Source organism: Aeromonas sp. ASNIH4 (genome assembly GCF_002934425.1).
Classification (GTDB): domain Bacteria; phylum Pseudomonadota; class Gammaproteobacteria; order Enterobacterales; family Aeromonadaceae; genus Aeromonas; species Aeromonas hydrophila.
Window position 1 is genome coordinate 4,054,292 of the sequence record NZ_CP026217.1, and the last position, 112,929, is coordinate 4,167,220.

Consider the following 112,929-nt stretch of genomic DNA (forward strand, 5'->3'; position numbering starts at 1 on the left):
CGTCGATGCCGATCTCGCGCTCGCGCACCACGTCGGCAGTCAGGTCGGCCGGGAAGCCGTAAGTGTCATACAGCTTGAACACCACTTCACCCGGAATGACCTTGGCGTCGCCGAGATTGGCCAGCACGTCTTCCAGCAGCAGCAGGCCTCTGTCCAGAGTGCGGACAAACTGCTCTTCCTCGATGCGCAGCACCCGCTCGACCAGCGGCAGCTGGGCAATCAGCTCGGCAGCGACATCCTTCATCTGTGCCGCCAGCTCGGCAGCCAGTTTGTAGAAGAACACTTCGGTGGCACCCAGCTTGCGACCGTGACGCACGGCGCGGCGGATGATGCGACGCAGCACATAGCCACGACCTTCGTTGGAGGGCATCACGCCATCTGCCACCAGGAAGGCGCAGGAGCGGATGTGGTCGGCAATGACGCGCAGGGACTGGTTGCTCAGATCGTTGGTGCCGACGATCTCGGCCGCTTTCTTGATCAGCGCCTGGAAGATGTCGATTTCATAGTTGGAGTGCACACCCTGCATGATGGCGGAGATACGCTCCAGACCCATGCCGGTATCCACGGACGGACGCGGCAGCGGCTCCATGGTGCCGTCAGCCTGACGGTTGAACTGCATGAACACCACGTTCCAGATCTCGATGAAACGGTCGCCATCCTCTTCCGGTGAGCCGGGACGGCCACCCCAGATGTGATCGCCGTGGTCGTAGAAGATCTCGGTGCAGGGACCGCACGGACCGGTATCGCCCATCGCCCAGAAGTTGTCGGAAGCGTACGGTGCACCCTTGTTGTCACCGATGCGCACGATGCGATCGGCCGGTACACCGACTTCTTTTTCCCAGATGTCGAAGGCTTCATCGTCAGTCGCGTAGACGGTCACCAGCAGGCGCTCTTTCGGCAGTTGCAGCACCTCGGTCAGGAAGCCCCATGCAAACTTGATGGCATCCTGCTTGAAGTAGTCGCCGAAGCTGAAGTTGCCCAGCATTTCGAAGAAGGTGTGGTGACGAGCGGTATAGCCGACGTTTTCCAGATCGTTGTGCTTACCACCGGCACGCACGCAACGCTGGGAAGTCGTCGCGCGATTGTAGGCACGCTTGTCTGCGCCAAGGAACACATCCTTGAACTGGTTCATACCCGCGTTGGTAAACAACAGGGTCGGGTCGTTATGCGGTACCAGCGAGCTGGAGGAGACAACCTGGTGCCCCTGGGAACGGAAATACTCGAGAAACGCGGCGCGAATCTCTGACGTGGACATATACATGGAAAATCCTGCTTGATTCGAATACGGACTTTTAACCGCATTAATGTAAGTTTTCTGCGGGGTAAAGTAAAACGGACAGGGCCGCCACGGGTGAAAAAGCGCGCATAAATGGGGGCTGGGAGAAAAGGGAGACAAAGCGGGGCGTTTTCAGCCATGGTTTGGGCCGATGGCAGCGGAAAATCGGCCTGCCGCCGAGGAGCCTTCCACCGCGTCTGCCACCAAGATGCAAGTTGCTGAATCCACAGACACCCGCGGCAAAGGACATGCAATCATGTCCATGGTGGCGACGGGAAAGACGATACGGACAACCCGAGCAAAAGACATTCTGTGAAATGCAGAACTGCGCCATGACAATCTTGGCTGCTGGGGCTAGCAAGTACGCCACCATCCCCCTGCAGGTCATCAGCAGGCTGAAACAGCTTGCAGGAGAGCAGAAACGGAGTGATTACAGCTCGCGCTCCTGCAAGGCGCTCAACGCATAGCGTCCCTGCTCCTGGGTAAAGCCGCGTCCCAGCAGGTATTTGAGCCATTTCATCCGCAGCTTGAAATCGGCAAGGTCGGCCACGTTGGCTCGCCGCGCCAACAGCGCCAGGGCGAGTTCAAACCAGTCCAGCTCTGGCTGCTCGAAGGCGGCGTCAATCTGGTTGTCATCCAGCCCCTTGCGGCGCAGCTCGAAACGGATCTTGATGGGACCGTGCCCCTTGGCCGCCCCGGCTCTTACCGCCATGGCGCCATAGCGCTCGTCGTTGACCCAGTTGTAACCCCGGCAATAATCGACGACCGCCTCGATCACCTCTTCCTGATAGCCCTGCTGGCGCAGCCGTCTGGCCAGCTCGGACTCGGCGCTTTCGCGGCGAGCAAGACTGCGCATGGCAAAGGCGCGGGCCGCCGCCAGTTGCTCTTCAAAGGTAAGTTCGACCGGTTTGTCAGCAGATTCATCAACCATAAATAACAAGGCCGGGTATCAACCCGGCCTTCCTTTGTTCCTTATTCGAACTCTTGTTCGCTTTCGGCATCGAACTCTTCTGCCTCAACCGGCGCAGCCTTGTCATCGACAGGTACGGCACCGGAGAGCAGCAGCTCGCGCAAACGGGCTTCTACTTCACCAGCCATCGCCTTGTTCTCGGCGAACAGCTTCATGACGTTGGCCTTGCCCTGACCGATCTTCTCGCCGTTGTAGCTGTACCAGGCACCGGCCTTGTCGATCAGCTTGTGCTTGACGCCCAGATCCACCAGCTCACCCTCTTTGGAGATGCCGGCGCCATAGAAAATCTGGAACTCGGCCTGCTTGAAGGGCGGGGCCACCTTGTTCTTGACCACTTTGACACGGGTCTCGTTACCGACCACTTCGTCACCTTCCTTGATGGCGCCGATGCGACGGATATCCAGACGCACGGAGGCGTAGAACTTGAGCGCGTTACCACCCGTGGTGGTCTCCGGGCTGCCGAACATGACGCCGATCTTCATCCGGATCTGGTTGATGAAGATGCACAGGCAGTTGGCGTTCTTGATGTTGGCGGTCAGTTTGCGCAGCGCCTGGGACATCAGACGAGCCTGCAGGCCGACGTGGGAATCCCCCATCTCGCCTTCGATTTCCGCTTTCGGGGTCAGGGCTGCCACGGAGTCGACGATGATGACGTCAACGGCGTTGGAGCGCACCAGCATGTCGCAGATTTCCAGCGCCTGTTCACCGGTATCCGGCTGGGAGATCAGCAGGTCGTCGACGTTGACGCCCAGCTTGGCGGCATAGATGGGATCCAGCGCGTGCTCCGCATCGACGAAGGCACAGGTCTTGCCCTTTTTCTGCGCTTCGGCGATCACCTGCAGGGTCAGCGTGGTTTTACCGGAAGATTCCGGACCGTAGATCTCGACGATACGACCGCACGGCAGACCACCGATCCCCAGCGCCACGTCCAGAGAGAGGGAGCCGGTGGAGATGGCTTCGATATCCATGGTCTTGCTGTCGCCCAGACGCATGATGGAGCCTTTGCCAAACTGCTTTTCGATTTGACCCAGCGCAGCCGCCAGTGCCTTCTGTTTGTTCTGATCCATGCCAATCTCCGCTGGAAATCGTGAGTAAAAATGAAGTTGGGCTAAGTATACTGTCTATTCATACAGTATCAAGCCCAATTTATCTGAGCAGGGCCAACAGACCCGACAAGGCCTGTCTCACCGCCTGCTGGCGTACCTGCCGGCGATCCCCGTCGAAACGGGCCAGCAGGGAGTGGTGACGACCGTTGCGGTCGGCCCAGGCGAACCAGACGGTGCCGACCGGTTTGCCCGGTGTCGCGCCGCCAGGGCCGGCGATGCCGCTGATGGCGACACTGATGGCGGCAGAGGAGTGGGCCAGCGCACCGCGGGCCATCTCCAGCACCACGGCTTCGCTCACCGCGCCGTGCTGCTCAAGGCTCTCGCCGCTCACCCCCAGCATCTGCTGCTTGGCTTCGTTGGTGTAGGTGACAAAACCGCGATCAAACCAGCCGGAGCTGCCCGCGATGTCGGTAATAGCCGTCGCCACCCCGCCGCCAGTACAGGATTCGGCAGTCGCCGCCAGCCAACCGCGCTGACCGAGGGCCTTACCCAGCTCGATGGCGAGGTGCTCTATCTCTGCGTCCAGTTTCATTACGGCTCCTGCTGATTCGTTCAAGAGGCACATTATGCGATCCCGTCACTGCCGCCCGCAACCGCCGGGCAAACCCCCACCGACATCGAGGTGCAGCACCCAGACCCGCTCAGCCAGAGACAACCCCGGAACCCGACCTCCCCCGCCGCGCTGCTTATGTGTAGAATGGCGCCATCAAGTTCAAGGCTCATCACCGCAGACACTGGCCCGCAGAGGCCCCTTCTGGAATCGCACATGACCGCACAACACCAAGCTACCGGCACCGCGCCAGGCGCCAATCTCAGCGCCCACACGCCCATGATGCATAGGTGACTTAATATTGATTTTTATACAAATTAATCAATTAAAACCACACAAACCACGCTTTAACCTACGCTTATTTGCCCCATAGTAACGACGCGCTCTTTTTGAGGCACTGCATATTCATCTGTTCAGTCTCCTTCGCATAGTACTCATCAAGTCATGACTGACTAAACGTTACAGACTCAACAACGCTAAAAATTTTCAAACCTATATCACCCCTGTGGATCGCCGGAGGAACTGTTCTTCCGGCGCGTGATTTTCATGTTCACAGGAGGCTCTATGGCTCATCTCGTCGAATCGATGGCGTATGTTGGTGATACGCCTTGGCATGGTCTGGGCAATCGCCTGAGTGCCCATCAACCGTTGCAAACCTGGCTGGTTGAGGCCGGGATGGATTGGCATATCGCGCAAAGCGATGTGCTGTTTAATGTCGCTCCGGATGGCCTGCATATTCGGCCTCATACAGATGCCAAGGTACTGTACCGCTCCGATACGCTGGCACCGCTGTCGGTGGTGTCGAACCGTTACAAGGTAGTTCAGCCGGATGAGGTGCTGGGCTTCTACAAGGATTTGGTCAAGGCCGGAGGGTTTGAGCTGGAGACGGCGGGCGTGCTGAAGGGCGGGCGCAAGTTGTGGGCATTGGCGCGTACCGGTCAAGAGTCGGCATTGCGCGGCGGGGACACCGTTAAGGCTTATCTGCTGCTGGCTACCAGCTGCGATGGTTCGCTGTGTACCACGGCACAGTTCACTTCCGTCAGGGTGGTATGCAACAACACGCTGCAGATGGCGACCGGTGATAGCAAGGGTGCCGTCAAGGTGCCGCACTCCACACAGTTTGATGCGGCAGCGGTGAAGAATGCGCTCGGTCTGGGGCTGTCCAGTTGGGACAGCTTTATGCGCTCACTCAAAGACCTGAGTCAGCGACCAGTATCACGCAGTGAAGCCGATGCCTATTTCCGCACCGTACTGGGTGAGCCGCTGGCCGATGAGGGTAATCCGTCAGCGCCGGAGCCCTCCCGCACCCTTCAGCAGGTTCTGAGTCTGTATCAGGGCACTGGGCTGGGTTCAACGCTCTCGTCCAGTCGCAATACCGCCTGGGGACTGGTCAATGCCATGACCGAGTTTGTGGACCATCGGCGCCGGGCGCGTAATCAGGATTACCGGTTGGATTCCGCCTGGTTCGGGCAAGGCGCTCAGCTTAAGCAACAGGCGATGACCCAGGCACTGGCGTTGCTGCAGTAATCGTCTCTGGGTTTGGTTTTCTACCTGCGTTTATACCCGCGCATCTACCCGCATCTGAACTTCCTTTTGTCATTTATCGCCCCGGCAGGCTTCGGCTTGTCGGGGCGTTTTGTTTTGGAGTCCGTTATGAAACAACAACGCTATGGCCAGGCTATCCGTCTGGCCTCAACTGTCGGCTTGTCCCGTGAGGAGTGGCTTGATATCCGCCAGCAAGGCATTGGTTCGTCCGATGCCGCCGTGGCCGTGGGGCTATCACCGTACAAGAGTGCTCTGAGCTTGTGGCTGGAGAAAACCGGGCGCAAGCAGCCCGAGGACTTGTCCAGCAAAGAGGCCGTGCTGTGGGGCACGGTCCTGGAGCCGGTATTGGCGTCGGTCTACGCCGAGCGCACCGGCCGCAAAGTGAGGCGCGTGAATGCTGTACTGCAGCATCCGGAGTATCCCTATCTGCTGGCCAATCTCGACCGCGAGGTGGTGGGCCTGCCGGAAGGCACCGGCATTCTCGAAATCAAGACTGCCAGTTACCACTCGGCCCCTCAGTGGGAAGAGGGCGTGCCGGTGGCCTATCAGTGTCAGGTATTGCACCAGCTAGCGGTAACAGGCCTCGCCTGGGCCGATGTCGCCGTGCTGATTGGTGGGCAGGATTTTCGCATTTATCGCATCGAGCGCGATGAGAACAAGATGGCCGACTTGCTGGCTCGTGAGGCTGTGTTCTGGCGCTGTGTTACCGACGATGTGCAACCCGAGCCCGATGGCTCGAGTGATGCCGGTTCAGCACTGCAATGGCTCTACCCGCAGGACAATGGCCTGTCGGTGGATTTCACCGACTCGGCCGAGTTCTGTCAGTTGTTTACCGACTTGCTCAAACTTCGCGACATCAAGGAGCAGACCGAAGCTCAGGAGTCCCAGCTCAAGCAGCGGGTACAGAACGCCCTGGGGGATGCCACCACGGCACTGTTCGCCGGTGGCAAAGTGACTTGGAAGAAAACCAAAGACCGGATTGCTCCGGACATCGAGCGACTGAGTACCGAGCATCCGGAAATCGTGCAGCAGTACAGCAAGCCGGTTGCGGGGAGTCGCCGCTTTGTCATTCAGACCGACAGGAGGAGCGCATCATGATTAAAGGACTGGCGATTACTCCCCCCGTGATTGGGCGCATCAGCATTGGCCATCTGGTGCAAAAGGGTGAGAAGTGGGTACCGGAGAAGGATGACAGCTTTACCCTGACCACCCAGGTACAGGGACGCAATGGCTGGGTCTTACATCCCCTGCATCAGCAGTACAGCGAGCAGGCCGCCAACGGCAAACTCAGAGCCATCCCGGTGCGGTTGCTGTTCAATGACTCTGAGCTGAATCTGAGAGCCGAGTACAGCGCCTTTGACCGCAGCAGCGGCCGACCGGTGTGTGTTGGTAATGGTGAGACGGCGCGACGGGTCACCGCTGAAGGATTGGAAGAGATGGCCTGCCCCGGCCCGGACCGCTGTCCGTTTGCCAAGCAAGCCGGTTGCAAGCTCTATGGCCGATTAAACGTGCAAGTCGATGGTCAGCAAGATGAGCTGGGTAGCTTTATCTTTCGCACCACCGGTTACAACTCGGTTCGCACCCTGGCAGCACGACTGCGTTACTTCGAGGCGGTGAGCGGTCAGGCTACCCGTTATTTACCATTGCTGCTGCGTCTGCGCGCCAAGAGCACCACCCTCTCGTACCGCACGCCGGTCTACTACGTGGACCTGACGTTGCGCGATGACAGCACCTTGGCGCAAAGCGTGTCGGCTGCCCGACAGGAAGCCGAGCGCCAGCAAGAGGCCGGAGTGGATACCGAAGCGCTGGAGTCCATGGCCCGAGCGCTGCTGGGCAATGGTCAGTTCGAGGAAACCGAGGAAGATATCCCGCAGATGCTGGAGGAGTTTTATCCCGAGGCCGAAACGGAAAACCCACCGGCGCAGACCAGCGACATGGCATCGCCTGCACCTACGGCTGTTAAAACTAAACCTACGACACCCATCCGTCAGTCCCGACTGACCAGCAAGCTGGGCTCCGCTTCACCGACCAGCAATCAGACACCCAGCACCACAACAACCGCCTCGCTCGGCTAATACCACACCCAAATACTCAACGGCATACACGGCTCAAGGTCTCCCCTGATTCGGGAGACCTTGGGCCGTTTTCTATTTATTGAATTGAAGGAGAACCATCATGCAAGCAGGTGACCACCTGATTTCCCCGCGTCCGGGGTTTACCCATCACGGGCTCTATGTCGGGAATAACGAAGTCATCCACTACGCCGGTTACTCGTCCGGAGAGGAGTCCGGGCAAGTGGTGCTGACCTCGCTGGACGTATTCCGCAACGGCCATCCTTGCCGCGTCGTCAATCACAGCCTACGCCGCTACGCCCCTGAGCAAAGCGTCGAGCGGGCCTGGTCGCGATTGGGTGAGGCTCATTACAGCGCCCTACTCAACAACTGCGAGCACTTCGTGACCTGGTGTATCCAGGGCTTTCACTACAGTGCGCAGGTGCAAAGGCTGGTAGAAACCGGACTTGCCGTCGGCAGCCAGGTGCTCCCACGGCTGCCGGTTGTCCCGATAGAAACCATGGCCGTGGCCCATCCACTGCGCGAGACCGCGATAGCGACTGCGGTGACAACGGCTTTACCTTCCGCCTCACAGACCGCAGCGATTGTTGCGGGCGGATTAACTCTAGCCAGCGCAGCCCCAGTGGCCGTCCCCATTGCCATAGCCGGAACCGCGCTTTACGGCGCCAAGAAGCTCTTCGACTGGCTGACCGACTAACCCCATTCCAAATACTCAGGAGATGACCATGACCATTCCCTTTCAGGCGGAAGGCCAACTGCTGCCCGTCAGCCCCTGGCTGAAATCCCAACTGGCCGAGATGGTGAGCGAGCAATCCATCAATCTGGAGCCGCTGACGGCACTTACCTTTCGCTTCAACGACCCCAACTACTCAGCCACCCAAGGCGGCTATCACCCCGTGGAAATCCTGCTGGTGCGCGGTCTCAACGGCTGGCTGTTCGATACCATCACCGACTTTAGCTACCAAGGCTATGGCGATTGGGCCGAGCTCAACAAGGAGCTGGATTTTGATTTTCTAAGCCCCGAGTTCACCCACATCTATCTGGGCGTACTGCAGCACGATGACGCCATCGAGCTGTACCAGCTCTGGGAGAACAACTTCTGGCTCTACTGTCAGATGAACACATTCAGCACAGCCCTGAGCTGTACCTAACCGCATTCACGACAACGCCACCTTCAGTACTGACGCCGGAGGTGGCGTTTTCTATGGAGAACTCACCATGAGCCACAACAAATTCAAAGCCGGAGAAACCCAAGGCACCTATATCCTGACTGAGCCCGCCACTGCCGAGGAAATCCTGGCTATGGCCAACCGGCTGGCCCGCGCTAGAGTCACTAAGGGTAAGGCGCTCACCTCGCCAAGCCTTACCTACAGTTGCCTGCAGACCCTGCTACAAGGTTATGAGCGGGAGGTATTTGCCATCCTGTTTTTGGATAGTCAGCACCGCGTCATCAAGTTTGAAGAGTTATTTCAAGGCACGCTGGATGCCGCGTCAGTCTACCCGCGCGAAGTAGTCAAGGCGGCGCTGGCCTGCAACGCGGCGGCGGTGATCTTGGTACACAACCACCCATCCGGCTTGCCCGAGCCTAGTCGCGCCGACCGCACCCTTACTGAAACACTCCGAGCTGCACTGGCCACCGTCGAGATCCGCGTGCTGGATCATCTGGTGATCGGCACTGAAGGCAGGGTGTCAATGGCAGAGCGAGGGTGGTTGTAAAGATTGAGGTATAAGGCCAGCGCATGATGTTCATGAAACGCCCTGTGTTGGTTCGCCCTTCAGCCATTAGACAAATCAATGCGACATAGATTGTCGCAGTCAGCCCCTAAGATTACCCCAGTGCGATTCGTACGAATCGCCTTCCGACGTAGAGTCAAAATTATCAAGGAAGTATAACGATGAAAAAGAGAGCCACGTTGCTTTACCCATTGCTTACCACACTGTTACTCACAGCCTGTGGCGGCGGTGGCGGTTCTGGCGGTAGCGAGAAACCAACTGAACCTACCCGCGCAGCAGGTCTGTATATGACCGCAATCAACAACCCGGTGAGCCTCACTGTGAAGAGTGTGGCCAGTAGCAACCGAATGGCACTGAAAGCTGCTAAGGCCGAGATCGTGACCCCCGAAGACGGTGAGCAGATCGACCCGAGCGTTGGTCTGTATGCCACGGACGAGGGCGGCAAGGAGTTTCGTATCCACTTCGAGCTGACTGCCGAGGACGGTACTACCACTGGCTACGACGAAAAGATTAACCCGACCTCGGTGATTCAAATCACCCCGGACGCGGTGTATCTGGAGTTGGCAGTCAAGGTCAATACCAATAGCTCTGTGGAAATCCGCCAGTACCTGGTGCAGTTCTCCACCGGGAAGATGATCGAAGTGCAACGACTGGCACTGCGTGATGCTTTCTTGAACCAGGCGTACAAGTACGTGATCCCGGCCAACAGCCTGCACAATGGGAGTAATGACCCGATCGTGCTACTGAGTGACGGTAAGTGGTATAGTCTGTCTGCCGATTGGACTAACGGTGCCGTCAGTAAAGAGTATCGGAGTGACTACGTCTCCACTTACGGTTCCCAAGGTCCTGCTGGCAATATTCTGTTTACAGCTGATAAGCAGGAATATCGCATTGAGCACGGTGCTGTAGGTGGTGATAACGACTACATCACTCACAACAACCAAGTTCTGTATCGCGGTAATTCAGGATTCTGGCTGGCTGACGATGGCCGGGTGGTAGTAGCCAATAACGGTGGATTGTTCCACGTAGTTACCATAGACGGTGTGGAGTCACTGGAGCAGTTCTCTGACTATACCCACGATGCGGCTCTTGGTGATGTATTGCCAATTACCTATATCTGGGCTAAGTCAGGTGAATATTTGCTGAGTACACAGTGCCAAGTAAACCGTGACAATGCCGGTATTATGGAAATGCCGTTCTTCAATAGCTGGGATACGGACTCCTATTACACCGCTGGTGCACAGTCTATGGTCTGTGTTGACAAGCCGGACAACGATCAAATCGATATGTTGGACCCGGAAGTTTATTGCAATGCCGGTCTGGAATGGCGTATGTGGACTCTGTCTGTAGACGGTGCTGCTAAGCGGGAAATTACTCCGCTGGCGGCAGAACCATTCCAGATTATCCAACTGTCTGAAGACACTGCTTACGCTGGTCTGAGTGAGTGTGTAAAAGATGCTGAGGGTAAGTGGACTGTCAACTTCACCAACAACATCATCAACTTCGCTGATAACAGCATCACTCCGGTGAGCGACATTGTCAGTCTGTCTGCCTTTATCCATTAAGGGTAAAAAATGGCGATTTATATAAGGAGCGGCATCCGCTCCTTATATTTCTCCATCAACACACACACCAATGACATTAAACACTAGAGCTGAGCTATGTATCTCTTAATGCAGTCGACAATTATACCCATTTCTTTCCTTAGCTCTGAATGAGTAAATGCAAAATCAACGCCATTTATTATCATGGCGTTAGAGTCAGTGCTCAATTTAATTGATTTAACATCCTTAAGTGCAACCTTAACCCGCTCACCCATAATTGGCTTCGCATATATTTCATCGTCTGTAATGTAAACCCCATCAGAAGCACTGCCTAAAATTGTTGTATCAATCAACACGCAAAGGCTCCCCGATGGGCGCTCAGCATACCCATATTGTTTCTGAAAGTGTGCATATGAATTAACTGCATTATCTTCTTTTTTTCTAGCTTTGGGTGACAATAGCTTATCAAACGAATATATCTTACTATTTTTATTTAGCACATCGGCATACTCAGCAAGCATGCTATCAAAGGATACAATTCTAGATTTTTTAGCGACAGGCTCCGGAATGACAGCCGCAGTCTCTTCGACTCGCTGACGCACTACATTTTGCGTCCAGTTATCTATTGGAGCAAACGACTTACTGAATAGTTCTTTGGCGGAAACATCAAACCGCATCAAGCCAAAACAGTACTCTAACTTCTTCATATTTTCATTATTATGATCTCTCATGAATTGCTGCAAGTATTCTAAATGCTTATCAGAGAGCAACCATGATTTGCTCTTTGTTGAAAAAGCAATACAACCATCTTTTGTTTTTTTTGCTTTATATGCATCGACAATTGCCCCCAAAAAATCTGCAGACTGGTGAGTACCATAGCAACGACTGCGGAAATCCTCATCATCAATTAAAAAACCATCTCGCTCCAGACAAAGGTTGCCATAATCACAGATGCCACTAATTATAGCCAAGTTAGCCTTATGCTTCTTGCTTTCACTCCAAACAGTTTTCAAAGCAAAAAACATAAACACGATTGACAAAAAATTCAATGGCTGAATCCATGCCGAATCAGCGATATTAGAATAAACCTGGATACCTACACTAACAAAACAAAAACAAACAAAACAATACACAGCGGAATAGACGCTACCAACATAATCAGACTGCGGCTTTCCGTCCAAAAAGCCGATTAACTGCATCGCGTCATTCACTTTACTCCATCGAGATTTTAATACCAGCATTAATATCAAGGCAGTGAGAAGATATGTGTCGATGTATCCGTAATCAATAGATGCACTAATATAATGACTTATGATGTAATCACTTTGGTATATAACAGCCAGCATGCCACATCCAATCAGCAACATGGAAAAGCCACGCATATGAAAAACAGAAAGTACGTATGAAAGGCACCTGCCACCAAGAAAAACAAGAAGAGACACAACCAGAATAACGACCCCATACCCCATCAAAGAAATGAACTTATTCGTTGACAAGATTAACTGCATTGGATATGAAAAGATCACATCAAATAAGACATCCATGTACGCTCCTTAGTTAAAAACTAAAAATATAAAATAGCATTATTAAACCATTCTGAATCACCACCAGTGACCGCAACACCCACAGTAAAACTGTCCTCCGGCAAAATATCCATATCTTGCATCGGGAGTAGATTACTCCCGATGCAAGATAAACACGGCTTCACCTATACACACAACTAACTGTATCTAACGCTACAACGTTCATGACGAAGCCTGAATCGCTTTCCACGGCATAAAAAATCACTTCTGAAGGTGCTGGCATATTTCGACGTTGATATGCACGAACTCATCCCAAGATATCAATTCTGACATATTGGCAAGGTAGTATTCCTCTACCCGGCAGACGAGAGGACGTTCGCTGTAGATCCTGCAAAGATTGCTCTGTTCATCGAAATGCTTGCAAACACCATCTCCCCGATCCAAAAATGCAGTTTTTGAACTCTCGTTCACCCTGCGGCAACACTGTCCGCAGGCTGAACAAGGAAATGTTCGCAATACAGGTGTCATAAAAGTTCAGGCACTTTGCAGACTAGCGAGGAGTTCCTGGACCGCCATCATCGTCGAACGAATAGCTTGATCCTGTTCGTTGGCGACACTAAGCGCATTTTCTAATCTTGAACGCATCTGGACAAATAAAGGCTCAAGCTCACTTCGCACAATGTCATTCATCGCATGTTCAAACTGGGCCCCGAGATCCCGTGCAATATCTTCGACCTCTCGCTCAAATCGTTCCCGCTCACGCTGCATTTTCTCGGATTCTTCCTGCATCCGCTTGTTTTCCGGATCTCCCTGCAGCATCTCCCACACAGACATCACCACGGTAACAGCCGTGCCAACATAGGGGATGTACTTGCCAATAACTTTAGCGCCAATTTTTTCCATCGTCTTCGGGCCAATGCCCTTCATGATGGAAGGAAACCACTCCTTGGTTAGCTTGAGAGCCGAAATAATATGCTCGGGTTTAGCGGCCGAGCTTAAGGATTTCACACCTTGACCGATCAGGTCGCCATCAAGCCGCGACAAAATACTATCGCCACTGTCTGTTGATTCATTGGGGTTGAACTTTAATGTCGGGATATCGACACCTTGGTGACGGAGTCGATCGCTATCAAGCGCCATTTCCAACTGTTCGATCTCATCCTTGAAGGTGGATGCTAAATGATTCAGCTCATCCTCCAATGTAGCCGCCACTCTGGATGACGCTTCTTGATAGACTTGCTCTATGCTCGATTGACAATGCTCAGGGTCTTGCCGAATAGCATTCTTACTGCGTTCATAAACATATTTACCGCTACGGATAATCTGACTGCTGATTTCCTGACGACAATGTGACTGGTGAGCGATCAGGCTTTTGAGTAACTCATCGTACTTACGCACCATGTCGCTGCTGCTGGAGTCAGATAACTTAGCCACAAACTGCTCTAGAAAGCAGCGTAAGGCTCCGGCCAGCCGCTTATTAACGTCACCTTGGTCAATATTGTTAATAAAATCGTTAAGAGCAGCTTCCAACTCAGGACAGCCACTGTGATCGACCAATCCCTGTTGACCGGAAAGCTTGCCTTTCAAAGCCCGAGCGGCATTCACGCGCATAACCGGAATATCCTGCAAGACGTCACTCATACCTCTGCTAGCCGCCAACTCTTGCAGACGGATGCGCGTCTGATTTTTCAGGCGAATAAAGTCTTCCTGACTAAGTGGGTTTTTCTCGTTAAACACCAAGAACAGTTTTTTCCGTGCTTCAAGAAGATCCACCAACTTCTGCAGTGTTTTATCTTCCTCTGCAGCCCCAGAAGGGTTGACCACAAAGATAATGGCATCAGCCGTCATCATCTGCGCCTTGGTCACCTCCTCATGAGCAAGTGGCGCATCGACGCCAGGGGTATCGAGGATGGTGTGATTATTCCAGCGATAAGAGCTCACCTTGTCGGTAAGAGGGATGTCACCCGTAGGGGCGACCTCTTGACCGACTAGAGCATTAATCAAGGTACTTTTACCGGCGTTATAAATGCCGTAAACCATCACGCTAATCCCTGGGGTTTTGACCTTGTCTTCAAACTGTACTGAAACTTGCGCAAATGACTCTTGCATGGCCGGATAATCTTGAACCAGTTCCTTGACCGATTCGTAGGTGTCATAAAGTTGGCTAGACGTGATTGACATTATTGAATTCCTTATCGAATTTTTTGTTCAGCGGCCAGTTTGAGAGTATCAAGTCCTTGCTGGGCATCATTTATTTCTTGCGATAATTTCCGGATCGTTTGCTGAAGATCGGCCAGTAACTGGGTCAATGATGTATCAGCCTGAGCACGGATAGTCTTCTCGATAGCTTCGCTGTAGACAGTTCGCGTTTGTTCACGGATCTGTTCGAAATTATCACCCGTGATCACCTCGATACTGCGCGTACTGACCTCAGCGCTATGCCCTGCAGCGCCTCCTGCAGCACCACCAAGAACACTACCCACCGTAGCCCCAACCGGACCACCGATCAAAAAGCCCAAACCAGCGCCAACCAAAGTACCAGCACCACCAAATAAGCCTCGATTACCCTTTCTCACACCACTGGGAATCATCTCTGTCACTTTATCAACGGAGAAGTCCGGCAAGGAGAGGGCCGAGGTGTGCCATGTCTGACTCACGGCAGACTTAAACCTTTCAGAAGCTTTAGAAAAAATCTCATGCAAGGCGTGACCAATCACCTGCTGCAGAAGCTCATTCCAGTTGCGATGAGCATTGCGAATGGCTTCATTCATGCGGTGTTCATCATTCCTGAGCCCAACAAACTCTTCGAAAGAAATTTCGATCTTGCTGCGCATCTTGGCCTGTGCTGCTCGGATCTCATTTGTCATCGACTTGGTCACGTCCGTCTGCACACGAACCATCGTTGCCTCAAGATCGGTAATAAATTGATGATACGGAGCAAGCTCGTCCCCACATATCTTTATAAACTGGTAAAAGTTGCGCATCGGAACATTGCGTTTCAACCGGACACCGTCCTGCTGAGAGATGCGGTGCAAAGTAGAAAACAGCTGCCCCATGCCGCTATCGACTACCTTATCCAGATCATTGGCATGTTCTTGGGCATAACGCGCTGAGATAGAAACCAATTGATCGCTGTTGATAAAACCAAGCTGTTCGGCGATATAGTCACGCTGCTTGCGCCGAGTCTCTTGAGGCTTCATCTGCACCGTAACCTTGATCTCATCGAGTACCTCATCCCAGTCCTCTTGGTTGATATCACTACCAGTGACAAGGATAAGCATCTCTTTTCCATTGGTTTTGAGTTCTTGAATTTCATTCAAATCGCTCGCTCGCCCCGGTGCATCCGATCGCATGGTGTAGAGAATAAGATCGGCGTGCTCGACATAATCTTTGGCAAGACGACCATTCTGCTCATTCACCGAATGCAGCCCCGGTGAATCAACCCAAGTCAATCCTGGCAGACGAAAACCCTGGATCGAACTAGTAGCCTCTGTGGCACCAACGCGAAATTCCTGGCGATTTAAAGCCTCGTTCTGACTGTCACCATTCTCGGAATGTGTATTTTCATGAGAAAAAAAACTCGGCTGACGGTCTGCTGGAGTTGCCGTTTTGACATGGATATCTGGATCCGTCTGTCCCCAGGCCATGTAATTTCCCAGAGAGCTTTTACCAGATTTCACCTTGCCGTAGACAAACACCAGCAATGAGTCATTAAATCCCTTACGGAACTGAAGCCCCTTGTCGCGACAATTGATGTTCTTCTGCCAAGCGGCATCAGTCCTCTTAACTGCTGCAAGAAACCCTTCGAGCTGGACCCGTATTGGACTCTCTTTGGGAATTTTCTCTTGTGCATTCAAAAGATGCCCCGATATACCCTGGTGAAACTTCTTTTGCAGCGCCATGAACCGATCGTCTAGCTCTTTCGCCTCAGCCAACGAAGTATCAAATTGCCCCTTAAGTTCACCAAACGACTCCAGCAAAGTCTGACGCGACATACCCTTCGACATTTATACCTCCTTTAGTCGCTGCTGAGTTTGTTGCGCTTATGTTCCAGTTTTTGGCGAAGGTGGCTCAATCCAGCCAATGCTTTTTCTGCATCGTTAAGCTGCTCATGGGCTTCGGAGATCGCGGGTTCTGGGCGTAACTCGACCTGATACAATGTTTCGAAATGGGTCAGACTATCTCTCGTCCGCCGATCCAGAATATCCAGTTTGTGGGTGACAACAAATGGATTACTGACTCGCCGAACACGCATGTAAGCCCCAGACTCCATGGTATTAACAGCATCTGATGCATCGGAAAATTTGGCACAAAACGCAGGGTTTTGAATATATTCAACTGCGATCAAACCATTTAGAAGTTGTTTAAAATCTTCCGCCTGCTCTTCCCCATGAGCCACAAACTCTCTTATTTTTGCATGCTTCTGCTCCTCAAGAGCCTTGGCTCGACGAGCCTGTTCAGCACGTTCCTGGGCTTCCTGCTCACGTCTTCTTTCCCGACGCTCTTCCCGTTCACGTTCCTCTTCTTCCTCTCTTAACTTCTTCGCAATATATGAGCCAGCACCAATAACTGCAGCTCCGATCAACCAAGGTAATGCCATTGTTTTATCCCAAAATTAAAGTGTGTTGTATTCGTAAGCAGTCTTGTTCAAGGATACGCTGAGACTGGCAAGCGCCTTGTTGAACGGAGCAAAGCTTCCAGCTAACATCTCTTCGATGCTCATTTTTCTTTCCTGAAACGCTTTCTCAGCCAACGAGATTTCAGCAATCAACGTATCAAGCGCCTGATGCTGACGAGCAACTTTGACAGCTCGGGAGTCGATATTTAGGGCATCAATATGTGTTTTCAGCTCCTGAATATGACTAGCGCGTACTAAGCCGTCTTGATTCTGCTTCATCCCGTTATGGAACCGGGTACCTGAAATTTGGAAGCAACGCGGCTGAAAATTGAGTATCTCCTGGCACTGCTCAAGCATTCGTTTTTCGATGACATTGATTTTTGCAGAATCTTCCGAGTCTATTTTGCTAAGAATGAGGATGATGTTCTTCTCTGCATATTCGCCAAAAGATGCCTTGAGCTGGCGCAAAAAATCGATCTCGCTTTTCTCCAGTTCCCCTTGTGGCTGATGAACAAACAGGACAATGTCAGCCTGAGCAGCCCCTTGATGAGCCACGGAGTCGTCATCTTCATTAGCATCAAGCCCCGGCGTGTCGAGGAAGATGTAATTGCTGGTTTCAAACCGTTTCAACTCGGCTGTTTCACGCAGATCACAGGTGCGAAAACACTCTTCTTGGATGTGATCAGTTAGCATATTGAGCAAATAACTTTTCCCAGCATTCATTAAGCCCCAAGCGGCAACGACAGGCTTGGCATCCCCAACGTCCTGTTGCAAAAGATCCTCCGCTCTTTGAAATAAGTCATTCAATTGCGATTCTTCCATCTGGATATCCCTATTAAGTAAAACTATTAATTGGCGAAATTAAATTGTTAGTCTGCACGTACAACATACTCTCCTCGCCCTGAACACATCAAACCAGCGCTCGCACAGGCGCACTAATGAGCCTTGCCAGGAAGGGAGCGGGGTACGTTCGAGGTCGTCGTGACCGCAGCGCGGGCACTGGGTGACCCATTCGCGCGGGCGGATGGCGTCAGATCGCGGTGCGACAATGGTGTGCCAGTGGCAGTGCGGGCAACGCACACGCATGGGTTGCGGGCGAATGGGCATGGTGCTCTCTCCTGCTTAGGGCTCGGGTGTCACAACTGCTGGCGTGGATAACGCTGTTTCGACAGTCGCTGCATATCTGGCCCCCATCCTAGCGACCATCTGCGACAATTCGTGTCGCAGCGACGCCGGAGCCAACACTTCGGCACAATCACCAAAGCCCAGGATCCACCAGCGCAGCTGGGGAGTGTCCGGTACTGTAGCGCGCACCGTCAAAATCCCCGCCGCCTCGTCGTCCACCTGTAGCTGCTGATTGCCAGCCAGCGGCGTCTCGTAGAGATGCTCCCCTTTACGCTCATAGAAGCGGATCGCCAACTCGCACTGTTGCTCGCCACCAAAACCCCATACCCCGCGGTTAACGCACTCGTCCAAATCAAAATCGTTTGGATAAACCGCAGGCTCATCGAGTGGCTCAACCTGTTCAATGCGATGCATCGCCAAACTGCGAGCATTCGGATAATCAAACAAGCGAGCATAGAGATAGAGCACATTGCCGCGCTGGATCAGCGCTAACGGATGGATCTGATACACAACAGGTTCGGATTCATTTTTCTTGCAATAGCGGATCTCTAGTCGCTGTTCATTAAACAACGCTTCTGAAACCGTCTTTTGTACGTGCGGATCAATCTGTGGCGAAATAAGCGGCTGATTAGATGGCAGGATGCGGATCTTGTCGATCCAGGAGCGAGATCGTTTTGGAGATGACTCACTCTTGAGTCGTTGATGCGCTGACGAAAAATAAGGCTTCAGGTGATCCACTGTGGTACTGGGCAACATCTGATGCAGGTGCTGCTCCAACATGACCCAAGCCAGAGCCTCATTGAGTGTCATCCCTGGTAGATCGAAGCTCCGAGCATCTCTTTGCCAGCTCCAGCCAAACGGCTTGTCCCGGTCATCAACAACCAACGAAAAAAATGACGAAAGCTCCTGCAGGTCTCTCTGAATCGTGCGTTCCGTTACCCCAAGTCCTTCATTGTTCAATACATTAGCAATCGACTTGACCGTAATTTTCTGCGGCTGACGTGGAATCAAACGCAATAGGTGCCAGTGACGGAACAGCGTCTCCTGGTTTTTAGCCATGAGTAATACCCGAAAATCATCCGATGCCCGATGATATCCCAAGGGGTCTCATTCAGGTTGCGAGTTAGAACAAAAATTCAGTGTTAATTCAAATCGCTGTGCCAACAGGCCGGATAACGCAGCATCCAAGAAACTCAATACACCCACTCTTCAAACGCCAGCGGCTGGTTGTTAAGTAAGTTGCGGCGCTCGCGCCAATCGGGTAACCATGTATCCATCAGCGATTTGAAGCGCTCGTTATGGTGCCGCTCCAGTAGATGCACCAGCTCATGGACCAGAATGTACTCCAGACAGGCGTGGGGCTTTTTGGCCAGCTCCAGATTGATCCAGATGCGTGATGACTGGATGTTGCAGCAGCCCCACATGGTCTTCATCTTCTTCACGCCCAATATCGGCATATCGACGCCGAGGCGCTCACACCAGGGGCCGACCAGATTATCCAGTTCCTGCTTGAGCTCATCGCGGTAGAAACGGCGCAATAGCTCCTGCCGGTTCTCAAGTCTGGTTCCAGGCTGCACCAGCAACTGCAGCCGGTTGTTGCTCTGCAGACGAACCTGATGCCGCCCCATCTGCTCCACCACATCGAGACGGTATTTACGCCCCCAGAGAAAATGTGACTCGCCAGAGACCATCTCACGTTCTGGCTGTCTGGGCTGGGCGGCAAAGGCCTGTTGCTGACGGCGGATCCACGGCAGGCGAGAGATCACCGCTGTACGGATAGCAGTTTCGGTCATCGCTTGCGGCGCCGAGACCCGGACAAAGCCATCGGGCGGCAGCACGTTGATGTGCAGGTTTTTGATCGCCTTGCGATGCAACTGAAATACCAGCTCACCCACCTGCATCTGCTCGCTCACAGGTACTCCTTCTGGGCCTTGACCAGCTCCATCACCTCGCGCACTTCCACCTCATAATCCTTGATTTCTTCAGCTATCGCGAAAGCGATCTCCCGCTCCTTGAAGCGATCCCCATGCCAGTCGGCTTTCTTGGTATAGCGCACAGCGGTATCAATCTTGGCCACCAGCAGCTCATCCTTGCCCAGATTGTCATACAGCGCCCGCTTAGCCGCCGTGTCTATGCTCTCCGGGTAGGCGCTCTGGCTATGGCTCTGCGGATGTTTCACCTGCTTGGCCAGCTCACGGACCTTTTCCAGATACTCCTGGTAGGAGATGGCCTGCTGGCGGCGCAACTCGATCAGCTCATCGAGCAGCACCGACATCTTCTCGTAGTATTTGGGGTTGACCGGGTTCTCATCGACTATGGTTCGGCGCACGTTGTTTTCAATCGCCTCGGCCATCGCCTCCTGATTTTTTCGCATCTCCTTGGGGAGCCCTTCCAGCGCCTCCGGGCCGCGCTGGATGATAAGCTCCAACAGTCCCAGCTCCTCGAAGTCCATCAACGTCTCGCTGGGATCAGCATCCACCCACAGATCCAGCATTTGGCGCATACCCGGCTCGAACTGCTTCATATCCACCAAATCGCCACTGGCCAGTTTGATCCCGTCACGCATAGAGGCGAAATGTTCGACCTCCTGCTTAATCGACTCCGCCTGCGAGGCGCTGTAACCGGCCTCCTCCAACTCTCCCGCCAGATTGGTAAAGGCACGGATCAGCTTGGCCACAAACTGATACAGGGTCAGACGCAATGCCTCTTTCTCGCTCAGCGTCTCTTCATCAGCACCCTGCTCACAGCAGAAATAATGCAGATAATCGGGCAGATACTTGGGCGCCTTCACCGGCTCACACAGGGCGCGGACGGCTTCCAAGGCGTTATCCAGATCCTCTTTGGCCTGGGCCAGTCGATCCTTGAGCAGCCCGGCCACATCCTCCTTGTCATAGCCTGCGAAGGCCTCGGCCGTATAGTCGTTGACCGTCTTCTCCAGCGACTTGAACAGGTCTTTGTAATCGATGATGTAGCCGTACTCCTTGTCGTCACCATCCAGACGATTAACCCGGCAGATGGCCTGGAACAGGTTGTGATCGGCCATCTTCTTGTCGATATAGAGGTAGGTGGCCGAAGGGGCATCAAAACCGGTCAGTAGCTTGTCCACGACGATGAGCAGCCGCATCTGGCCCGGCTCTTTGATAAAACGCTGCTTGACCAGTTTTTCAAACTCTTCGACCCGCTTGGCCGCCTCATCCTCCGGCTGCTCGAAATAGTCGGCCAGCATCTTGCGATAGATGTTGTACTTGGCCAGCTTCTCCGTCAGCCCCTCGCCCGTCTCCTCGCCCTTGATCTCGCTGGCATTGGGTTGGTAACTGGTGACGATAGCGCACTTGCCAGCAAAACCGGCCTGGCTGAACATCTCGTAACTTTTGCAGGCTTGATAGACGCTGGCGCAGACCAGCATGGCATTGCCACGACCATCGGCCAGCCGGGGCTTGCGCTCGAAGTCGAGCAGGATATCGGCCACTATCTGCTCCAGCCGCGAACGACTGGAGAGCAGCTTCTGCATTGAGGCCCACTTCTGTTTAAGCTGCTGCTTGCCCAGTCGCGAGAGATCCTTGGTCTTGGTGTCGAACCACTCATCCACTTTCTTCTGGGACTTAACCCGCTGATCGATATCCCGCGCCTCGTAGCGCAGATCCAGCACTACGCCATCACTCACCGCCTCGTTGAACTTGTAGGTGTGAATGTAGGGGCCAAAGACCTCGATGGACTTTTTCTTGTCCTGCTTCATCAGCGGCGTGCCGGTAAAACCGATAAACAACGCCTCTGGCAACAGGCTCTTCATGGCCCCATGCAGCTTGCCGGACTGAGTACGGTGGCACTCATCGACAAACACAAACAGCTTGCCCTTGGGGCTGAAGTCCGAGGGCAAGCTGCGGCGCATATCAGCAATAAAATCATCCGAGCTGCCGTCATCTTCGTCATCCGACTCGCCTTCTGGCGTGCGACCGAACTTATGCACTAGGGAGCAGATCAGCCAGGGATTATGGGCATGCAAACGGGTCACCAGATCGGCACCGCTTTTGGTGCGCAGGATCTCCTCCTCCACCCCGCTGAATACCTTCTCAATCTGCTCATCGAGTTCAGTGCGGTCGGTGATGATGAGCACCCGGCTGTCGGTCACATTTTCGCGGATCCACTTGGCCAGCCAGACCATGGTCAGGCTCTTGCCGCTACCTTGGGTGTGCCAGATGATGCCGCCATCCCGGCGGCGGATATATGCCTTGGCGGCACGAATGCCGAAATACTGGTTATGGCGGCAGGTCTTTTTGGTGCCCGCATCAAACACGATAAAGTCGTGGATCAGCTCCAGTAAGCGCGCCTTACTGCACAACTGCGCCAGATGCTGGTCCAGCAGATTGGCACTCGGCTGCTCGACATGGTCGGGATGAATTGGATCGGCTGGCTCTTTCCACTCCAGATAGTATTTCTCGGGGGTCAGGATGGTGCCGTAGCGCACCCCTTGGGTGTCGTTGCCCGCCATCACCAACTGCATGGTGGTGAAGAAGTTACGGATAAAATCCTTCTTCTGGTTATCCAGGTTCTGGTGGATACCTTCAGAGACAGAGACGGTAGAGCGCTTGAGCTCAATGACGCCAAGGGCAATGCCGTTGACATAGAGCACCAGATCCGGCCGTTTCTTATTCTCGCCTTTGACCGTGACCTCTTCGGCGATGGCAAAGTCGTTGGCCTGCGGATTAGTCCAGTCAACAAGCCAGACGGTCTGGTTTTGCTCGCCTGCCCCTACTTTTTCCTTCACGCCATAACGCAGCAGGCGGTAGACCTCCTTGTTGGCGTCATAGAGGATGCGCCCTTCGCCCAGGCTCGCCGCCCGATCCAGTTGCCTTAGAACCTTAGGGATAAGCGCCGCGTCCACGCCCCGCCCCACCAGCCAAGCGGTCAGCAGCTCCGGCTCGACATTCCGGTTATTCTCCCGTGTATGCCAATCCCCCAGATAGCGATAGCCCAGCTTCTGTTCGAAAAGATGGATCACGCGGTTCTGGGTTGCCCGCTCCCTTTGGCCGACTGAAATCATGCTCTCTATCCCTGTTATTCTCTCAAGCCGCCGCGACAACCCCGCAGCCGCTCTGATTCGTTATACCCACTTCGTTACACCAATCCCTGCTGCAAACGGGTCAAGGCGATCTGCAGGCTGCGATCATCAAACAGCCGCGCCTTACGCTCACCCCACGGGGTTCCCGCTGGCCAGCGGTGCAACCCCTCGCGCAGCGCGCTCAGCGTCGGCGCACAGCCCTCTTCGGCGATCAACCAATCAACCGTGGCCAATAACTCCATGCCATAGGGCGACTCAAAACCATCGATTAACGCGGTCGTCTGCTCCAGTATCGGTAAAAATGCTTTGGCCTCGGTCTGGAGATAAACGGCAAGCTCTTGTTTTTTAGCCTCATTAAACCAGATGACATCAAACGGCTTGCTATCCGGGATGCGCTTGTCGGACTGCAGATAACTGCCGTCCATCGCATTGAGCAGATGGGGCAGATTGTTGGCATAAGGGCCATAACGATGGGCCTTAAACTGCAACTGCAACGGATCCCCCAGCGGGTTGCGGCCAATGACCCGCGCCAGAAACCAGGCTAGTTTCTGGATCTCCAGCAAGCTGCACTCCATCCCTAAAAACCAGTAGCGACGTACCAGTTCAGCAATCAGGGCCCGAGCCGGAGTCAGCTCCGCCACCCCGCCGCGCTTGGCCACATTTTGGTATTGGCGACTGGGCTCATAGAGCAGGATATCGATATCCAGATCGCCCAGTGCCGTTTCGATCGCCTGTTTGACCTCTGGCCAAGGCAGACCACCGTTGCCAGCCCCCAGCGGCGGAATGGCAATCGAAGAGACCTGCTGCGCCTGTAACCAGGCCCGCAGATCCTGCAAACCGTCCTGGATCCACGCCATCTGTGCCGGATTGCGCCAGTGCTGTTTGGTCGGAAAGTTGACGATCCAGCGCGGCCCTAGCAGCTCACCCGTCTGGGTAATAAACATCTTGCCGGTGACGACGTCACCCTGCTTGCACGCCTCGGCATAGGCACGCATATTGGCCGGGAACCGCTCTTTGAACATCAAGGCGATCCCCTTGCCCATGACACCGACGGTGTTGACGGTATTCACCAGTGCTTCCACCGGAGCATCCAGCAGGTTGCCTGTTGTATATCGAATCATCTGAAATACCACCCATCACGGACATAGACGGGGCGCGCGACCCCGACCCGATTCATGCATTGTTCCACGCGGTTCTTTATCTCTTCGTTGTAACACACCACACCCAGCAACGCCTCGATGGGGCAATGTTGATGGATCAAGGCCTCGGCCTGATAGCGTTCCAGCTTGCTCAAATCGTCCGCATCACGCTTGAAGTCACGGCGCTGCAACAGTGGCCAGTCAATCCGCTCCAGATCGCCAAGATCGGCATAGAAATTGGCCCACTGGTAATAGGCATGGCTATCGGTAAACACAAACGGTAGCCCCAGTTCAGCCATGCGATGCAGGCTGGAAACCAGGATCAGGATTTCATCATTTTCACGCTGGGTACACCGCGGCCCGAGTGAATATTGCTGAGCATGGGCGAAAACGGCGTGAAATAGAAGGGCACATAGTCATTCAACACGCCGTAAGGCGCCAGCGGCACCGGATGGCGTGCGCGCTTGGCAATCAGCTCCGGCAACCCGATATGCACCCAGTGCGGGTTTTGCTGCTGACCATTCCCCGCCCACAGGCCATGGGTCAGGATCCATTCCAGGTTATCCCGATGCACGATCCGGAATATCAGCGCCTTCTGCGGATTCAGGCTCTGGCTATAGTCATAGGCCATGGGTGGCTAGCTCCTGCGATACCCAGCGCTTGATAAACACGCCAACGATGACCCCATACAAAAAGCGGGGGGCTCTGCGCACGCCATCAAGCAACTCTCAATAAAAGTATCTCTTTCTTTTCAGATAGATAAACATCTATCGCGCCAATTAACAACCGCCCCAGTCACGCAACGGTCAAGCAAATCCGGCCTGGGTGGCTCAGTGGCCAGGCTCGCGGCAGAGGCGGTCATCTGGCTGGGCTGCACCCATGCCCCCGTCTATGCCCCCGCCGCCAGCGGCAGGCGAATTTTGCCGGTCAGCAGTTGCTGCATCATGCCTTGCTTCAGGGCGCGGGCCTTCTCCAGCTTTTGGGTTAACGCCTGCAGCTCGTTATCCATATCGGATAAAATAGTGGCGATGGCGGTTTGCTCTTCTGAACTTAACAATAGAAACGATAAATTTCGCAAATCACCTAACGAAAGGCCTTTTACCGTGCTCCCACTTCCAAGATCATCAATTTTTACTGCGTTCAGCTCAAACCAATAAAACAAATAACTGACAACAACATCGGAGTTTGGGAAAATTGCCTTCAAATCCTGATTAATAGCTACATCAACATCATAAACAACAGCTTTACCCAAAGCCATTCGAGTGGATGTGATCAATGTTCCTCGGGGTATCAAATTACTTGAGCTATTTGCAAGCCCTGTTTTTGTAATATATTCCTGAGCCATTGACGGGTTAAAAGTAGCGAAATCCTTTACGGTTACCCATGGTATTTCATTACCCCAATATGTTGGATTAGCCCTACTAGGCGTACCACCTCCGGTTACTTTTTGTATAACATCTCCAAGTGACACAACCTCCCAATCGTCCGGAATATCTCCCAGTTCGCTGGGTTTATAGCCTTTTGGGGTGCCATCGGGGCGCAGGGCGAAGGCGGGCAGGCGGGTGCGGCCGGTCAGCAGTTGCTGCATGGTGGCGCTCTTGATGGCCTGTTTCTTGGCGATCAGCTGCTCCAGCGCATCGATCAGCGCATCGCTATCCGACAGCACATTGGCAATGGCGGTTTGTTCTTTAACATCGATGGGTAAAGCAATACTGAATCGCCTTAACGTCTCAATGGTTATTTCTTGGAGTGCCGAACCATTCATAGATGAGAGCAATCTATCTGCAGAACTACGATTAGATAGATATTGCTTTATGAATTCAGACGTATAGTCTTTTTGGGGAGCAATTAATGCAACCCCCCTTGTCAAATTCGCACCAACAAGATCACCATCGACCAAGCCGACTTCACCAACTTTACCTCTAAGAGGGATAATTAGATCGCCGTCTTGCAAAATAGTTCTTCGATATGAATTACTAATTTCTTTAGTGGTAGTAATCAGGTTGTCTCTTTTTATTTTTCCGTCAGATATATCAACAACTCTGATACATGGCACACCATTAACAATTAATGGTCCGGTTTGAACGATCCCATATGATATCGGCCGAGAATGTTCTGTTATTGCTGATAAATTGGCAACAACCCAATCCTCCGGAATAACTCCCACCTCGGTCTGTTTATAGCCTGCCGGGATCGCCTTGTCTGCGGTCTCTTGCATCATCTGCTCTGCCATTATGCCCACTCCAGCCCCATGCTCTTAAGATGCGCGGCCACCTTGGCCTCCAGAGCTGCGACCTGCTGGGTCAGTTGCGGCAGGGTGGCGCTATAGCGCTCCTCCAACTCCTTGACGCGGTTGGCCAGCTGCTGGGTGATGCGCTCAATCTCCGCCTCGATGGCGGCTTGCAAGCTGGCGCGCCACTTATCCTCCACCAGCAGTTGCTTGATCTCACTCTCCAGAAGCTTGGGGTAACGGGCAACCACCGCCCGATCCAGCGCCTCTTGCGCTTCTTTTACCGCCTTTTTAGCCTGACTTTCGGCTTCGAACAGCTTGATGGCGGTTTTTAGTGCCGCCTTTTCCTCGACATCGCTAGCCTGCTTGAGCCGCGCCTTCAGGCTGGCGGCGTTGATCTTGCCCGCGTCGTTGGCTGCGTCACTCAGCAGCCCCTCCTCGCCACCCTGCTCTTCCAGATAGCTTTCCAAGGCTTGGCTGGCCTCATCCGCGGCGGCCTGCAGGGCATCAATAGCGGCCTGCTCGTTGGCAAAAAAGCGAGCCACCAGCAGGGCCGGCGGCAACAGCTCGGCCTTGTATTTGCTCTTGCCCAGCACCAGATCCGGCGTCTCTTTAAGCTTTTCGCCCTTGTCGACCTTAAGCTCGCGCAGCACCTTGCCCGCCGCCCAGCCATCCTGGCAGAGCACATACACATCGTCCTGCATCACGGCGTGCCAGTAGTCCAGCAGCAGCTGGTAGATATCGTAGTTATCCAGCAGCGGCAGCGGCGCATAGGCGGCGAGCAGCGATTCGCTGATCTCCTCAATCAATGCCTTGGGCGACTCACCCGGCTTTATCTCCGCCAGATGGCACTCGGTAAACCAGCGTGAGAAGGGTTCAAGCGAAGCAGAGGCAAAACGGACAAATTCGGGGTGTGCCAGTATGGTGCCCTTGACCTTGGCGGCCTCCACCAGAGCATGGCTATAACCCGCATGGGCCGGAGCAAACAGATCGGCCCGCAGGGTCGGAAACACCTGCCAGTAAGCGCCCAGGGCATCGATATCGCGATTGGGAATGCCACCTTTAAGGTGCGCGGCCAGATCGTGCAGATCCTCGGCCTCGCTGGCATCGATATAGCGCGGAATATTCAGGTTGTAGTCGTTGGCGGCGATCTCGGAGAGCGGCACAGCGCGGCTGTAACGGGGAATCTCCTGCTCACGGGTAAAGGTATCGACTATCTTGTGGATGTCCTGTTCGCGCAGCCGGTTCTTGTTGCCATCTTTGATAAAGCCTTTGCTGGCATCGATCATAAACAGGCTCTGGCTGCTGTAGCCGCTGGCCTGGATGGCGCGCTGGTGCGCCGTCTCTTTGTCGATGACGATGATGCAGGCCGGAATGCCGGTGCCGTAGAAGAGGTTGGCAGGCAGACCGATGATGCCCTTGATAAAGCCTTGTTTCAGCAGATTCTCGCGGATGCGCGCCTCGGCATTGCCGCGAAACAGCACGCCGTGGGGCAGGATCACCGCCCCCTTGCCACGGCTGTTGAGGCTCTTGATGATGTGCAGCAAGAAGGCGTAATCGCCGTTTTTCTCCGGCGGTACGCCCCAGACAAAGCGGCCAAACTCATCGTGCTCGGCATCCAGGCCGCTGGTCCAGTTCTTGTTGGAGAAGGGCGGGTTGGCCACGGCAAAGTCGAAGCACTTGAGCTGGTTGTTGCCCTCCTTCCACTGGGGCGCGGCCAGGGTATTGCCCTTCCAGATCTTGGCGGTCGGGTTGTCGTGCAGGATCATGTTCATGCGCGCCAGGGCGCTGGTGGCGTTATCCATCTCCTGACCGTAGATGGTGAGCCCCTTGGGTCCCGCCTCGTCACTGGCCTTAAGCAGCAAGGAGCCGGAGCCGCAGGTGGGGTCGTAGACGGTGGCATCTTGCGGCGTCTGGCGACTGATGCCGATCACCTTGGCTAGAATGCGCGACACCTCGGCCGGGGTATAGAACTGCCCCTTGGACTTGCCCGATTCGGTGGCAAAGTGGCGCATCAGGTATTCGTAGGCATCACCTAGCAGATCATCACCCTCGGTGCGATTGGCGGAGAGATCCAGCCCCTCGAAGATGCCAATCAGCTTGGTCAGGCGGTCGATCATCTCCTTGCCCTTGCCGAGCTTGTCCTCATCGTTGAAGTCGGCGATGTCGATGACGCCCTTGAGATCATTGGCTTCGGCCAGCGCCGAGATGGTGAGGTTGATCGCCTCGCCGATATTCGCGGTCCCCTTGAGCGCCACCATGTCACTAAAACTCGCCCCGTGTGGCACCTCAATCATGGCGTAGGGGTTACCCTTGGCCTTGTCGGAAACGTACTTCACAAACAGCAGGGTCAGCACATAATCCTTGTACTGGGAGGCGTCCATGCCGCCGCGCAGTTCATCGCAACTGGCCCACAGGGAGGAGTAGAGTTCGTTTTTCTTGATCGCCATGGTGGTTCCTGATCGGTTAATTCATTACGGCACAACGCTGGGTGCCTGATGCAATTTCGAGAGTTATAGCAACTCGGTATTGAGCCCTGCCGCCTTGAGGCGCGCCGTGAGATTGCGCATCTTGCTAAATTCGGTACCAAAGCTCTCTCTGAGCCCTACTCCCTCGCAGAACTCCCGTGCCGTGATATTACCCAAGGCATCGGCGTATTTGATCATCTGCAGGTGCATCTCAGCCGTGTACTGGTTACGCGGTGCCGCTGCAAGTGCGGCCCGGATCTGGGCAAAAATCTGCTGCTCGCTCATTCCCTATCTCTCGCCTGATTAGCTAATTTTGCAAAATTATCTAACCCAAGCCGTGAGCGCAAGCGATTGGGTCACATCGGGGAAAATAACGTGATGAAATCATCGGCTATGACAGATGCTAAAACGAGCCATGGGGCGCGGTAGCCCCCCATGAAGATGCTAAGCAGCATATGAGATGCGTGCCGCTTAACGCCACACTGGCTCTTTGTACATGTCGTGTATTCGAGCAGATCCGGGTTGCAGAAAAAAACGCAGGACTCAATCAGGCGCGATGGCAAGTGGCGTTGCCGTTGATGTACTCACAACTGAAGAACCGAGATGCCAACTGCGTTAACGGGCGCCAACCAATCTGACGTTGCGAATGGTAGGTACCAAATCAAAAATAACTGAGTGTGGGGAAATAAATAGTACGTCAGTTGAACAATCAAACCCCAGCCAGAACGGCTGGGGTTTTGTTTGCCAGTTCCTGCATCTTAGAGCTTACTGCGAACACCAGAGGTCTTATCCAGTCCCCTGAACTGGCCAACCAGCCCGAAGTAACCACAGTTACTGCCCATACAGAGCGATGGGTTACGGCGGACTAACCAAACGGTTGAAGGGCAGCATTTCCCCTCGTCCAGCAGACTTACCGCACATTCTGTTCTATCTGCTTAAATAGTCTCTGTGCAGCAAGCTTGGCAATAGCGTCTTGCGCCGGAGCAAGCGGCGCAAGATCTACCCCGTCACGACCTGCAACATAGACTGTTCCGCCAACATCATCGTCGTAGTCTGAACCATCCTCGTTGATCGCGTAATGCGCGTCTTGACTCAGATCCGTTCCAACCAGTTGGGATAGGTACACCCACGTCCAGCATCGTTGCAAGTCCCCGTGATCATATTCCTCAATCAGCTGGAGCATGGCATCCGTGTCTCCATTCTCGGCAGCAATGGTCAGCCAATGTCTAACGTCAGCAGGACGTCCCATGCGCTCTGCAATATCGGCAACTGCGGCTGGATCCGCATCAACATCGTGACATGATTGTTCGAAGAAGGACGGATCATCAAATCGATTGGCTAGGTCGAGTAGTGCATCTTGATGGCCCAGTCGCGCAGCTTCCTTCAAATGGTGAGCGTACTTTTCGGCTTGAGCCAGACGATAGGCATACGCTTCAGCCCACTCCTCTTCCACACCCGTCAAGACACGGCCCTGCTGCCTCTGCGCGTACCAATAGGAACTCCCTGCGCCCAGGTCATCTTCATCATCAGGAGCATATATCAGTGCCAGTGCGTAATGAGCCAGGGCATTACCCTTGCTCGCAGCAGCATCCAATCCATCCAAAAGGATCGGTCCTAACGCCTCATTGGAGGAGTTAAACAACTCATCCTCGTCGTATTCCAGCTCATAGCCCTGGTCGGGAAATTCGCCCCGTAGGCGACTGATCAATGAGGAAATGCTAGCGATGCCGATCTCCCGCTCTGTCAGAAAAGACTCTAGTGCTGAAGTAACTAGTATCGCTATGTCCGGTTGATACCCAAGCTCGATACAACGCCGTCTGATGCTCAAGGTCTGCGGGACAGACCGGCTATCGTTACGGCAAAACTCGGTCAATACAGTATCAACACTAAACGCAGCTTGAGAGTTGAAGCCAAAGGATGCTGCCAACAGCTCGTAGATGTGGGACCTTTTGAACGAGCTAGCAGTTTTGGCTTGGAGAAGCTGTTGCACAGAATATGCAAGTTCTTTGATTGTCATGACAAACCTTTCCTAAAGGCCACGCCGATTGGGGGTCAGACACACACGTTTAAGTCCCCGACGACGAGGCTCAAAGAGAGGCTTTCAGTGAAATTCAAACAACACCTTTTTTTACTCGTGTGCAAGTAAGGTGGGCACCTTCGCTGAATCTATACCGGAGCATCCACCCAGTCAATACAGGCAGGCCAGCGATCCATCCCACAGTGCAGTCTATTTAACAGACAGACCGAATGTGTGGCATTTGTTGAGCGGGGCGTCACTAACTCCAGCTATAACCGATACAACGACGCCCTCCACCACGGATCTTTGTTCTCATTTTCGCCAGATAGAAAACCCGAAGCATGAAATCCCTAAATACCGGAGATCTCTTTATTGCATCATCTCTCCTTAATATATATTCGCAATTATCAGGAAAGTGAACCAGAACCCCATATTCTGGATAATCTAAACCCAAAGCGCTGCACCAGGCTTTTTGAATTTTCCCAGCGAGCGACTCAGATGAGCGCATATTATTCAATCGCCAATAGGCGGCTTTATTTAGCACGAACAGCAAGTGATAGTGCGGCAATTCAGCCTCGTTTTGCTCACATACCCATACATACCTTAGCTTAGTAGGGTGAACCCGAATGTCCTCCCTCATTCGCCGTTCATCATACGCTTTCAACTGACTTTTTAAGGAAGCGATAAAACGCTTCATGACCTGTCCTTCAGAATTTTGAAAGCAAACCGGTGAATCAGGACAACCGATTTCCGGATCAGTGAATCGCAAATCCACTCTAACCGCAAAGATAGACGAATAATCGCTCAGCGAATTTCTTATCACCTCTTCTAGTTTATAAATTATTTCATAATCCATATAACTATAACGCTGACGGGCTTCTTTCCCCAAAGCCAATAGCTCTACCCCTGACAGGGTAATGACGTCATTCATTTATTTAGTCCAATCATTATTGTTACAAAAGGTTTGAGTCGCCTATCTACGGGCGACATGAACTTGGATGTTTGTTTAGTGGAATGAGTTAAAGCAGATGTGTAGTTACATTTAAAGATGGATATAAACATAGATAGAGCATTCCTTATATTACCTCCCCCTACATTCATTAAAAACTAAATGGACAGAATCCAGATATAAACAGCACCTGTGTCGATAAGAAAACACCAATTGCCTCGGAAAATAAACTCTGAAATTAACCACTTTTTACAAAAATAGAGAAACCATGAAAATGCAGTCAAAAATCAGATGCAATCAATTTAAGCAACACGCTGACACCCTCACTTATCGAGCGTCAGCCATCTGTTTAATCCAATCCATGACTTCATTTCTCAACCACGCGGTCGCCCGTTCAGAAAGGTGAATCTGTTTTGGGAAATCACCTTTTGCGATTAACCGATAGATGGTTGCTCTGGATAATCTTGTTTCTCTAGTTACGTCCGTCAGTTTCATTAATTCCATGATGCACCTCGCGTTATTTGGTCACATCAAGGACATAAAAGTAAATTCCTCCACTCATGTTTCCTGAGAAACAGTAGATATGAAAAAATGTGCAATACAGGCAATCATCGATGATGATTAAGCACACTCAGCCAAGCCTAGCAACTGAGCAAAAATGCCAATCACAGGCCTAAATTGCTACAAATCAACTAGAGAAATGATGTTTAGTCACAAAATTAAACCCTCTAGATCACTACAATGGACTACCTCAAAAACCACCAACAACATACAATACAACGACCATTTATCTACTAGTGGAAATGCAATGAACTCAAAATATTATGATTTCCTATTAAAGCTTGGAATCGAAAATAATTTAGTTAAATATATAAACGACATTAGTTTCCTTGATTTTTGCCTTAATTGGAGAAATCCAAACTATAAAAACCCAGCAACTAACAAGGATGAACTGCAATCAAATCTTATTGACTGGATTCAATACTTAGATCTTAACATTCAAATATGCCATCAGATTTTCGGGATTAATGCTTGCCTGCCAGCAAAAAAAGCAGGGAATTTAGGACTAAAAAAGATTCTTGAAAACCTAGTTAACAATTACCTCGAGCACAGAATAACAGATGAAGATATTGCATGGATCTCGACAAACAACAGCCGCCTGATTAGATTCACGAAAACAAGAATCCTATTTACTTCAATTACGGAACAAGGATTTTTCCCACGCAGTCAACTATTCCCCCTCAGCATGAACATGAACCATGTGCATGGGGAAACAAGTCCTTTTACCAGTAATAAATCATCATTAGAGTATATAAAAAGCAACCTTACGTGCATTGATTCGCCAAGATTATACAAACTTGGATTTATTAATTCCGTGAAGCAAGAATGGGGGTGTATTGTCAATAAAGACAGCGCAGCTCGCTGGATAAAAAAAGAAGACAACGACAGCTTTCGTCACTGGCTAAAAAGCCAAGATTTCTTTATGCGCGGAGGTGATTGGAATTGGATAAGCCAATATCAGCACGAGGATTTTATAGAGTTCACATCTTTATATTTCGACATTATGACTGCGCTAGTTCCAGACAAATCAGAATTAATGATTATCAAGCTTAAAAAAGCATGGAGTCAGTTCAAAACCAGAGAAAAAAACAAAACAAAAAAGCAAGTATCTTTTTACTTACCAATAAAAACCAAGGAGCAACTAGAGGAAATATGTAAAGCAACGGAAGTACCAAGAGATAAGTTTTTGCAACTACTCATTGAAAATGAACACAAAAAATTCAAGAGCAAAATGCAAGAAGGCAGTTAACACTGCCTTTGCCATCATACTAAGTCATCAAGCTGTCTAAGTGATCTGACCATTTTTGCAGCCATACTTTACATTCATCATTGTAGCGGTGTAGGTTATATGTTCCCTGTATCCCTTTTTGACTATGCCCCAATATCGCTTCGGCAATATCGGTAGGACAACCTAATCGAGCCAAGCCGGTTCTTACGGTCCGACGCAGATCGTGTGGTGCCCAAGTGGGCAGATCTATCATCTGTCCACTTTGTCTTAGGATCCATCCGCTGGTCGTTAATGCTTTTTGTTGAATTGGCTCGTTCGTGGTTCTAGATGGAAATAAACAATGATCTGTTTCCAACCTCAATGATTTTAAAAATGAAATTGCTTGACTAGACAGTTGGACATATCGATCGACATCGGTCTTTGTTTCTTTTAAATGAATAGACCCTTTATCCAGATCAACTTGATTCCAATATAAACCACAAATTTCTCCGGTACGGCAACCGGTCCAAAGCGTGAGTCTGAGAACATGCTGTTGGCCTAATGGATATGCTGAGTCGGGTAGCCACTGCAAAAATCGTCGTAACTCTTCATCATCGAAAACTCGGGTTGCCTTCTGGCTGGTCAGGCGAAGCCTCGTCATTTTGAGCTTCTTCTTGGCATTGATCGTTGGGTTGACGAAATCATCAGGCAATCGACCTGAGCCAATCGCGTAGTCATATGCAGAACCCAGCTCACGTAGTACGTTTCCCGCCTGAACATTGGCCCCACGTCCAACGATTTTCAACACCAGATTGCTGACATCTTGTGCCGAAATATGAATCGCCTCTATATCCCCCAAATCTCGATATACATCGGTGCAAAGAGTACGTCGAGCTTCAGCCTGGCCTTTTGGTTTCCTCGCCCCAGGGATTAACTCCCCAGTCGAGGACCAGTGATCCTCGATGTACTCACCAAGATACAGCTCTATGACATCGCGTACTGTGAATGGTTTTGCTTCGGTGGTCTCAACGGCTTGAGTCTTCTGGATCTGCAGCTCGTTCGCCAACTCCGTTGCAGGACACAGACCTTGGTGGCGCATCAGCTTGAGCTCTTTGAGCCGGATCCTAGCCTGTTCAAGCGTAAGGATGGGGAAAACACCCAGAGTTATCTGCTTTTGCTTGCGAGGATTTGCTGGATCGTTATAGCGATAGTAGAAGCTTTTTTTGCCAGTTCGACCACAGCTGACACGCAAGCCTCGATACTCACCGATATCAGCTTTATCCTTGTCTCCCGGCTTCATGGCTTCAATTGCTTTGTAAGAAAGCGGTTTGCTATTCTGACGCCCCGACATGCCGTACTCCTCAGTAAACTGACTCACTCTTATATGAAGCGTAGGTTATCGTGTTTACGCACCAGAAACCATCCACAACCTACGCTTTGACCTACGCTTATTGTTAGGATGCAGCGAGATGGCTTGAGACAATCAGATACATAGTGAGTCGTCATCAAGAGCGCAATCAATTGATTTATAAAACATTTAAAAGGTTAAAGGCTTGATGAACAACAGAAATATCGAGCAACATACACCAATGATGCAGCAGTATCTGACCCTCAAGGCCGAGAACCCGGAGATCCTGCTGTTCTATCGGATGGGCGACTTCTACGAGCTGTTCTATGACGATGCCCGCAAGGCCTCCCAGCTGCTCGACATCTCCCTGACCAAGCGCGGCCAGTCGGCCGGCAGCCCCATCCCGATGGCGGGCGTTCCCTATCACGCCATCGAAGGCTATCTGGCCAAGCTGGTGCAGCTCGGCGAGTCGGCCGCCATCTGCGAGCAGGTAGGGGATCCTGCCACCAGCAAGGGGCCGGTGGAGCGCAAGGTCATTCGCATCATCACCCCGGGCACCGTCTCCGACGAGGCGCTGCTCAGCGAGCGGCAGGACAACCTGATCGCCGCCGTCTACCACGATGGCCGCCGCTTCGGCTACGGCACCATGGACATCGGCTCCGGCCGCTTCTTCATCAACCAGTTTGAGAAAGAAGAGACCCTGCTGGCGGAGCTGCAGCGCACCAATCCGGCGGAGCTGCTCTACCCCGAATCCTTCGCCTTCCTGCACCATGTCGAGGGTCGCCGCGGTCTGCGCCGCCGCCCGGAGTGGGAGTTCGAGCTCGGTACCGCCCGCAAGCTCTTGTGCCAGCAGTTCGGCACCCAGGATCTGGTGGGCTTCGGCGTCGAGCAGAGCGAGACCGCCCTGTGCGCCGCCGGCTGCCTGATGCAATACGTGAAAGACACCCAGCGCACCGCCCTGCCCCACATTCGCAGCGTGCGCCTCGAGCAGCCCGATCATGCGGTCATCATGGATGCCGCCACCCGCCGCAATCTGGAGCTGACCCAGAATCTGGCCGGCGGCCACGACAACACGCTCTCCGCCATACTGGACTGCACCGCTACCCCCATGGGCAGCCGCTTGCTCAAGCGCTGGATCCACCAGCCGATCCGCGATCGGGTGCTCCTGAAAGGTCGCCAGAGCACCATCAAGGAGCTCATCGAGCAGAACCTCTATGACGAGCTGGGCGGCTTGCTGCGCCAGGTCGGCGACGTGGAGCGGGTGCTGGCGCGCCTGGCCCTGCGCTCGGCCCGTCCGCGCGATCTCACCCGCCTGCGTCAGGCTTTCGCCCAGTTGCCCGAATTGCAGCGCCTGCTGGCGGAGAGCGAGCACGAGGCGGTGCAGCAGCTGCGCGAACGCGCCAGCACCTTCCCCGAGCTACTCGACCTGCTGGAGCGCGCCGTAATGGAGGTGCCGCCGGTGCTGATCCGCGATGGCGGCGTCATCCGTGACGGCTTCAACCAGGAGCTGGACGAACTGCGGGATCTGGCCAACGGCGCCACCGCCAGCCTCGCCCGCATCGAGGAGCGCGAGCGGCTGCTGACCGGCATCAACACCCTCAAGGTGGGCTACAACAAGGTGCACGGCTTCTACATCGAGGTGAGCCGCGCCAACAGCCACCTGGTGCCGGCCCACTACATCCGCCGCCAGACCCTCAAGAACAACGAACGCTACATCATCGACGAGCTTAAAAAGTACGAGGACAAGGTGCTCACCGCCCAGGCCCAGGCACTGGCGCTGGAAAAACGCCTCTACGAAGAGCTGCTCGATGCCCTGCTGCCGCACCTCGGCGATCTGCAGGAGTCCGCCGCCGCGCTGGCGGAGCTGGACGTGCTGGCCAACCTGGCCGAGCGGGCCGAGACCCTCGACTACCGCTGCCCGACGCTCATCGACGAGGATCAGATCCTGATCGAAGCGGGTCGTCATCCGGTGGTGGAGCAGGTGATGACCGACCCCTTCATCGCCAACCCGATCCGGCTGGAGCGGGATCGGCGGATGCTGATCATCACAGGCCCCAACATGGGCGGTAAATCCACCTACATGCGCCAGACCGCGCTGATCGTGCTACTGGCCCACATCGGTGCCTTCGTGCCGGCCGACTGCACCCGCATCGGCCCCATCGACCGCATCTTCACCCGCATCGGGGCGTCGGATGATCTCGCCTCCGGCCGATCCACCTTTATGGTGGAGATGACCGAGACCGCCAACATCCTCAACAACGCCACCGCCCGCAGCTTGGTGCTGATGGACGAGATAGGTCGCGGCACCAGCACCTACGACGGCCTCTCGCTGGCGTGGGCCTGCGCCGAACAGCTGGCAAGCAAGATTGGCGCCTACACCCTGTTCGCCACCCACTACTTCGAGCTCACCCGTCTGCCGGAGCTGATGGAAGGGCTGGCCAACGTCCACCTCGATGCGGTGGAGCACGGCGACACCATCGCCTTTATGCACGCGGTGCAGGAGGGGGCGGCCAGCCGCTCCTACGGGCTGCAGGTGGCGGCGCTGGCGGGGGTGCCCAAATCGGTGATCCAGCAGGCCCGTCACAAACTGCACGAGCTGGAGAGTGCCACCCCGGTGGCCGCTGGCGAATCTCGCCCGGCTCCGGTGGCCATGGCGCCCCAGAGCCATCCGGTAGTCGATGAGCTGGCAGCGGTGCGCCCGGACGAGCTCACCCCGCGGCAGGCGCTGGATCTGCTCTATCGCCTCAAACAGATGCTGTGACCAGCGGCAGCTGATCAGCCATGAAAAAGGGGAACCGCGAGGTTCCCCTTTTGTTTGGCTGCTTGATGGCGGCCTGAACAGGATGAAGCAACGTCAGGCTGGCCCGATCCGCTCCAGCAGGCTCATGTGGGTTGAACCGTCGTGGCGCTTGAGCTTTTGCCGGTATTCGAACTGGTGCTGGCTCTCCTGCTTGAGCCCCAGCATCAGCGAGTAGCACATGGCCAGCATGATCACCGAGAAGGGCAGCGCCGCTATGATGCTGGCGGCCTGCAAGGCGGCCAGCCCGCCGGAGACCAGCAGAATGGCGGCCACCAGCCCCTGACCCAGCCCCCAGATGGCGCGGTGCAGCACAGGGGGATCCTGATCGCCGATAGAGAGCAGGGTCGTGATCACCAGGGTGCCCGAGTCGCTGGAGGTGATGAAGTAGGTACAGATCAGCAGGGTCAGCACCCCCTTGGCGATCCAGCCGAAGGTCTCCCAGTGCAGCAGTTCCACCGTCTGGTAGAGCGCCAGGGTCACATCCCGATTGACCGCGGCCACCACGCCGCCACCGCCGAACAGCTCCAGATTCATGGCGGTACCGCCGAACACGGTGAGCCAGAACATGCCGAGCAGCGAGGGCACCAGCAGCACGCCGAGCACGAATTCGCGGATGGTACGCCCCTTGGAGATGCGGGCGATGAACATGCCGACAAACGGCGCCCACGCAATCCACCAGCCCCAGTAGAAGGCGGTCCAGCTCGACTGCCAGGCCGAGGTGCCGTTGGCCTCGGTGTTGGTCCAGAAGCTCAGCTTGACGATGTTTTGCAGGTAATCACCGATGTTCTGCACATAGGCGTTGAGGATGTAGGTGGTCGGCCCCAGCACCAGGAAGAGGCCCAGCACGAACACGCTCAGCCAGATATTGAGCTCGGAGAGCAGCTTGACCCCCCGCCCGACCCCGGAAACCGCCGACAAGGTGGCGATCAGGCTGATGCCGCCGATCAGCCAGAGCTGGTTTGCTTGCGATACTCCCATGCCGAACATCTGGTTGAGACCAGTGTTCATCTGGGAGACCCCCAGGCCAAGGGAGGTGGCCACCCCGAACACGGTGCCGAACACCGCCAGCACGTCGGCGGCATGGCCCCAGAAGCCGTAGATGCGATCGCCGAGCAGCGGATAGAGCACGGAGCGGATGGCCAGCGGCAGCTTGCGCCGATAGCTGAAGAAGGCGAGCGACAGGCCGACGATCACGTAGATGGCCCAGGGATGCAGGCCCCAATGGAAGAAGGTGAGGCGCATGGCGATCTGGGCCGCTTCCGGGGTCATCCCTTCGGTGATGAAGGGGTTGCCCTGCAGATGGTTCATCGGCTCGGCGATGCTCCAGAACACCAGGCCTATGCCCATGCCGGCGCTGAACAGCATGGCAAACCAGGCGAAGTAGCCGAACTCCGGTACCTGGTCGTCGTCACCCAGCCGGATGCTGCCAAAGCGGCTGAACATCAGGTAGACAGCGAAGAACAGGAACAGGGCGACCACCAGAATGTAGTACCACTTGAACCCGGCAATGATCTGATCCTTGGCGCCGACAAACCAGCTGGCGGCGGTTTCGGGGACGAACACCCCGAACAGCAGGAACAGGGTGATGACGGTGAGTGCCGTCATGGCCATGGTCGGGTTGAGACCTTTGAATAGCCCTTTGCTTGCTCTCATCTGGCCTCCTTAGTCGTTGTTGAAAAAGTCTTCACCCACGTGATCACCGGCACCACCGATGGCGCGGTAGACCAGCTTGCCGGCCGTCTGCACCCGGTGGTCCACCAGGCTGACCGAAGGCTGGCCATTCACCGCATGACGCTTGCCGAGGAAGATGGCCATGGGCACGCCCAGGTTGGAAATGCCGCTGGTGATCCAGAGCCGGTTGAAGTCGTAGGATCCGCCGATGAACTCCAGCTGGGCCAGCCCGGTATCAAGCCCGGTCAGATAGAAGTTCATCGCGCTCTCGTCCGGGAAGAGGTGCACCAGCACATAGGCGTAACGCAATTCATTCACCAACTCCTTTAGGTTGAAAGAACCAGTCTCACTGCAGGAGAGGGGCAGCTCACCATCGTAGTGGTGCACCTTGAGGTTGTTGGGGTCTTCGTCATAGGCAGGCTGGTAACGCACGAAAGCCGAGGTATCAGGCAGTTCATAACGCACTCTGACCACCCGAAGGTCGGCCGCCAGCGACTTGATGTCCAGTTCGTCACTCATCATCTTGCTCCTCAAAGGTCGGGTCAAAATTCGGAAAATGCCCGCTAACCTAACACAAAAATGATTAGAGCAGAAATCATTACAGTAAAAACCATATTGACCTTGTGACGAATTAGGCGGAGAATTTTGCGCCTCTCAACAGCCCCTCGACGATTCGTTCCCCATGGAAAAACATGATGAAGTGCTGGTCGCCCTGCGCCAGATAATTCGTGCCATCGACATGCACTCCAAGCGCTTGATCAAGGAGGCCGGCCTGACCTCGCCCCAGCTCTTGCTGCTCAAGGGGATCGACGAGCTGGGCCAGATCTCCATGCGCCAGCTGGCGGATCACACCAACATGAGCCAGGCCACCGCCACCACCATCATGGACCGCCTCGAGAGCCGCCAGCTGGTGCAGCGCATCCGCAGCGAAACCGACAAGCGCAAGGTGCATGCGACGCTGACTGACGCAGGCCGCGCCCTGCTGGCCCAGGCACCCACCCCGCTGCAGGAGCGCTTCATCCAGCGCTTTCAGGCACTTGAGGTCTGGGAGCAGACTCTGTTGCTCTCTTCCCTGCAGCGCATCTCGGCCATGATGAATGCCGATGAGATAGACGCGGCCCCAGTGCTGAGCGTCCGGCCCCTCACCGAGGAGCGGGCATAAAAAAAGCTCCCGAACGGGAGCTTTTTTTAGGTTCATCGCGGCTTTCCGGGGAAGGCCGCCTTGATTTTCAGAAAAAAGTATTCTGAGTCCCTAAATCCATATGCCATACGCTTTATCACTTTGATCTTGTTGTTCACCCCTTCCAGCACACTCGTGTGCATCGGGTAGTTTGCACTCGCCAGGATCCCCCGCATATATTTCGATAAATTTCGACCAAATCGTTGCAGCGGCGCTAGCCCGCTTTCCTTCACCTGCCGCATCCAGCTCCGCCATCGTCGCCATCCTTCCCACACGCTCGGCGCATACCAGATGCCCTTCAACCCCTCTTTCAGCACGTACACCATCGCCAGCGGTTGATTCGCCGCCAACAGCTCCTGCAACTTCACATCCTGTTTTTCACTCAACTTCGCCCGATTACGTAGCAGCAACCAACGCGCACTTTTGACCACTTTTCGCGCCGGTTTATCGCTTTTCAGTGCATTCGCCTGCTCCACTCGCACCCGGTCCACCACCTCTCGGCCATAGCGAGCCACCACGTGGAACAGGTCGTAGACCACCTCCGCCTGCGGGCAGTGTTGCTTCACCTCCAGGTCGAACGCCGTGTTCATGTCCATCGCCACCGCTTCAATCTGCTGGCATCGCTCGCCGAGCTGCTCGAAGAAGGGACGGATAGCGGCCCGGCTGTTGCCGTGCCCCACCCACAGGACGCGGGTTCGCTCGGCATCCATGATCACGGTGGCATAGCGGTGTCCCTTGTGCAGGGCAAACTCATCCATCACCAGCCGCCGCACCTCCCCAAGTTCGATGGTGCCCACACTGGTCTGCAAACGGCGCTTGTCGATCTCCTTGATGGTGTGCCAACCGACCCCGGTGAGCTGGCTGACATGGCGGATGGGGAGGTACTGAACGAGCGCTTCAATCCAGCACTGCATGCGCCGGGTGAGGCGGGAGCCAGAGGGGAGCCAGTCGATATGTTCACTGACGCGACCACAGCGCAGACAGTCGACGCGGCGAACAGGCAGTTGTAACCAGACTTGTCGGTCAAATAGGTCTCGCTCACGCACCCGGCGGATACGTTGGTCGTGGATCAATGGCGTGGGTTGCAGGCATCGGCGACAACGGGGCAAGAAGTCGGCGCGAGGCTCAAGGGTAAACAGGGTGTGATGGTTGGCAGAAAGCGCTTGGGCGATGACGGTATAACCTGGCCAGAAGGAGGCAATATCAATATGATGCACGGCGACAGCAGGGTGATGGTGGTGGTGTGTTTGGAGACAGCCAGTTTACCAGCACCCTGTCTGTCAACTTCCACTTCCCCAAGATCCCGCGAAGAACCTTTTTTTATGGGCCGGGGAGAGTGCGCTCACTCTTCCAGGCTGATGCCGATATTGGAGACGCCATCCTGGGCCGCAAAGGTACGGATCGCCAGAATGCGGTCGCTGTCGCGCTCATGGGCAACCCGCTTGAGCAGCTCGACCTGGAACTCCAGCTCGGCTTCCATGTATTCGTGCTCGTAGAGCTCCTCATCGGTGAGGTCGCGCTCTTCCAGCATCTCGATGAAACCGGCCACAGTACCGACCGACGCGTGGCTGGCATCGTTGGCCTCTTCACCCACCCGGCAGATCACCGAGTTGTAGGCACAGCCCAGCGCCACGCAGGCATCCAGCGCCGGATAGGCACCGTAGGACTCGAATTTGCCAGGCTCGGGAATATAGACTTCAAACGCCTCCAGGATCGCCCCCAGATTGACGCGGGAACCCTTCACCGTCAGGTAATTCCACATCTGATCCAGGGCGTGGCGAAATGCCTTCGCATCCCCGAAACCGGAGGCCTGGGAAAACAGCGCATAGTTGGGGTACATGCGCTCTGCCAGCGCCAGGGTGTAGACGGTCTGTTGCCAAGGCTGTAGCTCGGCCAGTCGCTTATAAAACTTGTCACCAAACACTGGAGTCGGATCCTTTGCAAAATGTGGGGCAGATTGTAGCCCACGAGGGGCCGCGCGAAAACGAAAAAGCGGCCTGGTCGGCTATGTTGGCCGGTCAACTCGGGTAAGATGAGGACAGAGCGGCCTCTCTCCCGCGCCGCAAATCTGATAAGGAACAAGAGTATGAGTCAACGTACCCTTCTTTTGCTCAGCCAGGACAATGCTCACTATGAGCGCCTGCTCAAGGCGGCCCACCTCCCCCATTTGCGCATTCTGCGGGCCGACAACCAGGGCGAGGCCGAAAAATTGATCGGCGAAGCCCATATTCTGATGGCTGAACCGGCGCGGGCCAAACCGCTGCTGGCCAAGGCCGGCAAGCTCAGCTGGCTGCAGTCCACCTACGCTGGAGTCGACGTGCTGCTGGATGCCAGCTGCCGCCGCGACTATCAGCTCACCAACGTGCGCGGCATCTTCGGCCCGCTGATGAGCGAATACGTGTTTGGCCATCTGCTCAGCCTGATGCGCCAGCTGCAGCTCTATCGGGAGCAGCAGAAGCAGCGGCTGTGGCAAAGCCACCCCTATCACGGCCTCAAGGGACGCACCTTACTGATCTTGGGTACCGGCAGCATAGGCCAGCACATAGCCCACACCGGCAAGCACTTCGGCATGAAGGTGCTTGGCATCAGCCGCAGCGGCCGCGAGCGGGCCGGCTTCGATCAGGTGTATCAGCTACCAGCCCTCAACAAGGTGCTGGCACAGGCAGACGTCATTGTCAGCGTCCTGCCCGCCACCCGCGAGACACATCACCTCTTCACCGCCCCCCGTTTCGAACACTGCAAACCGGGCGCCATCCTGTTCAACGTGGGACGCGGCAACGCCATCCACGAGGGTGACCTGCTCACGGCGCTGCGCACCGGCAAGCTGGGCATGGCGGTGCTGGACGTGTTCGCACAGGAGCCGCTGCCCGCCGACAGCCCGCTCTGGGGCCAGCCCAACCTCATCATCACGCCACACAACAGCGCCTACAGCTTCCCCGAAGATGTGGCCCAGATCTTCGTGCGCAACTACATCCGTTTCATCGACGGCCAACCGCTGGACGGCAAGATAGACTTCGACAAGGGCTATTGATGACCACCAGCCAACAAAAAGGCCCCGCCAGAGTGGCGGGGCCTTTTTGTGTCGGCGAGAGAGGCATCAACCGGCCTCCATCTCCTTGCGATAGCTCTTCACCTTGGCGAGGAACTGACGCTTCTCCTTGCCGGAGAGCGGTTCAGCCATCGGCAGCTTGACCTTCATGGCATCGACCGGACGGTTGTTGATCCGCACCTCGTAGTGCAGGTGGGCACCGGTGGAACGACCGGTGTTACCGGAGAGCGCAATCTTGTCACCCATTTTCACCTTCTGGCCCGGCTTGACCAGCAGCTTGCTCAGGTGCAGGTAACGGGTCATCAGGGTACGACCGTGCTTGATCACCACATAGGTGCCGGCCAGCGGGTGGCTGGTCGCCTTCAGCACGACGCCGTCACCGGTTGCCATCACGGGGGTGCCGACCGGCAGGGCAAAGTCGGTGCCCTCGTGGGGACGCACCTGGCCGGTGATCGGGTGACGGCGGTTCGGGTTGAAGCTGGAGCTGACCCGGTAGCGGCTGTGGGTCGGATAACGGCGGAAGCCGCGCTCCAGGCTGTTGCCCTGGCCATCGTAGTAGTTGCCATCTTCAGACAACCAGGCAGACACGCTCTGGCCCTGGCTGAACACTTCCACCCCCAGCAGTTGGGTATTGCCGGTGCTCTTGCCCTCGACCGTTTCCTGGCGTACCAGCACCTTGAACTTGTCGCCCTTTTTTAGATCCTTGGCGAAGTTGAGCCGCCACTGGAACAGGTTGGCAATCTTCTGGATGTGGTTGGCCGGGATCCCCGCATTGCGGGCACTGACGTAAAAACTGCCGTTGATGACCCCGTCATACCCCTTCTTCTGCCACTCCACCTCTTCATTGAGCATGTTGGCGCTGTAGGTGTCGTCGGTGCGCTCCAGGATCAGGGTCTGCTTGATGTTCAGACGAATCTTCATCTGCTGCAGTATGTTGTCCTGATCGATCAGCAGCTCGATGGTTTGACCGGGCTTGAGACGTGCCAGATTGTTCTTGGTATCGGCATCCAGCACCTTGTAGAGGGTGGTGGTGGATAGACCCAGGTTGTTGAAGATGGTGGTCAGGTTTTCGCCGTTTCGTACCCGATAATCCTGCCACTGGGGGGTGGCATCGGTCGGGATGTCATCTTCCGGGGTCGCGGCTTCCACCAGCTCGTGATCCGGGATGTCGTTGAAGTCCGTATTGTCTTCGTTGGTTGCGGTGCCGTTGGTGGCGATCGGCAACTCCAGACGCAATGGCCGCTCCAGGATGTCACCCGGTGCTGGCAATATGGCTACCGCTGACAGCGTCATGGCGGTCAGCAATAGCATGGCGTAAAAGTGTTTGCGGGGAACCGGGGGTTCCCAATTGGCAGCCTGCGCTACCAAGGGACGGAGACGTTTCATCCGCTATCCTGTCATTAGATCTAAGGGTGTTAGTGGTCAGTTTGTTTGTTATGAAACCGTATAAAACTGATTGTTTGACCTAAATACTCACAATTAGTTCATAGCAATCTGCATGAACCTCACATTTTATGCATAACATTCCTTTATGGGCAGAAATGATCGTCTTTTTTAACCATTTTTTTCCTATTTTTAAGAGCCGGGTCCGCTCGCATCAGACCCAAGGTTTCAGCATGTTGCGATAAATTTTCCATGGAGTGGATATGTCGTTAGCGAAACTGTTAAATCGAATCATCCTGATCTTGTTCCTGGCCGGGACCATCCTGCTGTTCATGCTGGAGGTCACCACGGTACGCCAGTCCATCCTCGATCAGATGTCTGCCAATCTGGAAACCGCCATCACGGCCCTCGGCCTGGTGCTGCAGGGCACCCTGCTCAACGATGACAAGGTACTGGCCGAAACCATCGTCAACGCCATGTTCGACGGCGGCTTCGTCAGTGCGGTCACCCTGCTGGATCCCGATGGCCAGGTGCTGTTTCAGAAGGTCTTTCACACGGCGCAGCAAAACGTGCCGACCTGGCTCCCCTCTGTTATCGACATGCCGCCGGTAAAAATTGAGCAGGAGCTGACCGATGGCTGGCGCATGCTGGGCACCCTCACCCTGGAAGGGCACACGGGTTATGCCTACCAGCACCTGTGGAATGCCATCAGCCGTACCGGCACGGCGCTGCTGGCCGGTCTGCTGGTATTCACCCTGGTGATCTCCTGGGTCTGCAACCGGCTGCTACGCCCGCTCGAGCAGATCAACCAGCAGTTGGTGAAGATCCGCAAGCGCCAGTTCAGCGGCAATCTGGCCTCCCCCTGGCTGCAGGATCTCAAGGAGCTGGTGGCCTCGGTCAACCAGCTGGTGTCCGAACGAAAACGGGATCTGCTGCAACAGCGGCTCAAGATCAGCCAGCTCAGCAAACAGGTCGCCATATCAAATCAGCCGCTGCAAACCTTGGCGGAGGCGGGAGAAGGTCTGCTGCAACAACATTTCTTCTCGACCCAGGGCAGCATTCGCCTCTACAGCCGCCTCATTCCAGAGGTCACCCCCTCGCTGGACAGCTCGCCGGACGAGATCCGGCACCTGCTCGATCTCTGGTTGCACCACACGGTCGAGGGGCTGCAACTGCCGCTCAGCCTGCTTGGCCATGCTGACTGGACGCAATTTTCTGCCCTGCTGGCCAAGGGCAGAGGCAAGACCCTCGACTGGCGCTGGGATCAGGAACATGTGCCGCCCCTTGCCCAGGAGCGGCTGGCCGCCTTGCAGGAACAGGGCGTGGAGATGGCTTTCAGCGCCATCCCGATGACCAACGAGACCTTCAATCAGCTCGACCCCATCAACCCAGTCTTCATCAGCTGCCAGCCAAGCCAGGCCCCGCTCTACTGGAATCTGGTGGCCCAGTGCCTGCACAGCGCGGGCTACACCCTGCTGGCGGAGGCCGGCGACATTCAGGATATCGATACCCTGCGCAACTGGGGCATCGATGGCTATGCCAGCAAGGAGGCATGATGAACAAGACCGGATTGTTGCTCGCTCTGCTGTGCCCACTGCCGCTGCTGGCCGACACTATGACCATCGCCACCGGCGGTGAGCAGGGGATCTATCACCAGATCGCCAAAGAGTTCTGTCGGCTGGCCAACAAGAGCGATGCCGGATTGCAGTGCAAGCTGCAGGCGACCTCGGGCTCCATCGAAAATCTGCGCCAGCTGAAGAGTGGCGAGACCCGCTATGCGCTGGTGCAGTCGGACTGGCTTTATCAGGCCAGTCACGGCCTGGGTCCGTATGCCAGTCAACCGCAGCCAGAGCTCAGAGCCATCTTCGCTACCCACGCCGAGCCTTTCACCATAGTGGTGCGGGCCGACGGCGATATCACCAGCCTGGAGCAGCTCAAACTGGCCCCCATCGACATGGGGCTCAAGAGCTCAGGCACCCGCCAGACGGCGCTCGCCCTGTTCAACGTGCTGGGTGCCAAGGAGCAGGATCTCGATCTCAAGAGCGTGGCCAATCTGGCCGAGTCGCTCTGCAGCAAGCAGATCGATGCCTATGGCCTGGTGATGGGCCACCCCAACCGTATCGTGCTGGATACAGCCAAACGCTGCGCCGTGCGTTTTCTGCCGATCGAGGGAGCGACCCGGGATCAGCTGCTCAAGGGGGTGAAGTACTACCAGCGCAGTCAGGTGCCTGCTCGCATCTACCCGGGCAACCTCAAGGCGACGCCGACCTTTGCCATCGCAGCTACCCTGGTGACCACCGCCAGCACGCCGGAAGCCGATGTTTACCGCCTGACCAAGGCCATGCTAGCCCAGCAAACCAAGTTCAATGAGCAGACCTACGGCTACGCCAACCTGTTCCACCAGGCACGCAATAAAACCGGCCCGGTGCTGAGCATCGATCAGCATCCGGGCGCGGCCAAATATTTCGAGGAGTTGAAAACCGCGGGCAAGCTATAGCTCGCGGCGGGGGGAGCGCAGTTGCTCGCTGGAGAACCGGGTCTTCATCGACGTCCACTGCGCCAACCTGTCGGCACTGCCTGCCAGCGTCCCTTCACGGCGGGACTTCATGATCCAGATGCTTTTGGCATCAAAGCTGTAAACGGGGATAAGGTCGGTTCGCTTGCTGCCGGGCAGGATCCGGCTGTTGATGTTGTCGAGTACCATTGGATCCGACTTGGGGGTCGCGAAGTAGAGCGTCACCATGTGGAACTGGTTGTAACGCACCGCCTTGACGTAGGCCAGCCGCAACTTCTTCTCGTCCACCCCCAGCTCCATCAGGGTGTAGTACTTGGAGATGCTGTAATCCTCGCAGTCGCCACCGCGGGCGCCGATGAACTCCAGCGGATTGGCCCAGTAATCCGCTTCTCCCCACAACCTGGGATCATCGCTGTAGGTCAGGTTGTTGAAGTAGTTGTTCACCAGCTCGATCTTCTGCTGATCCGTGGTACCGGCCCTGGGCGTGAGCAGGCGCGAAAATGCCTCGGCCCGCTGAATGGCACGACCACCATACACTTCCTGCAATTTTGCCCGCAACTCGGGGCTGGCGATATATTCGGAGAGGCGGGATGCCTGCACGCTGGCACAGCATAGCGCCAACGTGCAGGTGGGAACGAGCAGCCATTTCATACAAGACACTCCCTGTCAGATGCTGGAGGTCAGTATAGTTGGCTGTGCTCGCCCCATCGATGAGCACGACGGCTCGGCAGCTCTGTCAGCGGCACTCGGCGAAAGCGTCGGCCAGTTGCTGCATGAACCGGGGATAGCCATCCGGACCGAGCGGTACCTGCTCACCCACTTCGTCCAGCAGCAGCACCTTGGCACCGGTATTGCGGGCCACCGACTCGATCACCGCCGGCGAGAATTGCGGCTCGGCATAGATGCAGCTCGCCTTTTTCTCTTCCAGCGCCTTGCGGATCTCCACCAGGGTCTTGGCGCCAGGACGTCGCTCCGGGCTCACGGTAAAGTGGCCCTTGGAGCTCATGCCATAGTGGCGCTCCCAGTAGCCATAGGCCTCGTGAAACACGAAGTAGCCCTTCTGATTCACCGCCTTCATCTGCTCGGCAATCACCTTGTCCTTGGCCTCTACCTTGGCCTTGAACGCCAGCAGGTTGGCGCGATAACGCTCGGCGTTGGCCGGATCCTGAGCGCTCAGGGTTTCGCTCAGGGCATTGGCAATGACCAGCGCCTGGGTCGGCCCCAGCCAGATGTGGGGATCGACGCCCTCGTGGTGGTGCCCCTCATGACCATCGTGATCATGACCTTCATGCCCCTCGTCAGCATGTTCTTCGTGACCGGCCTGCTTGCTGTAATCGAACAGCGGCATCCCTTCGACCCGGGTCAAGGTCAACACATGGGGATGCTTGGCCAGCGGTTTGGCCATGAAGCCTTCCAGCTCGGGGCCGACCCAAACCACCAGATCGGCCTCATTGATGCTGCGAATATCGGAGGGGCGCAGGGAAAAATCATGGGGCGAGGCGCCGGTCGGCAGCAGCACCTTGGGCTCGCTCACGCCGTCGGTGATGGCGGCCGCGATGAAACCCAGCGGCTTGATGGTGGTCAGCACCTCGAGGGCACGGACAGGCAGACTCACCGCCAGCAGGGCAGTGATCAGGGCAAGAATTCGCATAGAGATCTCGTCAGGAAGTGTGTGTGTGATATTATAACAAACCAACGTTATTGTTATATTATAACTCTCACAGGCTGTAAACCCCGGAGCTGTCATGACCCAACTGGTGGAGCTGAAAGAGGTCTGTCTTTCCTTTGATGGACGATCCGTGCTCGACAAGGTCTCCTTTACCCTGAACAAAGGCAAAATCACTACCCTGGTCGGCCCCAACGGAGCGGGCAAGAGTACCTTGAGCAAGCTGGTACTGGGCCTGCTCACGCCGGATTCGGGCCACATCACCCGCAGCCGCGACCTGCGGGTCGGTTATGTGCCCCAGCGCCTCTATCTGGATCCCACCTTGCCGCTGACGGTGCGCCGTTTCCTGCAGCTTGGCAAGAATGGCCGCCTCTCCATCGAGGAGGCGCTGAACCGGGTCGGTGCGGAAGATCTCTTGGACAACCGGATGCAAAAGCTCTCCGGCGGCGAGATGCAGCGGGTGCTGCTGGCCCGCGCTCTGCTGGTCAAACCCGAGCTGCTGGTGCTGGACGAGCCGGTGCAAGGGGTGGATATCAACGGCCAGATCGAGCTCTACGCCCTCATCAGCCAGCTGGCCGCCGAGTTCAACTGTGCCGTGCTGATGGTCTCCCACGACCTGCACCTGGTGATGGCCAGCACCCACGAGGTGATCTGCCTCAACCGCCACGTCTGCTGTCACGGCGAACCGGAGAGCGTGGCTCGCCACCCCGAATTTGCCCGCCTGTTCGGTCGACCAGAGCAGGAGGTGCTGGCGGTCTACACCCACCATCACCACTGCGACGGCGAACACCATCATCATGAACCGCAGGCCCCCGTCATTCGCCTGCCCTCCCGCAATCAATAACGTACCCGACAGGATCATCAAGTGGACAGCTTTCTGTTATACGCCCTCGCGGCCGGCCTCGGCATCGCCCTGCTGGCCGGTCCCCTCGGCAGCTTCGTGGTGTGGCGCAAGATGGCCTATTTTGGCGACACCCTCTCCCACGCCTGCCTGTTCGGCATCGCGCTCGGCATCCTGCTGCAGGTGGACCTCACCCTGGCGGTGGTGGTCTGCTGCCTCGCCATGGCCATGCTGCTGGTGATCATGAGCCGCAACCAGCAGGTAGCCACCGATACCCTGCTCGGCATCCTGGCCCACAGCGCCCTGTCGCTCGGCCTGGTTACCTTGAGCTTCATGGACAACGTGCGGGTGGATCTGATGGCCTACCTGTTCGGCGACCTGCTCTCGGTGCAGCCGATGGACCTGCTCTGGATCTATGGCGGCGGCGCCTTGGTGCTGCTCACCCTGTGGCGGTTGTGGGATCCCCTGCTCTCCATGACCATCTCCGAAGAGCTGGCGCGGGTGGAAGGGGTAAGGGTCGATGTACTGCGCTGCGTGCTGATGCTGCTGATTGGCTTGGTGATCGCCGTGGCGATGAAGTTCGTCGGGGCGCTGATCATCACCTCCTTGCTGATCATCCCTGCGGCAACGGCCCGCCGCTTCAGCCGGACACCGGAACAGATGGCCGGCTTTGCCGCCCTCATCGGCTGCCTTGCCGTGCTCGGCGGACTGCTGCTCTCCTGGTATCAGGACACCCCGGCCGGCCCTTCGGTGGTGGTCTGCGCCACCAGCCTGTTTATCCTGAGCCAGTTCAAGAAAGCCTGAACCTAAGTGGCCTGAGCCTTGCTGTCAGGCCACTCCATATCTCGACCCTTCGCTGGATCTCCGCCACCAACCTGCTCGTGCTAAGCCGATTCAAACTCGCCTGAGCGGTTCATTCTCGCCGGGACGCAGGCTGGCTTGCGCCTCCTGCCAGAGCCACTGGCGCAGCCGGCTGATGGCGGGCTCATGGACACGCGAACGCTTGCAGACGAAATAGAAGTTGTCCCCGGTCTCCAGTGCATGCAGCGGCAGTCGTACCAGACCAGGATCCTCCGGCTGCAGCATATAGTCGTTGATGAGCGCCACCCCCTGATCCCAGTTGGCCGCCTCCAGTGCCAGCAGAATGTGGCTGAAATGGTGCATCCTCGCCTCGGGGGCGATCGTCAGCCCGCCCACGTCGGCCCAGCGCCGCCAATCCTCCCCCTTCTCCTTGTAGATCGCCTGGATGGAGAGCAGCGGCAGTTGCCACAGGGCCGCAGGCCACTCCCCCTCCACCTGCTGCCACAGCCGCCGGCTGCACACCGGCATCAGCCGCTCCCGATAGAGCAGATCGTGCATATAGCCAGGCCCCTTAGGGGAGACAGTGATGAAGCAGTCCGCCACCCGATCGGAGAGTTCAGGATCCTCCGCCACCATCTCCAGGCTGAGATCCAGCTCGGGATAGAGCTGGCGCAGCCCTGCCAGCCTCGGGATCAGCCACTTCACCGCAAACGAGCTGTAGACAGCGAGCCGGATCCGCATTTCGCCACCACCGCGCAACTGCTCGCTGCTCTGGGCAATCTGGCCGAGCCCGGCGGAGATCCCCTCGAAATAGACCTCCCCCTGCGCCGTCAACGACAGCAGCCGGCCCTGGCGCAGCAACAACCGCTCCCCCAGAAAATCCTCCAGCAGGCGGATCTGGTGGCTGACCGCACTCTGGCTGACGTTCAGCTCAATCGCGGCGCGAGAAAAGCTGAGCAGGCGGGCAACCACTTCGAAGTATTGAACGGCACGCAGGGGAGGCAGTTTCATTATCCAAAATTCTCATGCATGGTGATTTTTTATCATTTTACTGGATAACGGCACGCGGGCTACCCTTCCCTCATCAAACATGGGAGGTGGTATGAATGCAGTGGGGATCGGCATCCTTTATCTGGTGCTGGGCAATATGGTGGCGGTCTTTTCCGACGCGTTGGTCAAGGTGCTGGAGCCGGACCAGCCGGTGTTCCAGTTCGTCTTCTTCCGCCAGCTCTCCGCCGCCATCCTGCTGGCCCCCTGGCTGCTCTGGTCATGGCGTCGCAACCCGCCGGTGGCGCTCAAGTGGCATCTGCTGCGGGCCCATATCTGGGCCGTCGGCGTCTGCCTGATGGTGATCGCCCTCACCCGGCTGCCGCTGGCCACCGCCAACGCCCTCTTCTATGCCGCGCCGCTGATGATGGTACCGCTGGCGGTGTGGCTGGCGGGGGAAGCGATCTCGCGCCAGAAGGTGCTGACCGCCTTCATCGGCTTTGTCGGGGTGCTGATCGTGCTGCGCCCCACCGAGGTGAACTGGGCGGCGCTGGCGGCGCTCGGGGTGGCGCTCTCCATGGCGCTCAACAATCTGCTGATCAAGCGGATCCCGCTCCAGCAGCCCATCGCCCAGACCCTGTTCTTTACCAACGTGTTGAGCATGCCCTTCATCATGGCGCTGGCCTGGTGGGAAGGGGGCGACTGGCAGTGGCAGATGTGGTGGCCCGCCTTCGGCTCTTCGGCGCTGATCATGGTCTATGCGGGATTGTGCGTGGTGGCCTATCGCAAGGCGGAGGCGAGCAAAATAGCCTCGGCAGAGTACACCGGCCTGCTGATGGCGGTCGCCATCGGGGTATGGCTGTTCGATGAGCAGCCGGGACTGCCGCTGCTGCTGGGGTGCCTGTGCATCATACTGCCGCTCATCGCCATGGCCCGCAGCAAGCCCAAACCGCAGGTCGAACCGGCTCTCTAACCAGCGAGGGTCACCCCAGCAGTGGGGCGACCCTTTGTTGCAGATGGGGGATCACATCCTGCTCGAACCAGGGATTCTTCTTGAGCCAGAAGGTGTTGCGCGGGGACGGGTGCGGCAGCGGCAACCAGGCCGGGCCGTAGTCAGCCCAGCTGCGTACCGTCTCGGTCAGCGACCCTTTCGCCGCATCCCGCAGGTAGTAGGCTTGCGCATACTGGCCGATCAGCAGAGTCAGCTCGATGTTGGGCAGCAGCATCAGCACCTTGTCGTGCCAGGTGGGTGCACATTCGGGGCGCGGCGGCAGATCCCCCGACTTGCCCTTGCCGGGGTAACAGAGCCCCATCGGCATGATGGCGATACGGGATTCATCGTAAAAGGTGGCCTTGTCCACCCCGAGCCACTGGCGCAGGCGATCGCCCGAGGGATCGTCCCAGGGGATGCCGCTGGCATGCACCCGGGTGCCGGGAGCCTGGCCGATGATCAGCAGACGGGCCCGCTCGCTGCCACGGATCACCGGTCTGGGCCCGAGCGGCAAGTGTGCCTCGCACAGGCGGCAGGCACGGATCTGTTCAAACAAACTGTCGAGTCGGTTCATGGGCCCGATAGTAGCAGAGTTTTCCGCCGGATCCTGCTTGTGAAAGATTCAGCAGATACTTATCATGCAGCCACATTTGTTTAATTTAATAAACGGAGCGAGATGAAGAACTGGATGGGCACCGGCAGCGCGGCCCTCTCATTCGTGCTGTGGGGCATGCTGCCCCTCTATTACCAGTTCATGCCCGCAGTCAACATGTGGGAGCTGCTCTCCCACCGGGTACTCTGGTCGGCGGTGCTGCTGGGCGTCCTGTTCCTCCTCATCGGCTACCGGGTGCCCTGGGCGCGACTGCGCAGCGAACCGCGCCAGCTCGGCCTCATCCTGCTGGCCGGCCCCGTCATGTCCATCAGCTGGTGCATGTTCACCTGGTGCCTCACCACAGGCCAGGTGCTGGCCACCAGCCTCGCCTTCTTCATGACGCCGCTGTTCAACATCGTGTTTGCCGTGTTGTTCCTCAAAGAGAGGCTCACCCTGCAAAAACACCTGGCGGTGGCACTGGCGCTGGCGGGGCTGGCCTACATGCTCTTTTCTTACGGCCAGCTGCCCTGGTTCTCCCTCATCATGGGGGCCAACTTCGCCCTCTACGGTCTGCTCAAGAAGAAGGTCCACTATGACGCAGGCGTCAGTCTCTATCTCGAGGCGCTGGTGCAACTGCCCGTTGCCCTGCTGATCATCGGCGCTCTGGCGGTGAGCGGCGCCAGCCAGTTCGTGGCCGGTGACTGGACCGAGCGACTGCTGCTGATGGGCAGCGCCCCCGCGACCCTGCTGCCGGTGGGGCTGTTCTGCTACGGCATGATGCGCACCCGCATGAGCACGGTGGGTCTGCTGCAGTACATTGAGCCCAGCCTCGCCTTCCTGCTCGCCATCTTCTGGTTTGGCGAGACGCCGGATCCGGTGAAATCGGTGGGGTTTGCCTTCGTCTGGGCCGGCCTGCTGGTGAGCCTGCTGCCGCTGCACAAGCTCGGGCGCCATCTGCGCCGCAACGCCGACGCTCAGGGTCTGCCGCGGTAGGATTCCAGGATGGCGTGCCACTTGGGATCCCGGTCCATCTGCTCGGCGATGTCATTCAGCCGGCTGTGCAGTGCGCTGCGGGATTTTGGCAACAGGATGTGGCGGGTATAGCTGGACTGGGCAAAGGGCGAGACGAACAGCTTGCCCTCGAAGGCCGGGTCATGGGTGAAGAAGGTGAGCGCCGAGCCCGGCACCAGGGTCACGTCGATGCGGCCGCGCACCAGCAGGCTGAAGTTGGTCTTGACCTTCTTGGCATCGACCCGCACCAGATCGCCCCTGGCCGCCGCCTCGTCGATGCCCTGATAGCGATACCCCTCGATGCCGCCGAAGGTCATCCCCTTCAGTGAGTCGGGCCCGCGATAGATGACCGGCCTGGCGACGCTGGAGATGAGCTCGTTGGTATCGCGCATGATGGGAAAGGTCCAGAGGTAGAGCTCGCGCTGGGGATCCCCCACCCAGGCGGGATTGACCCAGGCCACCAGGCCGTCGAAGCCGGGGTCCGACATCTCCAGCGCCAGTCTGGCCCGATTCACCAGCCAAAGTTCCAGCCTGGGTTCTCCGCCAAGCTTTTCATTGAGATACTTGACTAGATCCCGGCTCAGACCGGTCTGCTCCCCGGTCATGAAGGGGGGGTGCTGATGATAGTCGTAGAGACGCAGCGTCTCGCCATGAGCCGATATCGACAGCAAACACCACAACCACCACCACGCTCGCATCGCACCTCCTTGAGCTGCTATTGAGTGTGGCACAGAGAGATCGAATGAGAGAACCCGCTCCCGGCGCCGAACCGGCTGCCACTCCACCCGCCAGCCACTGGTTCATCTACATGGTGCGTACTGCCAGCGGCCTGCTCTATACCGGGATCAGCACGGACCCGCTCCGCCGCCTGAGCCAGCATCAGAGCGGCAAGGGGTCCCGCGCCCTGCGTGGCAAGGGACCGCTGACCCTGGCGTGGCAGCAGGCCGTCGGCGAGAAAGGGGCGGCGCTGCGCCTCGAATACCGGCTCAAGCAGCAGAGCAAGGCCTTCAAGGAGCAGCTGATCACCCAGCCGGAGCACTGGCTCGCCTGCAGTCAGTCCTGGCTGGCCACCGCCCAGACACAAAAAAGGCCGCTGCACGCAGCGACCAAGGAAGGATCCGATAACAGGGAGTGTCAACGGCAGGTTGATTAACCTGCTTGCGCCGGCGGCTGAAACCAGCACTCCACCACCCAGATACAAAAAAGGCCGCGGTATGCAGCGGCCAAGGAAGGATCCGGTAACAGGGAGTGTCAACGGCAGGTTGGTTAACCTGCTTGCGCCGGCTGCTGAAACCAGCACTCCACCACCCAGACAAAAAAGGCAGCTGCACGCAGCGGCCAAGGAAGGAGCCGGTAACAGGGAGTGTCAACGGTAGGTATTGGCCTGCTTGCGCCGGCTGCTGATGAACCAACACACCACCAGCAGCACCAGCAACCAGGGCGCCAGCTTGATGATGAGGGCAAACATGCCGGCCAGGGCGCCAAACAGCACGAAGACGCCGCTCACCAGCAGCATGGCCAGCACGGTGAACCCGGCCAGCGCCATGCCGACCAGAACCAGCATCAAGACGATAAATTCCAGCATGTTTTGCTCCTCACTGGGTTAATGCCGCTGAGTGACCCGGGGTCAATCCAGCCAGCGCTTCAATTCACGACGGGGCGGCATGATCAGCACCGCCAGCAGATAGGCGGCCAGCGCCAGGGGCGGCATCAGGATCAGCGCCACCAGGGCCGCGACCCGCACCGTCACCCTGGAGAGCCCCAGCCCGTTGGCGATGCCGGCACAGACCCCGGTCAGCTTGCGATGGGCAAGATCCTTCGGCCAGGGCGTCATGGTTATGCCTCCACCTTCTGGCCCTTGAGGCGGGCCAGCTCCCGTTCAATCTCGTCGTTCAGCTCCAGCTCGCGGAACTGGGCCTCCAGCGAGGGGTTCTGCCCCAGGGTTGCCGCCTCCAGCTGGGCTTCCAGCTGATCGACCCGGCCCTGAAAGCCGTCAAAACGGGCCATCAGCTCGTGCATGCGCTGGTTGTCCACCTGGGCACGGGCCCGCAGCCGGCTGTGGGCGGTCTGCTCGCGCAGGGTCAGCAGCTTCTGCTTCTCGCGCGCCTCGGTCAGCTTGGCGGCCAACCGCTCGCTGTCGGCGGTGAGCTGGGCCAGCACCTCGGCGACCCGCGCCTTGTCCTGCTCCAGCTGTTCGCATTTTTTGACCTCGGCCAGCTTCTCGGTCAGCGCGGCCCGGGCCAGGTCCTCACGCCCCTTCTGGATGGCGAGCTCGGCCTTGGCCGCCCACTCCAGGATCTGGTGCTGCAACGCCTGCTGATGACGCTCCAGCTGCTTCTGTTCGGCAATGACGCGGGCGGCCTGGGTTCTCATCTCGACCTGGACCTGCTCCATCTCCTCGATCATCAGCCGCAGCATCTTCTCCGGCTCTTCGCTCTTGTCGAGCAGGCTGTGCAGGTTGGCATTGATCACGTCGGTCAGGCGGCTAAATACGCTCATGGTCTGGCTCCTTGTTGATGGGATGGCTATCTCTTCCCATGACATTACAAGAGCCGTGCCAAGATGATTTTTCCTTTACTTACATATAGATGAGGTTTTATCAGGTATTTTCAATACCATCTTGGTGGCGAAAAATACCGATCTAGTGGTGATTTTCACCAATAAAAAAGGGAGCCGGCGGCTCCCTCATGCAATCAGCGGTGTACTCAGGCGGCCCGGGGATGACCGAGCTTGCTGTCCAGCTCCGCCAGCTTGGCCTCCATCCGGGCACGGCAGTTGTCGGAGAGATCGCGAATGCCGGCGGCACCGTGCTCCTTGCTGCAGACCGGGGCCATCACTTCCAGCAGCACCTCGCCGTTGTCCCAGCGGTTGAGATCGATCTGGCCGAAGTAGCTGGAGCAGACGATGGGCACCACCGGCACCTCTGCCTGTACCGCGGTGTGGAAGGCGCCCGCCTTGAACGGCAGCAGGCCACGCCCCTTGGAGCGGGTCCCTTCCGGGAACATCCAGATGGAGGTACCGCGATTCTTGATGCGCTCCACCACCTGACCGATGGTGCCGATGGCGCGGGAGCGGTTGGAGCGGTCGATCAGCACGTTGCCGGAGAGCCAGAAGATGAGACCGAAGAAGGGCAGCCACAGCAGGCTCTTCTTGCCCACTGCCACCACGCCGGGCTGCACCGCGCCGGTCACGGTGAAGATGTCGTAGTTGCTCTGGTGGTTGCAGACGTAGACCGCCGGCCCCACCGATTTGACCTCGTCGGCCACCGTCACCCGGACCTTGAGCCCGATCAGCGGGCAGACAGCATGGTACATGCGGGCGAAGACATAGACGTTGTTGGGATGGCGCGGACGCACCAGGCAAAGCAGCAGACCGAACAGGAACCAGAAGATGAGCAGCAGACCAAGCAGCAGCACACGGGCAAGTTTGAGCATCGAACACCTCGGATTGTGACTCGGCGCAGTATACTGGTCCCCCTTTTAGCGAACAAGCGTTCGCCAAATAGAACCGACCACCCCTGCCGCCTACCCCTGAGCCTCAAAACAGATGGCGGCTTGCCCCACCCGGCGTTGGCCGTTAGGATGTGGCCATCTTGATGAACGGGGCGAGCATGATTTACCAACAACGCGTGGCGAAACGACTCCTGCTGCTGGTCTGCCTGCTGGTGCTCAATTGCGCTGCCCAGCCGCTGGCCCGGCTGGCCCTGCTCGATCACGCTCTCAGCTGTCAGGCCCTGCCCTCCTTCGTCACGGCCGACGACCAGGCCGACAAGGGCACGCCCGCCAGCCCGCAGCCCAGCAGTTGCCAGCTCAACGGCAAGTGGTTGAGCGCCACCACCCTGCTCTGCCTCGAGCAGCTGTTCTTTGCGGTGGCCCTGCTCATCGCGCTGCTGGCCCCGCTCTGGCGCTACACGCCGCCACTGCCGCCGCCACGGGCCGTGTCGCCCCCCGAACGACGACTTCACCTCACCCTCTGTGTCTGGCGGGAATGAGTTCAGCCGCGCTTTTTGAGCCTGCTGTCATTCATTTTTTGCGAGACAACATTTATGTCAACTCTCTTTAAGGCGAGCCTGCTGCTGGGCTGCCTGCTGTGGCAATCCAGCGGATTGGCCAGCGATACGGGCTGGCTCACCAGCCCCCAGAACGATCACGCCAAGGTCAGGCTGCAAGCTGACCGCAGCGTCCCTGACCACACCCGCATCCTGCTCGAGGTGGCCCTCGAGTCCGGCTGGAAAACCTACTGGCGCAGTCCGGGTGAAGGGGGCATAGCGCCCCAGATCCTGTGGGATCAGCCGGTCGGCGACTTCCAGTGGCACTGGCCCACGCCGCGCCCCTTCGAGGTGGCCGGGCTCAGTACCCAGGGTTATCAGCAACAGGTGCGCTTCCCCCTGAGCCTCGACTACCCGGCCGGGCAGCCGCTCAAGGGCACCTTGCGCCTCTCCACCTGCAGCAACGTCTGCATCCTGACCGACTACCCCTTCACCCTGGCGGTGGATGGGCAGGCGCCGGCCGGTTTCGACTTCGCCTGGGCCCAGACCATGAGCACCCTGCCGCAGGCGCTGCCTGCCGACACCCGGGTCGAGCTCGGCTACCAGCACAACCAGCTGCAGCTGCGCGCCGAGCGGGCAGAGGGCTGGCAGGAGCCTGCGCTCTTCATCGATGCGCTGGAGGGGGCCGAGTTCGGCAAGCCCGCGCTCGAGGTCAGCGGCAACATACTGATTGCCCGGGTCCCGGTCAGCGATGGCTGGCAGGGGGATGCCCCTGACTTGCGCGGTCAATCCCTCAGCCTGCTGCTCGGCAGCGGCGATGAGGCCTGGCAGACCCGCGCCACCATCGCCGATCCCCTCGCCTTGCCAGCCCCAGGCCAGCCTCTCATCTGGCTGCTGGGGGCGGCGCTGCTCGGCGGCCTCATCCTCAACCTGATGCCCTGCGTGCTGCCGGTGCTGGCCCTGAAACTGGGCACCGTGCTGCAGCAGCAAGAGAGCGAACAGCGACAGGTGCGCAAGCAGTTCCTCGCCGCCAGCGCCGGGATCATTGCCTCCTTCTGGGTGCTGGCGGCCATGAGCAGCCTGCTGCGCGCGTCTCAGGGCGCCGTCGGCTGGGGGATCCAGTTCCAGAGCGCCGGTTTCATCGGCTTCATGGTGGCGGTGACCCTGCTGTTTTGCGCCAACCTGCTGGGGCTGTTCGAAATCCTTCTGCCCAGCAATCTCAGCACTCGCCTCGCCACCAGCGGCGGCAAAGGGCTCGGCGGCCACTTCCTGCAGGGGAGCTTTGCCACCCTCCTGGCCACTCCCTGCTCGGCCCCCTTCCTCGGCACCGCGGTGGCCTTTGCGCTGGCGGCGCCGCTCGGCCAGCTCTGGCTCATCTTCACGGCGCTCGGCCTTGGCATGAGCCTGCCCTGGCTGCTGGTGGCGGCCTTGCCGCGCCTCGCCCTCTGGCTGCCCAAACCGGGCCGCTGGATGGGGCGACTGCGCATCCTGCTCGGGTTGATGATGCTGGGCTCCAGCCTCTGGCTGGCGAGCCTGCTTGGCAACCATCTGGGCAGCACGGCCACCGGCTGGCTGATGGCCGCCATGCTGCTGGTGCTGCTGATTGGCATCCTCTGGCGTTATGGCATGCGCGGTTTCACGCTGGCCCTCTCTCTCTCGGCACTCATCGGCGGCGCCCTGTTGCTGGGGGGTGCCCTCACGGCGCAGGGGTCGGGCAGCGTCGATCGCATTGCCTGGCAGCCGCTCTCCGAACAGGCCATCGTCGATGCGCTGGCCCAGCGCAAGCGGGTCTTCGTCGACGTCACCGCCGACTGGTGTGTCACCTGCAAGGCCAACAAGTACAACGTGCTGCTGCGTGACGAGGTGCAAAGCGCCCTGTCGGCCCCTGACGTGGTGGCCCTGCGTGGTGACTGGAGCCGGCCGAGCGATGCCATCTCCGCCTTCCTGCGCCAGCGCGGCGCGGCCGCCGTCCCCTTCAACCAGATCTACGGGCCCGGCCTGCCAGAGGGAGAGATCCTCTCACCCCTGCTGGACAAGGCCGACTTGCTCGACGTGTTGCACCAGGCCGGCCTCCTCCAGGCCGATGCCCCCCATTTTTAAGGAGAATCCCATGACCCTGCGTACCCTGAAACTGCGCACCCTGACCCTCTGTACCGCCCTGGTTGCCGGCACCCTCTGCGCCCCCTTGCTGCAGGCGGCGCCCTTCACCCCGGAACAGGAGGCACGCATCAAGGAGCTCATTCGCGAGACCCTGGTCGCCAACCCCAAGATCCTCGACGAGGCGGCCGAATCCTGGGAGAAGCAGAACGCCGCCGCCCAGGAGGCCCAGCTCGGCGACTTCATCAAGGGCAATCAGGATGTGCTGTTCAACAGCGCCACCAGCCCGCGCCTCGGCGCCAAGTACCCCAAGCTGACCCTGGTGCTGTTCACCGACTACAACTGCCCCTACTGCAAGCAGTTCGATCCCCAGCTGACCAAGCTGCTCAAGGCCTATCCCGACGATCTGGGGCTGGTGATCAAGCTGCTGCCGTTCAAGGGACAGAGCTCCGCCAAGGCGGCCCAGTACAGCCTGACCTTGTGGCAGCAGGAGCCGGCCCGCTTCCTCGCCCTGCACGACAAGCTGATGAGCAAGCAAGGGATGCTGACCGAGGCGGACATCAACAAGGCGCTGGCGGCCACCGGCAACACGGCCCTCAAGCCCGATGCCAAGGCCACCGAGGAGCTGCGCAATAGCCTTCGCATCGGCACCCTTCTTGGCGTGCAGGGCACCCCGGCAACGCTGATCGGCAACCAGCTGGTACCGGGCGCCGTGCCCTATGACGAGCTGGAGCAGCTGGTGAAGGCCGAGCTGGCCAAGCGGAGCTAATCCATGGCGGAAGATGCAGCTGTAAAGCCACCCCGCTGGCGCCGCTGGGGCAAGGAGGCGCTCTGGCTGCTGCTGATGGCGCTGGTCATCTCTACCCTGCTGGATCTGTGGCGCGGCCCCACCCTGCCGGCAGGGGCCATGGAGGCACCCTTCACCCTGCAGGATGGCACCGTCACCAGCCTGGCCGAGCAGAGCCGCGGCAAGCCGCTGCTGGTCTACTACTGGGCCAGCTGGTGTGGCGTCTGCCGCTTCACCACCCCCACGGTGGAGCAGCTCTGGCAGCAGGGTGAAAACGTGCTGACGGTGGCGCTGCGCTCCGGCAACGACGCTCAGTTGCAGTTAGGCATGAGCAAGAAGGGCTTGAGCTTCCCCACCCATAACGATGAGCAGGGGGCGCTGGCTGCTCGCTGGCAGGTGGGGGTGACACCGACCTTTCTCATCATCAAGGATGGGAAGCTGGTGAGCAGCACCACCGGCTGGAGCTCATGGCTCGGGCTCAAGGCCCGTCTGCTGTGGGCCAGCCTGCGCTGACCCCTGACCTCGACGCCCGGCCAGTCCGGGCGTTTTTTCAACCCCTGTCACACATGGGTCGCCATGGAACTGACAAAATAGTCACAAACGGCCCCAAACCTCCCCTAAGGAGGCCCCGCACGACGCCACCCGCACGCCCATCTGTTCGCTTCCTATCCATGGCGATGGCGGCCTGTTTGCGTTAAAATGTCGGGTTTTTGCCGAGCCTGGTTTGCCAAGAGCCCCGCCACCAGGCCAGCGCAGGGTCAATTCCACGATGCCAGTGAGGCAGGATCCGTCATGAACAACTACTTCCGGGTGTTGGGCGTCAAGTCCAACGCCAGTGAAAACGACATCAAAAAAGCCTATCGACGGCTGTCGAACCAATACCACCCCGACAAGCTGCACGGGGCGAGCGAAGAAGAGAAAGAGCAGGCAGCCCTCAAGCTGCACCAGGTAAAGCAGGCTTATGAAGTGCTGTCCGATCCGAAACAGCGGGCCGCCTTTATCAAGGATTTCAACAACGTCATCGTGACCGATCCCGCTGCTGCCATGCAGGAGATGTGGGACCAGTTCTACCCCTGAGCCACCAGGCAAGAAGAGCGACTATGCAAAATAAATGGGACCAGGCACGGCTCAAGGCCCTGCAAAGCGATGCCAGTGAAAACATCGAATCCTACCGGGATCAGGACGACCCCAAGGGGCTCGAGCAGTTCACCGACCAGATGAAGGCCCTGCTGCTGGCCGACATGAGCATGCTGGAGTTCATGCCCGAATACCTGCCGCTCGCCCTCTATGGCCGGGTGCAGTTCCCGGCCAAGGCCAAGTCGCAGTGGAACAAGTGGCTCGCCAGCGGCGAGCAGCCGAGCTGGGACGAGTTCAAGGTGAGCGTCGGCTTCAACAACGCCGTCCTGCCACTGGTCAAGGCGGTGCGGGCCCAGAGCGAAGATCAGCTGATGGAAGCCTGCGCCGTGCTGTTCCTGCTCGACAACCCGCTGCCGCGCGGCAGCCACCGTGCCGATGACGACTATGAGCTGCGCGACGAAGAAGAGGAAGACGGGGAAGATGCCGACGCCGACTACCATGGCGGCAGTGACCGCTATGGTGATGACGACGGCGATCAGGATATGTACGACGAAGTCCGTTTCTAATTGGGGCAAGGCATGAGCAACAGTCTGATAGAAATTACCGCCATCGAGATCAAAGAGCTGGCCGTTATCGAGCCGAAGCAGGCCAGCGAGAAGTTCGAGCTGATCGCCAAGACCATGTCTGACAACCAGCTGGCAGAAGTGATTGAAAACATTGATATCGTTACCCTGACCCAGATCAACGGCCAGCACGACATCTCCTTCCCTTCCATCATCTCCGAGCTGATGACCCCGGAGCGGATCCGCGACATCGTTTGCCAGCAGCCGCTCTACTGGGAAGAGGCGATCAAGAACAACGCCGACGAGCTGCAACAGCACACCTTCGACTTCCTCAACTACCTGATCCGCACCCAGGATAGCGAAGCCAAGCAGCGCGAGATTCTCGAGTGCGTGGCCGAGGATCCGGCCGGTCTCTTCTACCTCGCCATCCCCTTTATCGAGTTCTATCGTGGCGATCGCTATGAAGAGGACGAAGGCTATCGCGACGTGCTGCACGCCGAAGAGGAAGATCTCGAAGAGTCCCTGCGCTACAGCGAGCGCCAGCAGAGCGAGGATGTCCACGACTATGCGCTGGACGACCCGCGCAGCCTCTTGATGCTCATTCGCGAGCTGGCCCCCGAGGTGGAGAAAGCCATCAAGGCGCTGCTGCGCAACGAGCACTCCACCTGGGACGGCATCATCAACAAGTTTGCCGCCGAGCTGGTGATGCAGGCCAAAGAGAAGAACAAGGTCGAGGAAGACGAGTACGGCGACGTCGACGACATGTTCAGCTTTCTGGATTAAGGAGCCCATTCATGCAGTTAGTCATTCGCGATGCCAACCAGGGCCCCTTTCTGACCCAGGTGCTGCGCTTTGGCCGCGACAATGAACGTTTGACCGAACAACAGCTGGCCGCCATCAAGGGCAAAGCGGTGCTGATGAGCCTCAAATTCGCCGACAAGTACTACAACAAGTACAAGATGCACCTGCTGGAGCAGGCCGCCCACGACGTCATCGGCGTAGTAAGCCTCGGCCTGCAGGAGCTCTCGGCGCGGGATCCGGCCAAGGCGCTGGCGCTGCTGCAGGCGCCGGAAGGCCCCATCAAGCCGTTCCAGAAGGGCTGGTCAATGCTCATCACCGTCAGCCCCAAGCAGGCTGGCAACAGCCTCTACGGTGACGTGGATGCCCGCCTGCTGGACAAGATCTCGAGCCCGCCCGATGTGGAGGAGTGGCAAGGGTGGCAGGAGTACGAGAAGGCGCTGACCGAGCACAACAAGAGCCGCCTGATGGCGCTCATCGACCAGCACTTCTTCGCCTGCGAGAGCGACCACCCCACCATGGAGGACAAGCTGGCCGAAGCGCTGCTCTACCGCATCCTCTGTGGCAAGGGCAGTGGTGCCGCCCCGCTCAAGGTGAAGCAGGATCTCAAGCGCAAACTGGCACGGGAGATTGAGCTCGACGAGACCTGGTACGATACCGACTATCTCGCAGCCCAGCTCACCCTGATGCTGAATGCGCTGCCCGCCGACATGGCCGCCGCCCTGCGCCAGGAGCTGAGCCCGGGCTTTGTGCCCAACCTGCTCCATACCCTCGGCTTTGTGCGCCAGTACCAGCTGCAGCAAAAAGAGAACGCTTCGCCAGAGAAGCTCGACAACATGGAGATGCGCGCCGGCCTCAAGCACCCGCTGCTCGGCTGGCCCCTCTATCACGACTTCTAAGGGGCCATGCACCCTTGCAGGACGGCACTTGCCTCTCCTCCCACAACGCCCGGCTTGCCGGGCGTTGTGCTATCCGCCATCCCGCTGACAGCAGAAACACTTGTCATGGCCGCCGCCCTTGGCAGAAAACTACCCCGTAAGCGTCATTGGCCCCATTTTTGGCAGGGATATAATGACTCCCCCATACCAGAGCCGGGGAACGAGCCGTGAACAGAAAGCCGGACCGCATTACCGCGATGCAGCAGATCATCGACGCCGTGAAGGCGGAATTTCCGCTCTACCAACCGGATACCTTCAAGTGCGGGCCAGACAACACCTGCATCGGCTGTCCCAAGAAGCTGATGGAGCTGGTGGATACGGATCTCTGCTACTGGCAATATCAGATCGATCGCGGCATCCCGCCCTCCTTCGATGAGATCCAGCGCTTCGGCAAGATGTGCAAGAACATCCGCCGGGCGTTGGTGCGCAATGGCCGCCTGAGCGCCCCGTCGCAGCCAAAAGAGAAACTCCCGCCGGCAACCCCCGAGAGGAACAGTTCATGACCCAGGAAAGGATACAGACCCGCTACACCCTGAATGGCCCCTTTGCCAGCCACACCGAGCTGGCGCAGGCCATCGCCCGGGCGATAGAGGCCCACAAGCAAGATTTCTTCCCCCTGCTGGAGCGGCTGGTGGATGTGGGTGACAGTCGGGTCAAGCTCAGTCAGAAAGAGCCGCTGCGGGTAATGGGGGTGGAACTCGACGGGGCTCACACCGGTGGCACTGCCCGCCTCAGCTACGAATCCAACTTCGCCGAGAGCTGCCGGCTTATCGATGAATATGACCAGCACCAGACCAGCGTGGCCTTTCTCCTCGACGGGGATCAGCTGATATTCGATCTTGAGCTGCCCATACAGTGGAATTTCGACAACTGATTTGCGGCGGTGCCAATCCCTTTGCTGGTTGCTCCCTACGGCACCTCCCCTCACCCTGACCCTCTCCCACGGGGAGAGGGGACTGTATCGCGCCACCATGGTGCCCTCGCCGTCTTTATCCAAGCCGCACATCTCTAAGCCCCCTAATGCCACCGTCATCCGATATAGCTACGAGCAGAGCTCCCTTCTCCCCTTGCGGGAGAAGGGTCGGGGATGAGGGGGGAACAAACCATCCCAACCGAAGCCATCGACAAGCAGCAGAGCGTTGAATCAAGCAGGGCACGTAGGGTCGATTAGCGAAGCGTAATCGGCCGCGCCGCAATCTCGCTGGCTATGGACATAGAGAAGAAATCATCTGGAACACTAACAGAATTGCGGCAACCTGTTTTCGCGAACGTCTGATTACGCTTCGCTAAGCAGACTTATGAACCTGATATCATCACAGCCTATTCCATGAACTAAAAAAGAAAGATCCTTAGATTGTTTCCTGAGTAGTTATTCTGATAACCTAACCAAGGGTAATCGGTTTTTATACAGACCATCTGGCCATAATTTATATAAAAAGGGTAGACATGAAAGCTACTGAAGTATTCACTCCAGGGAAGTTTCCACAATGGACATTTGTTAGTGATCACCTCGAAGAGAAGGGGCAGCAACTACAAGATGTTTTAGAAAGCGGCTCTATGCTAATATCTATTTCCGGACCATCTAAATCTGGAAAAACTGTATTTGTTGAGCAAGTTTTAGGGGGAAGTCTTTAATTCAGGTTACTGGTGCTGGAGTAAGAAAATCAGATGACATCTGGATCAGAGTTTTTGATATAATTGGAACTCCACTGTCAAGTTCAAAAACGACAGGTACATCATCCTCTAGTACTATAGGGGGAAAGGTTGCAGGAGAGGCGGGAATACCTTTATTAGCGAAAGGTACTGGAGAGGTTTCAGTAGGCACCATAAGGAACTCCCACTCCTCTGAGTCAGAATCTTACTCCACTGACTACTTACAGTTGTTGATAAGCGAAGTTGGAAATACAGATTTTATTATTTTTATTGATGATTTCCATTACATACCAAGAGATGTTCAAGGCGAAATCGCCAAGCAGATCAAAGAAGCGATGAGGAAAGGATGTAAATTTATATGCGCATCAGTACCTTATCATTATGACGATGTGATAAGAAGCAATCCTGACCTAAGAGGACGGATTTTTTCAATCGACTTTGATTACTGGGGTGAGGATGTATTAAAGAAGATTGCCTATAAAGGCTTTGAAAAACTTAATATATCTGAAAGTACAACCATGGTAGAACGACTAGCCTCTGAGGCTGCTGGCTCACCACAGTTAATGCAATATCTCTGCTTGAACTCGTGTTTTGAGTTAAACGTAAGAGAAACATCTGTTCAACCATTTACATTTCATGATGACCAAAGCATTTTAGAAAAAATATGTAAAAGAACAGTACTCTCAACAAATTACAGCTCCGTTACAGATAAAATGTTGGAGGGTCCAAAAACTAGAGGATCAGATAGAAAAGTATATATCTCAAAGGAGGGGTGGCAAGGTGATGTTTATAAGTTCATCGTGAAAGCACTTTCGCTATCCCCGCCTCAACTGACATTTAGATATCAAGATCTTTTAGATAGAATAAGTTCTTTATGTATAGGAAATTGCCCCAGTGGTTCTAGCATAACAGGGGCATGTTTACACTCCAGTAATATCGTAAACGGTGCAGCTGGGGATAACATTGTTGAATGGGATGAGGACAATGATGTCTTCGATATTCGAGACCCTTACTTTCTATTTTATCTACGTTGGACAGCTATTGTCAGCGACTAACATCGTTGTGCACTCTGAACTGTCGGTAATAACACCAAATTAAAATAGGTAAAAGGGCGCTTTCGCGCCCTTCTTGTTAATTACCCTTCCTGACTTTCCCCAACTGCCGGCTCACCAGCGGCGGCTTCAATCTCGATACGATCCACCCGCTGCAAGCCGCGAGGCAACTTGGCGCCGCGGCGGCCGCGCTCGCCGCGGTAGTAGTCAAGATCAGAGGGCTTGAGGGTGAGCTTGCGCTTGCCGGCAAACAGGGTGACCGACTGCCCCTGCGGAATGACGGCGGCCATCACCACAAACTCCTCTCGTGCCTTCACGCGCGCCGAGGGGATGCTGATGAGCTTGTTGCCCTTGCCCTTGCCGAGCACCGGCAATGTACTCAGCGGGAACAACAGCATGCGGCCCTCGTTGGAGATGGCCATGCAGAGATCGGTCTCCGGCGCGCCTATCTTCTGGGGTGCCATCACCAGGCCCCCTTCCGGCACGGTCAGCAGCGCCTTGCCGTTCTTGTTCTTGCCAATCAGGTCGTCATATTTGCAGACGAAGCCGTAACCGGCGTCGGAACAGATCAGATACGGCTCGCCCTCGTTGCCCATCACCAGATGGCGTACCTCTTCGCCAGCCCCCAGCGCGAAGCGACCGGTGAGCGGCTCGCCCTGACTGCGGGCGGAGGGCAGGGTGTGGGCCTCCAGCGAGTAGGTTCTCCCCAGGGTGGAGAGGAACACCGCCTGCTGATTGCTGCGGCCATGGGCGTGGGCCAGATAGCCGTCCCCCGCCTTGTAGGAGAGGCCCTCCACATCCACGTCGTGGCCCTTGGCGGCACGCACCCAGCCCTTGTCAGAGAGGATCACGGTGACCGGCTCGCTCGGGGTGAGCTCCTTCTCGGTCAGGGCCACGGCGGTGGCACGTTCCACCAGCGGGGTGCGGCGATCGTCACCGTACTTCTCGGCATCTGCCAGGATCTCTTTCTTCAGCAGGGTGCTGAGACGGCGCTCGGAACCCAGGATCAGTTCCAGCTTGTCGCGCTCTTCGGCCAGTTCGTTCTGTTCGGCGCGCAGCTTGAACTCTTCGAGCTTGGCCAGGTGGCGCAGTTTGAGCTCGAGGATCGCCTCGGCCTGGGTCTCGCTGATGTTGAAGCGCTCCATCATCACCCGGCCCGGCTCTTCCTCGGTGCGGATGATCTCGATCACCTCGTCGATGTTGAGGTAGGCAATGAGCAAGCCTTCGAGGATGTGCAGGCGGGCCAGCACCTTGTCGAGACGATATTGCAGGCGGCGGCGCACCGTCTCGCGGCGGAAACTCAGCCACTCGGTGAGGATGGTCTTGAGGTCTTTCACCTGGGGCCGGTTGTCCAGACCCAGGATGTTGAGGTTGACCCGGTAGTTCTTCTCCAAGTCCGTGGTGGCGAACAGGTGGGCCATCAGCCCCTCCACGTCCACCCGGTTGGAGCGCGGCACGATCACCAGACGGGTCGGGTTCTCGTGGTCCGATTCATCGCGCAGATCGGTGACCATGGGCAGCTTTTTCGCCACCATCTGGGCGGCAATCTGCTCCATGATCTTGGCGCCGGAGGCCTGATGGGGCAGCGCCGTGATGACGATGTCGCCATCTTCTTCGTTCCACACCGCCCGCTGCTTGATGGAGCCCTTGCCGGTCTCGTAGATTTTACGGATGTCGTCGCGGGGCGTGATGATCTCGGCGTTGGTCGGGTAGTCCGGCCCCTGCACATGGGCCATCAGGGCATCCAGGCCGGCATTGGGGTTGTCCAGGAGCTCCACACAGGCGTGGGCCACTTCCCGCGCGTTGTGGGGCGGGATATCGGTCGCCATGCCTACCGCGATACCGGTCACCCCGTTGAGCAGGATGTGCGGCAGGCGGGCGGGCAACACCACGGGCTCCTTCATGGTGCCGTCGAAGTTCGGCGTCCACTCCACCGTGCCTTGCCCCAGCTCGGAGAGCAGCAGCTCAGAGAAGCGCGACAGGCGCGCCTCGGTATAACGCATGGCGGCGAAGGATTTGGGATCGTCCGGCGCACCCCAGTTGCCCTGACCGTCCACCAGCGGGTAGCGGTAGGAGAAGGGCTGGGCCATCAGCACCATGGCTTCATAACAGGCGCTGTCGCCATGGGGGTGGTACTTACCCAGCACGTCACCCACGGTACGGGCGGACTTCTTGTGCTTGGAGAGGGCCGACAGGCCCAGCTCGCTCATGGCGTAGATGATGCGCCGCTGCACCGGTTTGAGGCCGTCGCCGATATGCGGCAGGGCCCGATCCATGATGACGTACATGGAGTAGTTCAAGTAAGCCTGTTCGGTAAAGGTGCGCATTGGCTGGCGCTCTACCCCGTCCAGACTGAGCTCGATAGCATCACTCATGTGATTATCTCTTTCGGTTCGGGAGCCGCCACAAGGCGGCTCCGGCTAAATGCTTGCCGGCCCCGACAGAGCCGGCCGACGGCTTAGATGATGGCGAGGTTGCCCTTCTCTTCCAGCCACTCGCGGCGATCGCTCGCCCGCTTCTTGGCCAGCAGCATGTCCATCAGCTGCAGGGTCTCATCCCCTTCAGCCTCTGGCCCCATGGTGAGCTGTACCAGACGGCGGGTGTTGGGATCCATGGTGGTTTCCCGCAGCTGTTTCGGGTTCATCTCACCCAGGCCCTTGAATCGGGTCACCATTACCTTGCCCTTCTTCTTCTCGGCCTCGACCCGCTGCAGCACGCCGTTCTTCTCGTCTTCGTCGAGGGCGTAGTAGACCTCCTTGCCGATGTCGATCCGGTAGAGGGGCGGCATGGCCACATAGACGTAGCCCTGATTGACCAGCGCGCGGAAGTGTTTCACGAACAGGGCGCAGAGCAGGGTGGCGATGTGCAGACCGTCCGAGTCCGCATCCGCCAGGATGCACACCTTGCCATAGCGCAGGCCAGAAAGATCGTCGGAGTCCGGGTCGAGCCCGATAGCCACCGAGATATCGTGCACTTCTTGCGAGGCGAGCACCTGACCAGCCTCCACCTCCCAGGTGTTCAGGATCTTGCCGCGCAGCGGCATGATGGCCTGAAACTCGCGATCCCGCGCCTGCTTGGCACTGCCACCCGCGGAGTCACCCTCCACCAGGAACAGCTCCCCCTGCATGGGGTCGGCGCAGCCGCAGTCGGTGAGCTTGCCGGGCAGCGCCGGGCCCTGGGTTATCTTCTTGCGCACCACCGTCTTGGCGGCGCGCATCCGGCGCTGGGCGCTGGAGATGCAGAGCTCGGCCAGCTGTTCGGCCAACTCGGTGTTGCTGTTCAGATAGAGGCTGAAGGCATCCTTCACCACGCCAGAGACGAACGCCGAGCTCTGACGGGAGGAGAGTCGCTCCTTGGTCTGACCGGCAAACTGCGGATCCTGCATCTTGATGGAGAGGATGTAGGCGCAGCGATCCCAGATATCTTCCGGAGTCAGCTTGACCCCGCGCGGCAGCAGGTTGCGGAACTCGCAGAACTCGCGCATGGCGTCGAGCAGGCCCTGGCGCAGACCGTTGACGTGGGTACCGCCCTGGGCGGTGGGGATCAGGTTCACATAGGATTCGGCGAGGCATTCACCCCCTTCCGGCAGCCAGCAGAGGGCCCAGTCCACCGCCGACTGCTCGGTGCTGAAGGCGCCGACGAAGGGCTGCTCCGGCAGGCAGGTGAACTGCTTGACCGCGTCGACCAAGTAATCCTTGAGGCCGTCTTCATAGCACCACTCCAGCTTGATGCCGGTGTTCTTGTCGAGGAACTTGATGGTCAGACCCGGGCAGAGCACCGCCTTGGCCTTGAGCAGGTGCTCCAGCTTGGAGACCGAGAAACGGGGCGAATCGAAGTAGTGGGCTTCCGGCCAGAAGCGTACCCGGGTGCCGGTGTTGCGGCGCCCGCAGGTGCCGGTGATGGTCAGCTCCTGCACCTTTTCGCCCTTCTCGAAGGCGATGTCGTAGACCTGGCCGTCACGGCGCACCGTCACCTCGACCCGCTCGGAGAGGGCGTTCACCACCGAGATACCCACCCCGTGCAGACCGCCGGAGAACTGGTAGTTCTTGTTGGAGAACTTGCCGCCCGCGTGCAGCTTGCAGAGGATCAGCTCCACCCCGCACACCCCTTCTTCCGGGTGGATGTCGACCGGCATGCCGCGACCGTCGTCGATCACCTCGAGGGACTGATCTTCATACAGGGTCACCTCCAGGGTACGGGCGTGACCCGCCAGCGCCTCGTCGACGCTGTTGTCGATGACCTCCTGGCCGAGGTGATTGGGCCGGGTGGTGTCGGTATACATGCCGGGGCGGCGACGCACCGGTTCAAGGCCATTGAGGACCTCAATGGCATCCGCATTGTATTGAGTAGACATGGAGGGCCTTGCGAATTGACGTTTGGGGAGAATCTTACTCGTTGGGAGGGTATTGGACAAACCCGGCGGCGGCAAAGCTTGATCCGGACGGGGTAAGTCGCCCCGCCGGCCCGTTCAGCGCGCCTCGGCCGCCACCGGCAGCGCCTGTTGCAACTGGGAGAGCGAGCTGTGCAGCCGCCACACCATGCCGGCCAGCTCCCGCGCCGTCGGCTCCCTGTGGTTGGCCAGGGCCGCGCTGATCCGCTGCAGCTCGGCCAGGGTGCGATCCAGGGAGGCATGCTGTACCCCCTGCTCGGTGAGGATCCCCTGCAGAGAGCGGATGCAGTTGTCGCGCACCAGATAGAGGGGTTGATCCTCGCCGCGCCACTGGCGCAGCTGCCAGACGATGTGGCTGCAGTTGAGCAGCACCACGCCCCAGCGCAGCACCCAGAGACGGGCGGTCTGATCCTGGCTCTGGCTGAGCTGGCTGATGCAGTGATAGATGAGCGATTCGAACTGGCTCTCGCTCTGGCGTGGGGCCGGCTCCAGCTGATCCATGAAGTGGCGGCGCAGGGAGCGGATGAGGCGGCGGCTCTTGCGCCGATCCGAGCTCGGTCGCAGCAGCTGGAACGCCAGTCCGGCGCTCATCACCCCCAGCGCCTGCCCCAGGCTGCCGTTGATGTACTGCAGGTAGTCGTAGCTCGGCGGATTGGTGATGGCGAGAAAGGAGCCAAGCAGCACGATGAGCTGGCCCCACAGCACCGCCTGCCTGGGCTGTTGCTGCTTGAACAGCTGCATGGTGATGAGCACGGGGAACAGCAGGGCGCAGAAGAGCCAGAAGTCGTCGAGGCGGATCATCAGGCCGAACTTGACCGCGAAGCAGATGAGGCTGAGCAGCAGGATCGCCTTGAGCATGGTGTTGGCCCCCTTGGCGGGCGCCGGGGTGGCCGAGTAGAGCACGCAGCAGATGGAGAGCAGGGTCAGCGCCGAGCTGCCCGCATCCCACTGGCTGTGGATCCAGAAGGCGCAGCCCAGCAGCACGCAGAGGAAGGTGCGCCCGCCGTTGTAGGCCGCCTCCAGCGTGTCGGTGTGGCTGGTGAGCGAAGAGTGGCGCGGCGGTGCCGGCCACTCCTGGTCGTCGTAGCGGGCCAACCGATCCAGCCAGCGCTGACACTCCAGATAGCTCCAGCAGAAGTGGCGCAGCCGTCGCCAGAAGGTGTGCAGCCGGTAGTCGCTGGCCGCCGTCGGCACCAAGGGGGCCAGCAGCCGGGCGATGCGGTACTTGTCGCAGCCGGGCTGGCCCAGCTCGGCCAGCAGACACTCCAGCAACGCCTGCAGCCCCTCCGGTTGCGTCGGCCAGTTGTGCAGCATGCGGCGCTGGCTGGAGATGAGGCTGATGAGCCGCAGCTGGCGGTGCAGCAGGAAGTTGAGCAGCCGGTTGTGGCGGCGCAGCCTGTGATGGCTCCAGACCGCCTGGATACGCAGCACGTTCATGGTGAGGATCTGGCCGATCAACCCCTCGTGGGCGGTGCGCACCTCCGGGCTCGCCTCCCCCAGCCAGAGCAGCTGGGCATGCTCCAGCAGGCGGGCCTGGGTCTTGTGCAGCGACTGCAGCAGGGTCTCCCCATCGGAGGTGCTGGGCAGGATCATCATCAACAGGCCACCGCAGAGAATGCCGATGATCACCTCGCTCACCCGCGCCTGTGCGATGTCGAAGATGTGCTGCGGGTCGGTCACGTTGACGCAGGAGAAGGCGATGATGGCGGCGGTGTAGCCCGCCAGCGCAAAGGCGTAGGAGACGTTGTTCTGATGGTGGTTGGAGATATAGGTACACAGCGCCAGCCAGAGCGCGATGAGGAAGCTGAACAGCCAGGGATCGCTGATGCCAAGGCCGGTGATCACCACTGCCGCCATGGCACCGATGAGGCTGCCCACTACCCGCCCCAGACTCTTGCTGATCACCCCGCCCACGGTGGGAAAGCTCACCACGGCCGCTGACGTCATCGCCCAGTAGGGGGAGTCCAGCTCCAGCACGAAGGCCAGCCAGAGCGACAGGCACATTGCCAGGCTGTTGCGCAGGGCGTAGCGCCACTGGCCGCCATTGGCCTTGCCCCAGGGGGTCTGGCGCCAGAGCGAGGCGGCCACCTTACTCCCCTATGGTGATGGTGCAGGTAGTGCCTGCGATCAGGGTCAGCTCGGGTGGCACCTCCAGCAGCTTGATCCGCACCGGCACCCGCTGGGCCAGCCGCACCCAGGGCACGTTGGGTTTGACGTCCAGCAGCAGATTGTCGGCCCCCTCCACGCTCTGATCGTGGATGGCGCGCCCTATGCTCTCCACTTCGCCGCGCAGCCGCTGCTCCCCGCTGTAGAGCACCACCTCGGCCGGTTTGCCCGGCGCTATGTGCCTGAGCTTGGTCTCCTCGAAGTAGCCCTGCACGTAGAAGGAGTGGATGTCCACCAGTGCCACCAGCGGCACGCCGGCGCTGGCATAGTTGCCGACCCGGGTCTGCAGGTTGGTGATGTAGCCGTCGCTCGCGGCATGCACCCGGGTCTTGGCCAGCGACCATCTGGCCTGCTCCAGATTGGCCTGGGCCACCTGGTAGGCCGCCTTCATCGCCTGGGCATTGAGGCGGGCCTCGTCCACCGCCTCGGCGGAGATGACGCTGCGCGACAGGCCGCTGCGCCGGTTCGCCTCGTGCTCCGCCTTGTCGAGATCCGATTTGGCCTTGGCCAGCGCCGCCTGGGCGTTGTCCAGCGCGATCCGGTAGGGCTCGGGATCCAGGGTAAAGATCTCCTCCCCCGCCTTCACCAGCTGGTTGTCCTTCACCGCTATCTTGATGATCTTGCCCGACACCTCGGGGGTGATGCTGACCAGCTCGGCCCGCACCTTGCCATCCCGGGTCCAGGGCCCCTGCATGTAGTAGTTCCACAGCCACCAGCCCGCCGCCAGCGCCAGCGCGCAGACCAGCAGGGTTGAGAAGTATTTGAGGGTCGCGAGGGGTGATTTAGCCATGTAGCAATATCCATAGGGCGCCGCTGACGGCGAGGATAAACAGGGAGAGATCCATCAACAGGGGATGCCAGACATCCCCGCCGTAGAGCCAGTCGCGCAGCAGGTGGTGCACGGGCAGCCAGCCCAGCAGGCCGAGCAGAACCGCCTTGAACAGGGGCGGAAAGTAGAGAGAGGCGCCCAGGATCAGATCCGGCAGTGCTGAAGTTGTCACAAGCGGGCTCCCTGTTGGCAAGCGAGATAATGCGGACTCACAACCCGCCATGCGGCGGGTCTGGCAAGACTATCACAGCCCCGCAGGGCGCTACAGGAGCAGATGAGACCCCGCCGGTCAGACCAGCCGATCCGCCGGATGGTTGATGCCATCGAGCAGCGGCACCTCCCCCAGCTCGAATGGATTGACGCCTTCGAGGCAGGCGAGGTTGTAACCATACTGGGTCGGATTGGAGCGGCGCTGGTGATGGGTATAGATGCCGCAGATGCTGCAGAAGTAGTGTTTGGCGGTGTGGGTATTGAACTGGTAACAGCTAAGCACATCCTCCCCCTGCAGGATGCGGATGCCGGACAGCGGCACCGAGGCGACGATGGCGCCCCGGCGTCGGCAGAGCGAGCAGTCGCAGCGGCGCGGATCCACCACGCCATCCGGCAGGGTCAGCTCCAGCACCACGGCGCCGCAGTGACAACTGGCTTTGTGTCGCTCCTGAATGGGGGTATTGCCGATGCGCTTGATCATGCTGCCTCCTTGCAGACGGGTTCAGGTTCCGAGCCAATCAATCAAACAGGGTATCCTGCCGCCCCTGCAGCAAGTGCTCATGGAGAGTTCGCAGCTGGGACTCCAGTACCCGATGGCGGGAGAGCGGGGGCAAATCGTCGATGGGAAAGAACCCCGCCCCTTTGGTTTCATCGGTTTCGGTGAGCAGCTGGCCGCCGGTCACCTCACACAGGAAGAACGCCTTGTGAGCGTGGGGCAGCTGGGGTGGATGAGGGTGCTTGAGCTTGTCGAACAGCGCCAGCAGTTGCACGGCCCGACACGCCAGACCGGTCTCCTCCACCACTTCGCGCACCACGGCCTCCGCCGGCGAATCGCCGATGTCGCACCAGCCCCCCGGCAAAGTCCAGCAGCCGTCGCTGCGCTCCTGCACCAGCAGGATATGGCCTGCATCGTTCTGAATGAAGGCCCGCACATCGAGCTTGGGGGTGGGATAACCGCGATCGAGGGCGATCCAGTCGCTGATGGCTTCAGGTGCCAGCTCGCTCTGGCTGGCGATGAGCGCCGCCGTGGCCGCTCGCAGCGCCTCGAAACGGCCGATGTCGAAGGGATCTTTGGAGTAGGTGAGGCCCGCTTGCGCCGTGGCCAGCACCTGTTCCAGAAAGGTGGCCAACGGCGGCTGCATGGCTAGAGTCCGAGGAAACGGACGATCTGGGCGGGGTAGCGTTCGAACGCCACGAAGGCGTGGTCGCCGCCGCACTCCAGCGAGAGCCGGGCAAAGCGGTATTCGTCCAGCGCCTTGCGGTAGTCGAGCACCTCGTCCTCCTGCTGTTGCAGTACCCAGAGTCGCTCGGGGGCCCTCACCGGTACCGCCAGCGCCCGCAGCTCATCCATGTGTTCAGGCAGCAGTTGATACTGCTCCCCCGTGTAGGGGTTGGTCTGGGGGCCGAGGTAGTCGCAGAGCAGCTCGTGCGGGCGCACCGCCGGGTTGATCAGGGCGGCGTGGCAGCCGTATCGCTCGCTGACCCGGGTCGCCATAAAGCCGCCGAGGGAGCTGCCCACGGCGCCAAGCTTGAATTCGTTGCCATAACGGCTCTGCAGATCGGCAATGGTCTGCTCGATGGCCACCCAGGCCGCCGCCGGGGTGTTGGGCTGGGCCGGGATCACCACCTCGATATCGGGTCTGTGCTCGGCCACCCAGGCAGCCATCTGCTGCGCCTTGGCGGAGCCAGGCGAGGAGTTGAAACCGTGCAGGTAGAGAAGTACGGGCTTCATCGCGACTCCTCAATAACCGGTGGCATTGGGGTCGGGCACGAACTGCCCCACCGGCAGACGCCACACCTGGCTGGCGATGCGGCCATCCGGGTAGAGGGTGAGGTAGCGCCAGCCCGGGCCGGACTCGTCCAGCGCAAAGCCATCAGAGAGCGGTTTGAACTGGATGCAGGTGGAGGGGCTGGCGATCAGCCGCACCCCGCGGTGCACCTCGTCAAACTCCTGGTGGACGTGGCCGAACAGAATGGTCTTCTGCTGCGGGTGGCGAGCCAGCACGGCAAACAGGTCGTCGGCATTCTTGAGATTGTGCTGATCGAGCCAGGCACAGCCCACCGGCACCGCCTGATGGTGCAGAGCTATCAGGGCATGACGCTCGGGATGCTGGCGCAGCGCCTGATCCAGCGCCGCCAGCTGGTGATCCCCCAGCACTCCGTGGGGTTTGCCGCGCACCTGGGTGTCCAGCAGGATCACCTGCCAGTGCTCGCCTACCAGCTGCTTGGCCTCGCTGATGCCGGCCGCGTGCAGGTATTCGGTCATCAGGGGGCCGTCGTCGTGGTTGCCGGGCAGCCAGTAGATGGGGCGCGCCAGCGGCGCCATCATGGAGGCGAAGCGCTGGTAGGACTCCGGACTGTGATCCTGGGAGAGATCCCCGGTGGCGAGGATCAGATCGAACGGATGGTCATTGGCCTGCACCCGTTCCAGCACGGCAGCCAGGCTCTCGGCTGTGCGCACGGCCAATAGCCGCCCCTCGGCACTCGCGAAGAGGTGGGTGTCGGTAATTTGCAACAGGCGCACACTGCCGTCCTGCGCCTGGGGTAGCTCTGTTTCCAAAATCACGCTTCTTTTTATGAGTTCAACTAGAGGATGTTTATCAGGCTGGTACCATGTCTGAGACAAAATTTTAGCCAATCGGCCAGAAACAGGTTTACCTGCTCCTTTTCATCCCGCTGGTGCATATTTTTATTGGGATAATCATAACGTGGTTGCAACCTTGAAATCTGTTGCGCCGCACACACTTCCGCCATCCGCACGTCATGATACAAACGGATCTCTATCCGGGCCTGCAAATAACTCGGCAATTCCGGGTTGTGCTGGGCCAGGATCACCTGGCTGGTGAAGCGACTCTCCTCGCTCACCGTGAGCTGAAACTGCAGGCCGTTGCCCACCTGATAGCGGCGTTCGGCGCCGACACTGCCGCCCGGGGGCAGCAGCTTCATCAGGGTCATGTAGTTGACCTCGCAGGTACGCTGCAAGGACATCAAATCAGGCACATAGCGCTTGGCCTGGGTATGAACGAGCGCCACCTTAGCGCTCCGCCAGCCAGCGGGTACGCAGCTCGCCGTGATTGAGAGCCAGCCACTGCAGGGCGATGACGGAGGCGGCGTTGTCGATGCGCCCCTCTTTGAGCCAGGCATAGGCCTGCTCGCGGCTCACCACGTGAACCCGGATATCTTCCCCCTCTTCCGCCAGACCGTGGATCCCCTCGGCCTTGCTGGCATCCACCTCGCCCACGTAGACCTCGATACGCTCGGTGCTGCCGCCCGGGCTCACCAGATAGCTGATAGCGTGCTCGCAGCGGCCGACCTCGATGCCCGCCTCTTCCACCGTTTCGCGCCGCACCACCTCTTCAGCGACCTCGCCCGGGTCTATGATGCCGGCCACCAGCTCCAGCAGCCAGGGGGTGGCGCTGGTCTCGATGGCACCGATGCGAAACTGCTCCACCAGCACGATCTGGTCGCGCACCGGGTCGTAAGGCAACAGGGCGGCGGCATGGCCGCGCTCGAACAGCTCGCGGACGATGGGCTCATTCCAGCCCCCCGCAAATAACCTGTGCTGCAGACGATAGACGTTAACTTTGAAGAATCCGTTATATCCTGCTGATTTATCGATAATTTTTACGTCATCGGCAGAGTAGTGACGGGTTTGGGGCAAGGCTTGCTGCGACATACGAGACTCCCGCCAGCTTGACTTGGCTCGGTTAGGCCATAAAATCCGGGAACATGAATGAACATTCATTCACTCGCTCCCGTCGGAGATGAGGGACGGATTTTAGCAGCCACAGGACATTTGGCTAGGCACGTGGGGGAGAAAACTCACCCTCGTTCTTGACGTTCCTGTCGCTGGAAAAGAGACAGTTATCATAAAATTTTGCTTATAGTAGAGTGATTAAGCTGCAATCAAGCTTGGTCGGTGACAATATTTGCCCTCTCCAGCAACCAGTTTGGGTTACTACATAAGGTTAAATCGATCTATGAAAAGAACACTTTTGTCCGTCATGGTGTTGCTGGGCGTCAGTGCCGGTGCCCATGCCGAAAACCTGCTCGACATCTACCAGCAAGCCCAGATCAAAGACCCGCAGTTGCTGCAGTCCAAAGCCGTTCGCGATCAGGCCTTCGAGAAGATCAACGAAACCCGTGCCCCTCTGCTGCCCCAGATCGATCTGGGTGCCGGACTCAATTATCTGAAAAACAAGAACGATACCCAGAGCAATAACAACGCCAAAGGTGAAGTGACGCTGTCGCAGTCCCTCTATCGTCGCAGTAACTGGGTCAATCTGGATATCAGCGAGAAGCAGGCCACCCAGTCTGATGTCGCCTACAACCTCGAGATCCAGAGCCTGATGCTGCGTACTGCCCAGGCCTATTTCAACGTGCTCAAGGCGATGGACACCCTGGAGTTCGTGCGCGCCAACAAGGTTGCGGTAGAGCGTCAGCTGGAACAGACCCAGCAGCGTTTCGAAGTGGGCCTGACCGCCATCACCGACGTGCACGAAGCCGAGGCCTCTCGTGACCAGGCGCTGGCGGACGAGATCAACGCCGAGAACTCGCTGGACAACAGCTACGAGACCCTGCGCGAGCTGACCGGTATCGACCACCGTCAGCTGGACGTGCTCAACACCGATCGCTTCAGCCCGCAGAAGACCGCCTTCGGCTCCGACAAGTGGCTGGAGCTGGCGCTGGACAAGAACCTGCAACTGCACAGTGCCCGCATCGGCAAGGACATCGCCAAGGAGCAGATTGACCTGGCCAAGACCGGCCATGAGCCGACTCTGGATCTGGGTGCCGGGCTGCAAACCAGCAATACCGATTACAAGCTTGATAGCATGCCGGGCGGCAATGACAATCAGGCCAATATCGGCTTGACCTTCAAGCTGCCGCTCTACAGCGGTGGCGCCACTAGCTCCAAAGTGAAGCAGGCTCAGTACAACTACGTGGCAGCCAGCGAACTGCTGGAGAAGAACTTCCGCTCGGTGCAGAGCACGGTGCGTTCCTCCTACAACAACGTGAACGCCAGCATCGGCTCGGTACGCGCCTACAGCCAGTCCGTCATCTCCGCCGACAGCGCCCTGAAGGCGACCGAAGCGGGCTACGAAGTGGGTACCCGTACCATCGTCGACGTGCTGGACTCCACCCGCAAGCTGTACGAGGCCAAGCAGAAGCTCTCCGAAGCCCGTTACAACTACATCCTCAATATCCTGAGCCTGAAACAGGCTGCCGGGGTGCTGGAAGCGCAGGATCTGGTGGAAGTAAACCAGGGTCTGATGCCTGCCACTGCAAAAGCCAAGACCAAAGTCTGATAGTCGTTATCGGCAATGAAAAAGGCGACCATCAGGTCGCCTTTTTGTTATCCGGGTGTCGTCGCTTGCTGGCGATGGCCCCGGATAAACGGAGCCAGCAGTATTAGCCGCGTTCGCGGATGGTCTTGATGATGTCGCTGGTGGAGCAGCCATCCTCGAAGTTAAGGACCCGCACCTCGCCGCCGTTGGCGGTCACCTCGGCGTAGCCGGCAATCTCTTCCGGCTGGTAGTCGCCGCCCTTGACCAGCAGATCCGGCAGCACCTCGGCGATCAGCCGCTGCGGGGTATCCTCGGCGAAGGGCACCACCCAGTCCACGGCACCCAGCGCGGCCAGCACGGCCATCCGGCGCTCGGTCGGATTGACCGGACGACCCGGCCCCTTGAGGCGACGCACCGACTCGTCGGTGTTGACCGCGACGATCAGGCGATCCCCCAGCTTGCCGGCATTGGCCAGGTAGGAGACGTGACCGGCGTGCAGGATGTCGAAGCAGCCGTTGGTCATCACCACCTTCTCGCCACGCAGACGGGCGGCCTGCACGGCAATCTTGAGCTGGGCTTCTGACATGACGCCAAAGCCGGTCTCCTGCTCGGTGTAGAGGGCGTTGGCCAGCTCGACCGGGCTGACGGTGGAGGTCCCCAGCTTGCCGACCACGATACCAGCGGCGGTGTTGGCCAGGGCACAGGCTTCGTCCAGGCTCTTGCCGGCGGCCAGCGAGGTGGCCAGGGTGGAGATGACGGTATCACCGGCACCGGTCACGTCATACACCTCGTGGGCCTGGGCCGGCAGATGCAGCTCGGGTTGGCCTTCGCGGATCAGGGTCATGCCGTTCTCGGAACGGGTGACCAGCAGGGCCTCCAGCTCGAAGCGCTTGACCAGCTCCAGCCCCTTGGCAACCAGCTCCTCTTCGCTCTTCACCTTGCCCACCACGGCCTCGAACTCGGACATGTTGGGGGTCAGCAGGGTAGCGCCGCGGTACTTCTCGAAATCGGTCCCCTTGGGATCGACCAGCACCGGGATGCCGGCGGCGCGGGCGCGCTGGATCATGCCGGGCACGTCGTTGAGGGCGCCCTTGCCGTAGTCGGAGAGGATCATCACGTCGCTGTGCGGCAGCGCCTGCTCGACCTTGCCCATCAGCAGGGTGGAGTCCACATCGTGGAAGGCCTCTTCAAAGTCCAGACGCAGCAGTTGCTGGTTGCGCGACAGTACGCGCAGCTTGGTGATGGTCGGGTAGTCGGCCAGACGAACGAAGTCACAGGCGACCTTGACGCCGGCCATCTGGCCAGCCAGGGCATCGGCGGCCTCATCCTGACCAGTCAGACCCAGCAGCACGGCGTGGGCGCCCAGCGCGGCGGAGTTGAGCGCCACGTTGGCGGCGCCACCCGGGCGCTCCTCAATGTGTTCGACCTTGACCACAGGCACCGGTGCCTCGGGCGAGATCCGGCCGGTGGGGCCATGCCAATAACGGTCCAACATGACATCGCCAACGACCAGAACGCGGGCTTTTTCAAACTCGGGCAGGGTGATCTTCATCTGTATCGACTCTCAAAACCTGAAAAATCAGTCGCCGATTTTATCACACTCTTTTATTTGAGGGAGAAAAAGCAAACCTGCGGTTTCCATTTAAAGAAACCGGTAGTGACGGTTCCCGTCACGCCAGTGAACCACCATCAGCCCCTCTGACCAGCACATAGCCATTCGCCCCCGACCCCGCTTTTCGGCTAGAATCCCCGCTTGCGAATAAAACGATCCGTTCAGGATCCCCACGTGCCTTTATCGCCTCCCCTTATTCGACCGGGCTTGCCCGGTGCATGGCGATTGCGAACAAGAGACTTTTCATGGCCCACGACAATGCTCCCCGCCTCGAACCCCGCCTGTTTCATCCCCGCTACTGGGCCAGCTGGTTCGGCCTCAGCCTGCTCTGGCTGCTGGTGCTGTTGCCCTGGCGCAGCCAGATGTGGCTGGGACGCCAGCTCGGCAGTCTGGCCCGCAAGCTGCTGAAATCCCGTGTCAGGATTGCCCGCCGCAATCTGGAGCTGGCGATGCCCGAGCTGACCAAGGATGAGCGCGAGAAACTGCTCAAGCAGAATTTCGAGAGCGTGGGCTGCGCTATCTTCGAAGTCGGCATGGCCTGGTTCTGGCCGGATTGGCGGATGCGCAACCTGATGAAGGTGGAAGGGGAAGAGCACGTCATCACCGCCATGGAGAAGGGTCAGGGCATGCTGCTGCTCTCCTGCCATTTCCTCACGCTGGAGCTCAACGCCCGCTGCTTCGGCCTGGTACGGCCCGGGGTCGGCGTCTACCGTCCCAACACCAACCCGGTGCTGGAGTATGCCCAGTACCACGGTCGCTGCGCCTCCAACAAATACCTGGTGGACCGGATGGACGTGAAGGGGATGATCAAGGCGCTGCGCAACGGCGATGCGCTCTGGTATGCGCCGGATCATGACTACGGCAACCATGCCAGCGTGTTCGTGCCCTACTTCGCGGTGGAGCAGGCCGCCACCATCACCGGCACCGCCACCCTGGCGCGGGTGAAAAATACCGTCACCCTGCCCTGCTACAACATTCGCACCAGCGAGGGTTACACCCTGCATATCGGGGCGCCGCTCGCCGACTATCCGAGCGGTGACGACCTGGTCGATGCGACCCGTGCCAACCGCGAGATAGAAGCCGCCGTGCGCAAGGCGCCGGAGCAGTACATGTGGCTGCACCGCCGCTTCAAGACCAGACCCAACCCGGACGATGCGGGCTATTACTGAGTCGGAAAAAACCGAAAAAGCCGCCGAAAGGCGGTTTTTTCTGGCCTGTCGCCGGTAAAGGGTTTTCATTCGTGGCTGAATATTTTATTAATGGCCCTGCCGAGCGGCGGGCCCCGGCCCGCCAGCAATACCAATAACGAAGGGAAGCGAACATGAAAGCCACTCTTTTGCTGGGCGCCCTGTGCGCATTGACCGGCTGCAGCCAGCAGACCCACAGCGTCCATCTGACCTCCCTCCCCTTAAGCGATCTCAAGGAAGTGAGCGCCCAGTGGAGCCCGCTCACCCGGATGGAGTCCCGCTACCCCAAAGAGGCCATCCTGGCCGGGCAGACCGGTTGCAGCTCGCTCGAGTACGTGATCAACCCGGCGGGACGGGCCGAACAGATCCGGGTGCTGGACAGCAGCGACCCGCAGTTCAGTGACGCCGCCATCGCCGTGTTGCAGCTGTGGCAATGGCAGGCCACCCCCACCAACTCGCAGCACATTCCGGTAAAATCCCGTACCCGCTTCGAATTTTGCATCGAGCACAACGGCCAGCCCTGCGACACCAGCGAACTGGAACTGCGCTGCCAGGGAGAAGACGTGGTGCGCAGCACCGGGCTGATCTACACCCAGGTCTGAATCAGCCGCGCAGGCCTACAATGCCAGCCCCGCTGGCCCTATCGACAGCGAAAGAAAAAGGTGAGCCATGCTCACCTTTTTGCATTGCAAGCGCTGCGGCGCAGCCCATCACCCTTGCCGGTGCAGCCAGGCCGCGATGGCCAGTTGCAGGCGCACATAGTCGGCCTGAAGGAACAGGGCCGGCAACGCCTGCTGCCAGTCGGCCTGCCCGGCCGCCAAGGCCAGCCGCGGCCCGAGCCGGGTTAGCTCCACCAGCCAGTCCGCTGCCGGCAACCTGCCGGCTGCCTCGACAATCAGGTCTATGCCCAGGCGCAGCTGCTGCAACGCCAACCCCTGCGCCTCGGCGTCCGTCTGCTCCAGCCAGTACTGCTCGTGATGCTGCCAGTGCTGCAGGCCGAGGGCGATTCGCTCGTCCGCACTCAGGTCGGTCAATGCCGGCAAGGCTTGCAGCGCCAGCAGCTTGCCGAGCCCCGCCAGCCGATAACCGCGCTGGGCCTTGGACTGAGCCCCGAGCCGCAGGCCACCAAGCCCGGCCAACTGCTCTGCCAAGCCAAACAGGGCGCTCGCCTCGCCGGCTTTGAGCTCCAGCTCCAGCTCGTCGATGCGACTCTTGCCGAGCACGCCGACGATCTCCCCCTGATCCCAGGCCAGCTCAATTTCAGCGCCCTCGAAGGCGATCAACCAGTGGCGGCGCAGGAAGTCGGTGCGAAACTGGGCCACCAGGGCGCCCTGGATTGCATCGCGTGTGGAAAGACTCGGCCAAATCTCGTCAGGAAAAACGTCAAGCGCGGGCATATCGCCAGCGACCGGAGCATTGTATTCGGGTCTGGCATGCAGTCCGCCCACCACCTGGCCCCGACATTTAATCGTCTGTTCGGCGAAATCATCGCTGCGACGGATCCGCAATCCCATCTCCAGGCGGCGCAAATCCAGCGCGGGCGTATCAAAATAGACATTGCCGAGCTCGGCTTGGGAGTTGGATATAATTTCCAGTGAATTCAGAAGGTTGAAAAAAGGCTGTCGAATATCTCGGGAGACAAAAAACTTTATCTCGATCTCAGTTTGCATAGTCATTCCGGGCTGGCAGGCAACTTTGGGGGGCGTGATGCTAAGCGCGAGGATATAATGCCTGCGATACATCAGGATTAATTCACGGTTTTATTGATGGCGCAGTTCGGTTACCATGCGCCCCTCATAAAATCGTATCGAGTGTTTTTTCACCGACACAGGTTTGGCCATGCCAGTAAATACTATTTTGGGGCTTTTTGCCAAGTCCCCCATCAAGCCGCTGCAGAAGCACATCGTCAAGGTTCACCAGTGCTCCCAGCAGTTGGTCCCCTTCTTTGATGCCGTTGCCGAAGACCGTTGGGAAGATGCCGAGAAGATCCGGCTGCAGATTGCCCAGCTGGAAAAAGAAGCGGACATCCTCAAGCGTGAAATTCGTCTGAAGCTGCCTCGCGGCCTGTTCCTGCCGGTTGCCCGTACCGACCTGCTCGAACTGCTGACCCAGCAGGACAAGATTGCCAACCGTGCCAAGGATATTTCCGGCCGCATGCTTGGCCGCAAAATGGAATTCCCCTCCGAGATGCGTGCCGATTTCATGGCCTATCTCAAACGCTGTATCGATGCGACCGCCCAAGCCGAGAAAGCCATCGGAGAACTCGATGAGCTGCTCGAAACCGGCTTTAAAGGACGTGAAGTTGAAATGGTTGCCGAGATGATCCACCAGCTGGATCTTATCGAGGACGATACTGACACCATGCAGATCGGGCTGCGCCAACAGCTGCAAGCCGTTGAGCAGAAATACAATCCGATCGACGTTATGTTCCTCTACAAGATCCTCGAATGGGTAGGTGACCTGGCAGATCAGGCCGAGCGCGTTGGCGCCCGTCTGGAACTGATGCTGGCTCGTTCGTAATCGACTGACTGGGTAAACACTGAATGGACATTATCGCGAATTACGGCACCACCCTGGTGCTCGTGGCGGCCTTGTTCGGCTTTTTGATGGCCTGGGGTATTGGCGCGAATGACGTCGCCAACGCCATGGGTACGTCGGTCGGCACCAAATCCCTGACCATCCGTCAGGCCATCATCATCGCCATGATCTTCGAGTTTGCCGGTGCCTATCTGGCCGGCGGCGAAGTGACCGCGACCATCCGCAACGGCATCATCGACAGCAACGCCTTTGCCGATACGCCGGATCTGCTGGTGCTCGGCATGATAGCCTCCCTGCTGGCCGCCGGCGCCTGGTTGATCCTGGCCTCCTACTTCGGCTGGCCCGTCTCCACCACCCACTCCATCATCGGCGCCATCGTCGGTTTCGCCGTGGTGAGCATTGGCCCGGAGGCGGTGCAGTGGAGCAAGTTCGGCGGCATCGTCGGCTCCTGGATCATCACTCCGGCCATCTCCGGCGTCATCGCCTACTTCATGTTCATCAGCGTGCAGAAGCTCATCTTCAACACCGATGATCCCCTCAACAACGCCAAGCGCTACGTGCCCTTCTACATGTTCCTGACTGCGCTGGTGATCTGCCTGGTGACCATCAAGAAGGGGCTGACCCACGTCGGTCTGCACCTGACCGACGGCGAGGGCATCCTGCTCTCCATCGCCATCTCCATCGCGGTGGCGTTTGCCGGCTGGCTCTACATTCGTGGCCAGCAGTACAACCCGCAGGATGACAGCAAGATGCACTTCGCCAACGTGGAGAAGGTATTCGGCATCCTGATGATCATCACCGCCTGTGCCATGGCCTTTGCCCACGGCTCCAACGACGTGGCCAACGCCATCGGCCCGCTCTCCGCGGTCGCCTCCATCGTGGCGGCCGGCGGCGAGATCGGCGGCAGCTCCCACATCGCCTGGTGGATCCTGCCGCTCGGCGGCATCGGCATCGTCATCGGTCTGGCCACCATGGGCGAGAAGGTGATGGCCACCGTCGGTACCGGCATCACCCACCTGACCCCGAGCCGTGGCTTCGCCGCCCAGCTGGCCACCGCCGCCACCGTGGTGATCGCCTCCGGCACCGGTCTGCCCATCTCCACCACCCAGACCCTGGTCGGTGCGGTCATGGGCGTGGGTCTGGCGCGCGGCATCGCGGCGCTGAACCTGGGCGTGCTGCGCAACATCGTGGTCTCCTGGGTCATCACCCTGCCTGCGGGCGCCATCCTGGCCATCGCCATCTTCTACGTGCTGCAGATCTGCTTCTCCTGAGTCGTGCTGCAATGAAAAGCCCGGGTCATTGACCCGGGCTTTTTTTATCTCGGCGCGCGCATCCACCTCTTGGGGACGCGAGCAACTTGCATCACCCGCCCCACAGGCGCAGACTGTTTGGCCTTGTTTCGACTCAAGGCACCCATCATGACGCCAGCCATCAACCTGCTGAAGAAGCTCAAGATCCCTCACAAGCTCTACCCCTACGAGTGCGAAGCCCACGACGACTTCGGAAAGCATGCCGCGACCCAGCTCGGCCTGCCGGAGGCACAGGTGTTCAAGACCCTGATCGCCCATCACGACAAGCAGGCGGTGGTGGCCATCGTCCCCTCGTCCGGCCTGTGCAGCCTCAAGCAGCTGGCCAAGGCCACCGGTCTCAAGAAGGTGGAGATGATGAAGCCGGCGGAGGCCGAGAAGCTGACCGGCTACAAGGTCGGTGGCATCAGCCCGCTGGCCCAGAAGAAGCTCTTGCCCACCGTGCTCGACGACTCGGCCATGCAGTTTGACGAGATCCTGGTGAGCGGTGGCAAGCGCGGCCTCTCGGTGGGGGTAGCACCCGCTGACATGCTGCGCCTGATGCAGTGGATTGCCGCCCCCATCGGGGAATAGAAACGTGAGCGGGCCTGCCACTGCGCAGGCCCGCCCGGCCAGCCTCGTTTACGGGAGCATGCCCAGTGCGCGGCGGCCATGGTCGTTCAGATCGGCCAGGGTGAAGCGCCCCTGCCAGTCGGCCTCGTAATCTTCGTGGGGGAAGTCGCCAGGCGAAGCCCCCTGCTCCAATGCCTGCCGCACCAGGCTCGCATAGGCCATGTTCTTCTCGCAACGGGGCGCCGCCGGAATATACATGACGTTGCCCCACCCCTGCTGCTGCTCCACCGGCGCCACGCCGTGGATCAGGTCGCAGTGCCACCAGACCGAATCCCCTGCGGTCACCGCCGGGATCGAGCTCATCGCCCGCAGCAACAGCGGATGCCAGGTCTCGGAGACCGGCAGCACCTTGCCCGGCGCGACACCGCACAACTCATCTTCCGGCACGTCCGGCTGCAGCGGCCGCAGCAGCACGTAGGCCATCGCCTCGGGGATCGGCACCACGTGCAGCAACCCCTGCCCCGGCAACATGTCGGAGAGCGCCGTCCACCCCTGGAAGGTACGAAATACCGAGCACTTGGTGGTGTTCTCCACACTGTACTCCTCGACCTCGGTGCGATTGGCCGCATCCCAGGGATCGTAGGCGGCGATCTCCCCCCGAAAAATCGACGCAAACACCCGCTGGTAGGCCGGCAGCAACCAGCGCTCGAGGGCCCCCGAGTCGGTATGGGCACCCAGCCCGCGAGAACAGGTGCCGGGCGGACGGCGGCGAATACGATCGGGATAGATGATGCTCACGTCCGGGTCGAACCAGGGTGTCCCATCCGGTCGCTCGAACTGCCACAGGCGGTTCAGGAACGACTGCACGGTCGCCATCTCGTCGCTCTGGCGCGCCTCCATCTGGGCCCGTGACCAGTAGATGGGATAAATCTCGGGGCGCGACGCGGCAAGGGAGCCGAAGAAACTGTCGCCGGGACCGCGATACAGCTCATCAAAACGGTTGAGATCCAGGTAGTCGAGCATGTCGCGATCCCAGGCCAGCGCCCGTTCCCGTGCAAAGTGCCCGCGGATCACCAGGCAGCCGCGCCGCCGTATGGCTGCACGCTCGGCCTCGCCGACCTGGCCCGCCGCCAGCGCCTGGTAATCCAGTTCTGGCCACACCGGCTCACCACGGGCTCGCAACGCTTCCACCTCGGCCACCCGCGCCTCGATGCGGCGGCTGACCTCGGCAAAGACCGCCTCCACGTCGCCGAGTTGTGCGCGCAGGGCTTGTTTCATCTGACGGATGGCCGCCTTGTGATCGGCGGGCAACTGGGTATGGGTGACGCTCATCTTGCCTCCTGGATAATGGACGAAAGCCAGCAAATTACTTTCGTTCGAAATGGCATTTAATTTCAAAAACAAGATACATTAAAAAAATGTTAATACAATCCTCTCCGCACCCGGGCAGTGAAGACGCTGCGAAGAAGCAGTGCAGAAAGTGCAGAAAGAGAAGCGAAGGGAGATCCGCAGCGAGCAGACAAGACGGCAAAAACAACAGGGCGGCCATGGCCGCCCTGGTTTATTCAAGCGCCGCGCAAGGCGGCCGTGAGGGTCGAGAGGCGCAGGCGCTGGTGCCCCTGCGCATCGAAGTTGTCAGGCGCCAGCCAGCGCGCAAAGCAGGCCTGCAGCGCCGGCCACTCACTGTCGATCACCGAGAACCAGGCGGTATCGCGCGTGCGCCCCTTGTCCACCCGGCTCTGGCGAAAGGTCCCCTCGTAGCTGAAACCAAGGCGCAACGCCGCTTGCCAGGAGGGCTGGTTGAAGGCATTGCACTTCCATTCGTAACGCCGATAGCCGAGGGCAAAAGCATTGGCCATCATCAGCGCCATCGCCGCCGTCGCCAACCGCGAGCGCTGCAAGGCGGGGGAAAAGTGCAGCCAGCCCACCTCGATGCTGCCGGCCAGAGGGTCGATGCGCAGGTAGCTGGCCAGCCCCAGCGGCTGTTCACCATGCTCGTCGAAGATGGTGTAGAACTGGGGGTCGCTCTTGGCGGCGCACTCTCGCAGCCAGACCAGCATGTCAGCCTCTGTTGCGTAAGGGCCTGTGGTCAGGTAGGTCCACATGGCCCCGCTGTCGGCGCTGAAGGCCTGCCACAGGCCGGGGCCATGACGCTCAGGATCCAGCGGCGCCAGCCGGCAACCCCAGCCGTTGAGGGGGCGACGGGGCGGGAACTCGGCGCCCCGCCAGTCGGGCAGCGGCGCACCGACCGGCTGGCCGAACTCGTTCAGATGGATGTCAGCAGCCACAGGCAATCCCTCCCGTTTGCAGCACGCCCGGTTCGCTACCGGTGGCGACGGCAAAGCCGTCCTGCCGCCACCAGTGCAGACCGCCGATCAGCTCCTTGACCTGAAAACCGAGCGCCGCCAGCTTGCAGGCACCCCGGGTCGAGCCGTTGCAGCCGATGCCGTCGCAATAGCAGACATAGACCTTGTCCCGCACCAGCGCAGCCGTGCTGGCAGGGTTCATGGTGACATGGGGGAAGCTGATGGCGCCGGGGATGTGTCCCTCGGCGTAGTGACCGGCAGAGCGGGTGTCGATGACGACGATCCGCTCTTCGCCGGCCAGCAGATCGGCGGCCAGATCCGCCGGATCGGTGCGAAAGGCCAGCTGGGCCTCGAAGAAGAGGCGGGCTTGTTCGGCACTGGCCAGCCCGCTGCTCAATACATGACTCATAGTGACGCTCCTTGTACTCAAACCCGGATCCGGGTGGTGATGTCGGTGGTGACCGAGTTGGCGATGAAACACTCCTCGTGTGCCTGATGGTGCAACTGCTCGAGCGCGGCCAGATCCGGCTGACGTTCACCGCCGAACTGCACCAGCGGCTGCAGGGTGACCCGAGTGATGGCCTGACGACCGCGGGCATTGGCTTCCATGATGCCCACCGCCTCGTCCCGGTAGCTCTCCACCAGGTAACCCGCCCTGGCCGCCAGCCAGAGGAAGGTGAGCATGTGGCAGCTGGAGATCGCCGCGACGAAGGCCTCTTCCGGGTCGATGTTCTCGGCCACCGACCAGGGCAGCGGCACCACGTGGGGAGACGAGGAGGCGGGCACCCTGACGCCACCGTCGAACTCCCACCAGTGGGCCCGGCTGTAACCTTGATCGACGAAGGGCTCGCTGGCCCCGCGCTGCCAGCTGATGGTGGCGCTGTACTCCGACATGCAGACTCCTTTCATTGCCAATAGTTGTGAATCCCGAACCTTGAGCCTCAATGTAGCGACATAATGGCCTTGCCACGCCAACCAATTTTGCCAATATGAGCAGACCAATTAGCGCCCGGGAGATCCCCATGCCTGCCCTGCCCACCCTGTTTGCCACCCAGCAAGCCAGCGATCTGCCGCTGCACGAACAGCTGGTCCGCACCCTGCGCTCGGCCATGCTGGCCGGCCACCTGCCCCAGCACAGCCGGCTGCCCGCCAGCCGCATGCTGGCCGCCGATCTGGGGCTCTCCCGCAGCACGGTGGAGCTGGCCTATGGCCGGCTGGAGGCGGAGGGCTATCTGGTGCGCAAGGTGGGGGCCGGCAGCTTCGTGGCGCTGGCTGCGGTCTCCCCGACTCCGCGCCCGCCCCAGTCGGCGGCCGGCCTGTCGCGCCGCGGTCAGGAGATGGCCGACAGCGGCGCCTGTCACGACGTGCCCGAGGTGGGCCGTTCCTTTGCCTCCAGCCAGCCGGATCCCCGCCTCTTCCCCCAGGCCCTGTGGGGCCGGTTGATGCAGCAGCAGTGGCGCCGGCACGCCGGTGACTGGATGAATTACGGGGAGCCGCAGGGGCTGGAGGCGCTGCGAGGCGCCATCAGCAGCTATCTGGTGCAATCGCGCGGCGTGGTATGCGAGCCGGACCAGATCCTGATCCTCACCAGCTCCCAGCAGGGGATCCTGCTGGCGACCCAGCTGCTGATCGATGCCGGCGATACCGTCTGGGTGGAGGATCCCGGCTACCCCGGGGCCCGCACCGCCATGGAGAGTGCCGGCGCCTGGGTGCACCCGGTGCCGGTGGATGAGGAGGGGCTCAACCCGCAGGGGGAACACCCGGCGCCGCGGCTCATCTACACCACGCCCGCCCACCAGTATCCGCTCGGCGTGCCCATGAGCCTGCCACGGCGGATGGCGCTGCTGGCCGAGGCCGAGCGGCACGGCGCCTGGATCCTGGAAGACGACTACGACGGCGAGTACCAGTACGATCAGCGGCCGCTCCCCGCCCTGCAGGGGCTGGATGGTCAGGGACGGGTGCTCTACGTGGGCACCTTCAGCAAGGTGTTGTTCGGCTCGCTGCGCCTCGCCTACCTGGTGCTGCCCAGGCCACTGATGGAGTCCTTCTGTCGGGCCAGGGCCGCGGTCGATGGCCACAGCAACCAGCTGCTGCAGGCGGTGACCGCCGACTTCATCCGCGCCGGCCACTTCGCCACCCACCTGCGCCAGAGCCGGCTGGTCTATCAGAGCCGCCGCGACCTGCTGCTGGCCGAGCTGGCCAGCCACTGCCCCACCCTCACCCCCATCCACAGCGGGGCCGGTCTGCAGTGCGCCGTGCAGCTGCCCCCCGGCGGCGAGGCGCGCTGGACAGAGACCGCCAACGCACAGGGGCTGGGGCTGCGCCCCCTCGGCCAGTTCTACCTGGGCCCACCGACGCAGGAGGGATGGCTGCTCGGTTTTGCCTCCCTCGACAACCAGGCCCTGCGCCGTCTCTGCCGCCAGCTGGGCAGCCTGCTGACCGCCCACTGAAGGCGGCCCGCCCGCTCAGCCTTGGGGGCCGGTTTGCCCCTGCTCGCGGCAGAGCGCCAGCCAGGCCTCGGCGGTGCGGGAAAGATAGCGCTCGCTCGGCCAAATCACCCCGAGCCGCCAGCTCAGCTCGGGTACCAGCGGTCGCAACACCAGGCCATCCGGCGCCAGCCGCCGGCAGATGGGCTCGGGCAAAAAGGCGACCCCCATGCCGCTGCGCACCATGGCGGTGAGAAAGTCCCACTGGCTGCTGCGCGCCGCCACCTGGGGCTCGAAGCCGGCCACTCGGCACGCCTGCTCCAGCCGCTCGCTCAGGGTAAAGGCTTGGGTGTAGAGCAAGAAGGGCTCGTCGCAGAGCGCCTCCAGCCGGATGTCAGGGCAATCCCGCCAGCGCGGTAGGTCAGGCAGCACCACCTGGATCGGGTACTGGTCCAGCTCCAGCGCACTGAGGGCGCCTCCCTCTTTGGTCGGCAGCATGGTGATGGCGAGATCCAGCTCCCCTTCCAGCACCGCCTGCTCGATGCGCCGGCCGCCGTACTCGACGATGGAGAGCTCGACCTTGGGGTAACGGCTGCGGTAGGCGCGGATCAGATCGGCATAGACGTGGCCCACCATGGGCGGAATGCCGAGCGCCAGCCGGCCGAATTGCAGGCTCTGCAGATCGGCGAGTTCCGCCTCCAGCTGCTGCATCTCGGCCAGAATGGTCTGGGCCCGGTTGAACAGCACCCGGCCGCTGTCGGTCAGGGTAAAGCGGCGCCCCGCACGGCTCAGCAGCGGCTGACCCAGCTCCTCCTCCATGTTGCGGATCATCTTGCTGATGGTGGGCTGGGTGACGAACAGTTTCTCGGAGGCGCGGGTGAAGCTCTGTTCCCGCACCAGTTCGACAAAGTAACGCAGGGCGCGGATGTCCATGGCTCTCTCCTGGCGGACGGCAAAACCCGATCATGCCTCTTTGGCATGATTTTTATAATTTAAATTCATTTTTTGCAGGTTTGGCCTCTCTCTATACTGTGAGCAAGTTCACAGAAAGACCTAGATCATGAAAGCCCTCTGCATTCGCTGGTTCCAGACCCCCTTCCAAATCGCCCTGCTGGCCGCCATCTGGCTGCTGGCGGATCTGGCGGTACGTACCTTCCATCTGCCGCTGCCAGCCAACCTCACCGGCATGCTGGCCCTGCTGGCCTTGATCCTGCTCGGCGTGGTCAAGACCCACTGGTTCAGCGCCGGCGCCCGCTGGTTGCTGGCCGAGATGCTGCTGTTCTTCGTGCCGGCGGTGGTGGCGGTGGTCAACTATCAGGATCTGCTGCTGCAGGAGGGGTGGCGCATCATGGTGGTACTGCTGCTCAGCACCATACTGGTGCTCGGCACCACGGCGCTGGTGGTGGACCGGGTCTATCGCCTCGAGTTGAAACTGGCCCGCCGGAGTCGTCGTCATGTCTGATACCCTGCTCGGCCTACTCTGCTTTGCCCTCACTCTGCTGTTCTACTACGCCAGCAAGTGGCTCTACGGCAAGAAACGCATCCTGCCCTTGATGCCGCTGCTGCTGGCGCCGACCCTGCTGGTGGCGGTAGTGATGCTGTTCCACATCCCCTATCAGGACTACATGGCCGAATCCCACTGGCTGCTGTGGCTGCTGGGGCCGGCCACCGTCGCCTTCGCGGTGCCGGTCTACGAGAACCGCCAGCTCATTCGCCGCCACTGGCTGTCACTGTCGGTGGGGGTGGTCGCCTCGGTGGTGATGGCGGTGGGCAGTACCGTGCTGCTGGCCCGCTGGCTCGATCTCTCCGACATGCTGCAGCGCAGTCTGGCGATGCGCTCCATCACCACCCCGTTTGCGGTGGAGGCGACCCGCGCCATCGGCGGCCAGACCGATCTCACCGCCCTGTTCGTGGTACTGACCGGCGTCATCGGCATGGCGGTCGGCGAGAGCGTGCTCACCCTGCTGGCCATTCGCAGCCGACTCGGCAAGGGGGCGGGGTTTGGAGCCTCGGCCCACGGCGCCGGCACCGCCAAGGCCTATCAGATGGGCAACGAGGAGGGGGTGGTCTCCAGCATGGTGATGATGATTGCCGGCATGGTGACCGTGCTGCTGGCCCCCCTGCTCGGCCAGCTGTTCTGGTAACCAGTGCGTCGGTAAAAGCCGGGTTTCCCGGGCCCAGGCCCCCAGCCTTGGCGCCACAGCCGCTACACTCAACTCAATGTGACAGCAGTGAGCGGTATGATGAACCACAGAGTGATGATCCTCGGGCTGCTGGCCGGCAGCCTGCTCTTCTCCCCCCTTCTGCCGGCCCTGGACATAGTGACCCACGTCAGCCCCGAGAGTGAGCGGGACCTGCGCACCCTCTACGGCCAGCAGCTGCTGCAACTGGCGCTGGAGAAGACCCGCGACAGCTTCGGCGACTACGAGCTGCGACCGGCCCCGCCCATGAGCCGAACCCGGCTGCGTCAGGTGCTGCAGTACAACCTCTACCCCAACCTGCTGGCCATCGACAGCTTCCCGCGCCCGGAGGGCAGCCACGATCTCGACTATGTCCGCTTTCCGGTGGATCTCGGCATCCTCGGCTATCGCATCTGCTTCGTCAGCCCCAAGCAGCAGCAAGCCGTGGCCCAGGTGCGCACCCTGCACGAGCTGCAGCAGTTCAGCCATGGCCAGGGGCGCGGCTGGCAGGATGCCGACATCCTGCGCAGTGCCGGCTTCAAGGTGCAGGAGGTGGAGGGCTACGAGCGGTTGTTCAAGCTGGTGGTGCGCGGCCGGGTGGATCTGTTCTGCCGGGGGGCCAACGAGCTGCTGACCGAGCTGGATACGCACCGGGATCTGGGGCAATTGACGGTCGACCAGCATCTGGCGCTCTACTACCCCTTCATCCACCTCTTCTACAGCCACAAGGACAACCAGCACGCCCTGCGCCGGGTTCGGGCCGGCCTGCAACTGGCCTGGCAGGACGGCTCCCTGCAGGCGCTCTGGCTCAAGACCTTCAAGCCGGCGCTGGATTTCGCCAAGCTGGACCAGCGGCTGCTGTTCAGGCTGGACAACCCCTTGCTGCAGGGGCTCGACTTCGATTACCAGCCCTACCTTTACGATCCCCTCACCCAACGCTTCGGGCCCGGCGAGCCGGCCAGCGGCAAGCAGTGAGCCCGGCGGCTCCCCGCTCACCGCCGGGGAGAGCCACTACACTCAGAGGAGTCTCAGCCTTTCACAGGAGCTCATGATGCACTGGACCCCGCTGCTTGCCCTGCTGCTAGCCCTGCCCGTGCTGGCCAGCCCGACCCTGTTCACTTACATGAGTCCGGAGAGCGAGCACGATCCCAGAAGCACCTATGATCGCGAGCTGCTGCGCCTGGCGCTGGAGAAGACCCGCGCCAGCCATGGCGACTACCGGATGCAGGCCGCGCCCCCCATGACCCTGGCCCGGATGTGGGTCAGCCTGCGCTTCAATGACTACCCCAACCTGTTCGCCATGGACAGTTACCGCTCCGATCGGGACATGAGCGGCATCGACTACGTGCGCTTTCCCATCCACCTCGGCATCGTCAGCTACCGCATCTGCTTCGTCAGCCCTGAGCAGCAGAGCGCCGTCGCCGGAGTGACCAGCCTAGAGGGGCTCAAGCGCTTCGACATTGGTCAGGGCAAGGGCTGGCTCGACGTGCAGATCCTGCAGCGGGCCGGTTTCAAGGTGCAGGAGGTAGAGGGCTACGAGCAGCTGTTCAAGATGGTGGCACGCGGCCGTTTCGCGCTCTTCTGCCGCGGGATCAACGAGTTGCCCCAGGAGAAACTGAATCACAGTGACGTACCCGGACTGGTGATGGATGAGAATGTGGCGCTCTACTATCCGCTGCCCAGGGTCTTCTTCACCCACAACAGCAACCAACAGGCCATCACGCGGGTGCAGCAGGGGCTCAAGGCCGCCTGGCGCGACGGTTCCCTGCAGGCGCTCTGGCTGAAGACCTTCAAACCCTCCCTGAGCTTCGCCCACCTCCATACCCGCCGGCTGTTCCGGCTGGAGAATCCCTACATCGAGGGGATCGACTTCAACTATCAGGCCTACTTCTACGACCCCGTGCAGGGGCGTTTCGGCCCAGGTGAATAGCCGCCTGCCGTGCAGGCTCCGCAATGAAAAAGCCCGGGTCAGTGACCCGGGCTTTTTTGTCCATGCTTCGTCTCCACACCTCGTCAATCCTCGAGGAAGGTCCACTCGTCGCGCACCCGGCTGATGGCATCGAGCCGCCGCTTGGCCAGCTGCTCGCGAATAGCCTCCCCCTTGAACCCGGCCGCCACTATCTCCTTCACCGGCACGGCCTGGGCCGCCGCCAGCGCCTGCGCCACATAGTCGGGCTCGGCATAGACCCGCTCCTCGAAGCCGGTGCGGCCGTGGAAGTCGGCGCGGCAGGCGTCCAGCAGCTGGGCGAAGCGCTCCGGTCTGCGCCAGGCATCAGCCTTGTCGAACACCTTGAGCAGGGTCGCGGGCTTGAGCTCGAAGGCGATGTGGATATGGGTGTGCAGATCGCTCACCAGCAGCGCCAGATCGCGGCACTCGTTCGGTACCCTGAACCGCTCGCAGAAATCGCGGATCAGCGGCAAGCCCTTCTGGCCGTGGCCGTGGTGGCTCGGCCAGAACTCCGGCGGGGTCAGCCCCTTGCCAAAGTCATGACACAGCGCCGCGAAGCGCACCGCCAGTTCGGGCGAAAGCCGGCAAGCCTGTGCCAGCACCATCATGGTGTGGATGCCGGTATCGATCTCCGGGTGCCACTTGGCGGGGGCAGGCACCCCGAACAGGGCATCCAGCTCGGGGAACAGGGCCGCCAGGGCGCCGCACTCGCGCAGCACCTCGAAGAACACCTGCGGGGTCGGTCCGAGCAGCACCTTCTCCAGCTCCTTCCAGACCCGCTCCGGGGTCAGGTGAGTCAGTTCGCCGGCCTCGGTCATCTCGCGCATCAGCGCCAGCGTCTCGGGGGCCACCACGAAACCCAGGGCGTGGAAACGGGCGGCGAAGCGGGCCACCCGCAGAATGCGCAGCGGATCTTCGGCAAAGGCGGGGGAGACGTGGCGCAACAGCCGTTGTTTCAGATCCTCGATGCCGCCATAGGGATCGTGCAGTTGCCCCGCCTCATCCTCGGCGATGGCGTTGACGGTGAGATCCCGGCGCAGCAGATCCTGCTCCAGCGTCACCTCCGGCGAGGCGTGGCAGACGAAGCCGGTATAACCGCGACCCTGCTTGCGCTCGGTGCGGGCCAACGCGTACTCCTGCTGGGTCTCGGGGTGCAGAAACACGGGGAAATCGCGGCCCACCTGGGTAAAGCCCAGTGCCAGCATCTGTTCCACGGTCGCCCCGACCACCAGGTGATCCCTGTCGCCCTGCGGCAATCCCAGCAGGCGATCCCGCACCGCGCCCCCAACCAGATAAGTCTGCAAGCTGTGTCTCCCTTGATAAACCTGTCCCGATTATACCGGTTTGGCCGGTGGAGACTATGGCTGCCCCCATCCCCCATTGGCGGGAACGAGCCCATGACGGCCCAATGAGAGGCAAAACGCCCCTCGCCAGCCAACCCGGCAGCGCCCTTTCTCCCGCCGGCAAATCAGGGTGCGCGCTGGCCCCCCTTATGGCATCCGGGTCTTTGACATCCCTTTGGGGAGGCTTTAACCTGCCGCCCATAACAATGGAATGGATCCTTATGTACACACAGTTCTTCGGTCTGTCGGAGCACCCGTTCTCCATCTCGCCCAATCCCAAATACCTCTACATGAGTGAACGCCACGGGGAAGCCCTCGCCCACCTCAACTACGGGTTGCAGGATGGAGGCGGCTTCGTGCTGCTGACCGGGGAAGTGGGCACCGGCAAGACCACCGTCTCCCGCTGCCTGTTGCAGCAGTTGCCGGCCGAGACCGAGATTGCCTACATCCTCAATCCATCCCTGACCGAACGCGATCTGCTGGCGGCCATCTGTGACGAGTTCCAGCTGGCCTATGGCCTGGATGCCGGCCTCAAGCAGCTGTTCGACCTCATTCGCGATCACCTGCTGGCCAATCTGGCGGCAGGCAAGCGCAGCGTGGTGCTGGTGGACGAAGCCCAGCACCTGCTGCCCGGCGTGCTGGAACAGCTGCGCCTGCTCACCAACCTGGAGACCGACGAGAAGAAGCTGCTGCAGGTGGTGCTCATCGGCCAGCCCGAGCTGCAGCAAATGCTGCGCCAGCCCCTGCTGCGCCAACTGGCCCAGCGCATCACAGCCCGCTACCACCTGCTGCCGCTCTCCTGCCAGGACGTGGACGCCTATGTCCGCTTTCGTCTGCAGGTGGCCGGCTGCGTGCAGCCCATCTTTACCCCCAAAGCGATCCAGACCCTGCACCGCCTCTCCGGCGGCATTCCGCGCCTCATCAACCTCATCTGCGACCGCGCCCTGATCGCCGCTTTCGCCCGCGGCAGCCACAAGATAGTGCACGGCGACATCAGCCTGGCGGCCTTCGAGGTGAGCGGCATCCGTGACGAGGGCACCTGGCAGTCCGGCTTGATGGTGGCGCTGGTCGGTGCCTTGCTGGTGGCCACCGGCTGGTGGGGCTGGCAGTTCTTCGGTTTCTTCCCGACCCGCCCGGTAGTCACGGTGGAGGTGCCGGTCAAGGTGGACGACACCCTGGAGCAGCAGGAGCAGCTGACCCGCGCCATCAATCAGGCGCTGGAACCGGACAGCGCCATGCAGAATCTCTACAAGGTGTGGGGCTACCAGACCGAGCTGGAAGAGGCGACCTGCGACAACGCGCCGCGCGCCGGCCTACGCTGCCAGGAGGGTGAGGCCTCCCTGGCCGATCTGCAGGCCCTGCAGCACCCGGCCCTCATCAGCCTGACCGACGAGACCGGCGGCACCTATTACGCCACCCTGGTCAATCTCGGGCCCGACAAGGCCAACCTGCTCATCGGCAACCAGAGCTGGCAGGTGGACAGACAGTGGCTGAGCGATTACTGGGGCGGCAGCTACACCCTGCTGTGGCGCATGCCCAAGGGGGGTGTCACCCTGATCGGCAACAACGCCGGCCCCAGCCAGGTGCAGTGGCTCGATAACGCCCTCAGCCGGGCCCTGCAGCAGCCGGATCGCAAGGTCCGCCGCTTCGATGCCGAGCTCAAGACCAAGCTGCAGCAGTTCCAGCGCGCTCAGGGGCTGAACCCGGACGGCATCGCCGGCAGCAACACCCTGCTGCGCCTCAACGTGATGGCTGGCGAACCCATGCCGAAGCTGGAAGACCCTGCCCAGCGGGCCAGCAAGCCGGCCAGGCTTGATCCGGCAGAGGATGACGATGCCATCAACACACTGTCGGAGGAGGCTTCCTGATGTCCACCCTGCTCAAGGCGCTGCGGCGGGCCGACCAGCCCCAGTTCACCCCGCACATCCCGGCGATGGGGCTGCCGGTCAGCCAGGAAGAGGAACAACCCAGGCGCTGGATCTGGTGGCTGCTGGCCCCGCTGGCGCTGGTGATGGGGGCCGCCGCCAACTACGGCTGGCACCTGCTCAACAACCGCCCCATCGAGAAGACGGTGGAGGTGAAAGAGGTGGTGACGCCGCCCTTCGTGCGAGTCGAGCCCAAGCCGATGATCACCCGTCCGCTGCCACCGCCGCCGCCCGAACCCGTGGTCATCCCCAAAACCGATGCCCAAGCCGCACCGGCGCCCGCCGACAGCAGCCAGGGGCTGGCCGAGCGCATTCTCAATGCCCTCAACAACACCCCGTTGCAGCAGAGCGCGCCACCACAGGTGCCGGCCGAACTGCAGGCCACCCCACTTAGCGCCCTGCCGCAGGCGCTCCGCCAGCAGGTGCCGCCGTTGGCCTACGGTGCCCACGTCTTCTCCTCCAACCCGGCCAACCGGGCCGTGACCCTGAACGGGCGCACCTACCGGGAAGGCAGCGAAGTCGCCCCCGGCGTCACCCTGCTCGCCATCGCCCAGGATTACATCATCCTGCAGGTGGGCGGCCAGAACGTCAGCCTCAAGGCGCTGCAGGACTGGCGCGGCTGAAACGCGCCCCTGCCAGCCCGAGGCTGGCCATCATTTCAAGAGGGAGCCTGAGAGCTCCCCTTTTTAATCAATAACATGAGAACAACGTGAGCAATCCGAACAACACCACCTTCGCCAACCGGGCGTTGCACTGGTATCAGCGCCAAGACTGCTACACGTTAGTCAATTTAGTTTTAAATCAATAACATGAGCATAATGTGAACAACTCAGATAACGCGACCTTCGCCACCAGGATCCTGGACTGGTATCAGCTCCACGGCCGCAAGACCCTGCCCTGGCAACAGGAGAAGACCCCCTACCGGGTCTGGGTCTCGGAAATCATGCTGCAGCAGACCCAGGTCGCTACGGTCATTCCCTACTATCAGCGCTTTATGGCCCGCTTTCCCGACGTGCTGGCACTGGCCGACGCCCCTATCGACGAGGTGCTGCACCACTGGACCGGGCTCGGCTATTACGCCCGCGCCCGCAACCTGCACAAGGCGGCCCAGCAGATCCGCGACCTCCATGGCGGCCTCTTCCCGGAGCGGCTGGAGGAGGTGATGGCGCTGCCGGGGATCGGCCGCTCCACCGCAGGCGCCGTGCTCTCCCTCTCGCTTGGCCAGCCCCACGCCATTCTGGATGGCAACGTGAAGCGGGTACTCACCCGCTGGCTGGCCCTGCCCGGCTGGCCCGGCCAGAAGCAGGTGGAGAACGATCTGTGGGAGCTGGCCACCCGCCTCACCCCCAAGCTCGGGGTGGCCCACTACAACCAGGCCATGATGGACATGGGGGCCACCGTCTGCACCCGCAGCAAGCCCGCTTGCGAGCGCTGCCCGGTGCGGGAGGATTGCCAGGGGCTGTCGCAGGGCAACCCCACAGCCTACCCCAACAGCAAGCCCAAAAAGAGCATCCCGGCCCGTACCGGCATCATGCTGCTCATCCGCCACGGCGATCAGCTGCTGCTGGAGAAGCGGCCGCCGCAAGGGATCTGGGGCGGGCTCTACTGCTTCCCCCAGGTGGAGTCGGACACCGAGGTGGCGGGGCTGTTGCAGCGGCTCGGCCTGACCGGCAGCGAACCCCGTGAACTGGCCGGTTTTCGCCATACTTTCAGCCACTTTCACCTCGATATCCGGCCCATGCTGGTCGAAACCGACGCGCCGCCGGCCCCCCTGCTCATGGAAGCGGATAACCGACTCTGGTATAACTTACGCCATCCTGCAGAGGTGGGTCTGGCGGCCGCCACGGCCCGTCTGCTCGCCTATCCGGACTTACAACCATAGAGGTCAACATGAGCCGTACCGTATTTTGCCAGCGCCTGAAAAAAGAGGGCCCGGGTCTCGATTTCCAGCTCTACCCCGGTGAACTCGGCAAGCGCATTTTTGACAACATCAGCAAGGAAGCCTGGACCGAGTGGCAGAAGAAGCAGGTGATGCTGATCAACGAGAAGAAGTTGAACATGATGAACCTCGAGCATCGCCAACTGCTGGAGAAAGAGATGGTGAACTACCTGTTCGAAGCGGGTGAAGTGGCCATCGACGGTTATACCCCGCCCAGCAAATAATCCGTGAACGGGGCCGGCCTGCGCAGGCCGGCCCCGCCGACTCACGGCAACGACGGAAGTGACGGGCGGCCCGCCGCCCAGTTTGAGGACTCTATGGGCCGAATTTTCTGGCTGCTGTGCACCCTGCTGTTTCTCTCTGCCTGCTCATCCTCCCCCAAGCCCAATGGCAACGAGGATGACGATCTCGTCAACGGCAAGGACATCCGCGGTTTCGAACACATGATCAGCGCACTCTCCCACAACGTGAACGAGATATGGGGGCGTGAGGCGCTGTTTGCGGGCAAGTTTGACTACGTCAAATACACGGATCAGTACAAGAGCCGGGCCCACATCGACTTCTCCAGCGGCCACATCATGGTCGAGACCGTCTCCGGCATCGACCCGCGCTCCCACCTGCGCCGCGCCATCATCGAGACCCTGCTTACCCCGGATGATCCGGCGGAAGTAGATCTTTACTCCGACGCCGAGATCCTGCCCGGCGGCGAGCCTTTCCTTTACGGCCAGGTGCTGGACAACCAGGGCCAGCCGATCCGCTTCGACTGGCGCGCCGAGCGCTATGCCGACTACCTGCTCAACACGGCGATGAAGAAGCGCACCCTCGGCATTCGCACCATCTTCTTCGTCGACATCCCCATGGTGGCCAACCACGAGGATCGACGGGGCTACAAGTACGCCAGCCTGATCCGGGAAGCCTCCCGCAAGTACGGGGTGGCCGAGAGCCTGATCTACGCGGTGATCAAGACCGAGAGCAGCTTCAACCCCTATGCGGTCAGTCATGCCAACGCCTACGGCCTGATGCAGGTGATCCCGGCCACCGCCGGGCGGGACGTCTACGTGCGGGTCAAGGGCAAGAGTGGCCAGCCGACCCGGGAGGACCTGTTCAACCCGGCCTACAACATCGACGTCGGGACCGCCTACCTGCACCTGCTGCAGACTGTCTATCTGGTGGATATCCAGGATCCGCGCTCGCGCCGCTACGCCGTCATCTCCGCCTACAACGGCGGCGCCGGCGGGGTGCTCAACACCTTCTCCAGTGACCGCAAGGCGGCGCCCGGCATGATCAACCAGCTCTCGCCCGAGGCGGTGTACCAGATCCTGACCGAGCAGCACCCCAAGGCGGAAGCCAGACGCTATCTCTACAAGGTCAATCAGGCCGAGAAGGGCTTCAAGCGCACGCTGGCCCGCACCGGCTAAGCAGACCAACAGCAAAAGGGCGCCTCCATGGAGGCGCCCTTGTTACGTCTGGCGTAGGGATTCAGGCCTTACTTGGCGATGAAACCGCCCTTGCTCTGCGGGGCGGCGCCCACCTTCTCCAGGCTCTCCACCTCCACTTCGGTCTTGTTCCAGCTGTGGTCCACCTCGCCACGGATGCGGATCAGATCGTCCGGGCCCACCTCGGTGCCGCGCCACACATCCTGATCCACTTCCACTTCCACCTCGCCACTGGCGTCGCGGAACATGTAGTTCTCGCCGCCCAGGTGCTTGACCAGCTTCCCTTCCAGGGTGGCCCAGCTGTCATCGGCCAGATCCTTCAACTGCGCGACGGACACCTTGTTCTGCTCCTGCGGGCCGGTATAGGCCGCCATGGCGAAAGAAGAGATGGACATCAGGGTCAACAGACCGATTACGCTTGCCTTGTTCATTTCATGCTCCTGTCATTGGGTACGGGAGCAGTGTGCCGGCCGGTGCGTGAAACAAACGTGAAGCCTCCCCATCTGGGGGACAGCGGTGTGACCGTAATCGATTTAATCCACACCGCATACTGCGAAATTAAATTCGGCTAGATACCCTGCAAGATGGCAAAACAGCTTCCCAGCACCTTTGCCTATCGAGGAACAGTCTGCAGGCACCACCTGCTTCCAACCAATGAGAACAACAAGATGAAGAAATGGTTTGTGTGTTTATTGGGACTCTTCGCGCTGACAGTTCAGGCAGCCGACAGTCGCCCCGCCTTCTCCCGGATCGTGATGTTTGGCGACAGCCTCTCCGATACCGGCAAGATGTATAGCAAGATGCGCGGTTACCTCCCCTCCAGCCCCCCTTACTATCAGGGCCGCTTCTCCAACGGGCCGGTCTGGCTGGAACAGCTGACCCAGCAGTTCCCGGGGCTGACCATCGCCAACGAGGCGGAAGGGGGCGCCACCGCGGTGGCCTACAACAAGATCTCCTGGAATCCCAAGTATCAGGTCATCAACAACCTGGATTACGAGGTGACCCAGTTCCTGCAAAAGGACAGCTTCAAGCCCGATGATCTGGTGATCCTCTGGGTCGGTGCCAACGATTACCTGGCCTATGGCTGGAACACCGAGCAGGATGCCAAGCGGGTGCGCGACGCCATCAGCGATGCGGCCAACCGCATGGTATTGAACGGCGCCAAGCAGATTCTGTTGTTCAACCTGCCGGATCTGGGCCAGAACCCCTCGGCCCGCAGCCAGAAAGTGGTCGAGGCGGCCAGCCATGTCTCCGCCTACCACAACCAGCTGCTGCTGAACCTGGCACGCCAGCTGGCCCCCACCGGCATCGTCAAGCTGTTCGAGATCGACAAGCAGTTCGCCGAGATGCTGCGCGAACCGCAGAACTTCGGCCTGAGCGACACCGAGAACGCCTGCTACGGCGGCGGCTATGTGTGGAAGCCGTTTGCCTCCCGCAGTGCAGCCAGCGTCGCCAGTGACAGCAGTCTCTCCGCCTTCAACCCGCAGGAGCGGCTCGCCATCGCCGGCAACCCGCTGCTGGCCCAGGCCGTTGCCAGCCCCATGGTGCGGCGCAGCGCCAGCACCCTCGACTGCGAAGGCAAGATGTTCTGGGATCAGGTGCACCCCACCACCGTCGTGCACGCCGCCCTGAGCGAGCGGGCCGGCGCCTTCATCGAGGCTCAATACGAGTTCCTCGCCCACTGATGAAAAAGGGCCGACGACAGTCGGCCCTTTTTGTTGTGCAGCCCCGGCGGGCCCACCGCTCAGCGGTAGCGCTTGACGATGCCGTCGTAGATGCCGTTCTGCTTGATGGTGGCCAGCGCCTCCTGCAGCCGCTTGATCACCTCGGGCGGCGTCTTCAGACTCGCCGCCACGTACAGATCGCCCCCGGTAAAATCCTCGATGTCGTGCACTATCTTGAGGGTCTCCGGCCCATAGCCCGCCTGGCGCGCGTAGTAGTTGGCCGTCTCCTGCGAGACCGGCCAGAGATCGATGCGCCCCATCAGCAGTTTGAGCATGTTGGCCTCGTGGTTGTTGTTGCGTTGCAGGTTGGAGAACTTGCGACCGATCAGGTACTGCTCCAGCGCGTCGTTGCGCACCGTACCGATGGACCAGGCCCGTGCCTGCGACAGCTGGCTGAACGGCTTGATGTCGTCCCGCTTGGCCAGGGCGAAGACGTGAAAATTGATCTGCGCTATCGCCCCGATCCACTGGAACTGTGCCTCGCGCTCGGGGAAGCGACTGATGCTGTAGATGAGCACGTTGGGGCGGCTGCGCGCCAGCGAGATGGCCCGCGCCCAGGGGTAGATGTCCAGCGTGTATTCGAAGCCGGCCTGCTCCAGCATGGCCTCCACCACCTCGGTGCCGAGCCCTTTGACGTCGGCCTCCTCCAGATAGTTGTAGGGCGCATAGTCCTCGGTCACCACCTGCAGGGTCTCGGCCGCCCAGCCCGGCGCCAGCCACAATGCCCAGCACAGCCATATCCATCTGATGTTCATGCCCACCTCGCAGCAAATCCGCCTCGGTTAACTATTGCGCTCCCTCGCCAGAGCGCAAACTTCCGCGGCAAATTGCGGCAATGGTAATCACATTATGTTTTATATCAGTTGGTTGAGAACCTGCTTAAAGCGACTACCCTTAATCTGTTGTGGCTGTGCTATAAGCCCCGACCCATAAGGAGAGGCGACCCTATCAACCTCCCCCCGACAATATGAAATTGCAGAGGCTCAACATGAATAAAACACTGATTACCTTGCTGGTTTCAGGCTTGCTTGCGGCCAACGCCCAGGCTGCCGGACAGGACAATACCTGGTATGGCGGTGCCAAGCTGGGTTGGTCCAACTTCTATGGCGTCGATCACAACCAGGCTATCAAGGACGACTACGCCATCAGCGAAGAGGACAAGAATGACGTCGGTGCCGGCGCCTTCCTCGGCTATCAAATCAACCAAAACCTCGGTGTCGAGCTCGGTTATGACTGGCTCGGCAAATACAAGTACACGGCGACCGACAAACTGATCCCCACCGACATCAGCCGGGACGAGATCAAGGCCCAGCTGGCCCAGCTCACCATGAAGATCGGCCTGCCGGTCAGCGAGAGCCTGGATCTCTATACCCGCCTGGGTGGCGCCTACGCCTGGACCGACAGCAAGCAGCTGGACAATGACAACGGCGCCGCCTTCGTCGGTGCCCTGGGTGCCGAATACGCCTTCAACCGCGACTGGGCCGCCCGTCTCGAGTACCAGTACACCACCCCGCTCGGCGACAAGGCACTCGACAAGACCGGGGCCGAACTCGACAACGGCCTGCTGGCGGTCGGCGTGGTCTATCGCTTCGGTCAGGTAGCCCCCGTGGTGGCCGCACCGGTGCCGGCCCCGGCGCCCGAGCCGGTAGTGGTCGACAAGCAGTTCACCCTGAGCTCGGACGTGCTGTTCGACTTCAACAAGGCCACCCTCAAGCCGGCCGCCGGCCAGGCGCTGGATAACCTCTACAGCCAGATTGAGCAGGCCAGACCCAAGGATGGCGTCGCCACCGTGATCGGCTATACCGACCGCATCGGCTCCGATGCCTACAACCAGAAGCTCTCCGAGCAGCGCGCCCGGACCGTCGCCGACTATCTGGTCGGCAAGGGCCTGCCGGCAGGCAAGGTCAACGTGGAAGGTCGCGGCAAGGGCAATCCGGTCACCGGCGACAGCTGCACCAGCAAGTCCAAGAAAGAGCTGATCGTCTGCCTGGCCCCGGATCGCCGGGTTGAGGTCAAGGTCGAAGGGATCTCGGAAGTTCAGCAGTGATCCTCAAGCGTGGCTGACGGCCACGAATAAAAAACGGGAGGCCAAGGCCTCCCGTTCCATTTTGGGTCTGTGCATCGGCACACCGTCAGGCGCCCTTGCGCACCTCTGCCGCAATCTGGTCGAGCAGCTGCTGCCAGCCAGCCCCCAGCTCGCTCACCAGAGTGCCGTAGCCATCGGCCGGCAACACCCGCACCTGCTGGAAGGGGACGTCACGCAATACCGTGCCCTCTTCGGTCAGCAGGCGCCAGCGCCCGCTCAGCACGGCGCGTCCGTCGTGGCGGCCCTGGAAGCGCTCCACCGCAATGGTCAGCACCGGCCCCTTGCGGGCACCGTCCTGTCGCACCACCCAGCCCGGCAAGCGGCTGGAGAGGCCGTTCAGGGTCAGCTGATCCAGCTGGGCATCCAGCGACCCCGCCCAGCGATGGTACTCGGCGAAGTGCAGCTCCTTGCCCTCCAGCTGATAGACCAGGCTCATTCGATCCAGCTGGCCGGACAGGGACACCGGCTTGAGCACCAGCTGGTGCTGCGGCTGAGCCACCACTGCAGTCGGTTGCTGCGCCTCGGCGTCGAGGGAGTAGTAGTGCAGCTGCGTCGGCGCAGAACTGCAACCCGCCAGCAGGCCCAGCAAGGCCAGCGCCATCATCTGTTTTTTCATCATTGACCTCGCTTGGGCTCGGGATCACGGGGACGAGCCCGATCGAAAATCAACGAGCTCGGCTGCTCGTTGAGCGAATGCACCAGCGGCTGCAACTCGCGCATCAGCTGGTTGAGCGACTGCACCGACTGCCGCAGATCCTGGTTGGTCTGGGAGTTGGCGTCATACTCCTGCAGCGTGCTCTGCAACTGCTTCAGGCTGTCGTTGAGGGACGCCGGCAACTGCTGGGTCGCACTCTGACCGGTGAACTTGTCCAGGTTGGCGCTCACCGCGCTGACGTTCTTCAGGGTCTGCTCCAGGGTCACCAGGGTGTGGTTGACCTGGTTCAGCGTCTTGGCGGTGTCCATGTCGACGAACTTGTCGAGGATCTGGTTTACCTTGCGCTCAATCTGATCCAGCCCGGCCTGCACGGTCGGGAACACCTGATAGCCCGCCAGCTTGGTGGGCTGGAACTTGGGTGCATCCGGATAGAAGTTGAGATCCACCACCTTGCCCCCGGTCAGCAGGCTGGAAGTCTTGAGCGTCGCCCGCAACCCCTCCTTGAACTGCCGGCCGAACAGCGCCCGCCACTGCTCCTTCTCCGCATTGGCATAGCGGTGAGAGAGGCGCTGCACCTCGATCCGCGCCAGTACCGGGATCTGCCGGCTCTGGAACATCTGTACCCCTTTCTCATCGATGAGATAGGGGGCCGAGATGACGGTGCCGACCCGGATGCCACGATACTCCACAGCAGCACCCGGGTGCAGGCCGCCGACGCTGTCCTCGAACAGGAACACGTAGTCGATGAACTGATCCAGGCTACCGGCCAGTACGCTGGCCTGATCCTGGAACAGGGTGAAGTCGTCCATCTGCTTGACCGGCTCGCCGGGCGCCCAGCCGGGCGGCAGCCCCATGGTGATGCCGCCGTCCAGCAGGCTCTCCAGCGAATCCATCTTCACCTTCATCCCCTCGCTGCTCATGGAGACCTCGAAACCCGGTGTCATCCAGAAGCGGGAGTTGCTGCTCACCAGCACGTCATAGGGGGCGTTGATGAAGATCTGATACTGCATCTCGCTCTTCTCGGGCAGGAACTTCGCCTCTTCCACCTGGCCTATGGTGAAGCCCTGATAGTTGATAGGCGAACCGACCCCGAGCGCCCGGGTGTCACGGCTGCTCAGCGATAATCGCAGCCCCTTGGCGTCCTGGGAGGCCAGTGGCGGCTTGTCCAGCATGGCGTACTCGTCGCGCGCCTTGCCCTTCTTGCCGGGTGCCAGTTCGATGTAGGCGCCGGAGAGCAGGGTACCGAGGCCGGAGACCCCCTCCCGACCGACCCTGGGCTTGACCACCCAGAACTGGCTGTCCTTCTTGAGCATGCCGGCGGCGGCATTGGTCAGACGGGCCTTCAACACCGCATGGCTGTAGTCCTCGCTGAGCTCCACCGCCTCGATGCGGCCCACTTCCACCTCGCGGGAGCGGATCACCGTCTTGCCCGCCACTATGCCTTCGGCCGTCGCCACCGTCAGGGTGAAGCTGGGACCTTGTGAATACCAGTGCTGGAACAGCATCCAGATCCCGATGAACAGCGCCAACAGCGGCACCATCCAGATAGCGGCGGCCGAGCTCAGAAAATCAGAGCCGGGTTTCCACCTTTTCTTACGCTCACTCACGTTCGCGTTCTCCTTGTTGTAAATCCCAGATCAGGCGGGCATCGAAGCTCATGGCTGCCACCATGGTGATCAGCACCACACCCGCAAAAGCGACGGCCGCAGGGCCCGGATAGATGGTCATCAGGTTGTCGAGCCGGATCAGGCCCGCCAGGATGGCCACCACGAAGACGTCGATCATCGACCAGCGTCCCACGAATTCAGTCATGCGATAAAGCTTGAGCTTGCCAAGGGGCGATGCCCCCTGGCCGCGCTGCACCATGTAGCAGAGCCACAGCAGCGCCAGGATCTTCACCAGCGGCACCACCACGCTGGCGAAAAAAATCACCGCGGCAATGGGATAGGAGCCCATGGCCCACAGCAGCACCACCCCGCCGAGGATGGTGGAGGGACTGTCATCCCCGAGGAAGACGGTGTCCATGATGGGATAGAGGTTGGCCGGTATGTAGAGGATCACCGAGGTAAAGAGCAATGCCCAGGTCCGGTTCAGCCCACCCGGTTTGCGGCTGTGCAGATGATCGCCGCACCGTTTGCAACTGTCGGCACCGGCCTCGCTCAGGGCGCCGCAGATGTGGCAGCCCACCAGCCCGGAGGTCATGGCGCTGGCCTCGTCATCCTCCACCGTCAGCCCGTGCAGCTCGCTCGGCCCGAACAGCCGCTGCCACAGCCACATCCGATCCAGCGACGAGATCATCTTGATCAGCAGCACCGTGTAGCCGACGAACGCCCAGAACGACAGGCCCATCTTGATGTCGGCCATCCCCATCAGCTTGACCAGCGAGATGAGCACCCCGATGAGGAACACATCCACCATCAGCCAGGGCTTGATCCGGCACAGCAGCCGGCCGAGGGAGCGCAGGGCGTTGCTGTGCAGATCCTTGTCGACCCGCCACAACACCAGCATGATGGAACCGATATAGACCAGCGGCAGGCCGATCAGGGTCAGGCTCAGCACGGCCCCGAGGAACAGGTAGCCCTGATCCACCAGGGTGGTGATGCACTGCAGAAAGGTCATCTCCTGCCCCACCCCTTTGGCGGAGAAGGACATGAAGGTAAAGGAGTTGGAGAGCACGAACATGATGATGGCCGCAAAGCCGTAGGCGATGGGCCTGCGCTCCTGCTCCGGCAGATGGCGGCTCAGGGTATGACCGCAACGCGGGCAGCTGCTCGCCTCCCCCACGGCCAGCGTGGTGGCCGGCACCAGCAGGTCGCACTCTTCGCACGCGGTGGCGTCATGGGTATAGGTGGGTTGGTGTTGGTGTGAAACCGGATGCAAGATGAAACCCCAGCATGAGGCCCGCCACGGGGCCAGAGCCGCCAATTATTACAGCAGCGGCCCGCGCCGACCAGCCCTGTCGTTGCACCATCCGGGTCAGGTGTGAGAATGACTTTGACAAGCAAGTGACCATTTAGCACAATCAAACGCCACTTTTTTTCCGCGGGACAATAATTTATGACAACTGAATCCCCAAGCTACTCCACGATTGAGCAAGCCTTCTCCCTCGGGAACGGGCAAGATTCTGCCCTCAACTGGTTGCGCAAGAATCGCAGTCAGGTCGCCATCTTCCTGGTGAGCGGCATCAAGCTGGAGGGGACCATCAGCGGTTTCGACCAGTACAGCGTGCTGTTGACCGATGCCCACGGCAACCAGCAGCTGGTCTACAAGGCCAAGATTTCCACCATCGCCATGCACTCCGGCCGGCCTCAGGTCAGCATCCAGCGTGCCCGCAAGCCCCGCGTCTCCATGGCGCCGCGCCCCCACGGCGCTCCCGGTCGTTATGACGACAACCAGGGCGGCGGTAGCAGCGAGCAGTAATGCTCTTGCCTGAGTCACCCCGACGCCATTGCTGCGTCAAAGGGTGACCGAGTCCATTCTCATGTATCATGTCTGTCCCGTATGAGAATGGACTCCACTCTTCCTCCGAGTGGATCCATCCGTTTTCTCTCTCTTCCCTTCAATACTGCAAGTCGACCGGTCGGCCATCCCTGACCATGCAGGTCTGCATCCCCGCAGCCTGACCGGCCTGCACACCGATCCCCGTATCCTCGAATACCAGACAGCCTGCCGGCTCGACCCCCAGCCGACGTGCGACCAGCAGAAACGTATCGGGATGGGGTTTGTGCAGATCTACATCGTCGGCGGTCACTACCACGGGAAAGTAGCGGTCCAGCCCGGTATTGCGCAGTACGGCCTCGGCATTGATGCGGGGCGAGCCGGTGCCGATCCCCATCGGGATGCGGCCATGGTAACGCTCAACCAGTTCCAGCATGGCCGGGAAGACGGTCGCCTTGTGCAGGTTGGCCACGTAGTGTTCGGTCTTGCAGCGGGTCACGATGAGCGGATCCAGGGCGATCTGCTGCTGCTCGGCCACCAGCAGGGCGATTTTGCGGCTCGGCATGCCGCCCAGCTCATAGAACCAGTCGGCATCGAAGTGAAAGCCAAATTCGCGGGCCGTGTGCGCCCAGGCGGCGAGGTGCAGCGGCATGGAGTCCACCAGGGTGCCGTCGAGGTCAAATACCAGGCCTTGAAATCCGGATAGGGTCATGTGCGGAGTCTGTCTCTGAACAAAGGGTCCCCATTCTAGCCAGAGCCATCCCCGCTCGCCACGACCTAGGTGGCGAGAAACGCTTGCCCCCACATTTGTGCCTGAAAATAGATGGGCGTCAGTCTGGCGGGCTCCAGCTGATAAGTGGGCGCCAGCTGGGCCAGCAAGGGCCAATCTCCCTGTTCATAGCTCTTCACCAGCTGGAACAGATGAAACAGCGGCCCCTCGCGAGACTCCAGCGCCCGCCTCACGTCCTTGGGCAGGTGGGCCTTGAGCTGCTCGGAGAGCAGCGAGCCATCCAGTACCAACCCCACCAGAAAGGCCCAGCTGGCAGCCGCCTTGCCGAGCGCACTCAGTGCGATCAGCTCGCAGAAGCGACCGCGGGCGATGGCCATGCGGGTGCAGGCCTCCGGCATGTGCTGGCTGACCCTGGCCAGCCCGTAGATGAGCACGAACTTGCGGATCTCCTGCTCCCCCAGATAGGAGAGCGCCCGGGTGACCGAGACGATGGGGCTGGCGTGATCGAAACCGGGGGCGTTGACATAGCTCAGCAACTGCCCCGGCAGCCAGGCATCCTGCTCCAGCAGGGTGGCTACCCGGGCGAAGGAGAACTCCTCGCGGCAGATCAGCTGCAGTATCTCCTGCACCAGCTTCATGTCCGGCTGGGCGGCGCGCTGATTGACCAGCTCGGGGCGGGCGAGAAAACCGCCGGCGAAGAAGTCGACTCCCGCCTCCTTGAGCGGCAGGAAGTCTCCCCAGGTCTCGATGTCGAGCGCCATCCGCTTGTGTTCGGTCGGCTGGCGGATCCCCTCTTCACCCATCCAGAACACCAGCAGCCGGGAGGCGTTGAACCAGCGCGGCTCGCGCTGGGCACCGTGCACCGCCAGCCGGCGCCGGTAGTCGCGCCACTGCTCCAGCACGGGGAAGGAGGCGGGCAGCCGATCGGCGGAAGCCTCGACCAGCGGTATGGTGTCCTGATCGAACAGCAGGGGGCGCAGTTCATCGAGCTGCTCGTGGGTGAAGGGCAGCAGGTATTGCCGCCCCTGTGCCAGCAACCGGCACTGGGCCGCCAGCAGCGTCCATTCGGACGGGTCGGCAAGCTGATAGTCGATGCCATAGGCGACGAGGGCGAGGCGGCGGTTGAAGATGGGATAGCGACGTAACAACATGGGCTCACCGATAGGCTAGCGTACACGCCCTCCCCTGCGATTTGGCATGATAGAGCGCCTGATCAGCCTGTTCGGTCAAGCTCTG

At 59.4% G+C, this 112,929-nt stretch carries 113 protein-coding genes (2 of these 113 only partly in view); 49 read left to right on the forward strand and 64 right to left on the reverse strand.

What is annotated here, in order from left to right:
• From alaS to pncC, 4 genes are all read right to left on the reverse strand, one after another.
• Positions 1–1,261, reverse strand: partial view of an alanine--tRNA ligase gene (alaS, locus tag C2U40_RS18875; RefSeq protein WP_103827405.1) — the beginning only. It extends 1,364 nt beyond the left edge of the window; 1,261 of the gene's 2,625 nt are visible here — the first part of the coding sequence; the start codon lies at positions 1,259–1,261; its stop codon lies beyond the left edge, outside the window.
• Positions 1,262–1,706: 445 nt separating this feature from the next.
• Positions 1,707–2,207: a regulatory protein RecX gene (locus tag C2U40_RS18880; protein ID WP_011707430.1), complete on the reverse strand. Its 501-nt coding sequence runs from the start codon at positions 2,205–2,207 to the stop codon at positions 1,707–1,709.
• A 41-nt stretch (positions 2,208–2,248) separates the two neighbouring features.
• A complete protein-coding gene (gene recA / locus C2U40_RS18885; RefSeq protein ID WP_011707431.1) occupies positions 2,249–3,313 on the reverse strand; it encodes a recombinase RecA in 1,065 nt (354 codons plus the stop codon).
• A gap of 79 nt (positions 3,314–3,392) precedes the next feature.
• Entirely contained in the window at positions 3,393–3,884 is a 492-nt protein-coding gene (gene pncC, locus C2U40_RS18890) for a nicotinamide-nucleotide amidase (protein WP_043164601.1), read from the reverse strand.
• 582 nt (positions 3,885–4,466) lie between these two features.
• Here pncC and C2U40_RS18895 point away from each other — a divergent pair.
• The 7 genes from C2U40_RS18895 (at position 4,467) to C2U40_RS18925 (ending at position 10,818) form a co-directional block, all read left to right on the forward strand.
• Positions 4,467–5,429 carry a DUF932 domain-containing protein gene (locus tag C2U40_RS18895; RefSeq protein ID WP_103827404.1) on the forward strand — a complete coding sequence of 321 codons (963 nt, stop codon included), beginning with the start codon at positions 4,467–4,469 and terminating at the stop codon, positions 5,427–5,429.
• 126 nt (positions 5,430–5,555) lie between these two features.
• Positions 5,556–6,545, forward strand: coding sequence for a YqaJ viral recombinase family nuclease (locus C2U40_RS18900; protein WP_103827403.1), 990 nt, complete (start codon positions 5,556–5,558; stop codon positions 6,543–6,545).
• Positions 6,542–7,522, forward strand: coding sequence for a recombination directionality factor (locus tag C2U40_RS18905; protein ID WP_103827402.1), 981 nt, complete (start codon positions 6,542–6,544; stop codon positions 7,520–7,522). Before C2U40_RS18900 ends, C2U40_RS18905 begins: the two co-directional genes overlap by 4 nt.
• 100 nt (positions 7,523–7,622) lie before the next feature.
• Positions 7,623–8,216, forward strand: a complete 594-nt coding sequence (locus C2U40_RS18910) for a lecithin retinol acyltransferase family protein (protein WP_103827401.1) — start codon at positions 7,623–7,625, stop codon at positions 8,214–8,216.
• 28 nt (positions 8,217–8,244) lie between these two features.
• Positions 8,245–8,670: a DUF2787 family protein gene (locus C2U40_RS18915; protein WP_103827400.1), complete on the forward strand. Its 426-nt coding sequence runs from the start codon at positions 8,245–8,247 to the stop codon at positions 8,668–8,670.
• 67 nt (positions 8,671–8,737) lie between these two features.
• A complete protein-coding gene (gene radC, locus C2U40_RS18920; protein WP_103827399.1) occupies positions 8,738–9,235 on the forward strand; it encodes a RadC family protein in 498 nt (165 codons plus the stop codon).
• A gap of 179 nt (positions 9,236–9,414) precedes the next feature.
• Positions 9,415–10,818, forward strand: a complete 1,404-nt coding sequence (locus tag C2U40_RS18925) for a hypothetical protein (RefSeq protein ID WP_103827398.1) — start codon at positions 9,415–9,417, stop codon at positions 10,816–10,818.
• A gap of 83 nt (positions 10,819–10,901) precedes the next feature.
• Here the strand turns inward: C2U40_RS18925 and C2U40_RS18930 are convergent, their stop codons facing one another.
• From C2U40_RS18930 to C2U40_RS27045, 18 genes are all read right to left on the reverse strand, one after another.
• Positions 10,902–12,341 carry a hypothetical protein gene (locus tag C2U40_RS18930; RefSeq protein ID WP_103827397.1) on the reverse strand — a complete coding sequence of 480 codons (1,440 nt, stop codon included), beginning with the start codon at positions 12,339–12,341 and terminating at the stop codon, positions 10,902–10,904.
• 240 nt (positions 12,342–12,581) lie between these two features.
• Positions 12,582–12,848 (reverse strand): YkgJ family cysteine cluster protein, encoded by a 267-nt coding sequence (locus C2U40_RS27040; RefSeq protein WP_103827396.1) that lies wholly within the window; start codon positions 12,846–12,848, stop codon positions 12,582–12,584.
• A 6-nt stretch (positions 12,849–12,854) separates the two neighbouring features.
• Positions 12,855–14,501: a GTPase gene (locus tag C2U40_RS18940; RefSeq protein ID WP_103827395.1), complete on the reverse strand. Its 1,647-nt coding sequence runs from the start codon at positions 14,499–14,501 to the stop codon at positions 12,855–12,857.
• 11 nt (positions 14,502–14,512) lie between these two features.
• Positions 14,513–16,327, reverse strand: coding sequence for a dynamin family protein (locus C2U40_RS18945; protein ID WP_103827394.1), 1,815 nt, complete (start codon positions 16,325–16,327; stop codon positions 14,513–14,515).
• Between the two features lie 11 nt (positions 16,328–16,338).
• Entirely contained in the window at positions 16,339–16,920 is a 582-nt protein-coding gene (locus C2U40_RS18950; RefSeq protein ID WP_146054363.1) for a hypothetical protein, read from the reverse strand.
• 15 nt (positions 16,921–16,935) lie between these two features.
• Positions 16,936–17,760, reverse strand: a complete 825-nt coding sequence (locus C2U40_RS18955; protein ID WP_103827393.1) for a GTPase — start codon at positions 17,758–17,760, stop codon at positions 16,936–16,938.
• 300 nt (positions 17,761–18,060) lie between these two features.
• A complete protein-coding gene (locus C2U40_RS18965) occupies positions 18,061–19,122 on the reverse strand; it encodes a helix-turn-helix transcriptional regulator (RefSeq protein ID WP_146054364.1) in 1,062 nt (353 codons plus the stop codon).
• A 134-nt stretch (positions 19,123–19,256) separates the two neighbouring features.
• Positions 19,257–19,964, reverse strand: coding sequence for a M48 family metallopeptidase (locus tag C2U40_RS18970; RefSeq protein ID WP_103827469.1), 708 nt, complete (start codon positions 19,962–19,964; stop codon positions 19,257–19,259).
• 8 nt (positions 19,965–19,972) lie between these two features.
• Entirely contained in the window at positions 19,973–23,104 is a 3,132-nt protein-coding gene (locus tag C2U40_RS18975; RefSeq protein WP_103827390.1) for a type I restriction endonuclease subunit R, read from the reverse strand.
• Positions 23,105–23,178: 74 nt separating this feature from the next.
• Entirely contained in the window at positions 23,179–24,243 is a 1,065-nt protein-coding gene (darG, locus tag C2U40_RS18980; protein ID WP_103827389.1) for a type II toxin-antitoxin system antitoxin DNA ADP-ribosyl glycohydrolase DarG, read from the reverse strand.
• Entirely contained in the window at positions 24,240–24,560 is a 321-nt protein-coding gene (locus tag C2U40_RS26835) for a DUF4433 domain-containing protein (protein WP_258040486.1), read from the reverse strand. Before C2U40_RS26835 ends, darG begins: the two co-directional genes overlap by 4 nt.
• A gap of 23 nt (positions 24,561–24,583) precedes the next feature.
• Positions 24,584–24,892 carry a DUF4433 domain-containing protein gene (locus C2U40_RS26840; protein ID WP_258040487.1) on the reverse strand — a complete coding sequence of 103 codons (309 nt, stop codon included), beginning with the start codon at positions 24,890–24,892 and terminating at the stop codon, positions 24,584–24,586.
• Between the two features lie 258 nt (positions 24,893–25,150).
• Positions 25,151–26,494, reverse strand: a complete 1,344-nt coding sequence (locus C2U40_RS18990; protein ID WP_103827388.1) for a restriction endonuclease subunit S — start codon at positions 26,492–26,494, stop codon at positions 25,151–25,153.
• Positions 26,494–28,941: a type I restriction-modification system subunit M gene (locus tag C2U40_RS18995; RefSeq protein ID WP_103827387.1), complete on the reverse strand. Its 2,448-nt coding sequence runs from the start codon at positions 28,939–28,941 to the stop codon at positions 26,494–26,496. Before C2U40_RS18995 ends, C2U40_RS18990 begins: the two co-directional genes overlap by 1 nt.
• A 63-nt stretch (positions 28,942–29,004) precedes the next feature.
• Positions 29,005–29,244, reverse strand: a complete 240-nt coding sequence (locus tag C2U40_RS19000; protein WP_103827386.1) for an HTH-like domain-containing protein — start codon at positions 29,242–29,244, stop codon at positions 29,005–29,007.
• A gap of 625 nt (positions 29,245–29,869) precedes the next feature.
• A complete protein-coding gene (locus tag C2U40_RS19005) occupies positions 29,870–30,976 on the reverse strand; it encodes a hypothetical protein (protein WP_103827385.1) in 1,107 nt (368 codons plus the stop codon).
• 259 nt (positions 30,977–31,235) lie between these two features.
• Positions 31,236–31,907, reverse strand: coding sequence for an inovirus Gp2 family protein (locus C2U40_RS19010; protein ID WP_103827384.1), 672 nt, complete (start codon positions 31,905–31,907; stop codon positions 31,236–31,238).
• 345 nt (positions 31,908–32,252) lie between these two features.
• Positions 32,253–32,429 carry a helix-turn-helix transcriptional regulator gene (locus tag C2U40_RS27045; protein WP_103827383.1) on the reverse strand — a complete coding sequence of 59 codons (177 nt, stop codon included), beginning with the start codon at positions 32,427–32,429 and terminating at the stop codon, positions 32,253–32,255.
• A gap of 304 nt (positions 32,430–32,733) precedes the next feature.
• Between C2U40_RS27045 and C2U40_RS26240 the strand changes: the two genes are divergently transcribed.
• The gene (locus tag C2U40_RS26240; RefSeq protein WP_146054365.1) at positions 32,734–33,735 is read left to right on the forward strand and encodes a hypothetical protein; all 1,002 of its coding nucleotides are present in this window, start codon (positions 32,734–32,736) and stop codon (positions 33,733–33,735) included.
• 19 nt (positions 33,736–33,754) lie between these two features.
• On the opposite strand, the gene C2U40_RS19025 is transcribed toward C2U40_RS26240, so the two are convergent.
• On the reverse strand, positions 33,755–35,044 hold the full coding sequence (locus C2U40_RS19025) for a tyrosine-type recombinase/integrase (RefSeq protein WP_103827381.1): 1,290 nt from the start codon (positions 35,042–35,044) through the stop codon (positions 33,755–33,757).
• 202 nt (positions 35,045–35,246) lie between these two features.
• Between C2U40_RS19025 and mutS the strand changes: the two genes are divergently transcribed.
• On the forward strand, positions 35,247–37,802 hold the full coding sequence (mutS, locus tag C2U40_RS19030) for a DNA mismatch repair protein MutS (RefSeq protein WP_181014756.1): 2,556 nt from the start codon (positions 35,247–35,249) through the stop codon (positions 37,800–37,802).
• 93 nt (positions 37,803–37,895) lie between these two features.
• On the opposite strand, the gene C2U40_RS19035 is transcribed toward mutS, so the two are convergent.
• Both C2U40_RS19035 and C2U40_RS19040 read right to left on the reverse strand, forming a co-directional pair.
• Complete coding sequence (locus C2U40_RS19035; protein WP_103827379.1) at positions 37,896–39,494, reverse strand: BCCT family transporter; 1,599 nt, start codon at positions 39,492–39,494, stop codon at positions 37,896–37,898.
• A gap of 9 nt (positions 39,495–39,503) precedes the next feature.
• Complete coding sequence (locus C2U40_RS19040; protein ID WP_011707435.1) at positions 39,504–40,031, reverse strand: hypothetical protein; 528 nt, start codon at positions 40,029–40,031, stop codon at positions 39,504–39,506.
• A gap of 163 nt (positions 40,032–40,194) precedes the next feature.
• Between C2U40_RS19040 and C2U40_RS19045 the strand changes: the two genes are divergently transcribed.
• Positions 40,195–40,674 carry a MarR family winged helix-turn-helix transcriptional regulator gene (locus C2U40_RS19045; protein ID WP_011707436.1) on the forward strand — a complete coding sequence of 160 codons (480 nt, stop codon included), beginning with the start codon at positions 40,195–40,197 and terminating at the stop codon, positions 40,672–40,674.
• A 32-nt stretch (positions 40,675–40,706) separates the two neighbouring features.
• Here C2U40_RS19045 and C2U40_RS19050 read toward each other — a convergent pair whose 3' ends face one another.
• A complete protein-coding gene (locus C2U40_RS19050; RefSeq protein WP_081000878.1) occupies positions 40,707–41,909 on the reverse strand; it encodes an ISL3-like element ISAeme19 family transposase in 1,203 nt (400 codons plus the stop codon).
• Between the two features lie 125 nt (positions 41,910–42,034).
• On the reverse strand, positions 42,035–42,616 hold the full coding sequence (locus C2U40_RS19055; RefSeq protein WP_011707437.1) for a YjaG family protein: 582 nt from the start codon (positions 42,614–42,616) through the stop codon (positions 42,035–42,037).
• 162 nt (positions 42,617–42,778) lie between these two features.
• Here C2U40_RS19055 and C2U40_RS19060 point away from each other — a divergent pair, with 162 nt between their 5' ends.
• Positions 42,779–43,723, forward strand: a complete 945-nt coding sequence (locus tag C2U40_RS19060; RefSeq protein ID WP_103827038.1) for a D-2-hydroxyacid dehydrogenase — start codon at positions 42,779–42,781, stop codon at positions 43,721–43,723.
• A 66-nt stretch (positions 43,724–43,789) separates the two neighbouring features.
• On the opposite strand, the gene mepM is transcribed toward C2U40_RS19060, so the two are convergent.
• The gene (gene mepM / locus C2U40_RS19065) at positions 43,790–45,127 is read right to left on the reverse strand and encodes a murein DD-endopeptidase MepM (RefSeq protein WP_016352056.1); all 1,338 of its coding nucleotides are present in this window, start codon (positions 45,125–45,127) and stop codon (positions 43,790–43,792) included.
• A gap of 260 nt (positions 45,128–45,387) precedes the next feature.
• On the opposite strand from mepM, the gene C2U40_RS19070 reads away from it, so the two are divergent.
• Complete coding sequence (locus C2U40_RS19070; RefSeq protein ID WP_103827039.1) at positions 45,388–46,680, forward strand: LapD/MoxY N-terminal periplasmic domain-containing protein; 1,293 nt, start codon at positions 45,388–45,390, stop codon at positions 46,678–46,680.
• Positions 46,680–47,621, forward strand: coding sequence for a TAXI family TRAP transporter solute-binding subunit (locus tag C2U40_RS19075; RefSeq protein WP_043164593.1), 942 nt, complete (start codon positions 46,680–46,682; stop codon positions 47,619–47,621). Before C2U40_RS19070 ends, C2U40_RS19075 begins: the two co-directional genes overlap by 1 nt.
• Here the strand turns inward: C2U40_RS19075 and C2U40_RS19080 are convergent.
• Complete coding sequence (locus tag C2U40_RS19080; RefSeq protein WP_103827040.1) at positions 47,616–48,290, reverse strand: transglutaminase-like cysteine peptidase; 675 nt, start codon at positions 48,288–48,290, stop codon at positions 47,616–47,618. The two genes, C2U40_RS19075 and C2U40_RS19080, sit on opposite strands and share 6 nt — an antisense overlap.
• A gap of 85 nt (positions 48,291–48,375) precedes the next feature.
• A complete protein-coding gene (gene znuA, locus C2U40_RS19085) occupies positions 48,376–49,290 on the reverse strand; it encodes a zinc ABC transporter substrate-binding protein ZnuA (RefSeq protein WP_011707443.1) in 915 nt (304 codons plus the stop codon).
• A 94-nt stretch (positions 49,291–49,384) separates the two neighbouring features.
• On the opposite strand from znuA, the gene znuC reads away from it, so the two are divergent.
• Positions 49,385–50,149: a zinc ABC transporter ATP-binding protein ZnuC gene (gene znuC, locus C2U40_RS19090; RefSeq protein WP_039214049.1), complete on the forward strand. Its 765-nt coding sequence runs from the start codon at positions 49,385–49,387 to the stop codon at positions 50,147–50,149.
• A 21-nt stretch (positions 50,150–50,170) separates the two neighbouring features.
• Positions 50,171–50,950: a zinc ABC transporter permease subunit ZnuB gene (gene znuB / locus C2U40_RS19095; RefSeq protein ID WP_011707445.1), complete on the forward strand. Its 780-nt coding sequence runs from the start codon at positions 50,171–50,173 to the stop codon at positions 50,948–50,950.
• A 90-nt stretch (positions 50,951–51,040) separates the two neighbouring features.
• Here the strand turns inward: znuB and C2U40_RS19100 are convergent, their stop codons facing one another.
• Positions 51,041–51,958 (reverse strand): LysR substrate-binding domain-containing protein, encoded by a 918-nt coding sequence (locus tag C2U40_RS19100; RefSeq protein WP_043160693.1) that lies wholly within the window; start codon positions 51,956–51,958, stop codon positions 51,041–51,043.
• A 91-nt stretch (positions 51,959–52,049) separates the two neighbouring features.
• Between C2U40_RS19100 and C2U40_RS19105 the strand changes: the two genes are divergently transcribed.
• Positions 52,050–52,907 carry a DMT family transporter gene (locus C2U40_RS19105; RefSeq protein ID WP_011707447.1) on the forward strand — a complete coding sequence of 286 codons (858 nt, stop codon included), beginning with the start codon at positions 52,050–52,052 and terminating at the stop codon, positions 52,905–52,907.
• Positions 52,908–52,917: 10 nt separating this feature from the next.
• Here C2U40_RS19105 and C2U40_RS19110 read toward each other — a convergent pair whose 3' ends face one another.
• A complete protein-coding gene (locus tag C2U40_RS19110) occupies positions 52,918–53,499 on the reverse strand; it encodes a uracil-DNA glycosylase family protein (protein ID WP_102987937.1) in 582 nt (193 codons plus the stop codon).
• 102 nt (positions 53,500–53,601) lie between these two features.
• Here C2U40_RS19110 and rarD point away from each other — a divergent pair, with 102 nt between their 5' ends.
• Complete coding sequence (gene rarD, locus C2U40_RS19115) at positions 53,602–54,510, forward strand: EamA family transporter RarD (protein WP_103827041.1); 909 nt, start codon at positions 53,602–53,604, stop codon at positions 54,508–54,510.
• Here rarD and C2U40_RS19120 read toward each other — a convergent pair.
• Entirely contained in the window at positions 54,492–55,226 is a 735-nt protein-coding gene (locus C2U40_RS19120) for a substrate-binding periplasmic protein (RefSeq protein WP_041216483.1), read from the reverse strand. The two genes, rarD and C2U40_RS19120, sit on opposite strands and share 19 nt — an antisense overlap.
• A 44-nt stretch (positions 55,227–55,270) precedes the next feature.
• Between C2U40_RS19120 and C2U40_RS19125 the strand changes: the two genes are divergently transcribed.
• Positions 55,271–55,681, forward strand: a complete 411-nt coding sequence (locus C2U40_RS19125) for a GIY-YIG nuclease family protein (protein ID WP_103827042.1) — start codon at positions 55,271–55,273, stop codon at positions 55,679–55,681.
• 213 nt (positions 55,682–55,894) lie between these two features.
• Here the strand turns inward: C2U40_RS19125 and pspG are convergent, their stop codons facing one another.
• From pspG to C2U40_RS19145, 4 genes are all read right to left on the reverse strand, one after another.
• The gene (gene pspG / locus C2U40_RS19130) at positions 55,895–56,113 is read right to left on the reverse strand and encodes an envelope stress response protein PspG (protein WP_010636066.1); all 219 of its coding nucleotides are present in this window, start codon (positions 56,111–56,113) and stop codon (positions 55,895–55,897) included.
• Between the two features lie 42 nt (positions 56,114–56,155).
• A complete protein-coding gene (locus C2U40_RS19135; protein ID WP_103827043.1) occupies positions 56,156–56,362 on the reverse strand; it encodes a PspC domain-containing protein in 207 nt (68 codons plus the stop codon).
• 2 nt (positions 56,363–56,364) lie between these two features.
• Complete coding sequence (gene pspA, locus C2U40_RS19140; protein WP_024945598.1) at positions 56,365–57,027, reverse strand: phage shock protein PspA; 663 nt, start codon at positions 57,025–57,027, stop codon at positions 56,365–56,367.
• Positions 57,028–57,233: 206 nt separating this feature from the next.
• A complete protein-coding gene (locus tag C2U40_RS19145; RefSeq protein ID WP_016352068.1) occupies positions 57,234–57,962 on the reverse strand; it encodes a 1-acylglycerol-3-phosphate O-acyltransferase in 729 nt (242 codons plus the stop codon).
• 176 nt (positions 57,963–58,138) lie between these two features.
• Here C2U40_RS19145 and C2U40_RS19150 point away from each other — a divergent pair, with 176 nt between their 5' ends.
• From C2U40_RS19150 to C2U40_RS26250, 12 genes are all read left to right on the forward strand, one after another.
• Positions 58,139–58,519, forward strand: coding sequence for a hypothetical protein (locus C2U40_RS19150; protein ID WP_103827134.1), 381 nt, complete (start codon positions 58,139–58,141; stop codon positions 58,517–58,519).
• A 54-nt stretch (positions 58,520–58,573) separates the two neighbouring features.
• Positions 58,574–60,616: a protein-disulfide reductase DsbD family protein gene (locus tag C2U40_RS19155; RefSeq protein ID WP_103827044.1), complete on the forward strand. Its 2,043-nt coding sequence runs from the start codon at positions 58,574–58,576 to the stop codon at positions 60,614–60,616.
• Positions 60,617–60,626: 10 nt separating this feature from the next.
• Positions 60,627–61,382 carry a DsbA family protein gene (locus C2U40_RS19160; protein ID WP_103827045.1) on the forward strand — a complete coding sequence of 252 codons (756 nt, stop codon included), beginning with the start codon at positions 60,627–60,629 and terminating at the stop codon, positions 61,380–61,382.
• 3 nt (positions 61,383–61,385) lie between these two features.
• On the forward strand, positions 61,386–61,913 hold the full coding sequence (locus C2U40_RS19165; protein WP_103827046.1) for a protein disulfide oxidoreductase: 528 nt from the start codon (positions 61,386–61,388) through the stop codon (positions 61,911–61,913).
• Positions 61,914–62,192: 279 nt separating this feature from the next.
• A complete protein-coding gene (gene atcJ, locus C2U40_RS19170) occupies positions 62,193–62,477 on the forward strand; it encodes a cold adaptation protein ActJcold adaptation protein ActJ (protein ID WP_005305278.1) in 285 nt (94 codons plus the stop codon).
• A 23-nt stretch (positions 62,478–62,500) separates the two neighbouring features.
• The gene (gene atcA, locus C2U40_RS19175; RefSeq protein ID WP_103827048.1) at positions 62,501–63,043 is read left to right on the forward strand and encodes a cold adaptation protein AtcA; all 543 of its coding nucleotides are present in this window, start codon (positions 62,501–62,503) and stop codon (positions 63,041–63,043) included.
• Between the two features lie 12 nt (positions 63,044–63,055).
• Positions 63,056–63,823 (forward strand): cold adaptation protein AtcB, encoded by a 768-nt coding sequence (gene atcB / locus C2U40_RS19180; RefSeq protein WP_103827135.1) that lies wholly within the window; start codon positions 63,056–63,058, stop codon positions 63,821–63,823.
• Between the two features lie 11 nt (positions 63,824–63,834).
• Positions 63,835–64,737, forward strand: coding sequence for a cold adaptation protein AtcC (gene atcC / locus C2U40_RS19185; protein WP_103827049.1), 903 nt, complete (start codon positions 63,835–63,837; stop codon positions 64,735–64,737).
• Between the two features lie 236 nt (positions 64,738–64,973).
• Complete coding sequence (locus C2U40_RS19190) at positions 64,974–65,279, forward strand: hypothetical protein (RefSeq protein ID WP_181014727.1); 306 nt, start codon at positions 64,974–64,976, stop codon at positions 65,277–65,279.
• The gene (locus C2U40_RS19195; RefSeq protein ID WP_103827051.1) at positions 65,276–65,650 is read left to right on the forward strand and encodes a hypothetical protein; all 375 of its coding nucleotides are present in this window, start codon (positions 65,276–65,278) and stop codon (positions 65,648–65,650) included. Before C2U40_RS19190 ends, C2U40_RS19195 begins: the two co-directional genes overlap by 4 nt.
• Before the next feature lie 572 nt (positions 65,651–66,222).
• Positions 66,223–66,411 carry a hypothetical protein gene (locus C2U40_RS26245; protein WP_146054340.1) on the forward strand — a complete coding sequence of 63 codons (189 nt, stop codon included), beginning with the start codon at positions 66,223–66,225 and terminating at the stop codon, positions 66,409–66,411.
• Positions 66,412–66,656: 245 nt separating this feature from the next.
• Positions 66,657–67,484 carry an ATP-binding protein gene (locus tag C2U40_RS26250; protein ID WP_146054341.1) on the forward strand — a complete coding sequence of 276 codons (828 nt, stop codon included), beginning with the start codon at positions 66,657–66,659 and terminating at the stop codon, positions 67,482–67,484.
• A gap of 80 nt (positions 67,485–67,564) precedes the next feature.
• On the opposite strand, the gene parC is transcribed toward C2U40_RS26250, so the two are convergent.
• From parC to nudF, 11 genes are all read right to left on the reverse strand, one after another.
• A complete protein-coding gene (gene parC / locus C2U40_RS19200; RefSeq protein ID WP_103827052.1) occupies positions 67,565–69,856 on the reverse strand; it encodes a DNA topoisomerase IV subunit A in 2,292 nt (763 codons plus the stop codon).
• An 83-nt stretch (positions 69,857–69,939) separates the two neighbouring features.
• Positions 69,940–71,835, reverse strand: coding sequence for a DNA topoisomerase IV subunit B (parE, locus tag C2U40_RS19205; RefSeq protein WP_103827053.1), 1,896 nt, complete (start codon positions 71,833–71,835; stop codon positions 69,940–69,942).
• Between the two features lie 114 nt (positions 71,836–71,949).
• Positions 71,950–73,959 (reverse strand): FUSC family protein, encoded by a 2,010-nt coding sequence (locus C2U40_RS19210; protein ID WP_103827054.1) that lies wholly within the window; start codon positions 73,957–73,959, stop codon positions 71,950–71,952.
• Position 73,960: 1 nt separating this feature from the next.
• Positions 73,961–74,827: an efflux RND transporter periplasmic adaptor subunit gene (locus tag C2U40_RS19215; protein WP_017409516.1), complete on the reverse strand. Its 867-nt coding sequence runs from the start codon at positions 74,825–74,827 to the stop codon at positions 73,961–73,963.
• Positions 74,820–75,089, reverse strand: a complete 270-nt coding sequence (locus C2U40_RS19220) for a DUF1656 domain-containing protein (protein WP_045525566.1) — start codon at positions 75,087–75,089, stop codon at positions 74,820–74,822. Before C2U40_RS19220 ends, C2U40_RS19215 begins: the two co-directional genes overlap by 8 nt.
• A gap of 66 nt (positions 75,090–75,155) precedes the next feature.
• Positions 75,156–75,557, reverse strand: coding sequence for a GFA family protein (locus C2U40_RS19225; protein WP_103827055.1), 402 nt, complete (start codon positions 75,555–75,557; stop codon positions 75,156–75,158).
• 37 nt (positions 75,558–75,594) lie between these two features.
• Positions 75,595–76,218, reverse strand: a complete 624-nt coding sequence (locus tag C2U40_RS19230) for an NUDIX hydrolase (RefSeq protein ID WP_103827056.1) — start codon at positions 76,216–76,218, stop codon at positions 75,595–75,597.
• A 2-nt stretch (positions 76,219–76,220) separates the two neighbouring features.
• Positions 76,221–76,808 carry a YqiA/YcfP family alpha/beta fold hydrolase gene (locus tag C2U40_RS19235; RefSeq protein WP_103827057.1) on the reverse strand — a complete coding sequence of 196 codons (588 nt, stop codon included), beginning with the start codon at positions 76,806–76,808 and terminating at the stop codon, positions 76,221–76,223.
• 9 nt (positions 76,809–76,817) lie between these two features.
• A complete protein-coding gene (gene cpdA, locus C2U40_RS19240; RefSeq protein ID WP_011707475.1) occupies positions 76,818–77,636 on the reverse strand; it encodes a 3',5'-cyclic-AMP phosphodiesterase in 819 nt (272 codons plus the stop codon).
• Between the two features lie 26 nt (positions 77,637–77,662).
• Positions 77,663–78,064: a DUF1249 domain-containing protein gene (locus C2U40_RS19245; RefSeq protein WP_198426826.1), complete on the reverse strand. Its 402-nt coding sequence runs from the start codon at positions 78,062–78,064 to the stop codon at positions 77,663–77,665.
• Positions 78,065–78,110: 46 nt separating this feature from the next.
• Positions 78,111–78,752, reverse strand: a complete 642-nt coding sequence (gene nudF / locus C2U40_RS19250) for an ADP-ribose diphosphatase (RefSeq protein ID WP_181014712.1) — start codon at positions 78,750–78,752, stop codon at positions 78,111–78,113.
• Positions 78,753–79,056: 304 nt separating this feature from the next.
• Here nudF and tolC point away from each other — a divergent pair, with 304 nt between their 5' ends.
• A complete protein-coding gene (gene tolC / locus C2U40_RS19255) occupies positions 79,057–80,382 on the forward strand; it encodes an outer membrane channel protein TolC (RefSeq protein WP_024944694.1) in 1,326 nt (441 codons plus the stop codon).
• 103 nt (positions 80,383–80,485) lie between these two features.
• Here tolC and hldE read toward each other — a convergent pair whose 3' ends face one another.
• Positions 80,486–81,913: a bifunctional D-glycero-beta-D-manno-heptose-7-phosphate kinase/D-glycero-beta-D-manno-heptose 1-phosphate adenylyltransferase HldE gene (gene hldE / locus C2U40_RS19260; RefSeq protein WP_043127108.1), complete on the reverse strand. Its 1,428-nt coding sequence runs from the start codon at positions 81,911–81,913 to the stop codon at positions 80,486–80,488.
• 305 nt (positions 81,914–82,218) lie between these two features.
• Here hldE and lpxL point away from each other — a divergent pair, with 305 nt between their 5' ends.
• Together lpxL and C2U40_RS19270 are read left to right on the forward strand one after the other, a co-directional pair.
• On the forward strand, positions 82,219–83,142 hold the full coding sequence (gene lpxL, locus C2U40_RS19265; RefSeq protein WP_103827059.1) for an LpxL/LpxP family Kdo(2)-lipid IV(A) lauroyl/palmitoleoyl acyltransferase: 924 nt from the start codon (positions 82,219–82,221) through the stop codon (positions 83,140–83,142).
• A 152-nt stretch (positions 83,143–83,294) separates the two neighbouring features.
• Entirely contained in the window at positions 83,295–83,762 is a 468-nt protein-coding gene (locus C2U40_RS19270; protein ID WP_103827060.1) for an energy transducer TonB, read from the forward strand.
• 108 nt (positions 83,763–83,870) lie between these two features.
• On the opposite strand, the gene C2U40_RS19275 is transcribed toward C2U40_RS19270, so the two are convergent.
• Positions 83,871–84,830 carry a CYTH domain-containing protein gene (locus tag C2U40_RS19275; RefSeq protein WP_103827061.1) on the reverse strand — a complete coding sequence of 320 codons (960 nt, stop codon included), beginning with the start codon at positions 84,828–84,830 and terminating at the stop codon, positions 83,871–83,873.
• A 169-nt stretch (positions 84,831–84,999) separates the two neighbouring features.
• On the opposite strand from C2U40_RS19275, the gene C2U40_RS19280 reads away from it, so the two are divergent.
• The 3 genes from C2U40_RS19280 (at position 85,000) to ybaK (ending at position 87,578) form a co-directional block, all read left to right on the forward strand.
• Positions 85,000–85,680, forward strand: coding sequence for a TIGR00153 family protein (locus C2U40_RS19280; RefSeq protein WP_103827062.1), 681 nt, complete (start codon positions 85,000–85,002; stop codon positions 85,678–85,680).
• Positions 85,681–85,703: 23 nt separating this feature from the next.
• Positions 85,704–86,969, forward strand: a complete 1,266-nt coding sequence (locus C2U40_RS19285) for an inorganic phosphate transporter (protein WP_016352095.1) — start codon at positions 85,704–85,706, stop codon at positions 86,967–86,969.
• A 147-nt stretch (positions 86,970–87,116) separates the two neighbouring features.
• Entirely contained in the window at positions 87,117–87,578 is a 462-nt protein-coding gene (ybaK, locus tag C2U40_RS19290) for a Cys-tRNA(Pro) deacylase (RefSeq protein ID WP_011707484.1), read from the forward strand.
• 48 nt (positions 87,579–87,626) lie between these two features.
• Here the strand turns inward: ybaK and C2U40_RS19295 are convergent, their stop codons facing one another.
• The 4 genes from C2U40_RS19295 to C2U40_RS19310 form a co-directional block, all read right to left on the reverse strand.
• Positions 87,627–88,889, reverse strand: coding sequence for a DUF1479 domain-containing protein (locus tag C2U40_RS19295; RefSeq protein ID WP_103827063.1), 1,263 nt, complete (start codon positions 88,887–88,889; stop codon positions 87,627–87,629).
• A gap of 233 nt (positions 88,890–89,122) precedes the next feature.
• A complete protein-coding gene (locus C2U40_RS19300) occupies positions 89,123–89,845 on the reverse strand; it encodes a GNAT family N-acetyltransferase (RefSeq protein WP_077095191.1) in 723 nt (240 codons plus the stop codon).
• Complete coding sequence (locus C2U40_RS19305; protein ID WP_103827064.1) at positions 89,835–90,272, reverse strand: rhodanese-like domain-containing protein; 438 nt, start codon at positions 90,270–90,272, stop codon at positions 89,835–89,837. Before C2U40_RS19305 ends, C2U40_RS19300 begins: the two co-directional genes overlap by 11 nt.
• A 17-nt stretch (positions 90,273–90,289) precedes the next feature.
• Entirely contained in the window at positions 90,290–90,757 is a 468-nt protein-coding gene (locus C2U40_RS19310) for an OsmC family protein (RefSeq protein WP_103827065.1), read from the reverse strand.
• A gap of 128 nt (positions 90,758–90,885) precedes the next feature.
• On the opposite strand from C2U40_RS19310, the gene pdxR reads away from it, so the two are divergent.
• Entirely contained in the window at positions 90,886–92,313 is a 1,428-nt protein-coding gene (gene pdxR, locus C2U40_RS19315; RefSeq protein WP_103827066.1) for a MocR-like pyridoxine biosynthesis transcription factor PdxR, read from the forward strand.
• Positions 92,314–92,328: 15 nt separating this feature from the next.
• On the opposite strand, the gene C2U40_RS19320 is transcribed toward pdxR, so the two are convergent.
• Positions 92,329–93,222, reverse strand: a complete 894-nt coding sequence (locus tag C2U40_RS19320; protein WP_103827067.1) for a LysR family transcriptional regulator — start codon at positions 93,220–93,222, stop codon at positions 92,329–92,331.
• Between the two features lie 127 nt (positions 93,223–93,349).
• On the opposite strand from C2U40_RS19320, the gene C2U40_RS19325 reads away from it, so the two are divergent.
• The 4 genes from C2U40_RS19325 to C2U40_RS19340 all read left to right on the forward strand — a co-directional run bounded on the left by C2U40_RS19325 (position 93,350) and on the right by C2U40_RS19340 (position 96,399).
• Positions 93,350–93,751: a CidA/LrgA family protein gene (locus C2U40_RS19325; protein ID WP_011707491.1), complete on the forward strand. Its 402-nt coding sequence runs from the start codon at positions 93,350–93,352 to the stop codon at positions 93,749–93,751.
• Positions 93,744–94,433, forward strand: a complete 690-nt coding sequence (locus tag C2U40_RS19330; protein WP_011707492.1) for an LrgB family protein — start codon at positions 93,744–93,746, stop codon at positions 94,431–94,433. Before C2U40_RS19325 ends, C2U40_RS19330 begins: the two co-directional genes overlap by 8 nt.
• A 96-nt stretch (positions 94,434–94,529) precedes the next feature.
• Entirely contained in the window at positions 94,530–95,444 is a 915-nt protein-coding gene (locus C2U40_RS19335) for a hypothetical protein (protein WP_103827068.1), read from the forward strand.
• A 76-nt stretch (positions 95,445–95,520) separates the two neighbouring features.
• A complete protein-coding gene (locus C2U40_RS19340; RefSeq protein ID WP_103827069.1) occupies positions 95,521–96,399 on the forward strand; it encodes a hypothetical protein in 879 nt (292 codons plus the stop codon).
• Positions 96,400–96,482: 83 nt separating this feature from the next.
• On the opposite strand, the gene C2U40_RS19345 is transcribed toward C2U40_RS19340, so the two are convergent.
• Positions 96,483–97,721: a multifunctional CCA addition/repair protein gene (locus C2U40_RS19345; protein ID WP_103827070.1), complete on the reverse strand. Its 1,239-nt coding sequence runs from the start codon at positions 97,719–97,721 to the stop codon at positions 96,483–96,485.
• A gap of 260 nt (positions 97,722–97,981) precedes the next feature.
• Between C2U40_RS19345 and exeA the strand changes: the two genes are divergently transcribed.
• The 5 genes from exeA (at position 97,982) to mltC (ending at position 103,042) form a co-directional block, all read left to right on the forward strand.
• Positions 97,982–99,628: a type II secretion system protein ExeA gene (gene exeA / locus C2U40_RS19350; RefSeq protein WP_181014714.1), complete on the forward strand. Its 1,647-nt coding sequence runs from the start codon at positions 97,982–97,984 to the stop codon at positions 99,626–99,628.
• Positions 99,628–100,308 (forward strand): GspB family T2SS assembly factor variant ExeB, encoded by a 681-nt coding sequence (gene exeB / locus C2U40_RS19355; protein ID WP_103827071.1) that lies wholly within the window; start codon positions 99,628–99,630, stop codon positions 100,306–100,308. The genes exeA and exeB overlap by 1 nt, the downstream gene beginning before the upstream one ends.
• 197 nt (positions 100,309–100,505) lie before the next feature.
• Complete coding sequence (gene mutY, locus C2U40_RS19360; RefSeq protein WP_103827072.1) at positions 100,506–101,567, forward strand: A/G-specific adenine glycosylase; 1,062 nt, start codon at positions 100,506–100,508, stop codon at positions 101,565–101,567.
• A gap of 8 nt (positions 101,568–101,575) precedes the next feature.
• The gene (locus tag C2U40_RS19365; protein ID WP_005305420.1) at positions 101,576–101,848 is read left to right on the forward strand and encodes an oxidative damage protection protein; all 273 of its coding nucleotides are present in this window, start codon (positions 101,576–101,578) and stop codon (positions 101,846–101,848) included.
• A gap of 93 nt (positions 101,849–101,941) precedes the next feature.
• Complete coding sequence (mltC, locus tag C2U40_RS19370; protein ID WP_005305423.1) at positions 101,942–103,042, forward strand: membrane-bound lytic murein transglycosylase MltC; 1,101 nt, start codon at positions 101,942–101,944, stop codon at positions 103,040–103,042.
• A 68-nt stretch (positions 103,043–103,110) separates the two neighbouring features.
• On the opposite strand, the gene C2U40_RS19375 is transcribed toward mltC, so the two are convergent.
• A complete protein-coding gene (locus C2U40_RS19375; RefSeq protein ID WP_011707500.1) occupies positions 103,111–103,491 on the reverse strand; it encodes a YgiW/YdeI family stress tolerance OB fold protein in 381 nt (126 codons plus the stop codon).
• 237 nt (positions 103,492–103,728) lie between these two features.
• Here C2U40_RS19375 and C2U40_RS19380 point away from each other — a divergent pair, with 237 nt between their 5' ends.
• The gene (locus tag C2U40_RS19380; protein WP_039214012.1) at positions 103,729–104,745 is read left to right on the forward strand and encodes an SGNH/GDSL hydrolase family protein; all 1,017 of its coding nucleotides are present in this window, start codon (positions 103,729–103,731) and stop codon (positions 104,743–104,745) included.
• A 59-nt stretch (positions 104,746–104,804) separates the two neighbouring features.
• On the opposite strand, the gene C2U40_RS19385 is transcribed toward C2U40_RS19380, so the two are convergent.
• A complete protein-coding gene (locus C2U40_RS19385; RefSeq protein ID WP_043164613.1) occupies positions 104,805–105,539 on the reverse strand; it encodes a substrate-binding periplasmic protein in 735 nt (244 codons plus the stop codon).
• Between the two features lie 233 nt (positions 105,540–105,772).
• On the opposite strand from C2U40_RS19385, the gene ompA reads away from it, so the two are divergent.
• A complete protein-coding gene (gene ompA, locus C2U40_RS19390) occupies positions 105,773–106,831 on the forward strand; it encodes a porin OmpA (protein WP_011707503.1) in 1,059 nt (352 codons plus the stop codon).
• 85 nt (positions 106,832–106,916) lie between these two features.
• Here the strand turns inward: ompA and C2U40_RS19395 are convergent, their stop codons facing one another.
• The 3 genes from C2U40_RS19395 to C2U40_RS19405 are packed head-to-tail and all read right to left on the reverse strand — an operon-like array spanning position 106,917 to position 110,405.
• Entirely contained in the window at positions 106,917–107,486 is a 570-nt protein-coding gene (locus C2U40_RS19395) for a PqiC family protein (RefSeq protein ID WP_103827137.1), read from the reverse strand.
• Positions 107,486–109,132, reverse strand: coding sequence for an intermembrane transport protein PqiB (pqiB, locus tag C2U40_RS19400; RefSeq protein ID WP_017409490.1), 1,647 nt, complete (start codon positions 109,130–109,132; stop codon positions 107,486–107,488). The genes C2U40_RS19395 and pqiB overlap by 1 nt, the downstream gene beginning before the upstream one ends.
• Entirely contained in the window at positions 109,125–110,405 is a 1,281-nt protein-coding gene (locus tag C2U40_RS19405) for a paraquat-inducible protein A (protein ID WP_103827073.1), read from the reverse strand. The genes pqiB and C2U40_RS19405 overlap by 8 nt, the downstream gene beginning before the upstream one ends.
• 177 nt (positions 110,406–110,582) lie before the next feature.
• On the opposite strand from C2U40_RS19405, the gene hfq reads away from it, so the two are divergent.
• Complete coding sequence (gene hfq / locus C2U40_RS19410) at positions 110,583–110,945, forward strand: RNA chaperone Hfq (RefSeq protein ID WP_011707507.1); 363 nt, start codon at positions 110,583–110,585, stop codon at positions 110,943–110,945.
• A 139-nt stretch (positions 110,946–111,084) separates the two neighbouring features.
• On the opposite strand, the gene C2U40_RS19415 is transcribed toward hfq, so the two are convergent.
• The 3 genes from C2U40_RS19415 to C2U40_RS19425 all read right to left on the reverse strand — a co-directional run.
• Positions 111,085–111,675: an HAD family hydrolase gene (locus tag C2U40_RS19415; RefSeq protein ID WP_181014715.1), complete on the reverse strand. Its 591-nt coding sequence runs from the start codon at positions 111,673–111,675 to the stop codon at positions 111,085–111,087.
• A 65-nt stretch (positions 111,676–111,740) separates the two neighbouring features.
• Positions 111,741–112,844: an EAL and HDOD domain-containing protein gene (locus C2U40_RS19420; protein ID WP_103827075.1), complete on the reverse strand. Its 1,104-nt coding sequence runs from the start codon at positions 112,842–112,844 to the stop codon at positions 111,741–111,743.
• 4 nt (positions 112,845–112,848) lie between these two features.
• On the reverse strand, positions 112,849–112,929 hold the end of the coding sequence (locus tag C2U40_RS19425; protein WP_103827076.1) for a GGDEF domain-containing protein. Its footprint extends 1,560 nt past the window's final position; only the last 81 of its 1,641 coding nucleotides appear in the window; its start codon lies off the right edge, out of view; its stop codon occupies positions 112,849–112,851.

Excerpts from the sequence above, each read along its gene's own strand:
- C2U40_RS18880 (WP_011707430.1), bottom strand. The coding sequence starts at position 2,207 with ATGGTTGATGAATCTGCTGACAAACCGGTCGAACTTACCTTTGAAGAG.
- recA (WP_011707431.1), bottom strand. The coding sequence starts at position 3,313 with ATGGATCAGAACAAACAGAAGGCACTGGCGGCTGCGCTGGGTCAAATC.
- pncC (WP_043164601.1), bottom strand. The coding sequence starts at position 3,884 with ATGAAACTGGACGCAGAGATAGAGCACCTCGCCATCGAGCTGGGTAAG.
- C2U40_RS18895 (WP_103827404.1), top strand. The coding sequence starts at position 4,467 with ATGGCTCATCTCGTCGAATCGATGGCGTATGTTGGTGATACGCCTTGG.
- C2U40_RS18900 (WP_103827403.1), top strand. The coding sequence starts at position 5,556 with ATGAAACAACAACGCTATGGCCAGGCTATCCGTCTGGCCTCAACTGTC.
- C2U40_RS18905 (WP_103827402.1), top strand. The coding sequence starts at position 6,542 with ATGATTAAAGGACTGGCGATTACTCCCCCCGTGATTGGGCGCATCAGC.
- C2U40_RS18910 (WP_103827401.1), top strand. The coding sequence starts at position 7,623 with ATGCAAGCAGGTGACCACCTGATTTCCCCGCGTCCGGGGTTTACCCAT.
- C2U40_RS18915 (WP_103827400.1), top strand. The coding sequence starts at position 8,245 with ATGACCATTCCCTTTCAGGCGGAAGGCCAACTGCTGCCCGTCAGCCCC.
- radC (WP_103827399.1), top strand. The coding sequence starts at position 8,738 with ATGAGCCACAACAAATTCAAAGCCGGAGAAACCCAAGGCACCTATATC.
- C2U40_RS18925 (WP_103827398.1), top strand. The coding sequence starts at position 9,415 with ATGAAAAAGAGAGCCACGTTGCTTTACCCATTGCTTACCACACTGTTA.
- C2U40_RS18930 (WP_103827397.1), bottom strand. The coding sequence starts at position 12,341 with ATGGATGTCTTATTTGATGTGATCTTTTCATATCCAATGCAGTTAATC.
- C2U40_RS27040 (WP_103827396.1), bottom strand. The coding sequence starts at position 12,848 with ATGACACCTGTATTGCGAACATTTCCTTGTTCAGCCTGCGGACAGTGT.
- C2U40_RS18940 (WP_103827395.1), bottom strand. The coding sequence starts at position 14,501 with ATGTCAATCACGTCTAGCCAACTTTATGACACCTACGAATCGGTCAAG.
- C2U40_RS18945 (WP_103827394.1), bottom strand. The coding sequence starts at position 16,327 with ATGTCGAAGGGTATGTCGCGTCAGACTTTGCTGGAGTCGTTTGGTGAA.
- C2U40_RS18950 (WP_146054363.1), bottom strand. The coding sequence starts at position 16,920 with ATGGCATTACCTTGGTTGATCGGAGCTGCAGTTATTGGTGCTGGCTCA.
- C2U40_RS18955 (WP_103827393.1), bottom strand. The coding sequence starts at position 17,760 with ATGGAAGAATCGCAATTGAATGACTTATTTCAAAGAGCGGAGGATCTT.
- C2U40_RS18965 (WP_146054364.1), bottom strand. The coding sequence starts at position 19,122 with ATGGCTAAAAACCAGGAGACGCTGTTCCGTCACTGGCACCTATTGCGT.
- C2U40_RS18970 (WP_103827469.1), bottom strand. The coding sequence starts at position 19,964 with ATGCAGGTGGGTGAGCTGGTATTTCAGTTGCATCGCAAGGCGATCAAA.
- C2U40_RS18975 (WP_103827390.1), bottom strand. The coding sequence starts at position 23,104 with ATGATTTCAGTCGGCCAAAGGGAGCGGGCAACCCAGAACCGCGTGATC.
- darG (WP_103827389.1), bottom strand. The coding sequence starts at position 24,243 with ATGATTCGATATACAACAGGCAACCTGCTGGATGCTCCGGTGGAAGCA.
- C2U40_RS26835 (WP_258040486.1), bottom strand. The coding sequence starts at position 24,560 with ATGGCTGAACTGGGGCTACCGTTTGTGTTTACCGATAGCCATGCCTAT.
- C2U40_RS26840 (WP_258040487.1), bottom strand. The coding sequence starts at position 24,892 with ATGGCCTATGACTATAGCCAGAGCCTGAATCCGCAGAAGGCGCTGATA.
- C2U40_RS18990 (WP_103827388.1), bottom strand. The coding sequence starts at position 26,494 with ATGGCAGAGCAGATGATGCAAGAGACCGCAGACAAGGCGATCCCGGCA.
- C2U40_RS18995 (WP_103827387.1), bottom strand. The coding sequence starts at position 28,941 with ATGGCGATCAAGAAAAACGAACTCTACTCCTCCCTGTGGGCCAGTTGC.
- C2U40_RS19000 (WP_103827386.1), bottom strand. The coding sequence starts at position 29,244 with ATGAGCGAGCAGCAGATTTTTGCCCAGATCCGGGCCGCACTTGCAGCG.
- C2U40_RS19005 (WP_103827385.1), bottom strand. The coding sequence starts at position 30,976 with ATGACAATCAAAGAACTTGCATATTCTGTGCAACAGCTTCTCCAAGCC.
- C2U40_RS19010 (WP_103827384.1), bottom strand. The coding sequence starts at position 31,907 with ATGAATGACGTCATTACCCTGTCAGGGGTAGAGCTATTGGCTTTGGGG.
- C2U40_RS27045 (WP_103827383.1), bottom strand. The coding sequence starts at position 32,429 with ATGGAATTAATGAAACTGACGGACGTAACTAGAGAAACAAGATTATCC.
- C2U40_RS26240 (WP_146054365.1), top strand. The coding sequence starts at position 32,734 with ATGAACTCAAAATATTATGATTTCCTATTAAAGCTTGGAATCGAAAAT.
- C2U40_RS19025 (WP_103827381.1), bottom strand. The coding sequence starts at position 35,044 with ATGTCGGGGCGTCAGAATAGCAAACCGCTTTCTTACAAAGCAATTGAA.
- C2U40_RS19035 (WP_103827379.1), bottom strand. The coding sequence starts at position 39,494 with ATGAGAGCAAGCAAAGGGCTATTCAAAGGTCTCAACCCGACCATGGCC.
- C2U40_RS19040 (WP_011707435.1), bottom strand. The coding sequence starts at position 40,031 with ATGAGTGACGAACTGGACATCAAGTCGCTGGCGGCCGACCTTCGGGTG.
- C2U40_RS19045 (WP_011707436.1), top strand. The coding sequence starts at position 40,195 with ATGGAAAAACATGATGAAGTGCTGGTCGCCCTGCGCCAGATAATTCGT.
- C2U40_RS19060 (WP_103827038.1), top strand. The coding sequence starts at position 42,779 with ATGAGTCAACGTACCCTTCTTTTGCTCAGCCAGGACAATGCTCACTAT.
- mepM (WP_016352056.1), bottom strand. The coding sequence starts at position 45,127 with ATGAAACGTCTCCGTCCCTTGGTAGCGCAGGCTGCCAATTGGGAACCC.
- C2U40_RS19070 (WP_103827039.1), top strand. The coding sequence starts at position 45,388 with ATGTCGTTAGCGAAACTGTTAAATCGAATCATCCTGATCTTGTTCCTG.
- C2U40_RS19075 (WP_043164593.1), top strand. The coding sequence starts at position 46,680 with ATGAACAAGACCGGATTGTTGCTCGCTCTGCTGTGCCCACTGCCGCTG.
- C2U40_RS19080 (WP_103827040.1), bottom strand. The coding sequence starts at position 48,290 with ATGAAATGGCTGCTCGTTCCCACCTGCACGTTGGCGCTATGCTGTGCC.
- znuA (WP_011707443.1), bottom strand. The coding sequence starts at position 49,290 with ATGCGAATTCTTGCCCTGATCACTGCCCTGCTGGCGGTGAGTCTGCCT.
- znuC (WP_039214049.1), top strand. The coding sequence starts at position 49,385 with ATGACCCAACTGGTGGAGCTGAAAGAGGTCTGTCTTTCCTTTGATGGA.
- C2U40_RS19100 (WP_043160693.1), bottom strand. The coding sequence starts at position 51,958 with ATGAAACTGCCTCCCCTGCGTGCCGTTCAATACTTCGAAGTGGTTGCC.
- C2U40_RS19105 (WP_011707447.1), top strand. The coding sequence starts at position 52,050 with ATGAATGCAGTGGGGATCGGCATCCTTTATCTGGTGCTGGGCAATATG.
- C2U40_RS19110 (WP_102987937.1), bottom strand. The coding sequence starts at position 53,499 with ATGAACCGACTCGACAGTTTGTTTGAACAGATCCGTGCCTGCCGCCTG.
- rarD (WP_103827041.1), top strand. The coding sequence starts at position 53,602 with ATGAAGAACTGGATGGGCACCGGCAGCGCGGCCCTCTCATTCGTGCTG.
- C2U40_RS19120 (WP_041216483.1), bottom strand. The coding sequence starts at position 55,226 with ATGCGAGCGTGGTGGTGGTTGTGGTGTTTGCTGTCGATATCGGCTCAT.
- C2U40_RS19125 (WP_103827042.1), top strand. The coding sequence starts at position 55,271 with ATGAGAGAACCCGCTCCCGGCGCCGAACCGGCTGCCACTCCACCCGCC.
- pspG (WP_010636066.1), bottom strand. The coding sequence starts at position 56,113 with ATGCTGGAATTTATCGTCTTGATGCTGGTTCTGGTCGGCATGGCGCTG.
- C2U40_RS19135 (WP_103827043.1), bottom strand. The coding sequence starts at position 56,362 with ATGACGCCCTGGCCGAAGGATCTTGCCCATCGCAAGCTGACCGGGGTC.
- pspA (WP_024945598.1), bottom strand. The coding sequence starts at position 57,027 with ATGAGCGTATTTAGCCGCCTGACCGACGTGATCAATGCCAACCTGCAC.
- C2U40_RS19145 (WP_016352068.1), bottom strand. The coding sequence starts at position 57,962 with ATGCTCAAACTTGCCCGTGTGCTGCTGCTTGGTCTGCTGCTCATCTTC.
- C2U40_RS19150 (WP_103827134.1), top strand. The coding sequence starts at position 58,139 with ATGATTTACCAACAACGCGTGGCGAAACGACTCCTGCTGCTGGTCTGC.
- C2U40_RS19155 (WP_103827044.1), top strand. The coding sequence starts at position 58,574 with ATGTCAACTCTCTTTAAGGCGAGCCTGCTGCTGGGCTGCCTGCTGTGG.
- C2U40_RS19160 (WP_103827045.1), top strand. The coding sequence starts at position 60,627 with ATGACCCTGCGTACCCTGAAACTGCGCACCCTGACCCTCTGTACCGCC.
- C2U40_RS19165 (WP_103827046.1), top strand. The coding sequence starts at position 61,386 with ATGGCGGAAGATGCAGCTGTAAAGCCACCCCGCTGGCGCCGCTGGGGC.
- atcJ (WP_005305278.1), top strand. The coding sequence starts at position 62,193 with ATGAACAACTACTTCCGGGTGTTGGGCGTCAAGTCCAACGCCAGTGAA.
- atcA (WP_103827048.1), top strand. The coding sequence starts at position 62,501 with ATGCAAAATAAATGGGACCAGGCACGGCTCAAGGCCCTGCAAAGCGAT.
- atcB (WP_103827135.1), top strand. The coding sequence starts at position 63,056 with ATGAGCAACAGTCTGATAGAAATTACCGCCATCGAGATCAAAGAGCTG.
- atcC (WP_103827049.1), top strand. The coding sequence starts at position 63,835 with ATGCAGTTAGTCATTCGCGATGCCAACCAGGGCCCCTTTCTGACCCAG.
- C2U40_RS19190 (WP_181014727.1), top strand. The coding sequence starts at position 64,974 with ATGCAGCAGATCATCGACGCCGTGAAGGCGGAATTTCCGCTCTACCAA.
- C2U40_RS19195 (WP_103827051.1), top strand. The coding sequence starts at position 65,276 with ATGACCCAGGAAAGGATACAGACCCGCTACACCCTGAATGGCCCCTTT.
- C2U40_RS26245 (WP_146054340.1), top strand. The coding sequence starts at position 66,223 with ATGAAAGCTACTGAAGTATTCACTCCAGGGAAGTTTCCACAATGGACA.
- parC (WP_103827052.1), bottom strand. The coding sequence starts at position 69,856 with ATGAGTGATGCTATCGAGCTCAGTCTGGACGGGGTAGAGCGCCAGCCA.
- parE (WP_103827053.1), bottom strand. The coding sequence starts at position 71,835 with ATGTCTACTCAATACAATGCGGATGCCATTGAGGTCCTCAATGGCCTT.
- C2U40_RS19215 (WP_017409516.1), bottom strand. The coding sequence starts at position 74,827 with ATGGCTAAATCACCCCTCGCGACCCTCAAATACTTCTCAACCCTGCTG.
- C2U40_RS19220 (WP_045525566.1), bottom strand. The coding sequence starts at position 75,089 with ATGGCGGGTTGTGAGTCCGCATTATCTCGCTTGCCAACAGGGAGCCCG.
- C2U40_RS19225 (WP_103827055.1), bottom strand. The coding sequence starts at position 75,557 with ATGATCAAGCGCATCGGCAATACCCCCATTCAGGAGCGACACAAAGCC.
- C2U40_RS19230 (WP_103827056.1), bottom strand. The coding sequence starts at position 76,218 with ATGCAGCCGCCGTTGGCCACCTTTCTGGAACAGGTGCTGGCCACGGCG.
- C2U40_RS19235 (WP_103827057.1), bottom strand. The coding sequence starts at position 76,808 with ATGAAGCCCGTACTTCTCTACCTGCACGGTTTCAACTCCTCGCCTGGC.
- C2U40_RS19245 (WP_198426826.1), bottom strand. The coding sequence starts at position 78,064 with ATGTCCTTGCAGCGTACCTGCGAGGTCAACTACATGACCCTGATGAAG.
- nudF (WP_181014712.1), bottom strand. The coding sequence starts at position 78,752 with ATGTCGCAGCAAGCCTTGCCCCAAACCCGTCACTACTCTGCCGATGAC.
- tolC (WP_024944694.1), top strand. The coding sequence starts at position 79,057 with ATGAAAAGAACACTTTTGTCCGTCATGGTGTTGCTGGGCGTCAGTGCC.
- hldE (WP_043127108.1), bottom strand. The coding sequence starts at position 81,913 with ATGAAGATCACCCTGCCCGAGTTTGAAAAAGCCCGCGTTCTGGTCGTT.
- lpxL (WP_103827059.1), top strand. The coding sequence starts at position 82,219 with ATGGCCCACGACAATGCTCCCCGCCTCGAACCCCGCCTGTTTCATCCC.
- C2U40_RS19270 (WP_103827060.1), top strand. The coding sequence starts at position 83,295 with ATGAAAGCCACTCTTTTGCTGGGCGCCCTGTGCGCATTGACCGGCTGC.
- C2U40_RS19275 (WP_103827061.1), bottom strand. The coding sequence starts at position 84,830 with ATGCAAACTGAGATCGAGATAAAGTTTTTTGTCTCCCGAGATATTCGA.
- C2U40_RS19280 (WP_103827062.1), top strand. The coding sequence starts at position 85,000 with ATGCCAGTAAATACTATTTTGGGGCTTTTTGCCAAGTCCCCCATCAAG.
- C2U40_RS19285 (WP_016352095.1), top strand. The coding sequence starts at position 85,704 with ATGGACATTATCGCGAATTACGGCACCACCCTGGTGCTCGTGGCGGCC.
- ybaK (WP_011707484.1), top strand. The coding sequence starts at position 87,117 with ATGACGCCAGCCATCAACCTGCTGAAGAAGCTCAAGATCCCTCACAAG.
- C2U40_RS19295 (WP_103827063.1), bottom strand. The coding sequence starts at position 88,889 with ATGAGCGTCACCCATACCCAGTTGCCCGCCGATCACAAGGCGGCCATC.
- C2U40_RS19305 (WP_103827064.1), bottom strand. The coding sequence starts at position 90,272 with ATGAGTCATGTATTGAGCAGCGGGCTGGCCAGTGCCGAACAAGCCCGC.
- C2U40_RS19310 (WP_103827065.1), bottom strand. The coding sequence starts at position 90,757 with ATGTCGGAGTACAGCGCCACCATCAGCTGGCAGCGCGGGGCCAGCGAG.
- pdxR (WP_103827066.1), top strand. The coding sequence starts at position 90,886 with ATGCCTGCCCTGCCCACCCTGTTTGCCACCCAGCAAGCCAGCGATCTG.
- C2U40_RS19320 (WP_103827067.1), bottom strand. The coding sequence starts at position 93,222 with ATGGACATCCGCGCCCTGCGTTACTTTGTCGAACTGGTGCGGGAACAG.
- C2U40_RS19325 (WP_011707491.1), top strand. The coding sequence starts at position 93,350 with ATGAAAGCCCTCTGCATTCGCTGGTTCCAGACCCCCTTCCAAATCGCC.
- C2U40_RS19330 (WP_011707492.1), top strand. The coding sequence starts at position 93,744 with ATGTCTGATACCCTGCTCGGCCTACTCTGCTTTGCCCTCACTCTGCTG.
- C2U40_RS19335 (WP_103827068.1), top strand. The coding sequence starts at position 94,530 with ATGATGAACCACAGAGTGATGATCCTCGGGCTGCTGGCCGGCAGCCTG.
- C2U40_RS19340 (WP_103827069.1), top strand. The coding sequence starts at position 95,521 with ATGCACTGGACCCCGCTGCTTGCCCTGCTGCTAGCCCTGCCCGTGCTG.
- exeA (WP_181014714.1), top strand. The coding sequence starts at position 97,982 with ATGTACACACAGTTCTTCGGTCTGTCGGAGCACCCGTTCTCCATCTCG.
- exeB (WP_103827071.1), top strand. The coding sequence starts at position 99,628 with ATGTCCACCCTGCTCAAGGCGCTGCGGCGGGCCGACCAGCCCCAGTTC.
- C2U40_RS19365 (WP_005305420.1), top strand. The coding sequence starts at position 101,576 with ATGAGCCGTACCGTATTTTGCCAGCGCCTGAAAAAAGAGGGCCCGGGT.
- mltC (WP_005305423.1), top strand. The coding sequence starts at position 101,942 with ATGGGCCGAATTTTCTGGCTGCTGTGCACCCTGCTGTTTCTCTCTGCC.
- C2U40_RS19375 (WP_011707500.1), bottom strand. The coding sequence starts at position 103,491 with ATGAACAAGGCAAGCGTAATCGGTCTGTTGACCCTGATGTCCATCTCT.
- C2U40_RS19380 (WP_039214012.1), top strand. The coding sequence starts at position 103,729 with ATGAAGAAATGGTTTGTGTGTTTATTGGGACTCTTCGCGCTGACAGTT.
- C2U40_RS19385 (WP_043164613.1), bottom strand. The coding sequence starts at position 105,539 with ATGAACATCAGATGGATATGGCTGTGCTGGGCATTGTGGCTGGCGCCG.
- ompA (WP_011707503.1), top strand. The coding sequence starts at position 105,773 with ATGAATAAAACACTGATTACCTTGCTGGTTTCAGGCTTGCTTGCGGCC.
- C2U40_RS19395 (WP_103827137.1), bottom strand. The coding sequence starts at position 107,486 with ATGAAAAAACAGATGATGGCGCTGGCCTTGCTGGGCCTGCTGGCGGGT.
- hfq (WP_011707507.1), top strand. The coding sequence starts at position 110,583 with ATGACAACTGAATCCCCAAGCTACTCCACGATTGAGCAAGCCTTCTCC.
- C2U40_RS19415 (WP_181014715.1), bottom strand. The coding sequence starts at position 111,675 with ATGACCCTATCCGGATTTCAAGGCCTGGTATTTGACCTCGACGGCACC.
- C2U40_RS19420 (WP_103827075.1), bottom strand. The coding sequence starts at position 112,844 with ATGTTGTTACGTCGCTATCCCATCTTCAACCGCCGCCTCGCCCTCGTC.